Annotated in this window: 102 protein-coding genes and 1 riboswitch; of the genes, 46 read left to right on the top strand and 56 right to left on the bottom strand. The window is 71.1% G+C overall.

All coding sequences use genetic code 11. The features are described 5' to 3' along the window. Positions 1–78 precede the first annotated feature (78 nt). Genes AB0B50_RS09805 through AB0B50_RS09785 form a run of 5 tightly spaced genes read left to right on the top strand, consistent with a single transcriptional unit; the run spans position 79 to position 4,487 of the window. Complete coding sequence (locus AB0B50_RS09805) at positions 79–1,380, top strand: MFS transporter (RefSeq protein WP_362328139.1); 1,302 nt, start codon at positions 79–81, stop codon at positions 1,378–1,380. Continuing rightward, complete coding sequence (locus tag AB0B50_RS09800) at positions 1,377–2,150, top strand: putative hydro-lyase (RefSeq protein WP_362328137.1); 774 nt, start codon at positions 1,377–1,379, stop codon at positions 2,148–2,150. Before AB0B50_RS09805 ends, AB0B50_RS09800 begins: the two co-directional genes overlap by 4 nt. A gap of 53 nt (positions 2,151–2,203) precedes the next feature. After that, a complete protein-coding gene (locus AB0B50_RS09795; protein ID WP_362328135.1) occupies positions 2,204–2,968 on the top strand; it encodes a 5-oxoprolinase subunit PxpA in 765 nt (254 codons plus the stop codon). Then, entirely contained in the window at positions 2,965–3,621 is a 657-nt protein-coding gene (locus AB0B50_RS09790; protein ID WP_362328133.1) for an allophanate hydrolase subunit 1, read from the top strand. The genes AB0B50_RS09795 and AB0B50_RS09790 overlap by 4 nt, the downstream gene beginning before the upstream one ends. Next, the gene (locus AB0B50_RS09785) at positions 3,618–4,487 is read left to right on the top strand and encodes a biotin-dependent carboxyltransferase family protein (RefSeq protein ID WP_362328131.1); all 870 of its coding nucleotides are present in this window, start codon (positions 3,618–3,620) and stop codon (positions 4,485–4,487) included. The genes AB0B50_RS09790 and AB0B50_RS09785 overlap by 4 nt, the downstream gene beginning before the upstream one ends. A gap of 25 nt (positions 4,488–4,512) precedes the next feature. Here AB0B50_RS09785 and AB0B50_RS09780 read toward each other — a convergent pair whose 3' ends face one another. From AB0B50_RS09780 to AB0B50_RS09760, 5 genes are all read right to left on the bottom strand, one after another. After that, a complete protein-coding gene (locus AB0B50_RS09780) occupies positions 4,513–5,355 on the bottom strand; it encodes an SGNH/GDSL hydrolase family protein (protein ID WP_362328262.1) in 843 nt (280 codons plus the stop codon). A 164-nt stretch (positions 5,356–5,519) separates the two neighbouring features. Further along, a complete protein-coding gene (locus AB0B50_RS09775) occupies positions 5,520–6,707 on the bottom strand; it encodes a glycosyltransferase (RefSeq protein ID WP_362328129.1) in 1,188 nt (395 codons plus the stop codon). A 170-nt stretch (positions 6,708–6,877) separates the two neighbouring features. Then, the gene (locus AB0B50_RS09770) at positions 6,878–8,002 is read right to left on the bottom strand and encodes a glycosyltransferase family 1 protein (protein WP_362328260.1); all 1,125 of its coding nucleotides are present in this window, start codon (positions 8,000–8,002) and stop codon (positions 6,878–6,880) included. Positions 8,003–8,266: 264 nt separating this feature from the next. Then, the gene (locus AB0B50_RS09765; RefSeq protein ID WP_362328127.1) at positions 8,267–9,685 is read right to left on the bottom strand and encodes a HEAT repeat domain-containing protein; all 1,419 of its coding nucleotides are present in this window, start codon (positions 9,683–9,685) and stop codon (positions 8,267–8,269) included. A gap of 302 nt (positions 9,686–9,987) precedes the next feature. After that, on the bottom strand, positions 9,988–10,380 hold the full coding sequence (locus tag AB0B50_RS09760; RefSeq protein ID WP_362328125.1) for an ankyrin repeat domain-containing protein: 393 nt from the start codon (positions 10,378–10,380) through the stop codon (positions 9,988–9,990). A gap of 290 nt (positions 10,381–10,670) precedes the next feature. On the opposite strand from AB0B50_RS09760, the gene AB0B50_RS09755 reads away from it, so the two are divergent. Together AB0B50_RS09755 and AB0B50_RS09750 are read left to right on the top strand one after the other, a co-directional pair. Further along, positions 10,671–10,865 (top strand): hypothetical protein, encoded by a 195-nt coding sequence (locus AB0B50_RS09755; RefSeq protein ID WP_018534760.1) that lies wholly within the window; start codon positions 10,671–10,673, stop codon positions 10,863–10,865. A gap of 37 nt (positions 10,866–10,902) precedes the next feature. After that, positions 10,903–12,477, top strand: coding sequence for a hypothetical protein (locus AB0B50_RS09750; protein WP_362328123.1), 1,575 nt, complete (start codon positions 10,903–10,905; stop codon positions 12,475–12,477). A 121-nt stretch (positions 12,478–12,598) separates the two neighbouring features. On the opposite strand, the gene AB0B50_RS09745 is transcribed toward AB0B50_RS09750, so the two are convergent. Further along, positions 12,599–14,098, bottom strand: coding sequence for a PLP-dependent aminotransferase family protein (locus AB0B50_RS09745; protein WP_362328121.1), 1,500 nt, complete (start codon positions 14,096–14,098; stop codon positions 12,599–12,601). 64 nt (positions 14,099–14,162) lie between these two features. On the opposite strand from AB0B50_RS09745, the gene AB0B50_RS09740 reads away from it, so the two are divergent. From AB0B50_RS09740 to AB0B50_RS09725, 4 genes are all read left to right on the top strand, one after another. After that, a complete protein-coding gene (locus AB0B50_RS09740; protein WP_362328119.1) occupies positions 14,163–14,873 on the top strand; it encodes a hypothetical protein in 711 nt (236 codons plus the stop codon). Then, complete coding sequence (locus AB0B50_RS09735; protein ID WP_362328117.1) at positions 14,870–15,637, top strand: glycerophosphodiester phosphodiesterase; 768 nt, start codon at positions 14,870–14,872, stop codon at positions 15,635–15,637. The genes AB0B50_RS09740 and AB0B50_RS09735 overlap by 4 nt, the downstream gene beginning before the upstream one ends. A 45-nt stretch (positions 15,638–15,682) precedes the next feature. Beyond that, positions 15,683–17,038 (top strand): MFS transporter, encoded by a 1,356-nt coding sequence (locus tag AB0B50_RS09730; protein ID WP_362328115.1) that lies wholly within the window; start codon positions 15,683–15,685, stop codon positions 17,036–17,038. A 256-nt stretch (positions 17,039–17,294) separates the two neighbouring features. Further along, on the top strand, positions 17,295–17,669 hold the full coding sequence (locus tag AB0B50_RS09725; protein ID WP_030360404.1) for an RNA polymerase-binding protein RbpA: 375 nt from the start codon (positions 17,295–17,297) through the stop codon (positions 17,667–17,669). 158 nt (positions 17,670–17,827) lie between these two features. Here the strand turns inward: AB0B50_RS09725 and fxsA are convergent, their stop codons facing one another. The 4 genes from fxsA to AB0B50_RS09705 all read right to left on the bottom strand — a co-directional run bounded on the left by fxsA (position 17,828) and on the right by AB0B50_RS09705 (position 21,920). Further along, on the bottom strand, positions 17,828–18,406 hold the full coding sequence (gene fxsA / locus AB0B50_RS09720) for an FxsA family membrane protein (protein ID WP_362328113.1): 579 nt from the start codon (positions 18,404–18,406) through the stop codon (positions 17,828–17,830). A 73-nt stretch (positions 18,407–18,479) separates the two neighbouring features. Continuing rightward, positions 18,480–19,271, bottom strand: coding sequence for a polyprenol monophosphomannose synthase (locus tag AB0B50_RS09715; RefSeq protein ID WP_362328111.1), 792 nt, complete (start codon positions 19,269–19,271; stop codon positions 18,480–18,482). Between the two features lie 516 nt (positions 19,272–19,787). Next, positions 19,788–21,437, bottom strand: coding sequence for an amidohydrolase (locus AB0B50_RS09710; RefSeq protein WP_362328109.1), 1,650 nt, complete (start codon positions 21,435–21,437; stop codon positions 19,788–19,790). A 42-nt stretch (positions 21,438–21,479) separates the two neighbouring features. Continuing rightward, positions 21,480–21,920, bottom strand: a complete 441-nt coding sequence (locus AB0B50_RS09705) for an Lrp/AsnC family transcriptional regulator (RefSeq protein WP_030789227.1) — start codon at positions 21,918–21,920, stop codon at positions 21,480–21,482. A gap of 346 nt (positions 21,921–22,266) precedes the next feature. Between AB0B50_RS09705 and AB0B50_RS09700 the strand changes: the two genes are divergently transcribed. After that, positions 22,267–22,695, top strand: coding sequence for a hypothetical protein (locus tag AB0B50_RS09700; protein ID WP_362328107.1), 429 nt, complete (start codon positions 22,267–22,269; stop codon positions 22,693–22,695). 1 nt (position 22,696) lies between these two features. On the opposite strand, the gene AB0B50_RS09695 is transcribed toward AB0B50_RS09700, so the two are convergent. Both AB0B50_RS09695 and AB0B50_RS09690 read right to left on the bottom strand, forming a co-directional pair. Next, the gene (locus AB0B50_RS09695) at positions 22,697–23,797 is read right to left on the bottom strand and encodes a phosphotransferase family protein (RefSeq protein WP_362328105.1); all 1,101 of its coding nucleotides are present in this window, start codon (positions 23,795–23,797) and stop codon (positions 22,697–22,699) included. Between the two features lie 29 nt (positions 23,798–23,826). Next, on the bottom strand, positions 23,827–24,894 hold the full coding sequence (locus AB0B50_RS09690) for a hypothetical protein (RefSeq protein ID WP_362328258.1): 1,068 nt from the start codon (positions 24,892–24,894) through the stop codon (positions 23,827–23,829). A 541-nt stretch (positions 24,895–25,435) separates the two neighbouring features. Between AB0B50_RS09690 and AB0B50_RS09685 the strand changes: the two genes are divergently transcribed. Continuing rightward, complete coding sequence (locus AB0B50_RS09685; protein WP_362328103.1) at positions 25,436–25,636, top strand: hypothetical protein; 201 nt, start codon at positions 25,436–25,438, stop codon at positions 25,634–25,636. On the opposite strand, the gene AB0B50_RS09680 is transcribed toward AB0B50_RS09685, so the two are convergent. Beyond that, positions 25,599–26,765, bottom strand: coding sequence for an acyl-CoA dehydrogenase family protein (locus AB0B50_RS09680; protein ID WP_362328101.1), 1,167 nt, complete (start codon positions 26,763–26,765; stop codon positions 25,599–25,601). The two genes, AB0B50_RS09685 and AB0B50_RS09680, sit on opposite strands and share 38 nt — an antisense overlap. Before the next feature lie 408 nt (positions 26,766–27,173). On the opposite strand from AB0B50_RS09680, the gene AB0B50_RS09675 reads away from it, so the two are divergent. Beyond that, complete coding sequence (locus AB0B50_RS09675; RefSeq protein WP_362328099.1) at positions 27,174–28,418, top strand: glycoside hydrolase family 18 protein; 1,245 nt, start codon at positions 27,174–27,176, stop codon at positions 28,416–28,418. Between the two features lie 54 nt (positions 28,419–28,472). Here AB0B50_RS09675 and AB0B50_RS09670 read toward each other — a convergent pair whose 3' ends face one another. Beyond that, positions 28,473–29,096 (bottom strand): TetR/AcrR family transcriptional regulator, encoded by a 624-nt coding sequence (locus tag AB0B50_RS09670; RefSeq protein WP_362328097.1) that lies wholly within the window; start codon positions 29,094–29,096, stop codon positions 28,473–28,475. A gap of 200 nt (positions 29,097–29,296) precedes the next feature. On the opposite strand from AB0B50_RS09670, the gene AB0B50_RS09665 reads away from it, so the two are divergent. The 3 genes from AB0B50_RS09665 to AB0B50_RS09655 all read left to right on the top strand — a co-directional run bounded on the left by AB0B50_RS09665 (position 29,297) and on the right by AB0B50_RS09655 (position 31,789). Beyond that, positions 29,297–29,854, top strand: a complete 558-nt coding sequence (locus AB0B50_RS09665) for a DUF6230 family protein (RefSeq protein ID WP_362328095.1) — start codon at positions 29,297–29,299, stop codon at positions 29,852–29,854. A gap of 65 nt (positions 29,855–29,919) precedes the next feature. Next, positions 29,920–30,825, top strand: a complete 906-nt coding sequence (locus AB0B50_RS09660; protein ID WP_362328256.1) for a DUF6114 domain-containing protein — start codon at positions 29,920–29,922, stop codon at positions 30,823–30,825. Positions 30,826–30,853: 28 nt separating this feature from the next. Further along, entirely contained in the window at positions 30,854–31,789 is a 936-nt protein-coding gene (locus tag AB0B50_RS09655; RefSeq protein WP_362328093.1) for a hypothetical protein, read from the top strand. Here the strand turns inward: AB0B50_RS09655 and AB0B50_RS09650 are convergent. Next, positions 31,767–31,913 carry an SCO1431 family membrane protein gene (locus AB0B50_RS09650; RefSeq protein WP_362328092.1) on the bottom strand — a complete coding sequence of 49 codons (147 nt, stop codon included), beginning with the start codon at positions 31,911–31,913 and terminating at the stop codon, positions 31,767–31,769. The two genes, AB0B50_RS09655 and AB0B50_RS09650, sit on opposite strands and share 23 nt — an antisense overlap. 230 nt (positions 31,914–32,143) lie before the next feature. On the opposite strand from AB0B50_RS09650, the gene AB0B50_RS09645 reads away from it, so the two are divergent. Then, positions 32,144–33,622 carry a M1 family metallopeptidase gene (locus AB0B50_RS09645; RefSeq protein ID WP_362328090.1) on the top strand — a complete coding sequence of 493 codons (1,479 nt, stop codon included), beginning with the start codon at positions 32,144–32,146 and terminating at the stop codon, positions 33,620–33,622. A 108-nt stretch (positions 33,623–33,730) separates the two neighbouring features. Here AB0B50_RS09645 and AB0B50_RS09640 read toward each other — a convergent pair whose 3' ends face one another. Together AB0B50_RS09640 and AB0B50_RS09635 are read right to left on the bottom strand one after the other, a co-directional pair. Further along, positions 33,731–34,294, bottom strand: a complete 564-nt coding sequence (locus AB0B50_RS09640) for a hypothetical protein (RefSeq protein ID WP_362328088.1) — start codon at positions 34,292–34,294, stop codon at positions 33,731–33,733. A 145-nt stretch (positions 34,295–34,439) separates the two neighbouring features. After that, positions 34,440–35,795: a peptidase C39 family protein gene (locus AB0B50_RS09635; RefSeq protein WP_362328254.1), complete on the bottom strand. Its 1,356-nt coding sequence runs from the start codon at positions 35,793–35,795 to the stop codon at positions 34,440–34,442. A gap of 280 nt (positions 35,796–36,075) precedes the next feature. Here AB0B50_RS09635 and AB0B50_RS09630 point away from each other — a divergent pair, with 280 nt between their 5' ends. Both AB0B50_RS09630 and AB0B50_RS09625 read left to right on the top strand, forming a co-directional pair. Continuing rightward, positions 36,076–36,723, top strand: coding sequence for an AAA family ATPase (locus AB0B50_RS09630; RefSeq protein ID WP_362328086.1), 648 nt, complete (start codon positions 36,076–36,078; stop codon positions 36,721–36,723). Positions 36,724–37,166: 443 nt separating this feature from the next. Further along, positions 37,167–39,113: an AAA family ATPase gene (locus tag AB0B50_RS09625; protein ID WP_362328084.1), complete on the top strand. Its 1,947-nt coding sequence runs from the start codon at positions 37,167–37,169 to the stop codon at positions 39,111–39,113. Between the two features lie 31 nt (positions 39,114–39,144). Here AB0B50_RS09625 and AB0B50_RS09620 read toward each other — a convergent pair whose 3' ends face one another. The 10 genes from AB0B50_RS09620 to ribD form a co-directional block, all read right to left on the bottom strand. Continuing rightward, positions 39,145–40,239 carry a hemolysin family protein gene (locus tag AB0B50_RS09620; protein WP_362328082.1) on the bottom strand — a complete coding sequence of 365 codons (1,095 nt, stop codon included), beginning with the start codon at positions 40,237–40,239 and terminating at the stop codon, positions 39,145–39,147. After that, a complete protein-coding gene (locus AB0B50_RS09615) occupies positions 40,236–41,597 on the bottom strand; it encodes a hemolysin family protein (RefSeq protein WP_362328080.1) in 1,362 nt (453 codons plus the stop codon). Before AB0B50_RS09615 ends, AB0B50_RS09620 begins: the two co-directional genes overlap by 4 nt. Positions 41,598–41,796: 199 nt before the next feature. Then, on the bottom strand, positions 41,797–42,246 hold the full coding sequence (locus AB0B50_RS09610) for a PH domain-containing protein (RefSeq protein WP_362328078.1): 450 nt from the start codon (positions 42,244–42,246) through the stop codon (positions 41,797–41,799). 31 nt (positions 42,247–42,277) lie between these two features. Next, positions 42,278–43,126: an ATP phosphoribosyltransferase gene (hisG, locus tag AB0B50_RS09605; RefSeq protein ID WP_362328076.1), complete on the bottom strand. Its 849-nt coding sequence runs from the start codon at positions 43,124–43,126 to the stop codon at positions 42,278–42,280. Positions 43,127–43,181: 55 nt separating this feature from the next. Further along, the gene (locus tag AB0B50_RS09600) at positions 43,182–43,454 is read right to left on the bottom strand and encodes a phosphoribosyl-ATP diphosphatase (RefSeq protein ID WP_030951748.1); all 273 of its coding nucleotides are present in this window, start codon (positions 43,452–43,454) and stop codon (positions 43,182–43,184) included. 35 nt (positions 43,455–43,489) lie between these two features. Then, the gene (ribH, locus tag AB0B50_RS09595) at positions 43,490–43,975 is read right to left on the bottom strand and encodes a 6,7-dimethyl-8-ribityllumazine synthase (RefSeq protein WP_362328074.1); all 486 of its coding nucleotides are present in this window, start codon (positions 43,973–43,975) and stop codon (positions 43,490–43,492) included. 62 nt (positions 43,976–44,037) lie between these two features. Continuing rightward, on the bottom strand, positions 44,038–45,390 hold the full coding sequence (locus tag AB0B50_RS09590; protein WP_362328072.1) for a bifunctional 3,4-dihydroxy-2-butanone-4-phosphate synthase/GTP cyclohydrolase II: 1,353 nt from the start codon (positions 45,388–45,390) through the stop codon (positions 44,038–44,040). After that, on the bottom strand, positions 45,387–45,986 hold the full coding sequence (locus tag AB0B50_RS09585; RefSeq protein ID WP_362328252.1) for a nicotinamide mononucleotide transporter family protein: 600 nt from the start codon (positions 45,984–45,986) through the stop codon (positions 45,387–45,389). The genes AB0B50_RS09590 and AB0B50_RS09585 overlap by 4 nt, the downstream gene beginning before the upstream one ends. 44 nt (positions 45,987–46,030) lie before the next feature. Then, positions 46,031–46,651 carry a riboflavin synthase gene (locus AB0B50_RS09580; RefSeq protein WP_362328070.1) on the bottom strand — a complete coding sequence of 207 codons (621 nt, stop codon included), beginning with the start codon at positions 46,649–46,651 and terminating at the stop codon, positions 46,031–46,033. A 1-nt stretch (position 46,652) separates the two neighbouring features. After that, on the bottom strand, positions 46,653–47,711 hold the full coding sequence (gene ribD / locus AB0B50_RS09575) for a bifunctional diaminohydroxyphosphoribosylaminopyrimidine deaminase/5-amino-6-(5-phosphoribosylamino)uracil reductase RibD (RefSeq protein WP_362328250.1): 1,059 nt from the start codon (positions 47,709–47,711) through the stop codon (positions 46,653–46,655). Between the two features lie 212 nt (positions 47,712–47,923). Then, positions 47,924–48,054, bottom strand: a riboswitch (FMN riboswitch). A gap of 265 nt (positions 48,055–48,319) precedes the next feature. On the opposite strand from ribD, the gene AB0B50_RS09570 reads away from it, so the two are divergent. The 3 genes from AB0B50_RS09570 (at position 48,320) to AB0B50_RS09560 (ending at position 52,520) form a co-directional block, all read left to right on the top strand. Continuing rightward, positions 48,320–50,662: a chitinase C-terminal domain-containing protein gene (locus tag AB0B50_RS09570; RefSeq protein ID WP_362328069.1), complete on the top strand. Its 2,343-nt coding sequence runs from the start codon at positions 48,320–48,322 to the stop codon at positions 50,660–50,662. A 75-nt stretch (positions 50,663–50,737) separates the two neighbouring features. Then, entirely contained in the window at positions 50,738–51,634 is an 897-nt protein-coding gene (locus tag AB0B50_RS09565; RefSeq protein WP_362328067.1) for an RNA polymerase sigma-70 factor, read from the top strand. 109 nt (positions 51,635–51,743) lie between these two features. Continuing rightward, on the top strand, positions 51,744–52,520 hold the full coding sequence (locus AB0B50_RS09560; RefSeq protein ID WP_362328065.1) for an NAD(P)H-binding protein: 777 nt from the start codon (positions 51,744–51,746) through the stop codon (positions 52,518–52,520). A 9-nt stretch (positions 52,521–52,529) separates the two neighbouring features. On the opposite strand, the gene AB0B50_RS09555 is transcribed toward AB0B50_RS09560, so the two are convergent. After that, a complete protein-coding gene (locus AB0B50_RS09555; protein ID WP_362328063.1) occupies positions 52,530–53,699 on the bottom strand; it encodes an ROK family transcriptional regulator in 1,170 nt (389 codons plus the stop codon). A 118-nt stretch (positions 53,700–53,817) separates the two neighbouring features. On the opposite strand from AB0B50_RS09555, the gene AB0B50_RS09550 reads away from it, so the two are divergent. The 3 genes from AB0B50_RS09550 (at position 53,818) to AB0B50_RS09540 (ending at position 57,921) form a co-directional block, all read left to right on the top strand. Further along, positions 53,818–55,044 carry an MFS transporter gene (locus AB0B50_RS09550; protein WP_362328061.1) on the top strand — a complete coding sequence of 409 codons (1,227 nt, stop codon included), beginning with the start codon at positions 53,818–53,820 and terminating at the stop codon, positions 55,042–55,044. A gap of 77 nt (positions 55,045–55,121) precedes the next feature. Next, positions 55,122–56,516, top strand: coding sequence for a solute carrier family 23 protein (locus AB0B50_RS09545; RefSeq protein ID WP_362328059.1), 1,395 nt, complete (start codon positions 55,122–55,124; stop codon positions 56,514–56,516). Positions 56,517–56,736: 220 nt separating this feature from the next. Beyond that, entirely contained in the window at positions 56,737–57,921 is a 1,185-nt protein-coding gene (locus tag AB0B50_RS09540) for a Cmx/CmrA family chloramphenicol efflux MFS transporter (protein ID WP_362328057.1), read from the top strand. On the opposite strand, the gene AB0B50_RS09535 is transcribed toward AB0B50_RS09540, so the two are convergent. Continuing rightward, entirely contained in the window at positions 57,900–59,051 is a 1,152-nt protein-coding gene (locus AB0B50_RS09535; RefSeq protein WP_362328248.1) for a glycoside hydrolase family 6 protein, read from the bottom strand. The two genes, AB0B50_RS09540 and AB0B50_RS09535, sit on opposite strands and share 22 nt — an antisense overlap. A 198-nt stretch (positions 59,052–59,249) precedes the next feature. Between AB0B50_RS09535 and AB0B50_RS09530 the strand changes: the two genes are divergently transcribed. Together AB0B50_RS09530 and AB0B50_RS09525 are read left to right on the top strand one after the other, a co-directional pair. Continuing rightward, positions 59,250–59,954, top strand: coding sequence for a DUF5995 family protein (locus tag AB0B50_RS09530; protein WP_362328055.1), 705 nt, complete (start codon positions 59,250–59,252; stop codon positions 59,952–59,954). Positions 59,955–60,087: 133 nt separating this feature from the next. Beyond that, positions 60,088–61,017, top strand: coding sequence for an LLM class F420-dependent oxidoreductase (locus AB0B50_RS09525; protein ID WP_362328053.1), 930 nt, complete (start codon positions 60,088–60,090; stop codon positions 61,015–61,017). Between the two features lie 69 nt (positions 61,018–61,086). Here AB0B50_RS09525 and AB0B50_RS09520 read toward each other — a convergent pair whose 3' ends face one another. Next, the gene (locus AB0B50_RS09520; RefSeq protein WP_362328051.1) at positions 61,087–62,799 is read right to left on the bottom strand and encodes an NAD(P)/FAD-dependent oxidoreductase; all 1,713 of its coding nucleotides are present in this window, start codon (positions 62,797–62,799) and stop codon (positions 61,087–61,089) included. A gap of 66 nt (positions 62,800–62,865) precedes the next feature. Continuing rightward, positions 62,866–63,663 (bottom strand): carbon-nitrogen hydrolase family protein, encoded by a 798-nt coding sequence (locus AB0B50_RS09515; protein WP_362328049.1) that lies wholly within the window; start codon positions 63,661–63,663, stop codon positions 62,866–62,868. Positions 63,664–64,078: 415 nt separating this feature from the next. Between AB0B50_RS09515 and AB0B50_RS09510 the strand changes: the two genes are divergently transcribed. Next, on the top strand, positions 64,079–64,636 hold the full coding sequence (locus tag AB0B50_RS09510; RefSeq protein WP_362328246.1) for a Repetin: 558 nt from the start codon (positions 64,079–64,081) through the stop codon (positions 64,634–64,636). A gap of 198 nt (positions 64,637–64,834) precedes the next feature. Beyond that, on the top strand, positions 64,835–65,449 hold the full coding sequence (locus AB0B50_RS09505) for a Repetin (protein WP_362328047.1): 615 nt from the start codon (positions 64,835–64,837) through the stop codon (positions 65,447–65,449). A gap of 67 nt (positions 65,450–65,516) precedes the next feature. Here the strand turns inward: AB0B50_RS09505 and AB0B50_RS09500 are convergent, their stop codons facing one another. Then, positions 65,517–65,972, bottom strand: coding sequence for an Lrp/AsnC family transcriptional regulator (locus AB0B50_RS09500; protein WP_055564807.1), 456 nt, complete (start codon positions 65,970–65,972; stop codon positions 65,517–65,519). Positions 65,973–65,982: 10 nt separating this feature from the next. After that, complete coding sequence (locus AB0B50_RS09495; RefSeq protein ID WP_362328045.1) at positions 65,983–67,452, bottom strand: amino acid permease; 1,470 nt, start codon at positions 67,450–67,452, stop codon at positions 65,983–65,985. Between the two features lie 310 nt (positions 67,453–67,762). Here AB0B50_RS09495 and AB0B50_RS09490 point away from each other — a divergent pair, with 310 nt between their 5' ends. Genes AB0B50_RS09490 through AB0B50_RS09480 form a run of 3 tightly spaced genes read left to right on the top strand, consistent with a single transcriptional unit; the run spans position 67,763 to position 70,127 of the window. Continuing rightward, positions 67,763–68,878, top strand: coding sequence for an LLM class flavin-dependent oxidoreductase (locus tag AB0B50_RS09490; protein ID WP_362328043.1), 1,116 nt, complete (start codon positions 67,763–67,765; stop codon positions 68,876–68,878). Continuing rightward, positions 68,875–69,684, top strand: coding sequence for an SDR family oxidoreductase (locus AB0B50_RS09485; RefSeq protein ID WP_362328041.1), 810 nt, complete (start codon positions 68,875–68,877; stop codon positions 69,682–69,684). The genes AB0B50_RS09490 and AB0B50_RS09485 overlap by 4 nt, the downstream gene beginning before the upstream one ends. 8 nt (positions 69,685–69,692) lie before the next feature. Then, positions 69,693–70,127 carry a hypothetical protein gene (locus tag AB0B50_RS09480; RefSeq protein ID WP_362328039.1) on the top strand — a complete coding sequence of 145 codons (435 nt, stop codon included), beginning with the start codon at positions 69,693–69,695 and terminating at the stop codon, positions 70,125–70,127. Positions 70,128–70,425: 298 nt separating this feature from the next. Here AB0B50_RS09480 and AB0B50_RS09475 read toward each other — a convergent pair whose 3' ends face one another. Further along, complete coding sequence (locus AB0B50_RS09475; protein ID WP_362328037.1) at positions 70,426–71,892, bottom strand: GuaB1 family IMP dehydrogenase-related protein; 1,467 nt, start codon at positions 71,890–71,892, stop codon at positions 70,426–70,428. A 518-nt stretch (positions 71,893–72,410) separates the two neighbouring features. On the opposite strand from AB0B50_RS09475, the gene rfbA reads away from it, so the two are divergent. Together rfbA and rfbB are read left to right on the top strand one after the other, a co-directional pair. Then, positions 72,411–73,280, top strand: a complete 870-nt coding sequence (gene rfbA / locus AB0B50_RS09470; RefSeq protein WP_362328035.1) for a glucose-1-phosphate thymidylyltransferase RfbA — start codon at positions 72,411–72,413, stop codon at positions 73,278–73,280. A gap of 10 nt (positions 73,281–73,290) precedes the next feature. Then, a complete protein-coding gene (gene rfbB / locus AB0B50_RS09465) occupies positions 73,291–74,265 on the top strand; it encodes a dTDP-glucose 4,6-dehydratase (protein WP_362328033.1) in 975 nt (324 codons plus the stop codon). 114 nt (positions 74,266–74,379) lie between these two features. Here the strand turns inward: rfbB and AB0B50_RS09460 are convergent, their stop codons facing one another. Then, the gene (locus AB0B50_RS09460; RefSeq protein WP_362328031.1) at positions 74,380–76,173 is read right to left on the bottom strand and encodes a carbamoyltransferase C-terminal domain-containing protein; all 1,794 of its coding nucleotides are present in this window, start codon (positions 76,171–76,173) and stop codon (positions 74,380–74,382) included. Positions 76,174–76,292: 119 nt separating this feature from the next. Then, positions 76,293–76,727, bottom strand: coding sequence for a hypothetical protein (locus tag AB0B50_RS09455; RefSeq protein ID WP_362328029.1), 435 nt, complete (start codon positions 76,725–76,727; stop codon positions 76,293–76,295). A gap of 628 nt (positions 76,728–77,355) precedes the next feature. Here AB0B50_RS09455 and AB0B50_RS09450 point away from each other — a divergent pair. The 4 genes from AB0B50_RS09450 (at position 77,356) to AB0B50_RS09435 (ending at position 81,665) form a co-directional block, all read left to right on the top strand. Further along, positions 77,356–78,855, top strand: coding sequence for an NDP-hexose 2,3-dehydratase family protein (locus tag AB0B50_RS09450; protein ID WP_362328027.1), 1,500 nt, complete (start codon positions 77,356–77,358; stop codon positions 78,853–78,855). A gap of 2 nt (positions 78,856–78,857) precedes the next feature. Then, the gene (locus AB0B50_RS09445; protein WP_362328025.1) at positions 78,858–79,886 is read left to right on the top strand and encodes a Gfo/Idh/MocA family oxidoreductase; all 1,029 of its coding nucleotides are present in this window, start codon (positions 78,858–78,860) and stop codon (positions 79,884–79,886) included. Next, the gene (locus AB0B50_RS09440) at positions 79,886–80,623 is read left to right on the top strand and encodes an NAD-dependent epimerase/dehydratase family protein (protein ID WP_362328023.1); all 738 of its coding nucleotides are present in this window, start codon (positions 79,886–79,888) and stop codon (positions 80,621–80,623) included. The genes AB0B50_RS09445 and AB0B50_RS09440 overlap by 1 nt, the downstream gene beginning before the upstream one ends. A gap of 295 nt (positions 80,624–80,918) precedes the next feature. Next, positions 80,919–81,665, top strand: coding sequence for an alpha/beta fold hydrolase (locus AB0B50_RS09435; RefSeq protein ID WP_362328021.1), 747 nt, complete (start codon positions 80,919–80,921; stop codon positions 81,663–81,665). Positions 81,666–81,767: 102 nt separating this feature from the next. Here AB0B50_RS09435 and AB0B50_RS09430 read toward each other — a convergent pair whose 3' ends face one another. The 4 genes from AB0B50_RS09430 to rpe all read right to left on the bottom strand — a co-directional run bounded on the left by AB0B50_RS09430 (position 81,768) and on the right by rpe (position 84,448). Next, positions 81,768–82,139 carry a barstar family protein gene (locus tag AB0B50_RS09430; RefSeq protein ID WP_362328020.1) on the bottom strand — a complete coding sequence of 124 codons (372 nt, stop codon included), beginning with the start codon at positions 82,137–82,139 and terminating at the stop codon, positions 81,768–81,770. Next, the gene (locus AB0B50_RS09425; protein ID WP_362328018.1) at positions 82,139–82,540 is read right to left on the bottom strand and encodes a ribonuclease domain-containing protein; all 402 of its coding nucleotides are present in this window, start codon (positions 82,538–82,540) and stop codon (positions 82,139–82,141) included. The genes AB0B50_RS09430 and AB0B50_RS09425 overlap by 1 nt, the downstream gene beginning before the upstream one ends. A gap of 90 nt (positions 82,541–82,630) precedes the next feature. Continuing rightward, positions 82,631–83,683 (bottom strand): sugar-binding domain-containing protein, encoded by a 1,053-nt coding sequence (locus tag AB0B50_RS09420; protein WP_362328016.1) that lies wholly within the window; start codon positions 83,681–83,683, stop codon positions 82,631–82,633. A 78-nt stretch (positions 83,684–83,761) separates the two neighbouring features. After that, complete coding sequence (gene rpe, locus AB0B50_RS09415; protein ID WP_362328014.1) at positions 83,762–84,448, bottom strand: ribulose-phosphate 3-epimerase; 687 nt, start codon at positions 84,446–84,448, stop codon at positions 83,762–83,764. Between the two features lie 134 nt (positions 84,449–84,582). Between rpe and AB0B50_RS09410 the strand changes: the two genes are divergently transcribed. After that, on the top strand, positions 84,583–86,748 hold the full coding sequence (locus AB0B50_RS09410) for an MMPL family transporter (protein WP_362328012.1): 2,166 nt from the start codon (positions 84,583–84,585) through the stop codon (positions 86,746–86,748). A 3-nt stretch (positions 86,749–86,751) separates the two neighbouring features. Here the strand turns inward: AB0B50_RS09410 and AB0B50_RS09405 are convergent, their stop codons facing one another. Beyond that, the gene (locus AB0B50_RS09405) at positions 86,752–88,212 is read right to left on the bottom strand and encodes a transcription antitermination factor NusB (RefSeq protein ID WP_362328010.1); all 1,461 of its coding nucleotides are present in this window, start codon (positions 88,210–88,212) and stop codon (positions 86,752–86,754) included. Positions 88,213–88,246: 34 nt separating this feature from the next. Then, positions 88,247–89,191 (bottom strand): methionyl-tRNA formyltransferase, encoded by a 945-nt coding sequence (gene fmt / locus AB0B50_RS09400; RefSeq protein WP_362328008.1) that lies wholly within the window; start codon positions 89,189–89,191, stop codon positions 88,247–88,249. Between the two features lie 269 nt (positions 89,192–89,460). On the opposite strand from fmt, the gene AB0B50_RS09395 reads away from it, so the two are divergent. Next, entirely contained in the window at positions 89,461–90,015 is a 555-nt protein-coding gene (locus AB0B50_RS09395; protein WP_362328006.1) for a hypothetical protein, read from the top strand. Positions 90,016–90,292: 277 nt separating this feature from the next. Here the strand turns inward: AB0B50_RS09395 and AB0B50_RS09390 are convergent, their stop codons facing one another. Continuing rightward, positions 90,293–92,476 (bottom strand): primosomal protein N', encoded by a 2,184-nt coding sequence (locus AB0B50_RS09390; protein WP_362328004.1) that lies wholly within the window; start codon positions 92,474–92,476, stop codon positions 90,293–90,295. Between the two features lie 270 nt (positions 92,477–92,746). Here AB0B50_RS09390 and AB0B50_RS09385 point away from each other — a divergent pair, with 270 nt between their 5' ends. From AB0B50_RS09385 to AB0B50_RS09370, 4 genes are read left to right on the top strand one after another with little or no spacing between them, the layout of a single operon-like run. After that, positions 92,747–94,000 carry a helix-turn-helix transcriptional regulator gene (locus AB0B50_RS09385; protein ID WP_362328002.1) on the top strand — a complete coding sequence of 418 codons (1,254 nt, stop codon included), beginning with the start codon at positions 92,747–92,749 and terminating at the stop codon, positions 93,998–94,000. Between the two features lie 45 nt (positions 94,001–94,045). After that, positions 94,046–94,789, top strand: coding sequence for a toll/interleukin-1 receptor domain-containing protein (locus AB0B50_RS09380; protein WP_362328000.1), 744 nt, complete (start codon positions 94,046–94,048; stop codon positions 94,787–94,789). Next, positions 94,786–96,759, top strand: coding sequence for a hypothetical protein (locus tag AB0B50_RS09375; RefSeq protein WP_362327998.1), 1,974 nt, complete (start codon positions 94,786–94,788; stop codon positions 96,757–96,759). Before AB0B50_RS09380 ends, AB0B50_RS09375 begins: the two co-directional genes overlap by 4 nt. Further along, a complete protein-coding gene (locus AB0B50_RS09370) occupies positions 96,756–98,003 on the top strand; it encodes a hypothetical protein (protein WP_362327996.1) in 1,248 nt (415 codons plus the stop codon). The genes AB0B50_RS09375 and AB0B50_RS09370 overlap by 4 nt, the downstream gene beginning before the upstream one ends. Here AB0B50_RS09370 and metK read toward each other — a convergent pair. The 13 genes from metK to pyrR all read right to left on the bottom strand — a co-directional run bounded on the left by metK (position 97,948) and on the right by pyrR (position 112,476). After that, positions 97,948–99,156: a methionine adenosyltransferase gene (gene metK / locus AB0B50_RS09365; protein ID WP_362327994.1), complete on the bottom strand. Its 1,209-nt coding sequence runs from the start codon at positions 99,154–99,156 to the stop codon at positions 97,948–97,950. The genes AB0B50_RS09370 and metK overlap by 56 nt on opposite strands. Before the next feature lie 515 nt (positions 99,157–99,671). Next, positions 99,672–100,874, bottom strand: coding sequence for a bifunctional phosphopantothenoylcysteine decarboxylase/phosphopantothenate--cysteine ligase CoaBC (gene coaBC / locus AB0B50_RS09360; protein ID WP_362327992.1), 1,203 nt, complete (start codon positions 100,872–100,874; stop codon positions 99,672–99,674). Positions 100,875–100,995: 121 nt separating this feature from the next. Beyond that, positions 100,996–101,268 carry a DNA-directed RNA polymerase subunit omega gene (gene rpoZ / locus AB0B50_RS09355; protein WP_005319902.1) on the bottom strand — a complete coding sequence of 91 codons (273 nt, stop codon included), beginning with the start codon at positions 101,266–101,268 and terminating at the stop codon, positions 100,996–100,998. Positions 101,269–101,318: 50 nt separating this feature from the next. Then, the gene (gmk, locus tag AB0B50_RS09350; RefSeq protein ID WP_362327990.1) at positions 101,319–101,876 is read right to left on the bottom strand and encodes a guanylate kinase; all 558 of its coding nucleotides are present in this window, start codon (positions 101,874–101,876) and stop codon (positions 101,319–101,321) included. A 38-nt stretch (positions 101,877–101,914) separates the two neighbouring features. Then, positions 101,915–102,238 (bottom strand): integration host factor, encoded by a 324-nt coding sequence (locus AB0B50_RS09345; protein WP_009713618.1) that lies wholly within the window; start codon positions 102,236–102,238, stop codon positions 101,915–101,917. A 267-nt stretch (positions 102,239–102,505) separates the two neighbouring features. Further along, the gene (pyrF, locus tag AB0B50_RS09340) at positions 102,506–103,354 is read right to left on the bottom strand and encodes an orotidine-5'-phosphate decarboxylase (protein ID WP_362327988.1); all 849 of its coding nucleotides are present in this window, start codon (positions 103,352–103,354) and stop codon (positions 102,506–102,508) included. Then, complete coding sequence (locus AB0B50_RS09335) at positions 103,351–104,466, bottom strand: quinone-dependent dihydroorotate dehydrogenase (RefSeq protein ID WP_362327986.1); 1,116 nt, start codon at positions 104,464–104,466, stop codon at positions 103,351–103,353. The genes pyrF and AB0B50_RS09335 overlap by 4 nt, the downstream gene beginning before the upstream one ends. A gap of 58 nt (positions 104,467–104,524) precedes the next feature. Continuing rightward, on the bottom strand, positions 104,525–107,833 hold the full coding sequence (carB, locus tag AB0B50_RS09330) for a carbamoyl-phosphate synthase large subunit (RefSeq protein WP_362327984.1): 3,309 nt from the start codon (positions 107,831–107,833) through the stop codon (positions 104,525–104,527). Continuing rightward, entirely contained in the window at positions 107,826–108,983 is a 1,158-nt protein-coding gene (gene carA / locus AB0B50_RS09325) for a glutamine-hydrolyzing carbamoyl-phosphate synthase small subunit (protein WP_362327982.1), read from the bottom strand. The genes carB and carA overlap by 8 nt, the downstream gene beginning before the upstream one ends. After that, entirely contained in the window at positions 108,980–109,552 is a 573-nt protein-coding gene (locus AB0B50_RS09320; RefSeq protein ID WP_362327980.1) for a hypothetical protein, read from the bottom strand. Before AB0B50_RS09320 ends, carA begins: the two co-directional genes overlap by 4 nt. Next, positions 109,549–110,835, bottom strand: coding sequence for a dihydroorotase (locus tag AB0B50_RS09315; RefSeq protein ID WP_362327978.1), 1,287 nt, complete (start codon positions 110,833–110,835; stop codon positions 109,549–109,551). The genes AB0B50_RS09320 and AB0B50_RS09315 overlap by 4 nt, the downstream gene beginning before the upstream one ends. A gap of 5 nt (positions 110,836–110,840) precedes the next feature. Continuing rightward, entirely contained in the window at positions 110,841–111,827 is a 987-nt protein-coding gene (locus AB0B50_RS09310) for an aspartate carbamoyltransferase catalytic subunit (protein WP_362327976.1), read from the bottom strand. A gap of 85 nt (positions 111,828–111,912) precedes the next feature. After that, a complete protein-coding gene (pyrR, locus tag AB0B50_RS09305; RefSeq protein WP_362327974.1) occupies positions 111,913–112,476 on the bottom strand; it encodes a bifunctional pyr operon transcriptional regulator/uracil phosphoribosyltransferase PyrR in 564 nt (187 codons plus the stop codon). Positions 112,477–112,700: 224 nt separating this feature from the next. On the opposite strand from pyrR, the gene bldD reads away from it, so the two are divergent. Then, on the top strand, positions 112,701–113,201 hold the full coding sequence (gene bldD / locus AB0B50_RS09300; protein ID WP_030787240.1) for a transcriptional regulator BldD: 501 nt from the start codon (positions 112,701–112,703) through the stop codon (positions 113,199–113,201). Positions 113,202–113,328: the final 127 nt, after the last annotated feature.

Raw genomic sequence — 113,328 nt, 5'->3', positions numbered from 1 at the left:
ACGTTGTCGGGCACGGTTCACCGCTCCACCCCTCCACGACCGCTCCAGCACCCTCTGTCCCTCACCTGCGAGGTGCCCATGAGCACGACCCCACCGCCCAAGACGGCCCCGGCCGAGATACGCCCCGGCAAGGAGGAACTCCCCGACGACACCGGCGCGTTCGGCTGGCTGCGGGCCCTCGGCCCGCGGGGCCGCCGCGCCTTCGCCGGCGCCTTCGGGGGCTACGCCCTCGACTCGTACGACTACTTCACGCTGCCGCTGAGCATGGTGGCCCTCGCCGCCTACTTCGGCCTCGACAGCGGCCAGACCGGGCTCTTCACCACCGTCACGCTCGTCGTCTCCGCCGTGGGCGGCGCCGTCGCGGGCGTCGTCGCCGACCGGATCGGCCGCGTCAAGGCGCTGATGATCACGGTCATCACGTACGCGGTCTTCACCGTCGCCTGCGGCTTCGCGCCCAACTACGAGACGCTGCTCGTCTTCCGCGCCCTCCAGGGCCTCGGTTTCGGCGGCGAGTGGGCGGTCGGCGCGATCCTCGTCGCCGAGTACGCCAGCGCCAAGAACCGCGGCCGCACGCTGGGCGCGATCCAGAGCTCCTGGGCCGTGGGCTGGGGTCTCGCGGTGATCGTCTACACCCTGGTGTTCCAGTTCCTGGACGACGACATCGCCTGGCGCGTGATGTTCTGGACCGGCGCGCTGCCCGCGCTGCTCGTGATCTACGTACGGCGCAATGTGCACGACGCCCCCGAGGCCGCGGAGGAGCGGCGCAAGAGCGCCGACAAGGGGTCGTTCACGGCCATCTTCAAGCCGGGCCTGCTGCGCGTCACGCTCTTCGCGGTGCTCCTGTCCACGGGCGTGCAGGGCGGCTACTACACGCTGGCCACCTGGGTGCCCACCTACCTCAAGTCCGATCGCGGCCTCACCGTCGTCGGGACCGGCGGGTACCTCGCCTTCCTGATCTCCGGCGCCTTCATCGGCTATCTGACCGGCGGCTATCTCACCGACAAGCTCGGCCGCAAGCGGAACATCACGCTGTTCGCGTTCCTCTCCGCGGCCTGCATCCTGGCGTACACGAACATCCCGGACGGGGCCAACGGCCTCCTCCTTGTGCTCGGTTTCCCGCTGGGCTTCTGCATGTCGGCGATCTTCAGCGGCTTCGGTTCGTTCCTCAGCGAGCTGTATCCGGCCGCCGTGCGCGGCACGGGCCAGGGCTTCACCTACAACACGGGCCGCGCGGTGGGCGCCGTCTTCCCCACCATGGTCGGCTTCCTCGCCGACAGCTGGGGCGTCGGCGGAGCGCTGGTCTTCGGAGCCGTGGGCTACGGCCTCGCCGTCCTCGCCCTGCTCGGCCTCCCCGAGACGCGCGGAAGGGAGCTCCTGTGACGCACGGCGCCAAGGAGGCCCGCGCGCGCTTCCGTGCGGGCGACACGAGCCCGACGGCGGGGTGGGCGCCCGGCTTCACCCAGGCCAACCTCATCTCCGTCCCCGCCGACTGGGCGTACGAGATGCTGCTGTTCTGCCAGCGCAACCCGAAGCCCTGCCCCGTGCTCGACGTCACGGACGCCGGCTCATGGACGACGCCGCTCGCCCCGGGCGCCGACCTCCGCACGGATCTGCCGCTCTACCGCGTGTGGGAGCACGGCGAGTTGACCGAGGAACCCAGGGACGTCGTCGGCCACTGGCGCGACGACCTCGTGACGTTCCTCCTCGGCTGCAGCTTCACCTTCGAGTGGGCGCTGGCCGACGCCGGGGTCCCGCTGCGCCACATAGAGCAGGGCCGCAACGTCCCCATGTACGTCACCGGGCGCCCCTGCCGCCCCGCGGGCCGCCTGCACGGACCGATGGTGGTGTCGATGCGCCCGGTGCCGCCCCGGCACTTGGCCGATGCCATCAGCGAGAGCGCCCTGATGCCCGCGGTGCACGGCAGCCCTGTGCACTGCGGCGACCCCGGCGGGCTCGGCATCGAGCACCTGGACCGGCCCGACTTCGGCGACGCGGTGACCCTCGAACCGGACGACATCCCGGTGTTCTGGGCGTGCGGGGTGACACCGCAGGCCGCGGTGATGGCGTCGCGGCCGCCCTTCGCGATCACGCACGCACCGGGCCGGATGTTCGTCACCGACGCCAGGGACGAGCAGTACCGCGTGGCGTGAGGAGCACCGCGGACAGGACGCCACGCCTCGAGAACCACGGGAGACCTACGCACATGAACACCGCCTCCATCGATCTCAACGCCGACCTCGGCGAGGGCTTCGGCCGCTGGCGCCTGACCGACGACGAGGAGCTGCTGTCCGTCGTCACCAGCGCCAATGTGGCCTGCGGGTTCCACGCCGGGGACGCGGCCACCATGCGCAGGGTGTGCGACCGCGCCGCCGAGCGCGGAGTACGGATCGGCGCGCAGGTCTCCTATCGCGACCTGGCGGGCTTCGGGCGGCGCGCCATGGACGTGCCCGCCGCGGAGCTCGCGGCCGAAGTGGCGTACCAGATCGGCGCCTTGGAGGTGTTCGCGCGGGCGGCGGGCACGCGCGTGTCGTACGTGAAGCCGCACGGCGCGCTCTACAACCGCGTCGTCCACGACGAGGAGCAGGCCCGCGCGGTCGTCGACGGCGTGCTGCTCGCCGACGCCTCGCTGCCCCTTCTGGGACTGCCGGGGTCGCGTCTCCTCGCCGTGGCGGAGAAGGCCGGACTCCCGGTCGTCACCGAGGCGTTCGCGGACCGCGCCTACACCGAAGAGGGCACCTTGGTTCCACGCGGCAGCGAGGGAGCGGTCCTCACGGAGGCGGGCACCGTCGTCGAACGCTCCGTCGGCATGGCCCGCTTCGGCGTCGTCACCTCCCTCGGAGGCCACGAGATCGCCGTTCGCGCGCAGTCCCTGTGCCTGCACGGCGACACTCCGGGGGCGGTGGGTCTGGCCCGCCGGGTGCGGGCCGAGCTGGAGTCGGCGGGCGTCCGCGTGGCGGCCTTCGCATGAGGGCCCTGCCGGTCGGCGACCGGGCCCTGCTCGTCGAACTCGCCGACGGCGCCGAGGCCCAGGCGCTCCACGCCGAGTTGCTGCGCCGCCGCGCGACGGGCTCCTTGCGGGTACGGGAGATCGTGCCCGCGGCCCGCACGGTGCTCCTCGACGGCCTCGACGAGCCCGCCCGGGTCGGGGCGGAGCTGCCCGGCTGGGAGGTGCCGCCGCTGCCCGCGCGCGCGGAGGCCGTCCTGGAGATCCCGGTGCGGTACGACGGTCCCGACCTCGCGGACGTCGCGGCGCACTGGGGGGTGCCCGTGGCCGAGGTCGCGCGGATCCACTCGTCGGCCGAATTCCGCGTCGCCTTCTGCGGTTTCGCGCCCGGCTTCGGCTATCTGACCGGCTTGCCGGGGCGCTATGAGGTGCCCCGCAGGGCCACGCCCCGTACAGCCGTCCCCGAGGGCAGCGTCGCTCTGGCCGGTCCGTACACGGGCGTCTACCCACGCGCCTCGCCCGGCGGCTGGCAGCTGATCGGCTCGACGGACGTGGTGCTGTGGGACCACGCGCGCGTGCCGGCCGCGCTGCTGTCGCCCGGGGTGCGTGTCCGCTTCGTGGCGGACACCGCGCCTTCGGGGTCCACTCCCGCACGCTCGGCTCCGGAGTCGCGATGACCGACCGTGCCTTCGCCGTCGTGCGGGCCGGCGCGCTGACCACCGTGCAGGACCTGGGGCGCCCCGGGCACGCGCATCTCGGGGTGCCCCGCTCCGGTGCCCTGGACCCGCCCGCGGCCCGCCTGGCCAACCGCCTGGTGGGCAACCGGCCCGACGCCGCCGTCCTGGAGACCACCGTCAACGGCTGTGCCGTTCGCCCGCGCCGCCCCGTGACGGTCGCGGTCACGGGCGCGCCCTGCCCGGTGACGGTGGACGGCCGTCCCGCCCCCTGGGGCGCACCGGTCCGCGTGCCTGCGGGGGCGCTCCTGGTTGTCGGAACCGCTGTCTCCGGAGTACGGAGCTACATCGCGCTCGACGGTGGCGTGACCGTCGACCCGGTGCTCGGCAGCCGCTCCACGGACCTCCTCTCCGGACTCGGGCCCGCGCCGCTCGTGGACGGGGTCGTGCTGCCGCTGGGCCGCCCCGACGGCACGCACGCACGCGTGGACGCCGTTCCGCAGCCGGCGCCGCCCCGGGAGCTGGTGCTGCGGGTGACACTCGGACCGCGCGCCGACTGGTTCACGGCGTCGGCGCTGCGCACGCTCACCACGCGCGCGTACCAGGTGTCCTCGGCGAGCAACCGCATCGGGCTGCGCACCGAAGGCCCCGCCCTGGACCGGGCGCTTCCGGGAGAACTCCCCAGCGAGGGCATGGTGTTGGGCGCCGTCCAGGTGCCGCCGGACGGCAGACCCGTCGTCTTCCTGGCCGACCACCCGACCACCGGGGGGTATCCGGTGGTGGCGGTCGTCCGGGAGGCCGACCTCGCCGCGGCGGCCCAGGCACGGCCGGGAACTCCGGTACGTTTCGTCGGCGCCGGAAGGCGCTGACGCAGCGCTGACTGCGGCGCCGCCGTCAGGTCGCGAGTGCGGCGAGCGCCGACGCCACCGCGCGCGAGGAACCGTGGTCGAGGCGGGCGCTGGTGCCCCTCACCTGGTGCCGCACCTCGTCGGCCGCCAGGGCGACGAGCTGGGGCAGCAGATCGGTGCAGCGGCGCACCACCCAGCCCGTGCCCGCGGTGGCCAGCCACCACAGGCTCGCCGACCGGGTGGGCGGCGGCAGTTCGGGCTCGCACGCGGGCGCCGCCCCGGTGGCCAGGCCCCGCGCCACGAGAAGCCCGTGGCAGCGGGCCGCGAAGAGGCGGTGGCCCCGCTCGCCCGGATGCAGCCGATCCGCGCTCCACAGGGCCCGGTCGGCGGCCAAGTCGCCTTCCGCGGCGTGCAGATGGACGGCGTCGTACCGCTCGGAGAGCGCGTGGACGACGGCGTTGACCTCGCGCTGCCTGCGGGCCAGTGGCCGGGCCAGGGCGCCGGGCAGGCCGAGCATCGCGCCGGGATCGGGCAGACAGGCGGTCAGGAGCACGGCGCCTTGCGCCGCGCAGGCCGCGTAGACCTCGTCGAGGCGGGCGGCCACGTCATGGATGTCGAAGGTGTGCCGCAAGGTGTCGTTGACGCCCACGACGACGGACACGAGGCCGGGCCGCAGTGCGAGCGCGGCGGGCAGCTGCCGCTCCCGCACGTCGACGGTCAGGGCCCCGCTGACGGCGAGGTTGTGGAACTCCACGGGCGCGTCGTCCCCGGCGATCCCCTCGGCCAGCAGAGCGGCCCATCCCCGCCACGCGCCGCCCACGGGATCCCCCACCCCTTCGGTGAGCGAGTCCCCGAGCGCCACGAACCGGAAGGGGACATCCGCCCCGATGTTCAACGGCAAGGCCGCATCCACCCCGGTGTTCGACCGGAAGGGCACCTCCGCCCCGGTGTTCGACCGGAAGGGCACCTCCACCCCGGTGTTCGACCGGAAGGGCACTTCTACCCCGGTGTTCCCGCACACCGTCACTTCCGTCTCCTGCACAGCCGTCCCCCTCACGCGAAGTCCTCCGTCTCGTCTCCGTTCCGTACGAGGCCCCCTGGTGAGGCCTCGTGTGCCGCGAGGAAGGCCGCGACCGCCGCGTCCCACCCGAACCGCTCCGCACGCGCGCGTGCCGCACCGCGCCGCGCGTGTTCCGGGCGGGCGAGGAGGGCCCGCACCGCGAGCGCGAAGCCCTCCCCCGTGTCGCGCGCCGCGGCTCCGGACCCGCCCACCACCTCCGGCAGCGCGGACGAGGCGCTGGCCACCACAGGAGTGCCGCACGCCATGGCTTCCAGGGCGGCGAGCCCGAACGTCTCGCACGGCCCCGGTGCCAGGCACACGTCCGCCGAGGCCTGCAGCGCGCCGAGTTCGGCATAGTCCGCGACATGGCCGAGGAACGTCACCGGCAACCGCCGCTCCCGCGCCCGCTGTTCGAGGCGGCCCCGCAGCGGACCGTCGCCCGCGACGACGAGGACGGCCCGCACCCCGCTCCCCCGCAGCTCCTCCAGCGCGTCGAGGGCGGTGCCCGGACGCTTCTCGACGGAGAGACGGGAGCACAGCACGAGCAGCACCTCGTCCACGCGCGCGTGGAGGGCCCGTACGCGCGGATCGCGCAGCCCCGGGTGACTGCGCACGAGGTCGACGCCGAGTGGAGCGCGTACGACATTGCGGGCACCGATCCGCAGGAACTCCCGCTCGGCCCACCGCGTGGTGCACACCACGCGCGCGTAGGCGTGCGCGGTACGGGAGTTGAGGGCGTCGGCCGCACGCCGGGCGGCCCCGGCCGGCAGGCCCCAGGTCCGCAGGACCCCGTCCGCCGTCTCGTGGGAGACCATCACGGCGGGGATGCGGGCCCGCCTGGCCCACGCGCCGGTCCAGCGCAGCGTGGTGCGGTCGCAGACCTCCAGGCGGTCGGGCGCGAGGCGTTCCAGGAGCCGGGCGACCCGGCGCCGGTCCGCGAGGACCCGATAGCCGCCGGCACCGGGCACCAGCGGCCCCGGCACGGTCAGGACGCGCCCCTGCTCGCCGTCCCGCACCGAGGCCCGCTCGCCGGGCACGATCAGCAGGGGCTCGTGCCCGGCCGCGCGGTAGCCGCGCCCCAACTCCCGCAGGGCGGTGCGCAGTCCGCCGGAGGAGGGCGCGACGAAGTTGGCGATCCGCACGATCCGCAACGGGCCCGCCCCTTCCCGCAGCGAAGCCACCCCGGTGCCCTCCGGACCGCCCCGCCACAAAGACGCCCCAGCACCTCCTGACCGCACGGCCACACCCGAGCCGCCCGAGCCGCCTGAAACACCCGAGCCGCCCGAGCCACCGGAGCCACGCAAGCCACTCGAACCACCCGAGCCGCCCGCCCCCTCGAACCCCGATGCCCTCACGCCGCCACCAACGTCCGCGCCGCAAGGACCTCTTCGTAGTGCCCGATGAGCTGCTCCCCCACCGCTTCCCAGGACCGACCGGCGACGGCCGCGCGCCCGGCGGCCCCGTACGCCGCCCTCAGGCCCGGGTCGACCGCGAGGATCCGTACGGCGTCGCGCACCGCGACCACGTCGCCCGGCGGCACCAGGACTCCGGTCCTGCCGTGCTCGACGAGGTCCAGCGGTCCGCCGACCGCGGGAGCGATCACCGGCACCCCGCTGGCCATGGCCTCCTGCACGGTCTGGCAGAACGTCTCGAAGGGGCCGGTGTGCACGAAGAGGTCCAACGAGGCGAAGATCCGGGCGAGTTCGTCACCCGTGCGGCGCCCGAGGAGCAGCGCCCCGGGCAGGGCTTCCCGCACCGAACCCTCGCTCGGCCCGTCGCCCACGACGACCACGCGCACGCCCGGCAGGCCGCACACTCCGGAAAGGAGGTCGACCCGCTTCTCCGGAGCCAGGCGCCCCACGTATCCGACGATCACCTCGCCGCCCGGTGCCAGCTCACGCCGCAGGTCGGCGTCCCGCAGGCCGGGCCGGAAGCGGACGGCGTCCACCCCGCGGGGCCACAGCCGCACCCGCGGCACCCCGCGCGCCACCAGATCGCCCAGCGCGGCGGAGGACGGGGCGAGGGTGCGGTCGGCGGCGGCGTGGACGGCACGTATGCGCCGCCAGGCGGCGGACTCCCCCGCCCCCATGTACGTACGGGCGTATCCGCCCAGGTCGGTCTGGTAGACGGCGACGGCGGGCATCCCCAGCCGAGCCGCGGCCGCCATGCCGCGCACGCCGAGCACGAACGGGCTGGCCAGATGGACGACTTGGGCCCGGTGCCCGGTCAGCGCCGCGGCCACCTTGCGGCTGGGCAGCGCGATCCTGACATGCGGATAGCCGGGCAGTGGAAGGGAGGGGACGCGGACGACGGGACAGGGCGCCGCGCTGTCGTCGGCGACCCCGGCCGCGGTGGCCGGGGCAACGACGAGGGCGTGGTGACCGCGCGCGGCGAGCTGCCGCACGGTCTGGGCGGCGCAGTGCGCCACGCCGTTGACGTCGGGTGGGAAGGATTCGGTGACGATGACGACACGCATACCGGTGTTGACTCGCATACCGGTGTTGTCGTCGTGCGGGGCGTGGCCGCGTCAACGTGGATCTTTCCTGACGAGGAACGTCCCATGAGCGTTCGACTCATGAGCGCTCGCCCTACGAGCCTTCGCCTCACGGGCGTTCACCTCACGGGCCCTCGCCTCACAGGCCCTCGCCTCACGAGCCTTCGCCCGATGAACGCTCCCCTCCGCGCCCGTCACAAGGCGGGCGCGGCGCAAGGGGCGGTGCCCCGCATCCGGGGCCCGGGGCTATACGGCGGGCGCGTCGGGCCCGATTCTGCTCCGTACCGCGGTCTGTACCTCGTCCTCCTCGGCGGGGTCCGCGGCGAGCCTCCTGAGCCGGTTGACGACACGGGCGTCTCCGGTCTCGGCGTGCCGTGCGGCGACTTCGCGGGTGGACTCCTCGCAGTCCCACAGGCACTCGACGGCGAAGCCCGCGGCGAAGGAAGGGTCGGTGGCGGCCAGCGCGCGGGCGGCGCGGCCGCGGAGATGGGAGGACGCGGTCTCCCGGTAGACGTGCCGCAGCACGGGGGCGGCACAGGCGATGCCGAGGCGTCCCGCGCCGTCGACGAGGGTCCACAGGGTGGGCGCGTCCGGCCCCTCGCCGCGGACCGCCTCGCGCAGCGCGGCGAGGACGAGCTTGCTGTCCTGGGCGCCGCCTCTGCAGGCGAGCATGCGTCCGGCGGCGGCGCCGAGGGCGTCGGGGCGGTAGGCCCAGCGTCGGGCGCGCTCGACGGCGGCGACGCTCCGCATGCGTTCGAAGGCGTCGGTCGCGGCGTCCACCACGACCTGTGACGGACTCTCCACGGCGTACTCGATGAGGTCGAGGACGTCGGGATCGTGGGTGTCGGCCAGGTAGCGCAAGGCGGTGCCGCGCGCCCCGTCGGAGCCGCCGCGGGCGGCCTCGACGATCTCGGGCCTGTCCTCGGGACCTGCGACCGCGCTCAGGCAGCGGGCGGCCGGCACATGCAGCACGGTGCCGCGCTCAAGGCCTTCCTGCGCCCAGTCGAAGACGGCCTGGACGCTCCAGCCGGGGCGTGGCCCCGAAGGCCGCATCTGGCGCTGCCAGCGGTCGAAGGAGCCCTGTTCCCGCGCGGCACGCACGCGGGCGCCGATATCGGCCCGAGGGTCCTCCTCCCACAGTCGCCAGGGCCTGGGTTCGTAGGCGTCGCGGACGGCGGCGGCCAGTTCGGCCTCGCCCTCGGCGTCGGGAGTGAATCTGGCGAGGACGGGGGCGGCGAGGGCGCGCAGGCCCGCGTCGTCGTCGCGCAGCGCGAGCTCGTCGAGGGCCCAGGCCCAGTTCGCGCCGAAGGCGGCGTACCTCCGCAGGAGGTCGAGGGCGTCCTGCCTGCCGTACGAGGCGAGGTGGCCGAGGACGGCGAGGGCGAGTCCGGTGCGCGAGTCGTCCGTGTCAAGGACGTCCTCGGCATCGAACAGGTGCCGCTCGATCTCGTGGAGCCCGCCGTGCAGGTCGAGGTAGAGCCGTGCGTAGTACAGCGAGCGGTTCTCGACCTGCCAGTCGTGGCGGGGATCGTTGAGCACGCAGTGGTCGAGGGCGGCGAGCGCCTCGGACCGTGGTGCGGTGAGTGCGTGCAGCGTGCCGTCGCCGCGGCCCCGCTGCAGCAGGCCGAGCAGCGTACCGCTGGGCGCTATGACCGGATCGAACATGGGAAACAGCCTCACATCAAGCGTCGACGCAACCGGGAATCACGCATTACCTGGCCGTGCGCCAACACGTCGGGCCGCCCGCCGTCTTTTGCTTGTCGAAGACCATCTTCCTCTGCCTCTCGTCGGTGGCCCTGTGGGATCCCGGACGGGAGGTCCGGGGGCGGGCCGCTCACGGTCCACGCGGTGCGGCAACACCTGCCCCGCCGTCGTGTCCGTGAATCACGTCGTCATGATGACCCGGCGGTCATGTCCGCCGCGACCACATTTCCAGCGCCCCCGTCGCTGCTGGTCAGGTACCCCGCTCAGGCGGTCCCGAACAGCTGAAGCAGCTCCGCCTTTCCGAACATCCGGGCGGTGTCGATCGCCGACGGCATGCCCGCGGCCGGATCCGCGCCGCCGTCCAGGAGAGCCCGGACGACATCGTTCTCGCCCTTGAAGACGGCCCCTGCGAGCGGCGTCTGTCCCCGGTCGTTCGCGGTGTTCACGTCGGCGCCGCGGGCCACCAGGGCGCGGACCGCCTCGGCGTGCCCGTGGTAGGCCGCCAGCATCACCAGCGTGTCACCGCTGTCGTTCGTGAGGTTCGCCGGAACGCCCGCGTCCACGTACGCGGCGAGCGCCGCGGCGTCGCCCTGGCGTGCCAGATCGAAGATCTTGGTCGCCAACTCCACGACCTCGGGGTCGGGGGCTTCGCTCATGAGGGCGTCCGCCTTTCTGTGGTGCGCTGCCGCGGTGCGGCGCGTTGTGCAGCCGTACGAGTGAATCGACAGGGTACTGCCCCCACCGGTACATGACCCGGCCCGGCCGAGGCAAAGATCACGAAGGGTGCGGGAGACCGCCCGAACCCGCTCCCGAGCGGCCCAGCAAACCGCTGCCATTCGGGGGAAATCTCAGGAAATTAACCCATTTGCACCTTTTATCGTATGGATACATGCTGTGAGCCTGGAAGAACTCATGGTGACTGTCCCCATCAACCAGGAGAACCCTCATGATCCTGTCCATCTCAGGCGTCGTGCTGCTCGGAATCATCGTCTTCCTCTTCTTCCGCAAGGACGGCCTCAAGGCGTCGCACGCGCTGGTCTGCGCGCTCTTCGGCTTCTACCTCGCGGGCACCGCCATCGCCCCGAGCATCAAGGCCGGCGGCGCGAGCCTGGCGAGCCTCCTCGGCGGGATCAAGTTCTGACGCCCCTGCCTTTCGTACGCACCTTCAGGAGACCCACGTGGCCAGGCGCCCACTCCCCCGCATTCTGAGCAACGGCACCGCCCCCATCGCCCGTAGCCGGGAGCTGGCACGGTCGGCAGCCGACAGCGCCACCGACGTTCTCCATCCGCTGATCACGATCACCCGCGGACTGCGCCGGCTGGCTGCCGCCGGGCGGCGCAAGTGGGCCGACACCCCCAAGGACAAGCGCGGGCCGCTGCTGTTCCTGGTGGCCTCCGTGGTCCTGGTCGTGGCGCTCGTCCCCTACGGGCCGCTGCTCGCGCTCATCTCCCTGATGGCGGCGGCCGCGTGGACGGGCCGCGAGCGCACGGCGCCCGCGCCGACCGGCCCCGACGAGGCGCAGGTGCAGCGGCTGCAGTCCCTCTACGAAGCGCTGGTCCCCTACTTCTCGGTCCCCGAGGACCCCGCCCCGCTCTTCGCGCACGGCGGCGAATGGGACAAGGCCTTCACCGAATACGACTTCGACGACACCGGCCGCGTCTCCCGCCTCGTGGTGCGCTACCCCGCGTACTTCACGGACGGCGAGGCCGAGTCCCGCGCGCGGATCGAGCAGTTGCTGCACGCCAAGGCGGGCCGTGGCCGCGAGTACCACTTCGTGTGGGACGAGGAGGGCAACCAGCTCACCGTCACGGTGCTGCCCCCGCTGCCCACCGACATCGCCGCCCAGCGCTTCGTCACCGCTCCCGGAGAGACCGTCCTCGGTTTCACCGACGGGACCGGCGTCCAGCGCACGCTCCCGGTGACCGACGGCGAGGAACAGCGCGACGTGCCCCCCGTCGTGTGGCGCACCGGGATCCGCTCCACCGAACCCCATCTGCTGATCGCGGGCCAGCCGGGCAGCGGCACGACGACACTGATGCGCTCCATCGCCCTCCAGGCCCTTCAGTACGGCGATGTCCTCGTCGTCGAGGGCAGCGGCACCGGCGACTACGCCTGCCTGACCGGCCGCGACGGCGTCCTGGCCATCGAGTGCGGGCTCGCCGGGGCCCTCGCGAGCCTCGAATGGGCGGCGCACGAGACCGAGCGCAGGCTCATCTCCGCGAACCGGGCCCGGCAGGCGGGCCACCCGCCGCCGGAGGACACCAAGCGCCCCCTGTGGATCCTCCTCGACCGCCCGAGCGCGCTCGGCCACCTCGCCGCGGCCGACGGCCGCAGGGACCCCCAGTCACTGCTGCAGGTCCCCCTGCGGCACGGCAGGGCGGCCAATGTGACGGTCGTGGTGGCCGATCAGCTGGACGCCCTGGACGCGCTGATCGACCCGGTGCGCCAGCACACACGCGCGCGCGTGGTGCTCGGCCCCGCGACGCCCGACCAGCTGGAGGAGGTCCTCGGAGCGCCGCCCCACACGACGCCCACCTCGGACGTCCCGCCCGGCCGCGGCTACGCCCGGCTCGGCACGGGGCAGGTCCACCGCCTCCAGGTGCCCGCGACGCCCGATCCGTACGACGACGCGACCAGCGAGGCGCACCGTCGGGCGGTCATGGAGCTGCTGCCGGAGCGGACCACTCCGGCGGACGCGACGGACGCCGCGGAAGAGGCCACGGAAGCAGAGCCGGTCCCCGCGGAGAGCTGACTCCGTAGAGGGGCATCAACAAAGACAGACCTCAAGAAGACAGACCCCTGCACGACAGACCCCAGCAAGCCGGGCCTCAGGAAGACGGGCCTCAGGAAGACGGGCCTCAGGAAGACGGGCGTCAGGCGACGAACGGGTGCGCGACCTCCGCACCCGCGCCGGCGCCCGTCGCCACGAGCCGGGCCGCCGCGGCAAGACGCACCGCCGCCTCCTCGGCCACGGCCCCGCCCACGGTGAACGGCAGCCGCACATACCCCTCGAAGGCGCCGTCCACTCCGAAGCGCGGCCCCGAAGGAACCCGCACCCCCACGCGCTCGCCCACCTCGGCGAGCCGCGACCCCGAGATCCCTCCGGTGCGCACCCACAGCGTCAGGCCGCCGCTCGGCACCTCGAACTCCCAGTCGGGCAGTTCACGGCGTACGGCGGCGACCAGCGCGTCGCGGTTCTCCCTCGCCTGCTCCCTGCGCACGTCCACGGCGGCCTGCCAACCGCCGGTGTTCAGGAGCCAGTTCACGGCGAGCTGCTCCAGGACGGGGGTGCCCAGATCGGCGTACGCGCGCGCCGCCACGAGACTGCGGATCACGTCGGGGGCGGCCCGCACCCAGCCGATCCGCATGCCCGCCCAGAAGGCCTTGCTCGCCGAGCCGACCGTGATCACGGTCGAGCCGGCGGGGTCGAACCCGCAGACGGGGCGCGGCATTTCGAGATCGGCGTCGAGCCCGAGCTCGCTCATCGTCTCGTCGACGACGAGGACGGTGCCCGCCGAGCGGGCCGCCTCGACCAGCTGCCTGCGCTGGTCCTCGCTCGCGAGCGCGCCCGTGGGGTTGTGGAAGTCCGCGACGACGTACGCGAGTCGGGGCGCCGCGTCGCGCAGGACCTGGCGCCAGCGGTCCATGTCCCAGCCCTGGAGCCCCTCGGCCATGGCGACGGGGACGAGGCGTGCGCCCGCCTCGCGCATGAGCTGGAGGATGTTGGCGTACGAGGGGGACTCGACGGCGATGCGTTCGCCGCGGCCCGCGAAGAGATGGCAGATCGCGTCGATGGCGCCCATCGCGCCGGTCGTCACCATGATCTGCTCGGGCATCGTGGGAATCCCGCGCGCGGTGTAGCGCTCGGCGAGCATCTCGCGCAGCGCGGGCAGGCCCGCGGGGTAGTCGCCGTGCGTGTGGGCGTACGGCGGCAGGGCTTCGAGGGCCCCCTGGACGGCACGCGTGAGCCAGGGCTCGGGCGCGGGCAGCGCGGCGCAGCCCAGGTCGATCATGGAGCCGAGGGCCTCGGGCGGCAGCGGTTCGAGCCCGCGCGCGGGGAGGGGGTTTCCGGCGGGGACGGCGGTCCAGCTGCCCGCTCCCCTGCGGGACTCCAGGAACCCCTCGGTGCGCAGCGCCTCGTAGGCGGCCGCGACGGTGGTGCGGCTGACGGCAAGCGCGACCGCGAGCTCGCGCTCGGCGGGCAGGCGCGCGGCCACGGGGACGCGGCCCTCGAGCACGAGCAGCCGGATGCCGTCGGCGAGGGCGCGGTAGGCGGGCGGGCGGCGGGTGCCGGTGCCCGCGGGGCGGTCCTGCTGGGAGGCGAGGAGCCGGGCGAGCTGCGCCGAGCCCATCGCCGAAGTCCACTGAGCCATGATTCCCAGTCCACCTTCCCCGAATTGGCCATGGTTGGCTTCTCAGTACAAGCCACAGAGTGTCATGCGTCAGGCCACTACCACCACCAGCAGGGGGCACCTCTTGTCCGGCACGACACCCGGGGCGACGAAGCGGCAGCTGCCACGGAGACTCACGCAGCTGTACGTCGGCCTCACCCTGTACGGCGCGAGCTCCGCGCTCCTCGTGGTGTCGGGCCTCGGCCTGGAGCCCTGGAACGTGCTGCACCAGGGGCTCGCGGAGCTCACCGGCCTGTCGATCGGCGTCGTGTCCATCGTGGTGGGCGCCGCGGTCCTGCTGCTGTGGATCCCGCTCAAGCAGCGTCCCGGCCTCGGCACGGTCTCCAACGTCTTCGTCGTCGGCCTGGCGATGGACGCCACGCTCGCGCTGCTCCCCGACGCGGACGGCCTGGCCGTCCGCATCCCTCTGCTGGTGTCCGGGATCGTCCTGAACGGCGCGGCGACCGGCCTCTACATCGCGGCCGCCTTCGGCCCGGGCCCCCGGGACGGCCTGATGACGGGCCTGCACCAGAGGACCGGACGCTCCATCCGTCTGATGCGGACGCTCATCGAGGTGGCGGTGGTCGCCACCGGCTTCGCCCTCGGCGGCACCGTGGGAGTCGGCACCGTCCTCTACGCGCTGTCCATCGGCCCGCTCGCCCAGTTCTTCCTGCGCCGCTTCGCCATCCCCTCGACGGCCACGGGCGGCGTCGTGGCCTCCGGCGGTCCATCGGAGCAGGCGATACTGCAGCGGTGACCACGCGCGTACGCCACCCCTATCTCGATCACCCGGGCCCGCTCGCCCTCGCCCACCGGGGCGGGGCGGCGGACGGCCTGGAGAACACCGCCGCGGCCTTCCGGCGCGCCGTCGACCTGGGCTACCGCTACATCGAGACCGATGTGCACGCCACGGCCGACGGCCGCCTCGTCGCCTTCCACGACGCCACGCTGGACCGCGTGACGGACGCGGCCGGGCGCATCATCGACCTGCCGTGGAGCGAAGTGCGCCACGCGCGCGTGGCCGGCAGCGAGCCGGTCCCCCTCTTCGAAGAGCTCCTCGAAGCCTTCCCCGAGGTGCGCTGGAACGTGGACGTGAAGGCCGAGCCCGCACTCCGCCCCCTGCTCGACCTGCTGCGCCGCACCGACTCCTGGGACCGCGTCTGCGTCGGCTCGTTCTCCGAGGCACGCGTGGCCAGGGCCCAGCGCCTCGCGGGCCCGCGCCTGGCCACCTCCCTGGGCACACGGGGCGTGGCGGCGCTGCGTCTGCTGTCGTACGGAGTACCCGCCGTCCTGCGCCGCTCCGCGGTCTGCGCCCAGGTGCCCGAGACGCACGGCGGGATCCGCGTGGTGGACCACCGCTTCGTGCGCGCGGCCCACGCGCGCGGGCTTCAGGTCCACGTGTGGACCGTCAATGACTCGGACCGGATGACGGCCCTCCTGGACCTCGGCGTGGATGGCATAGTTTCCGATCACATCGAGACGCTGCGCGAGGTACTCAAGGACCGGGGGACCTGGGTCTGACCGCCCGAGGGCGGCGTCGCACCACGGGGAACAGCGAGGTCACGGGTGGGCACCGACACCGTGCGGACAGCGGCGTTTGACGAGGTCGCCGAGCGACGGCGCGAACAGCGGGGCTGGTACTTCTACGACTGGGCGTGCTCGGTCTATTCGACGAGCGTCCTGACCGTGTTCCTCGGCCCCTACCTCACGGAGATCGCCAAGGCGGCCGCGGACCCCGAGGGGTACGTGCACCCGCTGGGCATCCCGATCCGCGCGGGCTCCTTCTTCGCGTACGCGGTCTCCGCGTCCGTGATCGTCTCGGTCTTCGTGATGCCGATCGCCGGTGCGGCCGCCGACCGCACGGGCCGCAAGAAGCCACTGCTCGCCACGGCTGCCTATCTGGGGGCGGCGGCGACGGCGGGCATGTTCTTCCTGGACGGCGACCGCTATCTCCTCGGCGGCTTCCTGCTGATCGTCGCCAACGCCTCGCTCGCCGTCTCGATGGTGCTCTACAACTCCTATCTGCCGCAGATCGCGCCCCCCGAGGAGCGCGACGCGGTCTCCTCGCGCGGCTGGGCCTTCGGCTACGCGTCGGGCGCCCTGGTCCTGGTGGCGAACCTGGTCCTCTTCCTCGCCCACGACAGCTTCGGCGTCTCCGAGGCGACCGCGGTCCGCATCTGTCTGGCATCGGCGGGTGTGTGGTGGGGCGCCTTCACCGTCGTACCGCTGAAGCGGCTGCGGGACCGCGGGACGCCGCCACCGGAGCCCGGCGCGCCGTCGCGGGGCGGCTGGCAGCAGCTGAGGGAGACGGTGCGGGACATGCGCCGCCACCCCCACACGCTGGCCTTCCTGCTCGCCTACCTCGTCTACAACGACGGGGTCCAGACCGTGATCTCGCAGGCGTCCGTCTACGGCTCGGAGGAGCTCGGGCTCAACCAGTCCACGCTGATCGTCGCGGTGCTTCTGGTGCAGGTGCTCGCGGTCGTCGGGGCGCTCGGCATGGGCCGGCTCGCCCGCACCTACGGCGCCAAGCGCACCGTCCTCGGCTCGCTGGTGGCCTGGACGGCGACGATCGGGGCCGGGTTCTTCCTGCCCGCGGGCGCGCCCGCCTGGTTCTTCGTCCTGGCCGCCGGGATCGGTCTGGTCCTCGGCGGCACACAGGCGCTGTCCCGCTCGCTCTTCTCCCACCTGGTGCCGCGCGGCAAGGAGGCCGAGTACTTCTCGGCGTACGAGATCAGCGACCGCGGCATGGCCTGGCTCGGACCGTTGATCTTCGGCCTCACCTATCAGCTGACGGGCAGCTACCGGGACGCGATCGTCTCGCTCGTGGTGTTCTTTTTGCTGGGATTCGCCCTGCTTGCACGGGTGCCGGTACGGCGCGCGGTGCGCGACGCGGGCAATCCCGTACCCGATCGGATTTAGCAACTGAAGGCAAAGGCCGGTAGTGTACGCGTTTGGCCTGCCAGGCGGACCGTTACTGCGAGCTGAAGATTCAGAAACGCTGGGTGACATCTGCTGCCAGATGTGACAAACCGGGCGCTGGTGGGTACAACAAGGGGCGGCATACGACGGCGACGCATGACCCTGAACGGGAATCTTTACCGCCGACCGGACGTTGACCGGATGACGACGACAGCGACACCTGTCCTGTGGGCGACAAGCCCGGGAGGCACGATTCATGAGTGAGCGAGCTCTTCGCGGCACGCGCCTCGTGGTGACAAGCTACGAGACCGACCGCGGCATCGACCTGGCCCCGCGCCAGGCCGTGGAGTACGCATGCCAGAACGGACATCGTTTCGAGATGCCGTTCTCGGTCGAGGCGGAGATCCCGCCGGAGTGGGAGTGCAAGGTCTGCGGGGCCCAGGCACTCCTGGTAGACGGGGACGGACCTGAGGAGAAGAAGGGCAAGCCGGCGCGTACGCACTGGGACATGCTCATGGAGCGCCGTACTCGAGAGGAACTCGAAGAGGTCCTGGAGGAGCGCCTTGCGGTCCTCCGGTCCGGCGCGATGAACATCGCGGTGCATCCGCGAGACAGCCGCAAGTCCGCCTGACGGCGAACAGGGCGGCACACCGCACAGCACAAAAAGGGCCGGGGCCACTGCTCAGCAGTGGCCCCGGCCCTTGTGCGTTCCCGGGGCCCTTGTGCGTTCTCCGGCGCGCCCCGTATACGTTCTCCGGCGCGCCCCCCGAGGGGAACGCGCCGGGAGGGTCAGCGCGGCAGCTGCGGGTCGTCGGGGCGCTGGCCGCGCGTCGGCGGTTCGTCGTCCCTGATGACCTCGCCCTGGACGACCTTGCCGTCGGGACGGTGCATCCGCGCCTGCTGGTAGGCGTCCCCGAGACTGCCGGGCGTCGCCTCGCGGACCTTGCGCTCGAACGTCCGCTCCGCATACCGCCCAAGGGCCTTCTGGACCGGCGGGATCAGCAGGATCAGGCCCAGGGCGTCCGAGACGAGCCCCGGCAGGATGATCAGCAGGCCGCCCAGCATCGTCAGGGCGCCGCCCCCGCCCGCGGTCTCCGGAGCGGGCGTGACGCCGCTCTGCTGCTGTTGCACCGCCTCACTGAGCTTGCGGAAGGCCTTGCGTCCCGCACGCTTGATCACCGCGGAGCCGAGCACGAGGCCGCCCACCAGGAGCAGGAAGACCACGAATCCGCTCGTGGCACCCGCCACGACGGTGAGCAGCCAGATTTCCAGGACCAGCCACGCGGCGATGCCGAGCGGCAGGAACCTCAGGGGCCCGGAGCGCTTGGGCCGGGCAGGTCGGATGGGAGGCGGTGCGCCAGTCGTCATGCTCCCAGTGTGCCTGGGCCCGCCTCAGTCCGGGACAAGGGGGATGATCAAGAAGATCGGCCCCCGGCTGAGGTCAGGGCTGCTTGCGCCCGATGACCTTGCCGACGCGCTCCCCCACACCCCAGGCGGTGACCCGCCACAGCGCCTCGACCACGATGTTCTGGCTCATCTTGCTGTCCCCGAGCTCCCGCTCGACGAAGGTGATGGGCACCTCGACGACGTGGTAGCCCGCCTTGACCGCGCGCCGCGCCAGGTCGACCTGGAAGCAGTACCCCTGCGACTCGACCTCGCCTAGCCCGAGGCCTTCGAGGGTCTCGCGACGGAAGGCGCGGTATCCGCCCGTCACGTCGCGGATGGGCACGTCGAGCAGGAGGCGCGAGTAGGTGCTGCCGCCGCGGGAGATGAATTCGCGGTGCTTGGGCCAGTTCACGACCCGTCCGCCCGGCACCCAGCGCGAGCCGAGCACGAGGTCGGCGCCCTTGAGCGCGGTCAGCAGCCGCGGCAGTTCCTCGGGCTGGTGGGAGCCGTCGGCGTCCATCTCGATGAGCACGCCGTAGTCGTTGTCGAGCCCCCAGCGGAAGCCCGCGAGGTAGGCGGCGCCCAGGCCCTCCTTGCCCTTGCGGTGGAGCACGTGGACCTGCTCGTCCTCGGCCGCGAGCTCATCGGCGATCTTGCCGGTGCCGTCGGGGCTGTTGTCGTCGGCGACCAGGACGTGCGCGTCCGGCACGGAAGCCCGCACCCGGCCGACGATGGACTGGATGTTCTCCGCCTCGTTGTAGGTCGGAATGATCACCAAGGCCGTGCCCAGCGAGCCGAACTGCCTCCCCTGGTCCCCCGTATCGGAGACCCGACCGCCGTCGTTCACTAATGCCCCTTCGTTCGTAACGCAGAGGACCACCATAGTGGCCGCGGCCTGCGACGCAGCGGCGGCACGGAGATAGGGGCGGGGAGTACCCCGCACGCGCGCGCGGGAGGTACTGCGGATCGGGGCCCGGCGCCCTTCGGGCCGACCTGGGACCCGCTGGCTGCGGGTCGACCGAGAGCCGTTGTCTACTGAGCGTCCGGGCCCCACCCGGGTCACACCTGCCGACCGGCTGATACGTTCCCTCGCCTCCGCGTCGCGGGCGCTGGACCTGGCTCCCAGTGGTGGTGCGCCGGTGCGGCACACCACCCATGACCCAGCGGCGTTCGACGACTGCGTGGAGGTTCGCCGGTCGGACGTCCTGTGGTGGACCCGGCCGAACCTACCGGCCCACGGCGGCTCTCTGTCAATAGCCGTCTGAACTGCGCCGATCACGGAGACCGCCAGGTCAGTGCCGAGGATTCCCAGGTCGTGCGACGGGGCGGCGGACCGCGATCGGCGCCGCGCACCGCCGGGACATCACTCGTCCGGCCGCACGAAGACCGGCCGCCCGGCCACCACGGTGCTCAGGCAGACGGGGAGTTCGGTGCCCGGCGACAGGTCGGGCAGGCCGGGGGTGCCCGAGCGCGGGTCGGTCGACCAGCGGGCGACGCGGTCGTCCGGGGCCTGCACCACCAGATCGGAGGTGCGCCACACGGCGTAGTCCGCGGGGGCGCCCGGCACCAGGACGCCGGCGTCGTCGCGGCCGACGGCCCGCCAGCCGCCGCGCGTGTGGGCGGTGAACGCGGCCCGCACGGAGACGCGGTGCTCGGGAGTGCGGTGGAAGGCGGCCGCGCGGACCGTGCCCCAGGGGTCGAGAGGGGTGACGGGGCTGTCGGAGCCGAACGCGAGGGGGACACCGGCGCGCAGGAGCGCCGCGTACGGATTGAGGGTGCGGGCCCGCTCGGCGCCCAGGCGCTGGACGTACATGCCGTCCTCGCCGCCCCACAGGGCGTCGAAGGCAGGCTGCACGGACGCGGTGAGGCCGAACTCCGCGAAGGCGGCGATCGTCTCGGGGGTGAGCATCTCGGCGTGCTCGACGCGGTGCCGCGCGGCGCGGACGCGGTCCAGGCCGACCTGCTCGGCGGCCACGCGCATGCCGTCGACCACGGAGGTCACCGCGGCGTCCCCGATGGCGTGGAAGCCCGCCTGGAGTCCTGCCTCGGCGCACGCCACGACGTGGGCGGCGACGGCGGCGGTGTCCAGGTAGGCCCTGCCGGTGTGGGCGGGGGCGACGTCGACGTACGGCTCGTGCAGGCAGGCGGTGTGCGAGCCGAGGGCGCCGTCGACGAAGAGGTCCCCCGCGGCGCCGACCGCGCCGAGCTCCTTGGCGCGCGCGACGTCCTGTTCGGCCCAGTAGCCGACGACGCGCGGCCCCGGCTCCTCGGCGGCGAGCCGCAGGAGCCCGGTGAAGTCGTCCTCGTCGGAGATCTCGGGGCCCGCGCACTCGTGCACGGAGCCGATGCCGAGCGAGGCGGCGCGGCCGAGGGCGGCGCGCTGGGCCTCCGTGCGCTGCTGCGGGGTGATCGCTGCGAGGGCGGCGGCGCGCACCCCGTGGTGGGCGTCGGCGGTCAGCGGGGCGTCCGGGTGGAAGCCGGTGCGCTCGGCGATACCGGGGACCAGGTCGAGCAGCGCGGTGGTGACGACCGCCGAGTGGACGTCGATGCGGGAGAGGTAGAGCGGCCTGCCGCCCGTCGCCTCGTCGAGCTCCGCGCGCGTGGGCGGGCGGCCGCCGGGCCAGCGGGCGGCGTCCCAGCCGTGCCCGAGCAGGACGGTGTCGTGCGGCCGTGCGGCGGCGTGTTCGCGTACGAGAACGAGTGCGTCGTCCAGCGAACGGGCCCGCGTCAGGTCGAGTCCCGTCAGGGCGAGGCCGGTGGCCGTGGTGTGCACGTGGGCGTCGGTGAACGCCGGGGTGACCAGGGCCCCTTCGAGGTCGACGACCTCGTCCACGCCTTCGGCGAAGGCGTCGGCGGCACCCTCGGAGCCGACCCAGGCGACATGCCCGCGCTCGACGACCATCGCGGTCGCGAACGGATCGGCGGGGCTGTGGACGTCGCCGCCGCGCAGCAGCACGGTGCGGTGGTTCTGGGGATCCTGGGGGTCGTCCCCGGGGGCGGTGCTCTGACTCATGGGACCAGTCTCGCCCCTGTCGGCGGGCGGCCGACGCGGGGGTCACACCTGGGGCGGGCGCGCCTCGTACGGAGTGGAGAGCACGACCGTCGTGCGCGTGGAGACGCCGGCGAGGGCGCGCAGGCGGCTGAGGAGGTGCTCCAGCTCCAGCGGGGTGGCGACGCGCACCTTGAGGATGTAGTTCTCGTCGCCCGCGACGCTGTGGCACGCCTCGATCTCCGGGACGCCCGCGAGGCGTTCGGCGATGTCGTCGGGGGCGCTGGGGTCGAACGGTTTCACCGAGATGAACGCCGTGAGCGGCAGCCCGACGGCCTCGGGGTCGACGACCGCGGCATAGCCGCGGATGACGCCCCGTTGTTCGAGCCGGCGCACCCGCTGGTGCACGGCCGACGTGGACAGGCCCGTGGCCTTGCCCAGGTCTGTGTAGCTCATCCGCCCGTCCTTGACGAGCAGCTGCACGATCTGTCGGTCCAGCTCCTCCATACGCCGAACCTACAGGGCTCTTGATCCCGTCGGATACCTGAGCGCCCGAAGGTCCCGCGCACCGGTGACCTCCGGCCGGTTCTCGGCACCGTGCTCCGGCGCACCACGAGGGGGCGCAGAGCACCGCAGGGGCGCGCGCCGAGCCCCGCGCGACGGTCGCGGGGAGCCGCTGACCAGGCGGTTCCACCCTCGCCCGACCAGGCAAGTCCATGCGGCATGTGACGAACGACACACGCTTATGACCGTGTCCTGCGGGAAGCCGCGATTACCTCCACGACGTGGCGGGAAGTGCTTGCTGTGGTCGAGGCCGCAGCGCCTTGTCGGCCCACCCGAGGGGGAGATTCCCATGCAGAACTTGAAGCGCCCCGGCCGGTCTGCCCGCGCCAAGCAGCAGCCGGTCGCCGAGCCCGAGCCGGAGGGCGTCGAACCGGCCGACGACCTTCTCGACGCCTACGACACCTTTGAGATGTACCGGGTGACCTGCCCCGACTGCGGGCAGCCCATCGCGCTCCTCGCGGACGAGGACGTCCTGCCCGAGCACGCACTGTGCCCCACTCCGTGGAACCCGTTCGGTCTCACGGTCTGCGCCGGCACCGGCCGCGCCGCCGCCGACGCCGCGCCCGCCGACGAGTCGAAGGAGGCTCAGGAGCAGGACACCGCCCTGCTGTTGACGCTCCCTCAGGGACTCGACTGGCGGACGCAGCCCTTCTCGCACGTGGGCGGTCCGGGCTCGCGCCCCATCCGCGTGCCGCAGCAGCATCGGCCCGCCGCCTGATTCACCAGTAGCTGCCCTGCACCATGGCCGCCAGGCTGCCGTGGTGCAGGATCAGCCTGTCCGCGTCCTCGGCGGTCGCGGGCGCGGCGGCCTCGCCGAAGTGGACCTGGCGGTAGGCGACGCGCAGCATGACGATCCCGTGTCGCAGCGCCGCGTACAGCGTGTAGAAGTCCATGTCCCGCGGCGTGTGGCCGGTGAGGCGCGCGTAGGCCTCCTCGACGCGGTCGCGGCGGAAGAACTCCGGCAGGCCCGGCTGGCCGAAGCTCACCGTCAAGTCCTGGAAGAAGCGGTGCAGATAGACCATCCAGCCGAGGTCGACCTCGCGCGGGGCGAGCGCCGCCATCTCCCAGTCGAGCACGGCCGCGGGCTCGAAGCCGTCGTACACGATGTTCCCGATGCGCGCGTCGCCCCAGTTGAGGACGGGCTCGCCCTCGGCGTGCGGCCACAGCTCCTCGAGACGGTCGAAGGCGCTCTCGATCAGGGGTGAGCGGGGCAGTCCGTTCACCACCCAGTCGTAGTACGCGCGTTGGGAGGCGACGTGGCGGCGCAGCGGGCCGCCCTCGCCGGGCAGGGCCAGGAACTCCGCGGCGCCTGGCGGCACGTGGTCGTGCAGGTGGGCGAGGGTCCGGACCGAGGCCGCCTCCAGGCGCGCGCGTTCTGCGTCGGTCGCCGCGTGCAGCCAATTCCCCTCGTACGTATAGGGCATGACGTCCGGCGGGACGCGGCCCTCGACGCGCTCCATGACGAAGAACGGCGCCCCGAGCGGGCCCGGGTCCTCCTCCAGCCACAGCACGCGCGGCACCGGCAGGTCGGTGTGTTCGCCGACGAGCCGCATCGTGCGGTACTGCCGCGGCATGTCGTAGACGGGGAAGATCGTGTACGCCGCCGGGTCCGCCGCCACGCGCAACGCGCAGTTCCTGAGCGGCGGTCGGGGGTGTTCGACGGCGAAGAGCAGGGTCTCGCTGGACATGCCGTTCGACTCCGGGACGGTCACGTCGACCGCCTTGGCGCCGGGCAGCCGGGTGTCGAGCCAGGCGGTGAGACGGCGGGCGAGCTCTTCCGGTTCGCGCGTGGTGGTGCGGGGGCGGGGTGCCGTTGCCATGTCCGTGCTCCTTCCTCCTGCCCGTGCGTTCAGGGCGCCTTGGAGTCGAATCCGGTGAACCCGCTCGGGTCGTGGCGGCCGAAGCTGCCGTGCTCGAAGATCCCGTACCCGGTCCGCCCGTTCAGGGTGAAGCGCGAGGCGTGGTCGACGACGCCGTACGCCGCGAGGGGGTGGGCCGCGGGGTCCGACAGGTCGTAGGTGCGGCGGTCGGTCCAGTCGCGGCCGCGCCAGGTGCCGTGCTGCCAGTCGTCGGCGGGCGGGTAGCCGGCACCCACGGCCAGCGGCAGCGAGGCGAGGACCTCGACGCCGAGCTCCAGGGGCTTGCGCCCTTCGGGGTCGGTGAGGTGGAGCACGGCGCGCTCGGGGTGACGGGTGCCGGATCGGTAGGTGATGTCGGCCTGCGGCCAGCCGAGTTGGCGGTCGCGCGCGTCCGGGCGGACGAGGGTGGCGTCGTTGAGGGTGCGGTAGCCGTCCGCGTCCTCCTGGACGACGACCATGAGGAAACGGTCGTCGAAGCGCACCGGACACCAGATCCAGTGGAAGCCCTCGGTGGCGAACTCCTCCTCCAGGCGCCCGCGTTCCTCTCCGGGTATGGGCCGCACGCCCCAGCTGCGGTCGCGCGTTCCGGTCCACTCCCCCGGTGCCACGGGGATCTCCTCGCCGCCGACGCGGATCACGCCGCCGGGGCGGCCCGCCTGCACGAAGCGCCGCCCTTCGAGGCTGAGCCGGTCGCCGCGGCGCTGGATGTGGTGCGGCTCCCACAACGCGGGGAAGTCGGCGGTCCAGGTGAGGTCGTACGACAGGGACGCGGGGTCGTCCGGGTCGGCGGCGCATTCCAGGCGGATGCGGCGCAGCGGTTCGTGGACGGTGATGCGCAGCGGCCCGACGGCGAGCTTCATCCGGTCCTCGCCGAGAGCGTCACTGGCGCGTACGGCATGGAGCGTGTCCCCGATGCGCAAAGTGGCGTACGCGTCGATGACTCCGGTGTTCGGATAGACGCCGAGGCCGAGGATGAGCAGGGCGCGGCCCCGGTGGTCGAAGAGGTGGAAGATGCACCGGTCGTAGGCGTTGCGATCGCCCGTGGCGACGTGCCTCATCGACAGCGGGACCTGGTGCACGGGGTACTCGTCGAGCGGGACAGGACGGTCGTCTGTCACGGCAAACCTCCCTGGATGCACGGCAGTTCAGGGTGGCGGGAGGCATGGGGCCCTCCGGCGCGGAGATGACGGTACGTCAGTTCACGGGACGGAGCCATACACGTGTCAGGCCCGGCCCTCGCCCCGGACTCCGGGCGCACCTCCACGCCGCCGCACGGGCATGCCGTGAACTGACGCTCGAATTCATGGGACGTGACTTCGACGCGGCGCCAGGCGTTGGCCTTGCATGACCCCCACGGACATGGGCCTGGACATGGGCCCGACACACCTCCCCACCGGACGTCGGCGGCGCACCCTTGTCACGGTGCCCGCCTCCGCAGAATCGGTTCCCCAGAGGCCTCCGCAGCCCCTGCAGCCACCACCGCACCCGGCGTCACACCAGCCGACGCTGCAGCAGGCACACCCTCAGACGCGCCAGGCGCTTCAGCCGCCCCGCACACCCCAGCCCCACCAGCAGCCGCACCAACACATGCACCCGCAGATGCTTCAACCGTCACATCAGCCGCACCCGCAGCCACTTCTCCAGGACCCGCCGATCTACCGCGCCCTGATCCACCACTGGGCCGACCGCGGCCGCACGCTGCCAGGGCGCCACGACCCGGAGTGGGCCCGGCTCGTGGCGCCGCCGGTGCACCGCGGCCAGTTCAGCGCGAGTCGGGACCCGCGAGGTGACGCGCGATGACCATGCGCTGGATCTGATTGGTGCCCTCGACGATCTGCAGCACCTTGGCCTCGCGCATGAAGCGCTCCACGGGGAAGTCCGCGGTGTAGCCGTACCCGCCGAGGACCTGCACGGCGTCCGTCGTCACCTTCATCGCGGCGTCCGTGCACATCAGCTTGGCCATGGCCGCCTGCTTGGAGAACGGCCGCCCCGCGTCGCGCAGCCTGGCCGCGGCGAGATAGAGCGCCCGGCCCGCCTCGATCTGCGTCGCCATGTCCGCGAGCATGAAGCGCAGGCCCTGGAAGTCCGCGATGGGCCTGCCGAACTGCTGCCGCTCGGTGGCGTACGCGACGGCCTCGTCCAGCGCCGCCTGGGCCACGCCGATGGCGCAGGCCGCGATGCCGAGCCGCCCCGAGTCGAGTGCGGAGAGCGCGATGGCGAAGCCCTGGCCCTCGTCGCCGATACGTCGGGAATCGGCCACGCGTACGCCGTCGAAGTGGACCTGGGCGGTGGGCGAGCCCTTCATGCCCATCTTCTTCTCGGGCACCGCGGCGCTCAGCCCCTCGGCATCGCCCGGCACCAGGAAGGCCGTGACACCACGGGCGCCCTCGCCGCCGGTGCGCGCGAGGACCGTGTAGAAGTCGGCGACGCCGCCGTGCGTGATCCAGGCCTTGGTGCCGGTGACGACCCAGTCGTCGCCGTCCCTGACGGCCTTCGTGCGCAGCGACGCGGCATCGGATCCCGACGCGGGCTCGGAGAGGCAGTACGCGCCGAGGAGTCCGCCGCCGAGCATGGCGGGCAGGTGCTCGGCCTGCTGCTCCTTGGTGCCGTAGCCGGCGAGGGCGTGACAGGACAGGGAGTGGACGCTGACGCCCAGGCCGACGGTCAGGCGCGCGGCGGCCAGCTCCTCCAGGACCTGGAGGTAGACCTCGTACGGCTGGTCGCCGCCGCCGAACTCGGAGTCGTACGGCAGCCCGAGCAGACCGGACTCGGAGAGCAGGGCGAAGACCTCGCGCGGGAAGCGCCCGGCGTCCTCCTCCTCCGCCGCCTTCGGGGCGACTTCGTTCCGGACGATGTCCCGGACGAGCGAGAGCAGATCCCTGGCCTCTTCCGTGGGCAGCTGACGGTCCACCGGGGTGTGGTCGGGCATGACGCCCTCCTCCCTGTCGGGCTGCGACGGACTCCCGCACTGGGTGGGGCGGCGCCGCCGGGAAACGATGCCGAGCCAGGGTCTCCTTCCGGGTCACGGAAGCTGCTGACCAGCGGCTCTGGCGCGTTGAGTATGCCCGATCGACGGCAACCAGTCACTAGTTAACGACCGCTTACTCGAAAGATAGCCGAAGATCGTTGATGAGGGCGGGATTGGTACGAACCATTGACCGCACTGGTCTAGTCCTCCTACTGTTCCCCCGAACGTCTTAACGCGTTCATGCCAAGTCGCACGTGCATGTCACAGATGCAGGTCCGCAGCACCACAGATGCAGATCCGTAGCACCACAGATGCAGGTCCACAGCACCACTTCCCCCCTCCCCTGTTTCCCCCCCACGAGGAGACACGATGCTCAGACCGCACACCCCCCGCGCCCGTTTCCGGGCGCTCGTCGCCACCGCGTGTTGCGCCGTCCTCGGCGCCGGCCTGCTGGCCGGCGCGGGCACCGCAGCCGCCGAGCAGGACAGCGGCTCCGCGACGAAGGCCGCCGCCGGTTCCAAGGTCGTCGGCTACTTCACCGAATGGGGCGTCTACGACCGGAACTACCACGTCAAGAACATCGAGACGTCCGGCTCGGCCGACAAGCTCACGCACATCAACTACGCCTTCGGCAACGTCCAGGGCGGCAAGTGCGCGATGGGCGACGCCTACGCGGCGACCGACAAGGCCTACACCGCCGACCAGTCCGTGGATGGCGTCGCCGACACCTGGGACCAGCCCCTGCGCGGCAACTTCAACCAGCTGCGCAAGCTGAAGAAGAAGCACCCCGACCTCAAGGTCCTCTGGTCCTTCGGCGGTTGGACCTGGTCGGGCGGGTTCACCGAGGCCGCGAAGAACCCCGAGGCCTTCGCCCAGTCCTGCTACGACCTGGTGGAGAACTCCAAGTGGGCCGATGTCTTCGACGGCATCGACATCGACTGGGAGTACCCCAACGCCTGCGGTCTGACGTGCGACACCAGCGGCCGCGACGCCTACAAGAAGCTGATGGGCGCGGTCCGTTCGAAGTTCGGGGCCAATAACCTGGTGACCGCGGCGATCCCGGCGGACGCCTCGGACGGCGGCAAGATCGACGCCGCCGACTACGCGGGCGCCGCCCAGTACGTCGACTGGTACAACCCGATGACGTACGACTTCTTCGGTGCCTGGGACGCCAAGGGTCCGACGGCTCCGCACTCGCCGCTGACCTCCTACACCGGCATTCCCAAGGAGGCGTACAACTCCGACGCCACCATCAAGAAGCTGAAGGGGCTCGGCGTCCCCTCCGACAAGCTGCTCCTCGGCATCGGCTTCTACGGCCGCGGCTGGACGGGCGTCACGCAGAAGGAGCCCGGCGGCACCGCGACCGGACCCGCCGCGGGCAAGTACGAGCAGGGCATCGACGACTACAAGGAATTGAAGACCAAGTGCCCGGCCAACGGCACGGTCGGCGGGACCGCGTACGCGCACTGCGGGAACAACTGGTGGAGCTATGACACCCCGGCGACCATCGCGGGGAAGATGACGTACAAGAACCAGCAGGGCCTCGGCGGCACGTTCTTCTGGGAGCTCAGCGGGGACACGTCCAACGGCGAGCTGATCAAGGCCATCAACTGACCTTGTGACGTTGCGGACTTGGGGCGGGGGCCGGTCGGCGGTCCCCGCCCCTCGTCATGGACGCGCGGGCGCGGGATACGAGGGCTCGAAGTCCTCGATGGCGCGCAGCGTGTCCCCGAGGGTGCGCACCAGCAGGGTGCAGACCTTGTCGCGCACCAGGCCCTTGTGGCCGATCCAGTCGAGCGCGATCCCCTCGACGCTGCACAGCCACCCGAGCAGCGCGGTCCGCGCGAGCAGCGGGATGTCCCTGCGACCGTACGCCCCTTCGGCGATCGCCCCGATCATCGCCTCGCGCACGCCGTCGCGTATGGCGTGCACCTCGGCGTCGAAGCCGACGCCGCCGCTGATGATCGTGCGGTACGCGGCCTGATGATGCTCGGCGTAGCGCAGATAGCCGTCGATGGTGCGCTGCACCCGCTCCACGGGAGGGAGATCGTCGTGGCGTCCGGCGCGCGCGACGAGCTCGGCGACCGAGTCCTCGATGATCGCGAGGTAATAGCCGCGTTTGGACTTGAAGTAGTAGTAAATCAGCCCTTTGGCGACGCCCGCCTGCTTGGCGATGTCGTCCATCGACAGGGCGTCGTAGGACGTGTCGGCGAACAACTTCCGGCCGATGGCGATGAGTTCACCGCGGCGCGCCGCGGAGCGGTCGGTGCCGCGCTGTTGACTATTATTCAATTTCGGCCCTAGTCTCCAACTGCCTCGGGATTGTCCGCAGTATGGCAGAACGGTGCCACCTGCCGGTTCGGCTCCCGACGGCGCTTCACGCACTCCCCTTACGCACGCTTGAGGACGCGGACACGACGTACGGGAGGAAGACAGTGAGCGCAGCACGCAGTGCCTTACGCGAAGGCAGAACCTCCTGGAAGAAGACGGCCGTGGTGGCCCTGCCGGCCGTCCTGGCCGTCGGCGTCATGGCCTCCGTGATGGCCGAGGGCGCGCTCGCCGCGTCCTTCGCCGTCTCGGGCACCAGCTTCCAGGTGTCGTCCGGGAAGCTGACCAGTCAGGGCCTGTCCAGTTACGTCCAGACGGACCGGGACATCGACGGCAAGGGGCACCCCGTGGCGCTCCTCGGGATCGGTGACGCGACCCTCTCCGACATCTGCCAGGCCGCCGAGGTCAAGACCCCGGTGGGCACCGTCGTGTTCAAACTGACCGCGGGCGGCGCCGCGGGCGACGTCACCGCGAGCAACCTCATCATCGACGGCGAGGACCTGGTCGGCGACGCCCGCTTCGGCACCGCGCAGATCGGCCGGGACGCCTCGACGCTCGACGAGGTGCCCGGAGTCCAGGGCGAGAAGGGCAAGTTCGGGTTGCAGGCCGGGGACATCACGGTCTCCGGCGTGAAGTCGCACGCCTGGTCGGCGACCGGCGGCAACTTCCGGCTCAAGGGCATGAAGGTCGATGTCAGCGTCGGCGGCAAGAAGTGCTTCTGACCGGCGGCGGCAGAGGCGGCGTCAACCCTTTCCGCAAGGACGGCGGCGGCTGGCTCGACCGGCGTCTGCCCTGGCCCGAGCAGCGCCGGGTGGTGCGCAGATGGCGGCGCACCCGGCCGTTCTGGGGCGGGCTCCTGCTGATCCTCGGCGGCGCCGAGCTGCTCCTGGTGCCGCTCTCGCCGCTGACCGTGCTCGTCAGCCTGGGGCTCGGCGGGATCGCCGCGCTCGGCATCGGGATCGCACTGGTCGTGGCGGGGCTCTTCCTGTGGCTGCTGCCGCACACACACCACTATGTGAGCGTCAACGCCCTCATCCTGTCGGTGCTTTCGTTCGCCGCGACGAACCTCGGCGGGTTCCTGGTCGGCATGCTCCTCGGCATCGCGGGCAGCGCCATGGGGTTCGGCTGGACCCCGGTGCCGGAGGACGCCGAGGAGGATCCGGCACGGCCGAAGGTGCGTGACGGGCAGGGCACGCGGACGCTCGCCGTGCTGCTGCCCGTGGCGATCGTCGCGGGGATCGTGCTGAACGGCGGGCCCGCCAAGGCCGCGCCCGCGGCGGCGGTCGCGGCGCCGCGGGTGCCGCCGACCGTCACGACCACGCTCTTCGCGCCGCAGGGCTTCACGCTGGCGGGCGTGACCGAGATCCCGACCGCGGACGGGCCGCTGAAGGTCATGGTCCTGCGGATGAAGGCCGCCTCGCTCACGGACTACCGGCTGAAGACGCGCGACGGCAACGGGCCCGAACTCGCCCTCGGCGCCGACACGTTGGACCTGAGCGGCGAAGTCACCCTGTATCTGACCAAGTTCAAGGGGTGCCTGGAGGGCATCCTCTGTCTGACCTTCACGCCCGACAGGCTGCCGGTGCCGCCCGTCGTGCCGCCGTTCGTCTTCATGACGGACGTGAGCGCCGAACAGGCCCTGGTCACCTCGGACTTGATCGAGGCGGGCGGGCTGACCCTGAAGGCCTCCTGATGTGCTTCCTGACGATGGGTGCAGGCGCATGATCCAGATCCAGGCCGCCCTTTTCTGGGCGTACGCGATCGGCGCGACTTTCGCCGTGTCGGCGGGGCGGCAGCTGCAGGTGTGGGAGCGGATCAACGCGGGCGAGGGGCCGCGCACGCGCAGCCGGGCCGCCAACCCCTATCTGGCGCTCACGGCACTCTTCGCCGCCGTCCTGATGGTGCCGACCGGGCTCTTCCTGCTGTGGCAGAACCCCGCCTGGGCGACCATGCACGTGGCCGAGGGGCACGAGGGGGTGTGGGCGGGGTTCGTCCTGTTCTACGCGGGCGGGATCCCGGCGGCCGCGATCCTCGGGTTCCTGGTGGCGCAGGCGCTGGTGCTGGTGGGGGCCGGCTACTGGGCGTATCTCCAGTGCGTGGGCGGGTACTTCCTGCTGTTCGGGACGCTGATCCACGGGTGGGACGGCAGCGGGTACGAGCGCTTCCTGTCACCGGGGGCGAAGGACTTCGCCGGCTGGTCGCGGGACAGCGTCGTCAATCACGTACTCGACTTCCTGACGTCGGGGACGTTCCTGGCGCTGCTGCTCTTCGGGGCCGCGGTGATCGGCACCATGCTGGTGACCGAGATCGGCTGGCTCATGGAGGGCTGGTCGCTGCCGGGCGCCGACGAGGACCGCAAGGTGCCGCGGCTCCTCGGCATCGCCATCGCGGCGGCCGGTGTCTACGGCCTGCCGTTCGTGGGCGCGCTCTTCGCGAGCGCGCTGGTGCGGCTGGTCGGCGGGTGGCTCGGCCTGCCGGTCTTCGCAGTGGTGGCGGGGGTCGTGCTGCTGCACGGGCGCTCGCCGGTGCGGTGGCTCTACGGCCTGGTGGGCGTCCCGCACCGGCACTGGCGTGCGGAGCTCGACGACAGCAGGGGTGACGGCCGGGGTGACGGCCGCGGCGATGAGAGCGGTGTCACAACAGGCCGGTCTGCGTGACGAGCATCGCGAGGACGACGACGAGGGTCCAGCCCGCGAGGTGCTCCAGGAGCTTGGGGCCGTCTTCCTTGGGGCCGCCGGTGCGGGCCCGGGTGCGGACGGCGGTGGCAGAGGTCGCGGTCATGTCTTCTCGCTGACGTTCGTCTGGCAGTGGCTTCCCCCCACTGGGACCACTCCACCTTGCCAGCCGGACGCGCCCTTGTGGGAGAGACCTTGGTCACCCCTCGGCCATCCGTTGGTCGGCCACAACTACGGCGGATTGCCGTGCGTCTAAGACGAGGAACGTCCAGGACGCGCGTCGCCCCGGACGAGACGCCACGCACGTCCGCGCAGCATCCGACCGAAAGGTTTCCGATGAGCACCGACCGGACGCCCCGCCGCAGAGCGCGGCTCGCCCTCGCGGCCGCGATCACCGCGGCGGCCGCCCTCACCGCACCGGTCTCGCAGGCCGCCCCTGCGGCCGTCGAGAAGCCGTCGCCGGGCGCTCCCGGCCTCGGCGACCCGATGTTTCCGCTGGACGGCAACGGCGGGTACCGGGTGGACCGGTATTACCTGGACTTCGACTGGCAGGCGCCGAAGACGCCCTTCGAGGCGACGACGACGATCAGGGCGCGGTCCACGCAGGCGCTGTCCCGCTTCAATCTGGACTTCGGCGGCAACACCCTGCACGACGTCACCGTGAACGGCACGGCGGCGGGCACGTCGCGTGCGGGCGACGAGCTGACGGTCACGCCCAAATCCCCGATAGCCAAGGGCAGTTCCTTCACGGTCAAGGTGACGTACACCGCGGATCCGACCCAGACCAGGCACCGTGACGACGCGATCGAGGACTACGGCTGGATACCCACGCCCGACGGCACGGTGGTCTACCCCCAGCCGAACGGCGCCCGGCTGATCTTCCCGGCCAACGACCACCCGAGCCAGCGCGCGCCGATCACCTTCCGGATCACCACGCCGGGCGACCGCACGGCCGTGGCCAACGGCAAGCTGGTCTCGCGCGTCGCACGGCCCGACGGGCGGGTGCAGTGGACGTACGACTCCGAGCAGCCGCTGTCCACGCAGCTGGTGCAGCTGGCGGTCGGCAAGTTCCGGCTGGTCGACAGCGAGGGGCCGGGCGGGCTGCCGCTGCGTGACGTCGTCCCGGACGCGCTGGTCGAGCCGACCGCCGAGTACCGCAAGCTCACGCCGGACCATCTGAAGTGGCTGGAGGAGAAGCTCGGCCCCTACCCCTTCAACCGCTACGGGCTGCTCGTCGGTGACACGGACCTCGGCGTGGCCCTGGAGACGCAGACGCTCTCGCTCGTCCCGAAGGCCGATCTGCTCGGCACGAAGGTCGACGCCGAGCGGAACATGGTGCACGAGCTCACCCACCAGTGGTTCGGCGACAGCGTGGCGCTCAAGAGCTGGTCCGACCTGTGGCTGAGCGAGGGGCATGCCCGTTTCTACGAGAGGGAGTATTCCGAGCAGCACGGCGGGGACAGCTTCGAGGCCGCGATGAAGACCGCTTACCAGAACCACGACATCTGGCGCCGCGACTTCGGCGCCCCCGCCGAGCCGACCGAGCCGAACCTCTTCAAGCGCATGCGGTACGACGGCTCGGCCCTGGTCCTGTACGCGCTGCGCGAGGAGGTGGGCGACGCGACGTTCCAGAAGATCGAACGAGCCTGGGTGAGCGGTTTCAAGGACAGGACGGCGAGCACCCAGCAGTTCATCGACCTGGCCTCGAAGGCAGCGGGCAAGGACCTGTCGGACTTCCTGCGCCCCTGGCTGTACGGCCCGAAGACACCGCCGATGCCGGGCCACCCGGACTGGGTGGTGGACCCGGCGAGCTGAGGCGTTCCGCTCCGGGCCCGAACCCGGCCCACGTGGGCCCCGCTCGACCGACGAGTGGGGCCCACGTCATGGACGCACGGCATGGACGCATGGACTAGGACGCACGGACTAGGACGCGCCGCGCTGCTGGGGTGGCTGAGGTGTCGGGGTCAAGGGCTGGAGGACCGTGCCGACGATCTGTTGGGCCAGGTCGATGCCGAAGCCGGCGAAGCTTTGGGCGGTCAGCAGGGAGAGTTGCGTGGTCAGTGCCGTGCCGGCGGCCAGGAGGGCCGGGTAGTCGGTCCTGGCGCGGGCCTCGGCCATCTTGCGGGTTTCCTTCTTGATCGCCTCCACGGTGGCCTTCAGGATCGGGTTCGCCACGCGCTGGCCCGGGGGACCGCCCGGGATGATGGCCAGCAGGTTGTCCAGCGAGGCGTCCACCTTCGCGAGCCCCTGGCGGACCTTCTCGGGCTTCATCTGCCCCTGGAGGACGTCCCCCGCGAACGTGGAGACGGTGGCGTTGGCATGCCCCGTCCTGCCGAAGCTGTGGAACGTCCTGGCCTGGTTCTTCAGCTCGCGCTCGGTCATGGCATTCGGTGACGGCGGCGGTTCCGCCGCGGCCGCCGGCAGCGGGCCGAGGACCGTGACTCCGCACACCAGCGCCGCGACACATCCCAGGAATCTCTTGCGCACACCCAACTCGTCTCTCTCAGCGGTTGCCTGTCTGCTGGTCAGATTCCGTGAGGGGTGAGCGCGCCGCCATTCGACAGGGTGCGCTTTGCTCCACTCGGCGGCTGGGCATCGGTACCGAGGACGCTCAGCCGCCGAGAAGGAGTCGTCAGCGGATGCCCACCGCCGCCAGCGCCTTGCGCTGGGCCGTGGAGATCTTCGTGGGGAAGTAGAGGTAACAGACCCCGCCGGTGCCCGAGACCACCTTCCCCGACGCGTTGTACCTCTTCGTACGGAGCCAGATGTTCTCCCATTCGCGGCGCTTGTAGACGCGGCGGACCGCCGGGTTGCTCGGGGACGCCGGGTCGTTGGCGATCACGTCGCCGGTGGGCGTGAAGCCGATCACCGTCATCAGGTGGCCCGCCGTGCCGTAGCCCGCGCCCGTCAGCTCCTCCTTGCGGAACGACTGGGACGTTATGGCCGGGATGCCCGCGGCGATCAGTGACTCCAGTTCGGTGAGGGAAGCGAGGCGGGTCACCACGCCTTGGAGGTCCTTGTACGTCGCCGCGTACGCGGCGTTGAACGGCCAGTTGCCGCAGCCCCCGTACTGGTAGTCGTACGTGAAGCGAGCCGCGTGGCACACCTGAGGGTCGGCGAAGGACGGGTCGACCCAGGCCAGGTCCTCCGGGGTCGGCTTGCGGCCCCAGTACTCGATGATCATCTGCGAGGAGGTGGGGCTGCACCAGGCCTCGCCGCCGTTGTCGTACTCCGGGTACTGCCCGACGTGCGTCTCCTGGGAGTACCGCGGGACGGTCAGCTCCTTGGCGAGCCCCGGCTTCGACGCGGGCACCGTGAAGCGGTCGGGGATCGCGGAGGCCATCGCGCCGAGCCGCCAGACCGTGGGGGTCGCCGTCGCACCCGGCTCGCGGTACAGGGTCAGGCGCAGTTGGTACGAGGCGACGCGCAGGCCCGTGGTCGTGTCGTCCAGGGAGAGCGTGTCCGTCCAGACCGTGGACTTGCCGTCGGTCTGGTCGTCGACCGAGGTCCGCCGGATGTCCTTCTCCGCGTCGTCCCCCGAAGTCCAGCGGCCCATCACGTACCAAGGAGTCTGTGTCTTGTCCGAGTACGTGCCCCGCAGCTCGACCTGGAGCCAGGTCCCGGCCGGGGTGTGCGCGTTCCAGGACGCGATCAGCTCCGTCGCGGGGACGGTGGAGCGGTGCGTGGGCGTGGTCCACCGGGCGTACTCCCAGGTGGCGGTCCTGCCGGTGTGCGGGTCGGCGTAGTCGGTGCGGCCCGCGGGCTTCGCGATCCGCAGGCCGGGGCGCGCCCCCGCGACGGCCGCGGTGCCCTCGGCGGTGCCGGACCGCCAGTCCTCGTACGAGGTCCAGAAGCGGTTGTCCACCAGGCGGTCCGCGCGCGGCGGGCGGCGCCCGGTTCCCGCGGCGCCCGCGGCCAGGGCGGGGGCCGTCGTCGCCGCGACGGCGGCCACCGCGGCCGCCGTGGCGAGCACGGATCTGCGGGACATGTCCTCGGTCCGGTCGGCGCGGCGCGCCCGGTCGGCTCTGTCGCTTCGGTCAGCTCGGTCCATGAAGGGGACCCCCAGTCGACGTGGTTTCCGGCAAGATCCGGAAGGGTCGGGTCAGGTGCACGGAAGTGGGCCAACTATGGCCGGTCCCGGCCGACTTCTGCCAGCGCTTCGGGCACTGCCGCGCGCACCAATATTGGCCTCAACCAATGGCATGACCTGCGACGGCACGCGGAACACATCCTTCCGCGACCCTTCCGCGCCCGTACCCTTGCCGATGATGACCGGACACCCGCACACCCCTCTCCCCCGCCTCGCGGACCCCCTGCGCCGCCTGCCGCCGTCCTGCGGCCCCGTCCGGCTGATCGCCGTGGACGGCCACGCGGGCTCCGGCAAGTCGACGTTCGCCCGGCGCCTGGCCGAGGCGCTCGGCGGGGCGCCCGTCCTGCGGCTCGACGACATCGCGAGCCACACCGAGCTGTTCGGCTGGACCGAGCGGCTGCGGGAGCAGGTCCTCGGGCCGCTCTCCCGCGGCGAGACGGCGCACCACGCGACGTACGACTGGAACGAGCGTCGGTTCGGCCCCGCCGGCAGGGCCCTGCCGCCCGCGCCCGTGGTGATCGTCGAGGGCGTCGGCGCGGGCCGCCGGGCGCTGCGGCCGCACCTCGCCGCGCTGCTGTGGATGGACGTACCGCGCGAGGAGGCATGGCGGCGCGGGCGCGCGCGGGACGGGGCGGTCCAGAGTGACTTCTGGGACGGCTGGGAGCCCGCGGAACTCCGGCACTTCGCGGACGACCCTTCCCGGCCCTTCGCCCAGCTATTGGTACGACAGTGCCCAGAGGGATACGAGGTACTGCGGGGGCCCGGTGAGGCGTCAGCGGAGACCCAAGTCGTCACACAGGGTGAGGGACCATCGGCGGTCCGCTGAACCTCCGGAAAACTGCTTCCACTTGGCCCCACGAGTTTTCATGAGTGCCCCAACTCGGCTTGACCCAGGGGCCTTACAGGACTTACGTTCTGAATGTGCGGTCCTGCGGGGCCGCCCGCAGACGCGAAGCCCCCGGTTGTTCCCCCGTGATCGGGGGCTTCGTTCTGCCCTCCGGGCCGATTTCCGGCCGCTGCGAGCCGCCATTCGCTCACCCTCGGTCACCATCGAGGCCATCCCTCCCCGCCCCTTTCCGGCCGATCCGCCGGTGCGGCACCCTACGGCCGACCGCTCCCCCGCAGGTACGATGCTTCTCGGTGCGCCTTTTCGGACGGCTGCTCTACGCACCGAGTCAACTCCCGTCCGCAGCACGGTGGTTCAGCGCAGTGGCCGGCGGGCACCGGTCCGGCGGTACGCAAACGGGGGCACGGTTTGTGGGGGACCTGATGGACTTCGACGCGGTGGGCTCACCCGCCCCGGCCGACCTCGCCTGGCTGAGGGGCGTCGACGCCTACACGATGGGCGCCTACCCGCAGGCGGAGGAGGAGTTCCGGACCGCGGTACGGATGGATCCCGGGATGGCCGACGGCTGGCTCGGGCTGCACGCGCTGCGCATCGACACGACGACGGCGCTGCTGCGGATGTTCCAGCACCGGGACCGGTTCGGGGAGCAGCGCGCACGGCACGCGCGCACCCTCAACTCCTGGTACTGGCTCGGCTGGTGGGTGCAGCCCGTCCTGGAGAGCGCGCGGGACCTGTTGCTCGCGCACGCCTCGCACTGGCTGGACGGCCGCCATGTCCCGGAGCTCGACCGGGCGCTCGCGGGACTGCCACCGGTCGACGCGGACCCGCAGGTGCGCTTCCTGCACGCCTGCCGCTCCTATCTCGTCAAGGACTGGGAGCAGCTGGTGCGGCACACGGACCCGCTGATCGACGACCCGATGCTGGGCATCGAGGCCGGGCTCTTCGGCGGCATGGCCCGGGTGCGCCTGGAGATGTACGGCCAGGCCGAACCGCTCCTGTCCGCCGCCCTGATGCGCTGCCGCAGCGAGCAGCCGCAGCGCAAGGAACTGCGCTACTGGCTGGCCCGCGCCCACGAGGGAACCGGCCGCTCGGCGGCGGCCCTGCCGCTGTACCGCGCGGTGCACCGGGTCGACGCCTCCTTCATGGACACCTCGGCACGGCTCGCGGCCATCGCCGAGGGCGACGGGTACGACGAGGCCGCCGACCTCGCCGCCGCGATCAGCCTGGCCGGCGCGAGCCCGGACGTCCTGGAGGGTCCCGACGGCATCGACGTGCTGTTCGGCACCGAGGGCCGCGACGTGAAGGTCACCGGATCCGAACTCCCGCCGGGTGGCGCTCCGCCGGGGCCCGGCGGCCTCAACGGCCCGGTGGGACCCGCGGGACCCGGGAACGCGGGCGGTCCGGCCGGGCCCTCCGAGACCGATGCCGTCCGCGAAAAGGCGATCATTCCGATCAAGGCGGGCCCACCGCAGCTGCCGCCGGGGCCCACCGACCCCGCGCTCCTGGAGGCCGCGCTCGCCGAGCTCGAGCGCATGGTGGGTCTCGAGCCGGTCAAGCGCCAGGTCAAGGCGCTCTCCGCGCAGCTGAACATGGCCCGGCTGCGCGCCGCGCAGGGCCTTCCCGTGCAGCCGCCGAAACGACACTTCGTCTTCTCCGGTCCCTCCGGCACCGGCAAGACCACCGTGGCCCGCATCCTCGGCCGGGTCTTCTACGCCCTCGGGCTGCTCGGCGGCGACCACCTCGTGGAGGCGCAGCGCGCCGACCTGGTCGGCGAGTACCTCGGCCAGACCGCGGTGAAGGCCAACGAACTGATCGACTCCGCGATCGGCGGCGTCCTCTTCGTCGACGAGGCCTACTCCCTCTCCAACTCCGGCTACGGCAAGGGCGACGCGTACGGAGACGAGGCCCTGCAGGTCCTCCTCAAGCGGGCCGAGGACAACCGCGACCACCTCGTCGTGATCCTCGCGGGCTACCCCGAGGGCATGGACCGGCTGCTCGCCGCCAACCCCGGCCTGTCCTCGCGCTTCACGACCCGCGTCGACTTCCCCTCGTACCGCCCCCTCGAACTGACCTCGATCGGCGAGGTGCTCGCCGCCGAGAACGGCGACGTGTGGGACGAGGAGGCGCTGGATGAGCTGCGCTCCATCAGTGGGCACGTCGTCGACCAGGCCTGGATCGACGAGCTCGGCAACGGCCGCTTCCTGCGCACCCTGTACGAGAAGAGCTGCGCCTACCGCGATCTGCGGCTGACCGGCTATCCGGGCGAGCCGGGGCGCGACGACCTGTCGACGCTGCGCCTGCCCGACCTGATGCAGGCGTACGGAGAGGTGCTCTCGGGGCGCGGGCCGCAGAACCCGTCCGGCATCTGAGGACGCGTCGTGCGGGCCACGCCCCGCGCGCTCACCCCACGAGGGCGCCGCCACGCGCCTCGCGCGCGTCGCCTCCGGGTGCTTCCTGGGCCTTGCGGGGCACCGCGACGCGGTGCGCGGGGTCACGGACCTCGCCGACCAGGAGCTCCAGGACGTCCTCCAGCGCGACCAGGCCGAGCACCTTGCCGGAGGCGTCGGCGACCTGCGCCAGATGCGTCGCGGCGCGGCGCATCACGGTCAGGGCGTCGTCCAGCGGGAGTTCGGCCCGCAGCGTGGTCATCGGGCGCCAGACCTGCTGCGGCACGGCGCGGTCGGTGTCCTCCAGGTCGAGTACGTCCTTGACGTGGAGGTAGCCCATGAAGGCGCCGTTCTCCGCGCAGACCGGGAAGCGGGAGTACCCGGTGCGCCCGGTGAGCGCGACGACCTGGCCCGGGGTGACCGAGGGGCCCACCGTCACCAGGGACACCGCATCCAGCAGGACGTCCGTCACGGGGCGCGAGCCCAGTTCGAGGGCGTCCTCCAGGCGCTCCTGCTCCTCGGGGTCCAGGAGCCCCGCCTGGCCCGAGTCCTCGACGAGGCGGCCCAGTTGGACACTGGTGAACACCGCCTCGACCTCGTCCTTGGGCTCCACCCCGAAGACCTTCAGGACGAGTCGCGCACACGCGCCGAGCGCCACGGTCACCGGGCGGCACAGCCGCGCGAAGGCGACGAGGCCGGGGCTGAACCAGAGGGCGGTCTTCTCGGGGGCGGCCATCGCGAGGTTCTTCGGGACCATCTCGCCGATGACGAGGTGCAGGAAGACGACGACGGCGAGCGCGATCACATAGCCGAGGGGGTGGATCATGCCCTCGGGCAGGTGGATCGCCGCGAAGAGCGGCTCGAGGAGATGCGCGACGGTCGGCTCGGCGACGGCGCCGAGCGTCAACGAGCAGACGGTGATGCCGAACTGGGCGGCGGCCATCATCTGCGGCAGGTGCTCCAGGCCGTACAGGACCTGGCGGGCCCTCTTGGAGTCCAGGGGTTCGATCTGGCTGCGGCGCACGGAGACGAGCGCGAACTCGGCGCCCACGAAGAAGCCGTTGGCGAGCACGAGGAGGACGGCGAGGAGGAGTTGGAGCAGGCTCACCGCAGCGCCTCCGCGACTTCGGGCACCGCGGGGGCGGTGTCCGCCGCACCGGCTTCCCGGGTCCGCACGAGGCGCACCCGCTCCGCGCGGTAGTGCCCGACCTGGCGCACCGAGAGCCGCCAGCCGGGCAGTTCGGCCCGGTCGCCGGGGGCCGGGATGCGGCCGAGCAGATCGGCGACGAGGCCGGCCACGGTCTCGTAGGGCCCTTCGGGTACGTCGAGTCCTATGCGCTGCAGCGTGTCCACGCGGCAGCTGCCGTCCGCGTCCCAGGCGGGCCTGCCCTCCTCGGCCGGCGCCACGCACAGGTCGGGCAGGTCGAGCAGGTCGTGTTCGTCGCGGACCTCGCCGACGAGCTCCTCGACGATGTCCTCCAGGGTGACGACGCCCGCCGTGCCGCCGTACTCGTCGACGACGACGGCCATGGGCTGCTCGCTGCGCAGCCGCTCCAGGAGGGGCTGCACGGGCAGTGTCTGGGGAACGAGCAGCGGGGACTTCGCGATCCGGCTGACGGGGGTGCGCAGGCGGTCGTGCGCGGGCACCGCGAGGGCGTCCTTGAGGTGCACCATGCCGACGATCTCGTCGATCCGCTCGCGGTAGACCGGGAAGCGGGACAGGCCGGTGGCGCGGGTCAGGTTGACCACGTCCTCGGCCGTCGTCGAGGACTGCAGCGCGCTGACCTTCACGCGCGGCGTCATGACGTGCTGCGCGGTCAGTTCGCCGAGCGAGAGGGTACGCACGAACAGGTCGGCGGTGTCCTGCTCCAGGGCGCCCGCCTGCGCCGAGTGCCGGGCCAGGGAGACCAGTTCGCCCGGGGTGCGGGCGGAGGCCAGCTCCTCGGCGGGCTCGACGCCGAGCGCGCGTACGAGACGGTTGGCCACGGCGTTCAGGAGGGAGATCACCGGGCGGAAGAGCCGTGAGAAGACGTGCTGCGGGCCCGCGACGAACCGCGCGACCTGCAGCGGCCTGGACACCGCCCAGTTCTTGGGCACCAGTTCGCCGATGACCATCTGCACGGCGGACGCGAGCAGCATGCCGACCACCACGGAGACGCCGCCGACGGCGCCTTCGGGGATGCCGATCGCCTTGAACGGGCCCGCGAGCAGGTGCGCGAGGGCCGGTTCGGCGAGCATGCCGACCACGAGCGAGGTGATGGTGATGCCGAGCTGGGTGCCGGAGAGCTGGAAGGACAGCTCCTTGAGGGCGCCGACGACCGTGCGGGCCCGTCGGTCCCCGTCGGCCGCGGCCTTCTCGGCGTCCGGACGCTCGACGGTGACGAGGCCGAACTCGGCCGCCACGAAGAAGCCGTTGGCGAGAATCAGCAGGAATGCCGCCCCGAGAAGCAGCAGGGGGACTGTCATGCCGCCGCCTCCCCGGTCGTGCCGGTCCCGGTATGTCGGGAGGGGGCGGCGCAGGTACTACAGGACGATCCGTCCATCGCCGGAGGGAGTCACTCCTCGGGTAGCAGGAGCCCCTGGGGACCGGGCGGGCCCGTCAGGGGCGGGGCGGCACTCCATGCGCGCCCCGCCACCAGATTAATCAAGACGGGGCGCGGGACGTCTAGTCCCCGAGGGCCGTGCGGGCGTCGGTGAGCGCGCGCAGGGCGCGGGCGTCACCGATGGCCTGCTGCTTGCCGATGCCGGGCTGGATGCCCAGGGCGGGCAGGCTGGTGCCGTCGCTCAGGTTGAGGAACACCCAGGGGTCGCCGGGGCGGAGGTTGACCTGCACGATCTCGGCCCAGGCCAGACGGCGGCTGGTCGCGATGTTGACGACGGTCACGCCGGACTCGTCGGCGACGACCTTGGGCCTGCTGAGCAGCGCGAGCACGCCGAAGAGCAGCGCGCCGGTGAAGACGAAGCTGGTCCGCTCCCCCGGGCTGAGGTCGGGCAGCAGAAAGGCGATCGCGGTGATCGTCACGAAGATCACGACGCCCGCGGTGAGCAGGACGGCCCGGGTCCGCGTCGGCCGGAAGGTGACGGGAAGGGCGGGGAGAGCGGGGCTGTCGGACATGAGGCGGTGCTCCTACCGGATCAGGGGCCGGTCAGAGACGGCAGGCGTGAATGGCCGTGGTCAGGATGGCCCGCGCCCCGATGGAGTACAGGTCGTCCATGATCCGCTGGGCCTCCTTGGCGGGGACCATGGAGCGGACGGCCACCCAGCCCTCGTTGTGCAGCGGGGAGATCGTCGGCGACTCCAGGCCCGGGGTGAGGGCGACGGCCTGCTCCAGGTGCTCGGCGCGGCAGTCGTAGTCCATCATCACGTACGACCTGGCGACCAGGACGCCCTGGAGGCGACGGAGGAACTGCTGCACCTTCGGGTCGTCGGCGTCGGCGCCGGTGCGGCGGATGACGACCGCCTCGGACTTCATGATCGGCTCGCCGAAGACCTCAAGGCCCGCGTTGCGCAGGGAGGTGCCGGTCTCCACGACGTCCGCGATGACCTGGGCGACGCCCAGCTCGATGGCGGTCTCCACGGCGCCGTCCAGGTGGACGACGGAGGCGTCGACGCCCTGCTCGGCGAGGTGCTTGGCGACGATGCCCTCGTACGAGGTGGCGACCGTCTTGCCCGCGAGGTCGGCGATGCCGCTCGCGGTGCCCGGCTTCGCGGCGAAGCGGAAGGTGGAGCGGGCGAAGCCGAGGGGCAGGATCGTCTCGGCGTTCGCGCCCGAGTCGATCAGCAGGTCCTGTCCCGTGATGCCGATGTCGAGCTTGCCGGCCGAGACGTAGATCGCGATGTCCTTGGGCCGGAGGTAGAAGAACTCGACCTCGTTGTCGGGGTCGACGAGGACGAGCTCCTTCGACTCCTTGCGCTGCTGGTATCCGGCCTCATGGAGCATCGCCGACGCAGGTCCGGACAGTGAACCCTTGTTGGGGACGGCGATGCGCAGCATGAGGCGGGATTCCTTTGCGTGATGGGTGAGTTGGGGTGACTTGGGGACGTACGGCTCAGAGGTGGGCGTACACGTCGTCGAGGGAGATGCCGCGGGCGACCATCATCACCTGCACGTGGTAGAGGAGCTGCGAGATCTCCTCGGCGGCGGCTTCCTTGCCCTCGTACTCGGCGGCCATCCAGACCTCGGCGGCCTCCTCGACGACCTTCTTGCCGATGGCATGGACGCCCTTGTCGACCAGCTCGGCGGTGCGGGAGGTCGCGGGGTCGCCATTGGCGGCCTTGTGCTGGAGCTCGGTGAAGAGCTCCTCGAAAGTCTTCTTGGACATGATGGTCGCCACTCTACGCGGCCGCCCGGCTCCCCTCAGCGCCAGGGTTCGGAGATCGTACGCAGCGTGGTGGCCGTGGCCACGGCCGCGGTGACCGCCTCGTGGCCCTTGTCCTCGCGGGATCCCTCGATGCCCGCGCGGTCCAGGGCCTGCTCCTCGGTGTCGCAGGTCAGCACGCCGAAGCCGACCGGGACGCCGCTGTCCACGGAGACCTGGGTGAGGCCCTGCGTGACGCCCTGGCACACGTACTCGAAGTGCGGGGTGCCGCCGCGGATGACGACGCCGAGGGCGACGATCGCGTCGTAGCCCCGGCCGGCGAGGACCTTCGCGACGACCGGCAGCTCGAAGCTGCCGGGCACGCGAAGGACGGTCGGCTCGCTGATTCCGAGCTCGTTCAGGGCCCGCAGGGCGCCGTCGACGAGGCCGTCCATGACCTTCTCGTGCCACTGCGCGGCGATCACCGCGACCCGCAGGTCGCCGCAGTTCTTCACGCTCAGTTCGGGTGCACCCTTGCCGCTCACGCGCTTCTCCTTGCCGTTGTACGCCGTAGGGGTCGTCTGTACGTCGTAGGGGTCGTCGGTGCTTACTGGTTGCCGCAGGCGGACACGTCGGTGGTGTCCAGCCAGGGCAGGTCGTGCCCCATCCGGTCCCGCTTGGTGCGCAGGTACCGGAGGTTGTGCTCGCCGGCCTTGATCGGCATGGGCTCGCGCCCGGTGACCTTCAGGCCGTGCCGCAGGACCGCGTCGGTCTTGTCGGGGTTGTTGGTCATCAGCCGGACGCTGCGGACGCCGAGGTCGTCCAGGATCCGGGCGCCCGCGCCGTAGTCCCTGGCGTCGGCGGGCAGGCCGAGCTCCAGATTGGCGTCGAGGGTGTCGCTGCCGCGCTCCTGGAGTTCGTACGCACGCAGCTTGGAGAGCAGACCGATGCCGCGCCCCTCGTGGCCGCGCAGATAGACCACGACGCCGCGTCCCTCCTCGGTGATGCGCCGCATGGAGGCCTCCAGCTGGGGGCCGCAGTCGCAGCGCAGCGAGTGGAAGACGTCGCCGGTCAGGCACTCGGAGTGCAGACGGGCCAGAACGTCGACGCCGTCGCCGATGTCGCCGTGGACGAGGGCGACGTGCTCGACGCCGTCGACGGTGGAGCGGTAGCCGTACGCCGTGAACTCGCCGAAGGCGGTGGGCAGGCTGACCTCGGCCTCGCGGCGGACGGTGGGCTCCGAGGAGCGGCGGTAGGCGATCAGGTCCTCGATGGAGATGATCGTCAGGCCGTGCTTGCGGGCGAACGGCACGAGCTCGGGCAGCCGCAGCATCTTCCCGTCCTCGCCCGCGATCTCCACGATGGCCCCCGCGGGTCGCAGGCCGGCGAGCCGGGCGAGGTCGACGGCGGCCTCGGTGTGGCCGTCGCGCACGAGCACGCCGCCGGGCTTGGCGCGCAGCGGGAAGACGTGCCCGGGGCGCACGAAGTCGTCGGGGCCCGCCTCGCCGCCCGCGAGGAGCCGGAGCGTGGTGGCGCGGTCGGCGGCGGAGATGCCGGTGCTCACGCCGTGCGCGGCGGACGCGTCGACGGAGACGGTGAAGGCCGTGCTCATCGACTCGGTGTTGTGCTCGACCATCTGCGGGAGCCGGAGCCGGTCGAGTTCGCCGGCCTCCATGGGCGCGCAGATCAGGCCGCGGCACTCGCTCATCATGAAGGCGACGATCTCGGGCGTCGCCTTCTCGGCCGCGATGACGAGGTCGCCCTCGTTCTCGCGGTCCTCGTCGTCGACGACGACCACGGGGCGGCCCGCCGCGATGTCGCGGATGGCCTGCTCGACGGGGTCGAGGGACAGGTCCGAGGTGTCTTCGCCGTTGGCGGTGCTGTACCAGACAGGGGTGCCTGAAGGGGCGCCGCGAAGCGCCTCGTTCAGGGCGGTGGTGGGAGACGGGTGGGCGCTCATGCCGGGGCTCCTTCCATGACGGGCTGAGAGGCCGCCGCGCGCGAGCGCAGCCACCAGTCGCGCATGCCCCAGAGGACGATGACGAGGTAGACGACGTAGACGAGGCCGGAGAAGGCGAGGCCGCTGCTGAAGGCGAGGGGCACGCCGACCACGTCGACGAGCAGCCAGGCGAACCAGAACTCGACGAGACCGCGGGCCTGGGCGACCATCGCGGCGAGCGTGCCGACGAAGATGTAGGCGTCCGGCCAGGGGTTCCAGGACAGCGAGGGAACCGCGCTGAACAGGGCGCCGACGGCGAGGGTGCCTGCCGCGGTGCCGGCGAGCAGGACGCCCCGCTCCTTCCAGGTGGCGAAGCGGATGGCGATGGAGCCGTCCTGCGCCTGCTGCTTGCCGCGCGTCCACTGCCGCCAGCCCCACAGCGCCACGCCGATGACGAGGAGCTGCTTGCCGACGCCGCCGGAGAGCTGTGCGGAGGCGTACGCGGCGACGAGGAGGACGCCGGACAGGAACTGTGCGGGCCAGGTCCATATCGAGCGCCGCCAGCCGAGCGCGAGGGCGATCAGGCCGACGGTGTTGCCGATCATGTCGGACCACATGATGTGCTGGTCGAAGGCCGTGAAGGCTTCGGAGTTGAGCCAGTTCACTGGGTGGCCTCCCGATCAGGGACCTGGGCGCGGTCGCCGAGCAGGCGCTCGACGTACTTGGCGATGACGTCGACCTCGAGGTTGACCGGGTCGCCGGGCTGCTTGATGCCGAGCGTGGTCAGCGCGAGGGTCGTGGGGATGAGGCTGATGGTGAAGTAGTCGGGCCCGGCGTCGACCACGGTGAGGCTGACGCCGTCGACCGTGATGGAGCCCTTCTCGACGACGTAGCGGGAGAGGTGGGCGGGGAGGGAGACCTTGACGATCTCCCAGTTCTCGGACGGCTTGCGCTCCACGACGGTGCCGACAGCATCGACGTGACCCTGCACGATGTGGCCGCCCAGGCGCGCGCCGACCGAGGTGGGGCGCTCCAGGTTGACGCGGGAGCCGACGGCGAGCGCGCCGAGGCTGGAGCGGTTCAGGGTCTCGGCCATGACGTCCGCGGTGAATTCGTCGCCCTCGTGCTCCACGACCGTCAGACAGACGCCGTTGACGGCGATGGAGTCGCCGTGCTTGGCGCCCTCGGTGACGACGGGGCCGCGCAGGCGGAAGCGGGAGGCGTCGGGAAGGTTGTCGACGGCGGTGATCTCGCCGAGCTCTTCGACGATTCCGGTGAACACGTCAGTGCTCCTTCGCTACGAGGGTTGCGGTGATGCGGAGATCGGGGCCGATGCGGACGGTCTCGCTCACGTCGAGCCGCAACGCTTCGGTGATGGTGGTGATTCCGCCGCCGGTCAGGGCGGCGGGGCCCGCGCCGAGCAGGACGGGCGCGAGATAGCCGACGACGCGGTCGACGGCGCCGGCGGCGACGAAGGCACCGGCGAGCGTCGGGCCGCCTTCGAGGAGTACGGAGCGCACCCCGCGCGCGTGGAGCACGTCGAGGAGGGTCGGAATGTCCAACCCGCCCTCCGCGCGCGGGAGTCGGACCGTCTCTTCGGTGGCGTACGCGGGTGCGGCGTCCTCGGCGACGGCGATCAGGGTGGGTGCCGCGTCGTCCAGGACGCGGGCGCCCGGGGTGACGGCGGTGCCGTTCGTGTCGAGGACGACGCGCAGCGGCTGGACGGCGCCTTCGATGCCGCGCACGGCCAGGTGCGGGTCGTCGGCGCGCTGGGTGCCGGAGCCGACGACGACGGCGTCGCACTCGGCGCGCAGCCGGTGCACGTCGGCGCGGGCCTCGGCGGAGGTGATCCAGCGGCTGGTGCCGTCGGCGGCGGCGATGCGGCCGTCGAGGGTGGCGGCGTACTTCCAGGTGACGTGGGGGCGGCCGAGGCGTACGGAGGTCAGCCAGGCGGCGTTCCCCTCGGCGGCCTCGGCCTCCAGCAGGCCCTGTTCCACCGGGATCCCGGCCGCGCGCAGGGTGTGCGCGCCGCCGGTCGCGGTGGGGTTCGGGTCGCCGACGGCGTAGACGACGCGGGCGATCCCTGCGTCGATGAGGGCCTGCGCGCAGGGGCCGGTGCGGCCCGTGTGGTTGCAGGGTTCGAGGGTGACGACGGCGGTGCCGCCCCGGGCCCGCTCCCCCGCCGCGCGCAGGGCGTGGACCTCGGCGTGCGGGCCGCCGGCGCGCTGGTGCCAGCCCTCGCCGACGCTCTCGCCCGCGGCGTCGAGGACGACGCAGCCGACGACGGGGTTGGGGCTGGTGGAGCCGAGGCCGCGCGCGGCCAGCGTGAGGGCGCGCCGCATGGCGGCTGCTTCGGCTACGGCGGTGGCCACCGGGTCCTCCTGCCTCTTCGGGCACGGACTCCGGGGCCTGTCGATGACGACAGAACGTACGGGCAACGGCACCTGGAGCGACGCCGACGCCGGATGACACCTGTCCCCGGGATATCCCGGGGACCGCCCCTGGGGATGCCAGGAACGAGCCACAAACGACGGCGTGCAAAGATGCCCGCCCGCCGCGCACTGCCTCCCATCCGGACTTTCACCGTCGGTCCAGGAATTTCACCTGGTCAACCGGCCGCTGGAGGCGACCGGGTCGCGGACTGTAACCGCCGGTTCGGAATTACACCGACCCCGGAGTGCGCTGCTTCTGGTACGAGGCCAGTCTGCCACGCCTGATCGTCGGCCATGCGGGCGAATAGCTGTGGGCTGGCTCACAGCACCACCGTTCAACATCATGTTCAACCAAATTGGTCCGGACTTATTGACTCAATGGTCTAGTCCTTTTAATCTCTGCGACACCTCCGAGGAGCCGGAGCCGACGGTGTGCGCACACCAGGGCCCCAGAACGCTTCACATCTTTGCCAGTTGTGTTCCGCCCGTTCGTGTTCCGCACCTCCCAGGAGGATTCCTTGTCATCCCTCGCGTCATCCCTCACCCGAGCGAGACCCACGCTGCTCGCGGCCGGCACCGCCGTCGCGGGACTGCTGGTCGGCCTGCTCTCCGGTGGTGTCTCGCAGGCCGCCGACAACGCGTCCTGTCGCCCCGACGGCCTCTACCGGACGCCCGGTGTCGACGTTCCCTACTGTTCGGTCTACGACAGTGAGGGACGCGAGAAGATGGGCGCCGACCACCAGCGCCGCGTCATCGGCTACTTCACCGGCTGGCGCACCGGCAAGAACGGCGAGCCCGCCTACCTCGCCCCGGACATCCCCTGGGACAAGGTCACCCACGTCAACTACGCCTTCGCGCACGTCGACAAGGACAACAAGGTCTCCGTCGGCTCCGACGGCGAGAAGAACGCCGCCACCGGCATGACCTGGCCGGGCGTCGCGGGCGCCGAGATGGACCCGGAGCTGCCCTACAAGGGCCACTTCAACCTGCTCAACAAGTTCAAGAAGAAGCACCCGAACGTCAAGACGCTGATCTCGGTGGGCGGTTGGGCCGAGACGGGCGGCTACTTCGGCGACGACGGCAAGCGCGTGAACTCCGGCGGCTTCTACTCGATGGCCACCAACGCCGACGGCTCGGTGAACCAGGCGGGCATCGACACCTTCGCGGACTCCGCCGTCTCCTTCATCAAGAAGTACGGCTTCAACGGCGTCGACATCGACTACGAGTACCCGACCTCGATGAAGGACGCGGGCAACCCGCTCGACTACTCGATCTCCAACGCCCGGCGCGGCGGCCTGGTCAAGGGCTACGCGGCGCTGATGAAGACCCTGCGCGAGAAGCTCGACAAGGCGGGCGCGGCGGACGGCAAGCACTACATGCTGACCGTCGCGGCCCCCTCCTCCGGCTATCTGCTGCGCGGCATGGAGACCTTCCAGGTCCAGAAGTACCTGGACTACGTCAACATCATGTCGTACGACCTGCACGGCGCCTGGAACGAGTACGTCGGCCCCAACGCCTCGCTCTACGACGACGGCAAGGACGGCGAGCTCGCGGCCGCGGGCGTGTACGGCAGCCAGCAGTACGGCGGGATCGGCTATCTGAACACCGACTGGGCGTATCACTACTTCCGCGGTTCGATGCCCGCCGGGCGCATCAACATCGGTCTGCCGTACTACACGCGCGGCTTCAAGAACGTGCAGGGCGGCACCGACGGGCTGTGGGGCAAGGCGCCCGCCACCAGCTGTCCCGCCGGGTCGGGCCTGACCAAGTGCGGTGACGGCGCCGTCGGCATCGACAACCTCTGGCACGACAAGGACGACAACGGCAAGGAGTCGCCCGCCGGGTCCAACCCGATGTGGCACGCGAAGAACCTGGAGAAGGGGATCGTCGGCGACTACGTCACCAAGTACGGCTTCCCCGCGGACACCAAGCTCACCGGCAGCTACGCCCGCAAGTACAGCTCCTCGCTGGTCGCGCCCTGGCTGTGGAACGCGGACAAGAAGGTCTTCCTCTCCACGGAGGACGAGGAGTCGGTGGCGAAGAAGGCCGACTACGTGGTCGACCGGGGCATCGGCGGCACGATGGTCTGGGAGATGGCCGGCGACTACCGGTGGAACGCCACCAAGGGGCAGTACGAGATCGGTGACACGCTCACCTCGCTGATGTACGACAAGTTCAAGGCCGCGAAGCCCTACGGCGCGAAGGTCTCCAACAAGGAGCTGCCCACCAAGGCCGTCGACATCGGCGTGGAGTTCGGGGACTTCAAGCTCGGCGACTCCAACTACCCGATCACGCCCAAGGTGAAGATCACCAACAACACGAAGACGACACTGCCCGGCGGCACGGAGTTCCAGTTCGACTACTCCACCGCGGCTCCCGGCAACGCCTCCGACCAGTCGGGCTTCGGCACGAAGGTGATCAGCAGCGACCACACCGGCAGCAACGTCGGAGGCCTGAAGGGCGACTTCCACCGGGTCTCGCTGAAGCTGCCCGCCTGGCAGTCGGTGGCGCCCGGGGCCTCCATCGACCTGTCCTTCAACTACTACCTGCCGGTGTCCACTCCGTGGAACTGGACGGTGAACATCGGCGGCACGAACTACGCGCTCGCCGGCGACCTGGCGCGCGGCACCACGGTGGTCGAGCCGGGCACGGGCACCGGGCCGACCGACCCGCCGGGCCCGACGGACCCGCCGACCCCGGGCAAGTGCACCGCACCCGTGTGGAGTTCGTCGTCCGAGTACGGCACCGGGACGACCGTGTCCCACAAGTCCCACACCTGGAAGGCCAAGTGGTGGACGAAGGGCGACGAGCCCGGCGCCGGCGGCGAGTGGGGCGTCTGGCAGGACCTCGGCACCTGCTGACGTCCGCGGGGCACACGCCCACGGGGCACTGACCCCTTCGCCGCTCACGCCCGCGGGGTTTGGCACCCTGTGGGCGTGAGCAGCGCAACGGCACTGGCCGAGGAGTTCGAGACCCACCGCCCCCGGATGTTCTCCCTGGCCTACCGGATGCTCGGCTCCGCGCAGGAGGCGGAGGACGCCGTGCAGGACGCGTATCTGCGCTGGAACGGCGCGCGGCGCGAGGACATCGAGCGGCCCGCCGCCTGGCTGGCGAAGATCGTCACCAACCTCTGTCTGAACAGGCTCACGTCGGCCCGTGCGCGGCGCGAGGAGTACGTGGGGACCTGGCTGCCCGAACCGGTCCTCACCTCCGGCGGCGCGCTCGGGCCGCTGGAGTCCGCCGAGCAGCGCGACGCGGTGTCGATGGCGCTGCTCGTCCTCCTGGAGCGGCTCACGCCGATGGAGCGCGCGGTGTACGTGCTGCGTGAGGCCTTCGCGTACAGCCACCGGGAGATCGCCGGGGTCCTGGACGCGAGCGAGGCCAACTGCCGCCAGCTGTACCGCAGGGCGGCCCGCGCGGTCGCCGGGGAGCGGTCCCGTTTCGAGCCGGGGCGCGAGCTGCGGCAGGAGTTCGTCGCGTCCTTCCTCGCGGCGGCGCGCGAGGGAGACGTGGCGGGCCTGGAGAAGATGCTGGCCGCGGACGTGACGTGGTGGGGCGACGGCGGCGGCAAGGTCACCGCCGCGCGCAGGCCGATCCTGGGGCGCGCGAAGGTGACGCGGTTCCTGGTGGGCGGCCTGGAGAACTTCGGTGCCGCGATGGAGTTCTCGTACGCAGAGGTCAACGGCTCGCCCGCGCTGGTCGCGCATGCGGCGGGGCGGCTGATGGGGATCGCCTCCTTCGAGCTGAGCGGTGGCGTGGTGACCGGGGTGCGGGCCGTGGTCAATCCGGACAAGCTGGCCTTCGTGGAGCGCCAGCTGGCCGCCGTGGTCTGACCCGGCTGTCCTATTGCTCCGGCCCGGCTGTCACATTCCCGGGGGCTGCTCGGTTCTCAGCCGGTGAGGGACGCGTTCAGGGCGTCCCGCACTGCGAAGGAGCCTTGTGATGACCACGATCCTGGTGACCGGCGGCACCGGAACCCTCGGCCGCCTCGTGACCGAGCGGCTGCGCACGGAGGGGCACGAGGTCCGGGTGCTCAGCCGCCGTACGCAGCCGTACGCCGTCGATCTGCGCGAGGGCACCGGTCTGGACGCGGCGGTGGCGGGCGTGGACGTGATCGTGCACTGCGCGAGCTCGCCGCGCGGGGGCGACGAGAAGGCGGCGCGGAACCTGATCGCGGCGGCGCGCGAGGCCGGGGTCGGGCACCTGGTCTACATCTCGATCGTCGGCGTCGACCGGGTGCCGCTCGGCTACTACAAGGCCAAGCTCGCCGTGGAGCGGCTGATCGAGGAGTCGGGGCTCGGCTGGACGGTGCTGCGGACCACGCAGTTCCACGACCTGGTCCTGCGGATCCTTCAGGGCGCGGCGAAGCTGCCTGTCCTGCTGCTGCCCGCGGGGATCAGCGATCAGCCGATCGAGGTCGCCGAGGTCGCGGACCGCCTCGCGGAACTGGCGACGGCACCACCGGCAGGCCGGGTCCCCGACATGGGAGGCCCCGAGATCCGCGCCTTCCCCGACCTGGCGCGCAGCTACCTGCGTACGACGGGCAAGCGCCGCCCGGTTCTCCCGGTGCGCCTCGCGGGAGCGACGTACCGCGCGGCCCGGGAGGGAGGCCACCTCGCTCCCGAACAGGCCGTGGGGAAGGGCACGTTCGAGGAGTACCTCGGCAGTGCCCCGAAGGGGCGCGGGGAACTGCGCGACCGGCCAGGAACCAGCCGCTGACAAAGACGCTCAATGCCCCGGCGGCGGCCCGAAAATCTCATCCTGGGCCGCGTCCCGCGCGGCGAGCAACGCCCCCCTCAACACGGCAGAACCTCCCAACGCGCTCGCACGGACCTCCGTACGCAAAGGAGACATCGCACCGACCCGCGCCGTGACGCGATCGGCCAGCGCGGGTCCCCCCGCGCGGCCGATCTCACCGCCCAGAACGACACAGCCGGGATCGAGCAGTGCGGCCATCGCAGCCGCGCCGACGGCGATCCGCTCGGCGACGGCGTCGAGGAAAGCACCCTCCTCGGCCTCCACCGCATACCGCACGACGTCCGCCGCGGACATGTCCGGCTTCAGAATCCCGTACTCCGCGCCCAGTTGACGAAGTGCATCCGCGCAGGCCAGCGAGTGGAAGCCGCCGTCGCACCCGGTGGCGGACGGCAGCCCTCCGGTGCCGGGCACCGGCAGGAAGCCGATCTCCCCCGCGCCGCCCGAGGCACCCCTGCGCAGCACCCCGTCGAGCACGACCGCGGCGCCGACGCCGTCACCGAGCCAGAGCAGCACGAAGGTCTCGCGGTCGTGCGCCGCGCCGTCACGCCGTTCGGCTCGGGCCGCTAGGTTGCTCTCGTTCTCCACGAGGACCCGCGCGCCGAACCGCTCCTGGAGGACCCCCGCGAGGCGGCGGTGCCAGGCGGGCAGCGACGTCGTGTCGTGCAGCTCGCCGGTGGCGGGGTCGATCAGGCCGGGGGCGCCGATGCCGACGGTGTGCAGCCGCTGGACGCCGCCCTCCCGTGCCGCGCGCTCGACCAGCGCGACGGCGCGCTCCACGGCGGGCCCGGTGTCGCCGCCGACGGGTGCGGAGGCCTCGGCGAGCACCGCGCCGAGCAGATCGGTCACGACCACGGAGACGCTCTCGGTGCGTACGTCGAGGGCGGCGAGATGGGCCCGGTCGGCCACGATCCCGTACAGCCGGGCGTTCGGGCCGCGCCGCTGGGCGCCCGCCTCGCCGACGACCGTGATGAGCCCGGAGCCCTGGAGCCGCTCGACGAGATCGGCCACCGAGGGCCGCGACAGGCCGGTGAGCTGCTTCAACTGGTTCGCCGTCAGCGGCCCTTCGCTCTGCAGGAGGCCGAGCGCGAGCCGGTCGTTGATGGCCCGAGCGGTGCTCGGTGAGGCGGGCGAGACAGGCATGGCCGGATCCTCCCACAGAAAGTCTTCTATTTATCAGGCAGGGTTCCTGATAGTTTACGTCGCCGAAGCGGGCGGCACTGCCGCCGTGTCGGGCAGCACTCGGGAGGGGCGGAGCGGAATGAGTGAAGTGGTCTACGACAAACAGCGGTTGAAGCGGGCGCGCATCGCCGTCGCGGCCGTCTTCTGCGTGCACGGCGCGGTCGCGGGATCCTTCGCGACCCGGGTGCCCTGGATCCAGGAGCACGCCGACGTCAGCGCGGGCAAGCTCGGCCTCGCCCTCGCCTTCCCCGCGATCGGCGCCTCCCTCGCGATGCCGCTCGCGAGCCGCATCAGCCACCGCTTCGGCGCCCGCAACGCGCTGCGCGGGCTGCTCGCGATGTGGACGCTCGCGCTGGTCCTGCCCTCGCTCGCACCCAATCTGCTCACGCTCTGCCTGGCGCTCTTCGTGTACGGAGCCACCTCGGGGATGTCCGACGTGGCGATGAACGCGCTCGGCGTCGAGACCGAGAACCGCATGAAGAAGTCGATCATGTCGGGCCTGCACGGCATGTGGAGCGTCGGCGCCCTGATCGGCTCCGCGGCCGGCACGGTCGCCGCCCACCTCGGTGCGGACGCCCGGCTGCACCACGTGCTCGCCGCCGTCGCGCTCACCACGATCGGCCTCGTCGCCGTCCAGGGCGTGCTCGACCTGCAGCCGGAGCCCGAGGAGGAGGCGCCGCCCCGGTTCTCGCTGCCGCCCAGGTCGGCACTGCTGATCGGCGCGGTCGGCTTCTGCGCGGTCTTCGCGGAGGGCGCGAGCCTGGACTGGTCGGCGGTCTATCTGCGGGACGTCCTGGACACGTCGGCCGGTGTCGCGGCCGCGTCCACCACCGGGTTCACGCTCACCATGGCGATCGCGCGGCTCGCGGGCGACGCGGTGGTGAACCGGTTCGGCGCGGTGCGCACGGTGCGCGTCGGCGGGGTGCTCGCGGCGCTCGGCGGCCTCCTCGTCGTCCTCGCCCCGCACCCGGTCGTGGCCATGGCCGGCTTCGCGCTGATGGGACTCGGCATCGCGGTCGTGGTGCCGCTCGCCTTCGCCTCGGCCGGGCGCAGCGGTCCCAACCCCAGTCAGGCCATCGCGGGCGTCGCGACCATCACGTACACATCCAGCCTGATCGCCCCCTCCGCGATCGGCACGCTGGCCGAGGCGACGAGCCTCGTGACCTCCTTCGCCCTGGTGACGGTGCTTGCCTGTGGCCTCGCGGCCTTCGCCGGTGTCCTGCGCACGGACCGAGGTCCCGAACGCGACGGGACGACCGTCCCGACCCCGGGACGGATGAACCGCACCGGGGAGAAGTCGCACTGACGCCGCATTAACATGGCGTCGATCATTTCGGGCCACGCGACACGGCCCGGCTCAGCGCACAGAAAGCGACACTCACCATGGATCTCGGCGTGCGCTGGAGACTGCACGGCGACGGGCGCACCCCCGCCCCCGGCGCGGTCGTCCGTCCCGATGAGCGGCTCTCCTGGCCGCGGACCTTCGGGCTCGGCGCCCAGCACGTGGTCGCAATGTTCGGTGCGTCTTTCGTAGCACCCGTACTCATGGGTCTGGATCCGAATCTGGCCATCATGATGTCGGGCGTCGCGACCGCCATCTTCCTGCTCGCCACGCGCGGCCGTGTGCCCAGCTATCTGGGCTGCTCGCTCTCCTTCGTGGGTGTCGCCGCGGTCATCCGCGCGCAGGGCGGTTCCAGCGCGACGGTGACCGGCGCGGTCTTCGTCGTCGGGGCCGCGCTGTTCCTGGTGGGTCTCGCGGTGCAGAAGTTCGGGGCGCGGATCATCCACGCCGCGATGCCGCCGATCGTGACCGGCGCGGTCGTCATGCTGATCGGCTTCAATCTGGCGCCGGTCACCGCGGCGACGTACTGGCCGCAGGACCAGTGGACGGCCCTCCTGGTGATGCTGTTCACCGGATTGGCCGTGGTGTGCCTGCGCGGCTTCTGGTCGCGCATCGCGATCTTCCTGGGCCTGATCTTCGGCTACGGCATCTCCTGGCTCTTCGACCAGGTCTTCGGGAAGATCAACTCGGCGGACGGCTCGGGCAAGGTCGTCGACCACTGGCGTCTGGACCTGTCCGCCGTGGGCAAGGCCGACTGGATCGGTCTGCCGTCCTTCCACGCGCCGAGCTTCGAGTGGTCGGCGATCCTCGTGGCGCTGCCCGTCGTCATCGCGCTCATCGCGGAGAACGCGGGCCATGTGAAGGCCGTCGGCGAGATGACCGGCGACAACCTCGACGACAAGCTCGGCACGGCGATCTCCGCCGACGGCGCCGCCTCCATGCTCTCCACCGCGGTCGGCGGCCCGCCCAACACGACGTACTCCGAGAACATCGGCGTGATGGCGGCGACCCGCGTCTACTCGACGGCCGCGTACTGGGCGGCGGCCTGCTTCGCGCTGCTCTTCGGGCTCTGCCCCAAGTTCGGCGCGGTCGTGGCCGCGATCCCCGGCGGTGTGCTCGGCGGCATCACCGTCATCCTGTACGGCATGATCGGCCTGCTCGGCGCGCAGATCTGGATCAACGCCAAGGTCGACCTGCGCAATCCGCTGAACCTGGTCCCCGCCGCCGCGGGCATCATCATCGGCGTCGGCGGCGTCTCGCTGAAGTTCACCGACAACTTCGAACTGAGCGGCATCGCGCTCGGCACGATCGTCGTCATCACCGGCTACCACGTGCTGCGCGCGTTCGCGCCGCCGCACCTCAAGTCCCAGGAACCGCTGCTTGATTCGGGTACGTCGACGTACGACGAAGAGGGCTCGGCGGGCAAGGAACGTTAATCGGCTGGACGTGGTGCGCGGCCGCTGCTTAGGGTGCGCACCATGTCCAACCCCGAGTCCGACAGACTCCGGCCACCGGTCGTCCGGTGGCCTTCCATGCGTTCACGCTGACGCTCTCGCTGCGTTTGCGCAGCCGTCCGCGACCGTGGCACCCCACCACCGGATCACCGCTCCCGTGTCCTGATCGTTTCGATCCACACCGTGGTTGCGGAGTCCTGCTGTGCCCTTTGCCATCTACCTCCTCGGACTTGCCGTGTTCGCGCAAGGCACCTCCGAGTTCATGCTGTCCGGCCTCGTCTCGGACATCGCCGCGGACCTGGACGTCTCCATTCCGTCCGCGGGCCATCTCACCTCGGCGTTCGCCGTGGGAATGATCGTCGGCGCACCGCTGATGGCCGTCGTGAGCCGTCGCTTCTCGCGCCGCAGCGCCCTGTTGGCCTTCCTCGTCACCTTCCTTGTGGTCCATGTCGTCGGCGCGCTCACCACGAGCTTCGCCCTGCTGCTCGCCACGCGCGTCGTGGGAGCCCTCGCCAATGCCGGGTTCCTCGCGGTCGCCCTGGTGACGGCCACCGGCATGGTCGAGCCGAACGCGAAAGGGCGCGCCGCCTCCGCACTGCTCGGCGGCGTCACCCTCGCCTGTGTCGCGGGCGTGCCCGCGGGGGCGCTGCTCGGCCAGATCTGGGGCTGGCGGTCGGCGTTCTGGGCCGTGGCCCTGATCTCCGTACCCGCCGTGTTCGCCATCGCGCGGGCCGTGCCCACGGGCACTCCGGACGCCGCCGGGCCGAGCGTTCTCGGTGAGCTGCGTGCCCTGCGCGGTCCTCGGCTCCTGGTGACGCTGCTGCTCGGCGCGCTGGTGAACGGCGCGACCTTCTGCACGTTCACGTATCTGGAGCCGCTGGTCACCAACGTCACAGGGCTCGGCTCCGGTTGGGTGCCGGTGGTGCTCGCGCTGTTCGGCATCGGCTCGTTCGTCGGTGTCAGCGCGGGCGGCCGTGTCGCCGACGCGCGGCCCATGCCGCTCCTGGTGTTCGGCTCGCTCGCGCTCCTTGCCGGCTGGGTGCTGTTCGCGGTGACGGCCGCGCACACGGAGGTCGCGGTCGTGCTGGTCCTCGTGCAGGGCGCACTGTCCTTCGGCGTCGGGTCCACGCTCATCTCCCAGGTGTTGTACGCGGCCACCGACGCGCCCAACCTGGCGGGCGGGTTCGCCACGGCCGCGTTCAACGTGGGCGGCGCGCTCGGCCCGTGGGCCGGCGGGCTCGCGATCTCCGCGGGACTCGGCTACCGCTCACCGCTCTGGGTGAGCGCGCTGCTCGTGGCGCTCACCCTGGTCATCGGCGGCGCCGCGCTCGGCCTGCGGCGGCGGACCCCCGCGCCCGCCGTGGCTCAGTCGCGCGCCAACTCGTAGGCGTAGCCGGGAGTGAAGGTGCCGGGCGAGCCCTTGCAGCCGTCGGACTCGCCCGGCAGCTTGATCCACAGGTAGGCGTCGATCCGCGCCTCTCCGGTGCGCAGGGTCGGCGCCCTGCCCAGTTTGCGCCCTTCGGGGTCGCACCACGTGCCGTCGGCCGGGGCGCCGTTGCCGTTGCGGCTGGTGTCGATGACGGCGCCCAGCGAGCGCGGGCCGCCGAGCGCGTCCAGGACCCGGCGGGCGTAGGCGACCTCGGCGGAGGTGCGGTGGAAGTTGGAGACGTTCGTGAAGATGCCGTCCGACGAGGCGGTCGATGCCGCGCCCGCCTTGCGCAGCCGCCCCGCCTGCTTCCCGGCTGCATTCCAGCCGGAGTGCCCCGCGTCGTGGTACACCCTGGCCTTCGGGTTCGCGGCCTTGATGACCCGGCCCGCGCGAGCCAACGCCCCGTACCTGTCGGCCCGTTCGCCCGCGCTCAGGCACTCCGAGAGGGCGATCGCGTCGGGCTCCAGGATCACGACGACCTCGCCGGAGCCGAGACCCGCGGCGAACCTCTCGACCCAGGCGTCGTAGGCGGCGAGGTCGGGTGCGCCGCCCTTCGAGGCCCCTCCGCAGTCGCGGTCCGGTATCGCGTACGGCACGAGGACCGGGACGCGGTCGCCCGCCGACCTCGTGACCGCCCTGACCCGCGACGTGATCGTCGACGGGCTGTGGTCGGCGAACCACACGGCCGCGGGCCGCCGCGCTATACGGGACTCGATGAGGGGTCGGCGGGGGTCGCCGCGGTTGGCCCTGACCCAGTCGATGACCTGCGAATCCCCGTACCGGTAGAGGCGATCGGCGGCCGGTGCGGACTCCGTGGGCGGCTTCTCCGAAGGCCCCTGCGACGGCTCCTTCGGCCGCTCCTTCGGCCGCTGCGGCTCGGGCCCGGCACTCGACCGCGACGGCGACGACGACGGCCGCGCGGAGGCGGTCGGTGACGGGGACGGCGTCGGCACGGCGGGCAGCGGCTCCAGGGTCGGCGAACCGGTCGCCTTCGGACGCGCCTGGTCCCGGCCCTGCCTGTCGTCGAGCGCGGAGACCACTCCGGCGACGGTGCCCACGGCGGCCACCACCGAGGCGACCGCGACCATCACGCCCCTGCGGGCCGCACGCCTGCGCTCGGCACGCAGTTCGGCCCTGCGCCGCGCACGGATGCCAGTCACGGTGCGACTCCCCTCCCCCATGCCCCCGGACGCCACACACAACAGGCACGGCGGCCGTTCCCTCGTTTCGGGGAAGCCTCCGGTGCGCTGGCGCCCGGGCAAGCCTAGGGCTGGGACCCTGCCCCCATGGCGCAGTTGGAGCGGTTCGCAGAGACCAGGACCCCGGCTAGCAGGGTCGACGACGTGGTGGCACGGATGCGCGCGCTCGGCGACGACTGGCCGCCGCGCGACGGGGTCGCCGTCTTCAACCGCGTCTACCTCTCGGTCACCGAGGAGGTCGCGCGCCGCATCCACCTCGGCGCCTTCCCCGACGCACACGCGGCGATCACGCTGGACGTCCGGTTCGCCGAGCGCTATCTCAGGGCCGTCGACGCGGCGGCCGACGGGCACCGCCCGCCCGCCTGCTGGCGCCCGCTGTTCCAGTACCGGCGCCATCCCGGCGTACGCCCGCTGCAGTTCGCGCTCGCGGGCATCAACGCGCACATCGGGCACGATCTGGCGCTCGCCCTCGTGGACTCCTGTCGTACGCTCGGCTGCGAACCGGCCGATCTGGAGGACGAGTTCGACCGCGTGGGCGACGTCCTCGTGTCGCTGGAGGAGCGCATCCGCGAAGAGCTGATGCCGGGACCCGACCTCCTCCAGATCGGTGATCCGCTGACGCACCTGGCCGGAGCCTGGAGCCTGGAGCGCGCCCGCGACGGCGCGTGGGCGTCGGCGAGGACCCTGTGGGCGCTGCGCGATCTGCCGGGCGTCGCCCAGGAGTTCGGGGAGCGGCTCGACGGGGCGGTGGGTCTGGTGGGCCGGATCCTGCTGACGCCGCTGCCGGACTGATCCGGTGACGCCGCTCCCGGACCGATCCGGCCAGTCGGCCGCCGCACCGCCCGGAACTCCCCCGGGTTCGTTGTACGTTGCACAAACGTTTCCGACGTGACTCGACGTGACCCGACGCGAAGGAGTGACCGGCATGACCACCCGACTCGGACTGAGCCTCCCGCAGGGCAGGCAGTACACCATCGGACGCGACGTCCCCGAGGTGGCCCGCGCCGCCGAGGACATCGGCTACGACAGCTTGTGGGTGTTCGAGCGCGTCCTCGTCCCCGAGCCCGCCACCCAGGGTCTGTACGGGATCCCGGACCTCCCCTGGCCCGACGCGTACCGCTCGGTCGCCGACCCGCTGGTCACCCTGACGCTCGCCGCGGCGGCCACGGACCGGGCAAGACTGGGCACGAGCGTGCTGGTCGCCCCGCTGCACGTGCCGTTCCAACTCGCCCGCACCCTGGCCTCGTTGGACGCGGCGAGCGGCGGCAGGGTCGTCGCGGGCCTCGGCACGGGCTGGTCCCTCGACGAGTACGCCGCCGCGTCGGTCGCCCCCTTCGAGCGGCGCGGCAAGGTCCTGGACGAGCTGATCGACGTGTGCCGCGCGGTGTGGGGGCCGGACCCGGTGGCGTACGAAGGGGAGTTGACCCGCATCGCGCCGTCCGTGGTCGGCCCCAAGCCCGCCCGGCCGATCCCGATCCTGCTGCCCGCCAACAGCCCGCGGGCACTGCGCAGGCTGGTGGAGCGCGCCGACGGCTGGATGCCGGTGGGCATGGGCGCCGAGGCGCTCGCCCGGCAGTGGACCAAGGTGCGCGAGGCGGCAGCGGAGCGGGGCCGCAAGGAACCCGTGCAGAGCGTGCTGCGGGTCAACACGCAGTACACGCCGAAGGCGTACGACGGCTCGGAGCGGGCCCCGTTCCAGGGCAGCGTGGGCCAGATCGTCGATGACCTGGTGGCGCACGCCGCGGTCGGGTTCGACGAGATCCTGATCGACCTCGCGGGCTCGACGCGGGACGCGCAGGAACTGAAGGACGTGGCGGGCCAGGTGTACGAGGCTGCACGGGCGGCCGCGGTCTGACCCTTCCGGGCCCCGGCGGCACCGAGGTCCGGCGGCCGGGGCCCGGTGCCGCCGGAGCCCCGTCTCCCGTCAGTCCTCCGGCAGCTCCACCGGCGCGATCTCGTCGTACATGTCCCCGGGGCCGGGGTTCGTGGAGTCGGTGGCCCCGCCGAAGTGGTTCATGACACCCCACACGGCGTTCAGCGCGGTCTGGATCGCGCCCTCGGCCCAGCCCGCCGTCCAGGAGATGTCGTCGCCCGCGAGGAAGATGCCGCGCTTGTCCTCGGGGAGGCGGTCCTGCATGAAGTGGGTGAACAGGCGCCGCTGGTAGCGGTAGTGGCCCGGCAGGTTCGCCTTGAACGCGCCCATGAAGTAGGGCTCGTTCTCCCAGGAGACCGTCACCGGGTTGCCGATGATGTGCTTCCTGATGTCGACCTTGGGGTAGATCTCGCCGAGCGACTTGAGCATGACCTCCATGCGCTCGTTCGCCGACAGCGGCAGCCACTTGAGGCTGTCGTCGCACCAGGTGTACGAGAGGCAGATGACGGCGGGCTTGTCCGGACCGTCGTCGAGCAGGTACGTGCCGCGCGTCATCCGGTCGGTGAGCGTCATCGACATGACGTCACGGCCGGTCGGGTTTCCCTTGTCGTCGACGGCCTTGTCCAGCCAGAACGGCCGGTCCACCGGCACGAAGAGCTTCGAGCTCTCCATGTAGTGGGTGCGCTCCATCGCCGTCCAGTGGTCGATGGGGAAGAGCGAGTCGTCGCAGTCGATCTTGGAGAGCAGCATCCACGACTGGGCGGTGAAGATCGCCGCCTGGTAGGTGCGGATGTCGCCCGAGGAGTCGGTGACCGTGATGCGGTTGCCCGCGGTGCGGTTGAGGCGGGTCACGGCGGGCTTGGGCGCGCCGCCCTCGTGCAGCGACTGCAGGGACGTGCCGAGTGCCCAGTGCACGATCTTCTGCGGCTCGCGCTCCCACAGGCGCAGGGGCAGCTGCTGGCTGCCGCCGACGATGCCGCGGTGGTGGTCGTCGGCCTCGGTGTAGACGACGCGCAGGATCTCCAGGATGGAGTTGGGGAAGTCGGTGTCCCAGCCGCCCGTGCCGAAGCCGACCTGGCCGAAGATCTCGCGGTGCCGGAAGGACTTGAAGGCCTCGGAGTCGCAGAGGAAGCCGTAGAAGGTCTGGTTGTCGAGCTTCTCGACGAGCTTCGACCAGATCTCACGGATCTTCGGCACGTCGCGCTCGCGCAGGGCGCGGTTCATGTCGGAGAAGTCCGCGCCCTCCTCCAGACAGGCGTTCCAGGCGTTCATCACGTCGCGGTAGACCTGCGGCAGGTCGTCGACGGTGGTGGCGTAGTGCGACTCCCCCTTGAGGTCGACGACCGTCGAAGGGGTCGACTCGGCCAGCGGGTTGGGGAACGCCTTGGTCTTCAGGCCCACCAGGTCGATGTAGTGCTGCAGTGCCGTCGAGGACGGCGGGAAGCGCATCGCGCCCATCTCGGCGGTCAGCTCGTCCGTGCCGGTGCCCTCGAAGCCGACGGTGCGCAGCCGGCCGCCGATCTGGTCGGCCTCGTAGACGACGGGCTTGAGGCCCATCTTCATCAGTTCGTACGCGGCGACGATGCCGGACAGGCCGCCACCGATGACGGCGACCTCGGTGCCGTGCTCGGTCGCGGGTATCTGGCCGAGGCCCGCGGGGTGCGCGAGGAAGTCGTCGTACGCGTAGGGGAAGTCCGGACCGAACATGGTGATCGGCGGCTGGGCGTCGGTGTGCTGGACGGCGGTGGGCACCGTGGACGTCATGGGGTACGGACTCCTTGCGGGGAACTGAAGCAGAAAGCTGCGGGGCGAAGGCTCGGGGCTCAGGGTTCAGCCGAGCGACGCGTACAGGCCGGGGCGGCGGTCGCGCAGGTACGGGTTGTTCTCGCGCGACGCGGCGAGGAACTCCGGGTCGACGTCGCCGATGACCAGTTCGTCGGCGCGGCCGGCGCGGGCGCGCGCGATGCCGTCGGGTCCGGCGAGCGTGGAGAGCCCGACGAACTCGAACTCCCCTTCCTGGCCGACCCGGTTGACGTACGCGACGTACATCTGGTTCTCGAAGGCGCGCACCGGCACGACGGACTCGGCGACGAACTGGAAGGGGTGCATCTGCGCGGTGGGGACGACCAGGAGGTCGGTTCCCGCCAGCGCGTGCGCCCGCACGTTCTCCGGGAACTCCACGTCGTAGCAGATCATGATCCCGATGCGTACGCCGCCCAACTCGGCCTGCACCACCGGCTGTTCACCGGAGGTGAAGGACTCGCGCTCGAAGTCGCCGAAGAGATGGGTCTTGCGGTAGTTCGCCAGGCGGGTGCCGTCGGGGCCGATCAGCTGGGCGGAGTTGAAGACGGTCTCGCCCTCGCGCTCCGGGTAGCCGTAGACGACACCGACCTCGTGGCGCGCCGCGATCTCGGCGACGGCCTTGGCGGACGCACCGTCGGCGGGCTCGGCGAGGCGGGCGATGTCGTCGCCGATCGCGTACCCGGTGAGGAACAGCTCGGGGGCCACGAGCAGCCCGGCACCCGCGGCGGCGGCGCGCTCCGCGGCCTCGTCGAGCGCCGTGAGGTTCTCGGCGACGGATCCGAGCTGCCCTGAGCTCTGGAGCAGGGCGGTGCGCAGCGCAGGCATGGCGGAACCTCAAGGCGTACGAAGGGTCTGGTGGGGTCCGTACGACGGTACGGTCGGCGGCCGTGCCCGGACAAGGTGCGACCGTTGCGGGCCGCCGCACGATCCGTTGCGCGTGGCGGGGCCGGGGCGGCGATTCGTTGCGTGGGGCACGAGCGCCGGGCGGCCTGTGCCGTGAGCCCTGGGTATCGGGGGTGTCCACCCTGAGGAGCAGGTCGGGCGCGGAGGCCCCCGCCGCGTGGCGGAAGCCGGGTGCCGCCCGTGGCCGGACGTGCCGCACCCCCCTTCCACGAGACGGTGATCTCACCCGGAAAGGCCGGGTGAACACCTCGAAGACGGAGGGCTTCCCGTGAGCCGTACGACCACCCACCGCACCCTCAAGCACCGCCACGCCCTCGCCGTGGGCGCCGCGCTTCTCATGACCGCGGGGGCCGCGGGTGTGGCCGTCGCGACCAACGGCGACGCGCCCCGCGAAGGCGGGACGAGCTCGGCCTCGCAGACCGGCGAGCGGGCGAAGGCCCGTGAGGCCGCGTCGCTCACCGGCTCGGCGAAGATGTACCGCAAGACCACCGAGGACGTGAAGTTCACGTTCGACGCCCACCTGGCGGCCGAGAACAACACCGACCCGTCGAAGGCGACCGGCACCTTCGGCTTCGTCCACCTCGACAAGCCGGGCGGCAAGGGCGGCTGGGCGAAGGGCCGCATCGACTGCCTGATGACGGGCGGCAAGGTGGCCACGGCGACCGGCATCATCACCGAGACGAACATCAAGGAGATCAAGGGCGGCCGCGTCGGCTTCAGCGTCCACGACAAGGGCAAGATCGACCGCGTGGGCTACAGCTGGGCCGCGACGGGCGGCCCCGACGGCACCAAGAAGCTGACCAAGTGCACCAGCTCGGCTCCGATGGAGAAGGTCAGGGCGGGCACCGGCGACTTCCAGGTGGTCCCGTGGAAGGTCCCGTACCCGACGAACTGACGCGGCACCGCACCGAGCGAGGAGCCGCCCGAACGGGGGTCGGGCGGCTCCTCCCCCGGTAGGGCCCGGGGACCGGCGCCCCCGCCGCACGGCGGATGCGGTCACCGCCTCGCGCGCGATGTGCGGGGCGCCGGTTCACGGAAGTGTTGATCCCGCCCGGAACGGCCGGGCGAAGGCAGCCCAGACGGAGGATCCACCGTGAGTCCCACCAGCCCCACTACTCGCAGGCGCACGACCCGTACCCGTACCCGCGCCCTCGCCATGGGCGCCGCCCTCCTGCTCGCCGCAGGGGCAGCCGGTTCCGCCGTCGCGTCCGAGTCCGGCTGGGACGGCTCCCCGCCCCGTCCCGCCAAGGAGCGCGAGGCGGCCGCGCTGACCGGCACCGCGATGATCGACCGCCCGAAGGGCGACGAGATCACGTTCACCTTCGACGCCCATCTGAACGCCGAGGACAAGAGGGATCCGGGCAAGGCCCACGGCACCGTCAAGTTCAGCCACTACATGGAGGAGCCCAAGTGGGGCGGCGCCGGTGAGGCGAGAGTGGACTGCCTGATGACCGGCGGGAAGGTCGCCACGGTATCCGCGGTGGTCACCAGAGCGGACGGCGACCTGAAGAACTCGGTCGGCAAGCGGGTCGGCCTGACGGTCCACGACCAGGGCAAGCAGGACCGCTTCGGCTACAGCTGGGCGATGGTCGGCCTGCCCGGCGAGCTCCCCGACGACATGCCCAAGTGCGTGAGCGCGGCCCCGTTCGAGAAGACGAGGCCGGGCTCGGGAACGTTCCACGTACTCCCGATGAAGGACCGCTCCTGAGGGGGAGCGCCCCGTAAGGGGCGCGGGGAACTGCGCGACAAGCCACAACGAACCCGCACCGGAAGAACTACGCGGGCGACCCCGAAGAGAATCTCCGCATCAGAGGCGAAAGCACGAGCACGGACTTCGTCCGCTCCACGAACGGCTCCCCCGCGATCCGCTCAAGCACCCGCTCGAAATGCCGCATGTCCGCGGCGAAGACCTGGACGATCGCGTCCGCGTCCCCCGTGACGGTGGACGCGGACGCGATCTCCGGATACCGCTCGAGCCCCCGCTGGATCGCCTCCGGCGAGGTGTTCCGGCGACAGTAGATCTCGATGAACCCCTCGGTCTCCCAGCCGAGCGCGGCCGGGTCCACCCGCACCGTGAAGCCCGTGATCGCTCCGGTGGCCCGCAGCCGGTCCACGCGCCGCTTCACCGCGGGCGCGGAGAGTCCGACCAGCTGGCCGATGTCGGCGTAGGAGCGGCGGGCGTCCTCGGCGAGGGCGTGCACGATGCGTTCGTCGAGATCGTTCAGTCGCACGGGGGGTGGATCACTTCTCTGCTGTGGCCAATCGGGAGCGGCGCATGCCGTACAGGAAGTAGAACACGAGGCCGACGGCCATCCAGACACCGAACACGACCCAGGTCACGGAGTCGAGGCTGAACATGTTGTACGCGCAGAAGCCGAAGCCGAGGACCGGGAAGAGCCAGCCGAGCGGCACCCGGAAGGTGCGCGGCATGTCCGGGCGGGTCCTGCGCAGCACGATCACGGCGATGTTGACCAGGCCGAAGGCGAAGAGCGTGCCGATGCTGGTGGCGTCGACGAGCTTGCCGAGCGGGATGACGGAGGCGAGCGCGCCGCAGAACAGCGACACGATGACGGTGTTCACGCGGGGCGTGCCCGTCTTCTTGCTGACCTTGCCGAACGTCTTGGGGACCAGGCCGTCGCGGGACATGGCGAACAGGACGCGGGTCTGGCCGTAGAGGACGGTCAGGACGACGGAGGCGATGGAGATGACCGCGCCGGCGGCGAGGATCGTGCCCCACATGTGCTGGCCGCTGACGTCGTTCATGATCGCGGCGAGCGTGGCCTCGGAGCCCTCGAAGTCCTTCCAGTTCCAGGCGCCGACGGCGACGGCGGCGACCAGGACGTAGAGGGCGGTGACGATGACCAGCGAGAGCATGATCGCGCGGGGCAGGTCGCGCTGCGGGTTCTTCGCCTCCTCACCGGCGGTGGAGGCGGCGTCGAATCCGATGTACGAGAAGAAGAGGCTCGCGGCGGCGGCGCTGACACCGGCCGTGCCGAGCGGCATGAAGTCCGAGTAATTGCCGGACTTGAAGCCCATGAAGCCGATGGCGCAGAAGAGCACGAGCGCGGCGATCTTCACGATCACCATGATCGTGTTGGCGAGCGCCGACTCCTTGGCGCCGCCGAGCAGGAACACCATGGCGAGCAGCACGACGATCAGGCCGGGCAGGTTGATGATCGCGCCGTCGACCTCGCCGGGCGCCGCGGAGAGCGCGTCAGGGATGGTGACGCCGATGGTCCCGTCGAGGAGCTCGTTCAGGTACTCGCCCCAGCCGACGGCGACGGCCGCGACCGAGACGCCGTACTCCAGGACCAGGCACCAGCCGCAGACCCAGGCGACGAGTTCGCCCATCGTTGCGTACGCGTACGAGTAGGAGGAGCCCGCGACCGGTATGGAGCCGGCCAGCTCGGCGTACGAGAGGGCCGAGAAGAGGGCCGTGAGGCCGGCGATCACGAAGGAGATCGTGACGGCGGGTCCAGCCTTGGGGACGCTCTCGCCGAGGACGACGAAGATGCCGGTGCCGAGCGTGGCACCGATGCTGATCATGGTCAGCTGCCACATGCCGAGGGAGCGCCGGAGCTGGCCGCCCTCGCCGTGGCCACCCTCCGCGACCAGGAGTTCCACCGGCTTGCGGCGCATGAGACGGCCGGCGAGGCCAGGGCTGCCCGAGGGGCTTGGGCGGTTCTGCGGGGGTGCGCCTTGGTCGAGCACGCGCTGGCTCCTTCATCGCTGCCGGTCAGGGCGGCGAGGACCCATGGCGCCCGCGACTGACGACGGGAACCACCGAGCAGGCGGTCCCCGCCACACCACGTTCAGCGGATGACTCTAGAGGTAGCGGCTTCCCGACCGTAACGCAGCACCCTTGCGCACCCCCGGATGATCATTGCGCACTTCGGTCATATGCGTCTCTTCGTTGCGCGGTCCGTTTCGTCCGTTGCGTGCCGGGGCCTCCCGAGCCCTGTTGACACTTCGTCAGATCTGCCGCATCGTGCACGCCTCTCGGTGGAGACGGAGGCACGGCATGGACCTCGACGTCCTGTACGAGATCGACGTACCGAAACCCTGGGGCGCCCCCCATCCGCACGGCCAGCGCGCCGCCGAGCAGCGTGCCTACCGCGAGGCCGTCGAGCAGATCCGGCTGGCCGACCGGATGGGCTTCCGCACCGTGTGGGCCGTGGAACACCACTTCCGCGAGGGCCGCTCGCACTGCCCCGCGCCGGAGGTCCTGCTCGGCCATCTCGCGGCGCTGACCGAGCGGATCCGGCTCGGCTTCGGTGTCACGCTCACCCCCTTCGGCTTCACACCGCCGCAGCGCATCGCCGAGAAGGTCGCGACGGTGGACGTGCTCTCGGACGGGCGCGTGGAGTGGGGCACGGGCCGCTCGACCCCCATGGAGCAGACGGCGTTCGGCGTCGACAGGGAGCAGTCGCGGGCCGACTGGCGCGAGGCCATCGAGATCGTCACGGGCATGTGGCGCGAGGAGTACTTCGCCCACGAGTCGGAACGCTTCTCCTTCCCGCGCCGGATGGTCACCCCCAAGCCGGTCCAGGACCCGCATCCGCCGTGCTGGATGGCAGCCACGTCTCCCGGCTCGGCGGAGGTGGCGGGCGCGGCGGGCCTCGGCCTGCTCTCCTTCTCGATCATGCAGCCCCTCGACGCCATGGCGCGGCAGGTCGCGGCGTACCGCGGGGCCGCCCGCACTCCGTCCCCGATCACGGACGTCACCACCGACCGCGTCAGCGCGTACACGCTCGTGCACGCGGCGGACCGGCCCTCGCGGCGCGTCTGGGACTCGGTCGCCTGGTGGTACCGCAACCTCGCGCAGTTCACGCTCGACTGGGAGCTGCCGCACCTGTCCACCGAGGAGCGCGAGCGCACCTTCCCCTTCCTCACGCCGATCATCGAGGGAGACGTCCCCGTCGAGGAGTTCAACGACGGCGACATGATCCTCATCGGCGACGCGGAGACCATCGTGCGCAAGGCCAAGCGGTACGCCGACCTCGGCGTCGACCAGCTCATCTGCTACGTCCAGTGGGGCTACCTGGAACACCGGGAGATCCTGCGGACGATCGAGATCCTGGGCAAGGAAGTCATCCCGGAGCTTGCGTCGTACACACCGAAGGGGACCCCGGCATGACGGAGCCCCTGGACGAGACCCCCGTCCCCGACTACGCCTCCCTGCACCGCCTGGACGGCCGCGGCTTCGTCCTGCTCGGCGCGGGCAACGGCATCGGCCGCCAGAGTGCGCACGCGCTGACGGCTTCGGGGGCGCGGGTGCTGTGCGTGGACGTCGACAAGGGGCGGGCGGAGGCGGTGGCAGCCGAGACGGGCGGCATCGCGTACGTCGCGGACGTGACGCGGCGCGAGGAGGTGCGGGAGCTCTTCGCGTACGCGCAAAGGGAGTTGGGGGCGGTGCACGGCGTCGTCGACATCGTCGGCATGGCCCGCTACACGCCCCTGGCCGACCTGGACGACGAGCAATGGGACTGGCACTTCTCGATGGTCCTGCGACACGCGTGGCTCACCGTGCAGTACGGCGGCCAGGCGCTCGCCGACGCGGGCGGCGGCCCGATGGCGTTCGTCGCGTCGGTGTCGGGCCTCACGGCGGCACCGCTGCACGCCGCGTACGGCGCGGCCAAGGCGGGCCTGGTCTCGCTGGTCCGCTCGGCGGCGGTGGAGTACGGGCCGCGCGGGGTGCGGGTGAACGCGGTGGCGCCCGGCGTCGTGTGGACCCCGCGGGTGGCGGCCCTGATCGGCGAGGAGGGCCGCGAGCGCAACGCCCGCAACGCACCGCTGGCCCGCGTCGCCGAGACCTCGGACATCGCGTCGGCCCTGCTGTTCCTCGCCTCGCCGCTCTCCTCGTACGTCACCGGACAGACGCTCGTCGTGGACGGCGGGGTCGGCGTGAAGTTCCCCTACCCGACCCCCGGCGGCCCGCGGTGAGGGAGTTCGTGCGGGGCGCCCCGTGGTGGTCCCGCAACGGCCACCCCCTGCGCGCGGACCCCATGGACCGCGACCGCCTGCCCGCCGACACCTGGCAACGGGCGGAGGTCCCGGCGGGCAGGCGGGTGGAGTTCGTGGCGCGAGGGGTGCGGGCGGTGGAGACCTCGTACGCGGCGTCGCCCCCACTGGAGGCCGACGGGTACCGCACCACCGCGGCGGTCTTCACCCTGCTCACGACGGAAGGCGCCGCCCAGGACACCCCCGCGGCACCCGGCAGGCACGTGGCCCGGGTCGAACTCCCCCATCCGGACGGGGAGTTCACCACCCACCTGCCGAAGACACTCCGGCCCGCCCCACGCGAACTGCGCCCCCTGGACGGCGGCACGCTCACCCCCGTTCCCGACCGGCCCCGCTGCTGTACGAGACCACACGGGCGTTCCTGACCCTCGTACGCACGGGCCATCCGCACACTCTGCTGCTGGTCGTCTCCCCGATCCTCCGCCCCGACGCCGAGACGACGCCGAACGCGATCGGGGACGGCGACCAACACGTGAGGTTCCTGCCGGGCGCGGCCCCGCTGGAGGCCCATCACTTGGCGGACACGGTCCATCCCGGCGACGAGGGGCACGCGAGGTGGCGAAGGCCGTGGCGGCAACCCGCGCCCCGTAAGGGGCGCGGGGAACTGCGCGACCAGCCACAACAGCGCCGCAGGAAGAGAACCGCCCAGCCTCAGCGGAGCGCCTAGCTCCAGCTGGCGTGCAGCGGCTTGCCTTCGGCGTATCCCGCCGCACTCTGGATGCCGACCGTCGCCCGCTCGGTGAACTCCTCCAGGGAGCCCGCGCCCGCGTACGTGCAGGAAGAGCGGACGCCCGCGATGATCGAGTCGATCAGGTCCTCGACGCCCGGACGGGCCGGGTCGAGGAACATGCGGGAGGTCGAGATGCCCTCCTCGAAGAGCGCCTTGCGGGCGCGGTCGTACGCCGACTCGTCGGAGGTGCGGTTGCGGACGGCGCGGGCCGAGGCCATGCCGAAGGACTCCTTGTACGCACGCCCCTGGGCGTCGTGCTGAAGGTCGCCCGGCGACTCGTACGTGCCCGCGAACCAGGAGCCGATCATCACGTTCGACGCGCCGGCGGCCAGCGCCATGGCGACGTCGCGCGGGTGACGGACACCGCCGTCGGCCCAGACGTGCTTGCCGTACTTCTTGGCCTCCGCGGCGCACTCCAGGACGGCGGAGAACTGCGGCCGGCCGACGCCGGTCATCATGCGGGTGGTGCACATGGCGCCGGGGCCCACGCCGACCTTGATGATGTCGGCGCCGGCGTCGATGAGGTCCTTGACGCCCTCGGCGGCGACGATGTTGCCCGCGACGATCGGGACCTGCGGGTCGAGCGCGCGCACGGCCTTGACCGCGGCGATCATCGACTCCTGGTGGCCGTGCGCGGTGTCCACGACGAGCGTGTCGACGCCCGCGTCGAGCAGCTGCTTGGCCTTGCCCGCCACGTCGCCGTTGATGCCGACGGCGGCGGCGATGCGCAGGCCGCCCTTGGCGTCGACGGCCGGGGTGTAGAGGGTCGCGCGCAGGGCGCCCGTGCGGGTGAGGATGCCGGCGAGGCGGCCGTCCTTGTCCACGGCGGGGGCGTACCTGCGGTTGGCGCCGTCCAGCTTGTTGAAGGCGTCGCGCGGGTCGATGTCGGCGTCCAGGAGCAGCAGGTCCTTGGACATGACCTCGGAGAGCTGCGTGAAGCGGTCCACGCCGCTCAGGTCGGCGTCCGTGACGACACCGACGGGCTTGTGGTCGGCGTCGACGACGACACCGGCGTTGTGAGCGCGCTTGGGCAGCAGCGCGAGCGCGTCCGCGACGGTCTGCGAGGGAGCCAGCACGATCGGGGTGTCCAGGACGTGGTGGCGCGTCTTGACCCAGGAGACGACCTCGGTGACGACCTCGATCGGGATGTCCTGCGGGATGACGACCATGCCGCCGCGGCGGGCCACGGTCTCGGCCATGCGGCGGCCCGCGATGGCGGTCATGTTGGCCACGACCAGCGGGATCGTGGTGCCGGTGCCGTCGGGCGAGGAGAGGTCGACGCCCTGGCGCGAGCCTACGGCGGAGCGCCTCGGGACCATGAAGACGTCGTCGTACGTCAGGTCGTAGGGGACCGGAGGACTCGATACATGCCGACCCGTACCGGGCTCAAGAAAACGCATAAGTCTCACATTTTCACGCGAAACGGCGCAGGTCACTCCCACAAAGACACAGCAAAACGCCCCCGACCATGTGTGGTCCTCCAAAGAGGCTACGGGGGCTGATGCGCAGGACAGTGGGCCTGCCTTACGTCGAAAGGCTACCCGAGGCCGCGCGGAACGGCGAGCCGACGGGATCCCGCCCCCGGACTCCCCCGCGACGGTGGCGGGACCGAAGGCGACGGCGGCGGCGAGAACCACGACGGCGATCGGCAAGGGCGGTGGCGAAGGCCGAAAAGGGCGAAGGCAACGCACCCCGACAGGAACGGAGTTGGGATATTCGTGTTTACAACTGAACGAGTCAGGAGTCACATTGACAGAGACGATCACGCAAGCCTACGCTCGCGCTTGAACAACGTTAAGATAACGCCGCTTTGAGCGCGTGTCAGCGGCATCCGAAGTGGATGTGACCGCACCCCAACATCCCGGCCACCCTTCGGAAACGTCCAGTCCATCCAGCCGTTTACGGAGATATTGGCCGCATGAAGGGCATCATTCTGGCCGGGGGCAGTGGTACCCGGCTCTACCCGTTAACGTACGCCGTTTCGAAGCAGATGCTTCCGGTGTACAACAAACCCCTGATCTATTATCCGCTCTCTGCGCTCATGCTGGGCGGAATACAGGATATTCTCGTCATCTCTTCCCCGCGGCATCTCGGCACGTTCCGGGATCTGCTCGGCGACGGCAGCCAGCTCGGGCTCAACATTGAATACGCCGAGCAGGACGAGCCGAACGGAATAGCCGAGGCATTCGTCATCGGTGCGGATTTCATCGACAATGATCCCGTGACGCTCGTGCTCGGCGACAACATCTTCCACGGCCCCGGGCTCGGCAGAATGATCCAGGCCGAGACGCGGAACGTCGACGGCTGCGTGCTCTTCGGCTATTCGGTCGGCGACCCCGAGCGTTACGGCATCGGCGAGGTGGACGCCGACGGGCAGCTCGTCTCCCTGGAGGAGAAGCCCACGTCACCCCGGTCCAACCTGGCCATCACCGGTCTGTACGTGTACGGCAACGACGTCGTGAACGTGGCCAAGAACATCCGGCCCTCGCCCCGTGGCGAGCTGGAGATCACCGACGTGAACCGCGTCTACCTGGAACAGGGCAGGGCCAGGATGGTCAACCTGGGACGCGGGTTCGCCTGGCTGGACACGGGCACCCACGACTCCCTCCTCCAGGCGTCACAGTTCGTCCAGACGCTGGAGCAGCGCCAGGGAGTACGGATAGCGTGCCTTGAGGAGATTGCTTTCCGTATGGACTTCATTGACGCCGCGGCCTGTTACGACCTGGGCAGTCGTCTTGGGAAAACCGATTACGGAAAATACCTGATGGAGATTTCCCGACAAGGCTGAAAGGTGTCCAGTGCGCATAGTTGTCACCGGTGGTGCCGGCTTCATAGGGTCGAACTTCGTCCGGCACGCGGTACAGGGTGAATACGAGGGCCTCGCGGGGGCCGATGTGGTGGTGGTCGACAAGCTCACCTACGCTGGCCGGAAAGAAAACCTCTCCCCGGTCCTCGACCATTCCTCGCTGCGTTTCGTGGAGGCCGACATCTGCGACGCCGCCTCGATGAGCGACGTGCTGCGCGGCGTCGACCTCGTCGTGCATTTCGCCGCCGAGTCGCACGTCGACCGCTCCATTTCGGGGGCCGAGGAGTTCGTGCGGACCAATGTGCTCGGGACGCAGACGCTCCTGACTGCCGCCCTCGAAGCGGGCGTGGGTGAATTCGTCCACGTCTCGACCGATGAGGTGTACGGCTCGCTCGACACCGAGGGAACGCCCTGGACGGAAGAGGAACCCCTCTCCCCCAACTCCCCTTATGCGGCGTCGAAGGCGTCCTCCGATCTGATGGCACTCGCCTTTCACCGCACGCACGGGCTGCCGGTCTGTGTCACCCGCGGGTCCAACACCTATGGCCCGTACCAGTATCCGGAGAAGATAATCCCGCTGTTCGTCTCCCATCTGCTGGCCGACCGCAAGGTGCCGCTCTATGGGGACGGCGCGAATGTACGGGACTGGCTGCACGTCGACGACCACTGCCGGGGCATCGCGCTGGTGGCCGCGGGCGGCGAACCCGGTGAGGTCTACAACGTCGGTGGCGGCACCGAGCTGACCAACCGCGCGCTGACCGAGCGGCTGCTCGAACTGCTCGGCAAGGACGCGTCGATGGTGGAGCGGGTGGCCGACCGCAAGGGCCACGACCGGCGGTACGCGATGGACATCTCCAAGATCTCCGGCGCCCTGGGCTACAAGCCGGCGGTGCCGTTCGACGACGGGCTCGCGGCGACGGTCGACTGGTACCGGACCCACCACGGCCTGTGGGCGGACGGCGCGTAACTCGCCCCGCCCTCATGCCCGGACGGTGCCGGGCCGCAGCTTCGAGGCTGCGGCCCGGCACCGTCTTCGCATGGGTGACGCCCGTCAGTTCCGCGCGGGCGTCGCCCGGGGCACTCAGCGCTTCGTGACCAGGTAGTCGCCGAGCACCAGGTAGTCGATGTCGGTGCCCAGGAAGCACTCGACCGCGTCCTTCGGGGAGTTGACGACCGGCTCGCCCGCGACGTTGAAGGAGGTGTTGACCAGGCACGGCACATCGGTGCGCGCGGTGAACTCGCGCAGCAGCTCGGCCAGTCGGGGGTTGCTGTCGTCCGTCACGGTCTGGATGCGCGAGGTGGCGTCGACGTGCGTGGCGGCCGCGATGGTCTGCGTGTACTCGGGCTTCACCGGGAACACGAAGGTCATGTACGGCGAGCGCTCCTTCTTGCCCATCTCGAAGACGTTGGGCGCGTTCTCCTCCAGGACGATCGGGGCGAACGGGCGGAACGGCTCGCGGTGCTTGACACGGGTGTTGATGACGTCCTTCATGTCCGCGTGGGACGGGTTGGCCAGGATGGAGCGGTTGCCGAGCGCGCGCGGGCCGTACTCGGTACGCCCCTGGAACCAGCCGATGACGGTCTTGCCGCTGAGCAGTTCGGCGGTCTTCGCCACGATCGCGCCGTCGGCGTGCTCCTCCCAGGTGACGCGGTCGGTGTAGGCGTCCAGGGTGGCGAGGATCTGCTCGGCGGTGAACTCCGGGCCGAGGTAGGGCGTCTTCACGGGCACGAGCGGGACGTTCTTCTCGCGGACGACGTGGGCCGCGGCACCGATGGAGACACCGGGGTCGCTGGCTCCGAAGCTGACCTCGGCGCGCTCGAAGGGCAGGTCCTCCAGGAGCTTGGTGTTGTTGACGCAGTTGAGCGCCACACCGCCCTCGTAGATCAGGTCACGCAGGTCGGTGACCTCGGCGAGGGCGCGCAGTTGGTGCGCGGTGACCACTTCGAGGGCCTGCTGGGCGGCGCTCGCGACCCGGACCTGGAACTCGAACTCGCCGCGGTTGTCGTCGTCGCCGCCGAAGATCTCGTCGAAGAGGGCGAGATAGGCGCGCGGGCCGCGCGGGTCGCCCGCCAGGGCCAGCGAGTAACGCCCGGGGCCGTCGAGGGTGATGACGTGGTTCAGGAGCGGGTTGTCCTCCTGCGCCGGCGGCTCGCCGAACCCGCCGAGGCCCATGACCTTGTACTCGTCGTTGTTCGGGGTGAAGCCGAGGTATCGCGTGATCTCGGCGAAGAGCTGGGCGATCGAGTTCGCGGAGTCGATCGTGAACTGGTCGAAGACCTTCACCTCGCCGTCGCGGACCTCGCCCATGATGGCGCTGTCCGCCTCGCCCTGGCCGTCGCTGATGATGAAGGCGGCGTCATCGAAGCCGGCGAAGGTGCGGCCGCAGGCGAGGTGCGCGCGGTGGTGCGGGACGGTGATGAGCTTGTCCTCGGCCAGCTCGTGCCCGGTGTGGCGGGCGAAGTCCTCGAGGATCGCGGGCTTGCCGAGCACACCGGTGTAGAGCTCGCCGAAGTCGGAGAGGGTCTTGAACTTGTACTCGGGCGGTATGGGCGCACCGGCGATCTTGGAGATGCCTTCGTCGGCGAACTCCGGGCTGAACCGCCAGCCGAAGGCGTAGTAATCGACGTCGGCGAAGTCGAGCCCCGCCTGGTCGAGGACCCAGCGCATGGCGTTGATCGGGAAGGCGGAGGTCTTCTTGTGCCGGTTCATGCGCTCTTCCTCGACGGCGGCGACCAGCTTGCCGTCGACGAACAGCGACGCGGCCGCGTCGTGACCGAGGAAGCTGTGCCGGTCGACGCTGTCCTGCGTATAGCCGTAGAGCTTGCCGAAGAGCTCGGCGGCGCGGGAGAAGCCGTTGTAACCAAGAACTATCACTGCACTGTCTCCTCTGGAGCACGGATCTGTGTGAGCCGCGGGGTCGTTGTCGTGCTGTGGCCGCTGAAGATGGCCGGAAGAAAGGCTGGGGGGCGAACTTCCCTGTGCCGCCCGGTGGTTCAGATGTCCCGTTCCGCGAGCCGCCCGCGGATCGTGGTGGTGGGCACGGCGATGTTCTCCTCCATGAGCGTGAAGCGGTCGCCGGGCGTGGTGGCCGACGTGTGCGGAAGGGACCGGGAGACCCGGGCGATCGCGCACTCGTCCCTCAGCGTGTGGTCGTGACCCACCGCGCTGAGGCGTACGCCGCTCGACGCGCCGCTGCCGAAGGGGTGTTCGCGGGCGAAGGGGTGTTCGCGGGCAAAGGGGTTTCCGCGGGCGAAGAGGCCCTCCGTCATGGCCCGCGCGTGGCCGATCAGCCCTCCCGCTGCGGGCCCGAGCAGCACGAACGGCCGCGAGCCCACCGCCGAGCGCAGCGCCTCGACCTGAAGACCGAGGAACGCCCCGAACGACTCGGGGCCCAACTCCCCTTCCCCTAAGGACGAGTTGACCAGCACCGTCGCATCACGTTCCCCTGGATCCGCCGGCCGCACCAGCACGAGGCCAGACGAGCACCACGCCGTCGACCCCGTCGCGCGGGAGCCGTCGCAACTGCGCCGACCGAGCAGCCCTGGACAAAATTGAACCCCGCTTAGATCTTCAGATTCGCCGAAGTCGTCCCGCAACATCTTTGTACCGGCGGCCACCAAGAACCAAATTCTCAACCGGCAGGAGCGCCGGGTTGACCATTGCGAATTTCCCAATTCGCCGCGGAAAAACAGCAGTTCAAATACGTACATCAACTCTGCCACAGCCCCGACGGGGGTGACAATGTGACGGGAGTCACAAACACCCCGCACCGGGTTGCGTCATCAAAAATTCGTCGACCAATACCGACACCGGTACCGAACCCCCTTGCGCGGTACGCCTGATGGACACGCCGAAGTCGCGCGATTCGAGTTGACAGAAGCCACGGAGAGACGTAGGACTTGCCAGAGTCAGAAAAAGCAGGATTAAGCGCACACTCCCTGGGGAATGCCGGGAGTTGACGGCGCATCACCGCACAAGGGAGACAGCCGCCCCAAATGCGGAAACCTCCCCCGCCACTCCGCCCACAAACCCTCGCCAGGGAACAAGGAGCGACTGATGACGCACGCCCCGACGGGCAGCGCCAACGTGTTGACCAGGCATGGGACCGGTCCGGTCGGCAAAATCCCCGACTCCCTGCGAGATGTGGAGCACGCCGTCACGAGCCTGCGGGACTTTTACGCATGGCTTACCTCGTACCGCGACACCGAACAGTCGAAGGTTCGTCGCATCCCGTTTACGGAACTGAAGGCTTGGCGTTTCGAGGGGTCGACAGGAAACCTTGTTCACGACAGTGGCCGATTCTTTTCGGTGCAAGGCCTACGCGTTCGTGACGCACCGGGATCGGTGCCTTCCTGGGAACAGCCGGTCATCAGTCAGCCCGAAGTCGGCGTGCTGGGCATCCTGGTCAAGGAATTCAACGGCATACCGCACTGTCTGATGCAGGCGAAGATGGAGCCGGGAAACCACAACGGGGTCCAGCTCTCACCCACCGTTCAAGCGACGCGAAGCAACTACACCAGGGTGCACGGCGGCCGCCCCGTGCCCTATCTCGATTACTTCCGGAATGCCTCCGGGCATCGTGTGCTCGCCGATGTTCTCCAGTCGGAGCAGGGCTCCTGGTTCCACAGGAAACGCAATCGGAACATCGTCGTGGAAACCACGGAGGACGTGGAACTGCTCGACGGCTTCTACTGGCTGTCGGCAGGCCAGCTGCACGCCCTGCTGGCGGTGGACGACCTGGTGAACATGGACGCGCGCACGGTCATGTCCTGCCTCCCGTTGACGGATCCCGCGTTACCCAACTTACGGCCCCCGGACGGTGATCCACGATCACTGTATCCGGTCGATGTCGACACTATCCGCACATCCCTGACAAGATCGTTGGATCCCGCACACGGCGCACTGCACTCCCCCGGCTCACTGCGCAACTGGTTCACCGGCGCACGCGCGGACTTCGAGGGCGAGGCCACCCTGGTCGGCCTCGGCTCCATCCGGGGATGGCACCGCACCGAGGACCGGATCTCCCACGAATCCGGCCTGTTCTTCGACGTGATGGCCGTGGACGTGGAGACAGGCAGCCGCGAGATCGGCGGCTGGACCCAGCCGATGATCGAGGCGCGCGGCCAGGGCGTCACTGCCTTCCTGGTCCAGCGGATCGACGGCGTGCTGCACGTCCTGGTCAGGGCCAAGCACGAGCCCGGCTTCATGGACGCCGTCGAGCTCGCGCCCACCGTGCAGTGCACCCCGGAGAACTACACCGTGCTGCCGGCCGAGGCCGCTCCCCCGTTCCTCGACGAGGTGTTGAGCGCACCCGCCGAGGCCATCCGGTTCGACACCGTGCTCTCCGAGGAGGGCGGCCGGTTCTTCCACACCCGCAGCCGCCATGTGATCGTGGAGATTTCCCCTGAGCGCGAACTCCAGGAGCCGGACGACTTCCGCTGGTTGACCGCCCATCAGCTGTCGGGGCTCGTCCAGCACAGCAACTACCTGAACATCCAGGCCAGGAGTCTCCTTGCCTGCCTGCACAGCCTGTTGTGCCAGACCAGAGGGGAATGAACGTGAGCACCTCCACTCCGTCGGGACCGCCGCTGAGGTTCGGCGTGCTGGGCGCGTCCTCGATCGCCGCGCGGCGCACGCTGCCCGCGCTGCGCGACGTACCGGACACCGTCGCCGCCGCCGTCGCCAGCCGGGAGCGGGAGAAGGCGGAGCGGTTGGCGGCCGACTTCGACTGCGAGGCCGTACACGGCTACGAACGTCTCCTCGAGCGGGACGACATCGACGCGGTCTATGTGTCGGTCCCCAACTCCCTGCACTTCACCTGGGTGAACGCCGCGCTCGAAGCGGGCAAGCACGTCCTGTCCGAGAAGCCGCTGACCACGGATTCCGCGGATACCGGGGCGCTGGCCCGGGTCGCGGGGGATCGCGGCCTCGTGCTGCGCGAGAACCTCGCCTTCGTCCACCACGGGCTCCACCGTCGCGTGGCCGAGCTGGTCGCGCAGGACCGACTCGGCGAACTCCGGCACGTCGACGCGGCGTTCTGCTTCCCACCGCTGCCCGCGAACGACGTCCGCTACCGCCCCGAACTCGGCGGCGGCGCGCTCCTGGACGCCGGCATCTACCCCGTGCGGCTCGCGCAGTACTTCCTCGGCGACGATCTCAGCGTCGTCGGCGCCGTGCTGCACGACGACCCGGCCTCCGGTGTCGATGTCGCGGGCAGCGCGGTGCTCGCGGCCTCCGCGGGGCAGATCGCGACGGTCAACTTCGGCTTCGTGCACACCTACGGCTCGCGCTACACCCTCTGGGGCAGCCAGGCGCGCCTGATCGTGGACCGCGCCTTCACGCCGCCGGCGACCATGGCGCCCGTCGTGCGCATCGAGGAGCAGAACCACACCGAGGAGATCGTGCTCCCCGCCGAGCACCAGTTCGCGAGCTCGATCGCCGCGTTCGCCGCCGCGGTGCGCGAGACCGCGGCCACCGGCGTCGACTCCGGCCACCGGGCCTGGGCCGCCACCACCGTGCGAACGGCCGAACTGCTCGACGGCATCCACGAGTCGGCGGTCCGCGTCACCGCGGCGGAGCGCCCCTGATGGAGATCATCGGCAAGGGGTTCATCGCCCGCAATCTCGCGGCCGTCGAGGACCGCCACCCGGGCGCCACGGTCCTGGCCGCCGGGGTCTCCAGCACCTGGACGAGCGCGGACGAGGAGTTCGACCGCGAGGCGGCCCTGGTGGCGGAGGTCAGCCGCAAGTGCCGCGCCGAAGGACGCCTCATGGTGTTCCTCTCCAGCGCGTCCCACGCGCTGTACGGCACCGGGGACGCGCCGATGACCGAGGACACCGAGCTGAGGCCGACCTCGCCGTACGGCATCCAGCGGCTACGCCTGGAGAACATCGTCACCGACTCCGGAGCGCCCTGGCTCGTGCTGCGGGTGAGCCATGCGACGGGCCGCTGGCAGCGTCCGCACCAGCTGCTGCCCGCCCTCGTCCAGCAGGTGCGCGACGGCAGCGTGCGGCTGCACAAGGGCGCGCACCGCGATCTGGTGGACGTGGCCGACCTGGTCGGGGCCATCGACGGTCTCCTCGTACAGGGCGTCGACAACGAAGTGATCAACGTGGCCTCGGGGACACCGCTGCCCGTGGAGACCGTCGTCCACGGCATCGAGCGGCGTCTGGGGCTCTTCGCGCGGCACGAGATCGTCGACGTGCCCTTCAGCCTGACCCGGGTGTCGGTCGACAAGCTCTGCACACTCCTGCCCGAACTGCGGTCGGTGACCGACCCCGGATACCTGGACCGCATGCTCGACCGCTACGTCCCGCATTACTGAGCACCACCCGAAGCCTCGGGAGACTCCCCTCGACCGTCCCTTTCGTACGACGGAGGATGCGTGCACGTCTCGCCGGACTCCTCGACGAGGCCCTCCGCAAGGCCCTCAACGACGAGGGCCAGGCGGGGCGGCGAGCACCGGCGAAGCCGTGCGAGCCGAGAACTGCACCGAGGCGGCCGTCGACATCCTGAAAGACTGGGCGAAGCGCTGGCCCGGCCCCAAGGCGGCGAACGCCCGTGCGTGACAGGGAAGTCGGAGCACCCAGCAGACCCGGTACCAAGGAGCGACCACAGCCATGACAGACACGGCGGATCTCACCACCCCTTCCATACGCCGCTTCCATCCCTCCGACGCGGGCGTCCGCCTCGTGTGCTTCCCGCACGCGGGCGGCGCCGCCAGCTACTTCTTCCCGGTCTCGCGGCAACTGTCGCCGGTGGCCGATGTGCTGGCCGTCCAGTACCCGGGGCGCCAGGAGCGCCGCAAGGAGCCGTGCATCGACAGCGTGACCGAGCTGGCCGACGTCCTGGCGGACGAACTGCTGGAGTGGGCCGACAGGCCACTGGCGTTCTTCGGCCACAGCATGGGCTCACTGGTGGCCTTCGAGGTCGCCCGCAGGCTCCAGCAGAAGGACATCGAGCTGGTCTCGTTCTTCGCCTCGGGACGCTCCGCGCCCTCCCTCTCGCGTGACGAGGGGGTGCACCGGCGCAGCGACACGGGTCTGATCGACAAGGTGAAGGAGCTGGGCGGCACCGCGGGCGGCCTCCTGGACGACCCGGACGTGGTGGAGATGCTGCTCCCCGCGATCCGCAACGACTACCACGCGGTGGAGACCTACCGCCTCACCCCGGGCGAGCCCCTGAACTGCCCGCTGGTGGTGCTCACCGGCGACGCGGACCCGATGGTCACCGTCGACGAGGCCCGGGTCTGGCGCGAGTTCTCCACCGGGTCCTTCGAGCTGCACTCGTACCCCGGCGGCCACTTCTACCTGGACACGCACGCGGCGTCCGTCATGGAGAAGATCAGCACGCGCCTTACGTCCTGACCACCCGGACACCGGAAGCCTGAGCCCCCGCCGTTCCCACGGCGGGGGCTCATCCGCTGACAGGGGCCCGGGGGGCTCAGCCGATGACGAGACGACGAGGGCTCAGCCGATGGCGAGGACGATCTCCAGCGGCGTCCCCGTGTCCCGCCAGTGCTCCACCGCGGAGGCGAAGACCTCCTGCGCGATGTCCCACTCCCCCGGCGCCTGTCCCGCGTACTCCTGCCAGCCGGAGACGACGAGCAGCCGCCCGCGCGCGGCAGGCGCCCACGACAGATCGGTGAGGCAGTCGGCGAGGGCGTCCCAGTTCCGCCCGAACCAGTCGGGCAGGTCCAGGACCTCGGCGCAGCGCTCCATGAAGGCGGCCTTGTCGGCCACCCCGGCCAGGGAGAGCGTCACGGTGGTCCACCCGGCGCCGCGCGCCGCCTCCAGCACGGGCGCGAGCGGATCGGGCGTCGTGTCAGTACCGCCGGCCATTACCTGAGCACCGCCTTAAAGGACGCGTAGTGGTCATCGGTGTAGTAGGTCTCGCCGCCGTCCCCGGTGACGATCCGCCGGGCCCCGCGGTCGCGCTCCCCCGGCGTACGCACGGTGTACTCGTGGTAGTAGCCGCGTTTGCGCTGCGGCAGCTCCCGCTCGAAGTTGCTGAAGACGGTCCCGTCCTTCGCGTACGGGAAGGGCCCTCCGTCGTCGATGCGCCGCAACGTCGCCCGCGCCTCGGCGGGCAACCGTCCGACCTGAACGGTCGCCATGCCACGGGCCCAGGCGGGAGCAGAGGCCGAGGAGGCCTCACCGCCACTCGACGAGCACCCCGAGACCAGAATCGCGAGACCGACGAGCAATGCCCCCAGGGCTCGGGGGATGAAACGGGTCAACATGCAACAGATGCTGCCATAGCTGTCCCCGCAAGGCAGCGCCCCGAAGGGGCGCGGGGAACTGCGCGAACAACCCCCACGCCCCGCAGAGACTCAGTTGCCGTCCGGATCCGCCCGATTCAAAGCCGGTCGAGGAGGGGGCCCCGCCACCAACAACTGATCAGCCGCGGCAGTATCGGTGACGAGGCTGGTCACCAGCCCGGACCGAAGCACCGCATCGATCGCCGCGGCCTTCCGCTGCCCACCCGCGATGGCGACGACCTCAGGAATCCGCCGAAGCCGATCCGCTTCGACGGTGATGCACCGCTCACCGAGGTCCCGCCCCACCCGGCGCCCCTCGGCATCGAACAGATGGGCAGACATCTCCGCGGCCACTCCCAGCGAAGCGTAGTGCGCCCGCTCCTCGTCGCTGAGCATGTCGTGGACGGTGGAGATGCCCGGCTCCCAGGAGCCGATGGAGACGCAGGCGACCGTGACCTTGTCGAAGTACTCGAAGGCGCGGGCGATGCCGGTCTGGTTGCGCAGCGCCGCGGCCGTCGCCGGGTCGGGCAGCAGCATCGGCGCGTAGATGGGGTGGGCCTCGCCACCGGAGACCTGGGCGGCCCTGCGGACGGCCTCGACGGAGCCGCGCTCGGCGGTTCCGGCGTCGTACACGCCCGTCAGCTGCACGACCGTGCACGGCGGCAGCTGGTCGAGCGCGGCCGCCATGTGGATCGTGGAGCGGCCCCAGGCGAGGCCCAGGACGTCGCCCTCGGTGACGAGCTCGCCGAGCAGGTCCGCCGCGACCTCGCCGAGGTTCTCGGGGTCGGGCGACTCGTCGATCTCGTCGCTGGGCGCGGGCGACTCCACCACGACCGCGTGCCGCAGGCCGTAGCGGGCACGCAGCGCGTCCGAGCGCTCGGCGTCCAGCTCTGCGGGGACCCTGATCTCGATGCGTACGAGATCCCGCTCGAGGGCGGTCTCGAGGACCCGGGCCACCTTGAAGCGGCTGACGCCGAACTCCTCGGCGATCTGGATCTTCGACTTGCCCTCGAGGTAGAAGCGGCGGGCCATGGCCGCCGCCTGCACCAGCTCCGCGGGTCCCATCCGCATGGCTGACCGACCCGCCGACATGGCCGACACGGCGCTCTCCTCACTGCTGTTCACAAACTGGGTTCGCCGTTCATCCTTGCAGATCCGGCCTAGTTGATCAGCCCTGAAGGACTGCGTTCACGTTCCCGTGGCTCAGTGGTCGCATGCCCACGCGCTTGACGCGGTCTTTGCCTCGGCTTGGGTACGCAATGAACGTACCGCCTCGGCCGGATCCTTGGCGCCGTAGACCGCGGAGCCCGCGACGAAGACGTCGGCGCCCGCCTCGGCGCAGCGCTCGATGGTCGTGGCCGAGACACCGCCGTCGACCTGCAGCCACATCTCCAGGCCGTGCTTGGCGATCAGCTCACGGGTGCGGCGGATCTTGGGCAGCATGATGTCGAGGAACGCCTGGCCGCCGAAGCCCGGCTCGACCGTCATGATCAGCAGCATGTCGAGCTCGGGGAGCAGGTCCTCGTACGGCTCGATGGGCGTCGCCGGCTTCAGCGCCATGGAGGCGCGGGCGCCCTTGGCACGGATCTCGCGCGCCAGACGCACCGGCGCCGCGGCGGCCTCCGCGTGGAAGGTGACGGATCCGGCGCCCGCTTCGACGTACTGCGGGGCCCAGCGATCGGGGTCCTCGATCATCAGGTGGCAGTCGAGAGGCGTGTCCGTCGCACGGGCCAGCGACTCTACGATCGGCACCCCGAGGGTGAGGTTCGGGACGAAGTGGTTGTCCATGACATCGACATGGAGCCAATCCGCGCCCTCGACGGCCTTTGCCTCCTCGGCAAGGCGGGCGAAGTCCGCGGACAGGATGCTGGGGTTGATCTGCACGGCCATGCCCCAAGCCTGCCATGCCCGGCGCCGGTTGCTGACCGCAGTCCAAGCCATGGGCGCAGCGGCTCCCGTGACAGGACGCCCCGTGCCATGCTGGGCGGTCCACCGGCACCGCGCACGGCAAGCGGGGGGACGCCATGGCGGACGTACGAGGGCAGGGGCGGCACGGCGTCGCATGGCTGGTGTGCGGGCGGCGCACCAAGTGGCTGGTGGTGCTCTTCTGGCTGGTGGTGCTCGTCGTCGCGGCGCCGCTCGCGCAGAAGCTCACCGACGCCCAGGAGAACGACGCCGAGTCCTGGCTCCCCGGCTCCGCCGAATCCACCCAAGTCCTCGACGTCTCGGCCGAGTTCAGGCCCGAGGCGATCCCCGCCGTGATCGTGTACGCCCGCGAAGGCGGCCTCACCGCCAAGGACCGCGCGCAGATCGCCGGGGACGTGCGCCAGGCCAGGGAGCTGCGCGCCCACGGCATCCGCGGCGCGGAGACCCGCGGCCCCGTCTACGACGAGAAGCCGGGCGCGGAGGCGGCCCAGGTCTTCGTCCCGATCACGATGGACGCAGAGGGCTGGGAGCGCATCGGACCGGCCGTCGACTCCATCCGGGAGCGGGTGGGCACCGGCGATGACGGTCTGCGCGTACACATCACGGGTCCGGGCGGCACGGCCGCGGACTCCGCCGAGGCCTTCGAGGGCATCGACTCCACGCTGCTGTTCTCGGCGGCGGCCATCGTCGTCGTGATCCTGCTGTTCACCTATCGCAGCCCGACCCTGCTGCTCGCCCCGCTGCTCGCGGTGATCACCGCGCTGTTCACGGCGCAGGCCCTCGTCTATCTCCTCGCCGAGCACGCGGACCTCACGGTCAACGGCCAGAGCGCGGGCATCCTGACCGTCCTCGTCTTCGGCGCCGGGACCGACTACGCCCTGCTCCTGGTCGCTCGCTATCGCGAAGAACTGCGCCGCCACGAGGACCGCCACGAGGCGATGGCCCTCGCCCTGCACCGGGCGGGCCCCGCGGTTCTCGCCTCCGGCGCGACCGTCGTCCTGAGCATGCTGGTGCTGCTCGTCGCCGAGATGAACTCGACGAGCGGCCTCGGCCCGGTCGCCGCGATCGGCGTCGCCGTCGGGCTGCTGGCGATGCTGACGCTCTTCCCCGCCCTCCTGGTGATCTTCGGCAGGTGGTTCTTCTGGCCGCTGATCCCCCACCTCGGCTCCCCCGAGCCGACCGAGCGCGGCCTGTGGGCCCGCACGGGCCGGCGTATCGACCGCCGCCCGCGGCTGATCTGGGGCGCCACGGCGGCGGCCCTCGCCCTGCTCTCGCTGGGCCTGCTGCAGCTGCGGGCCGAGGGGCTCAGCAACGCCGACGCGTTCACCGAGAAGCCGGACTCGATCACCGGCCAGGAGGTGCTCGCCGAGCACTTCCCCGCGGGCTCGGGCGACCCGCTGGTGATCGTGGCGAACAAGGAGAAGGCCGACGAGGTCGCCCGGGTCATCGAGGACACGCGAGGTGTGGTGCCCGACACCGTCGCCCGTCCCCCGGGCACGGAGGCCGAGCACGACGGCCAGGTGCTGCTCGAGGCGACCCTGACCGACCCGTCCGACAGCGCGGCGGCCAAGCGGACCGTGGAGCGGGTGCGCGACGCCGTCCACGCCGTCCCCGACGCGGACGCGCGGGTCGGCGGCGGCACGGCGGCCCTGCTCGACATGGACCACGCCACGGCCCACGACAACAAACTGGTGATCCCGCTGGTCCTGGTCGTGGTCCTGCTGATCCTCGCGGTCCTGCTCCGCGCGGTCGTCGCCCCGCTGCTCCTGATCGCGACGGTGGTCCTGTCCTTCGCGACGGCCCTCGGCCTCAGCGCGCTGGCCTTCCGCCACCTCTTCGACTACGCGGGCGAGCCCACCGACTTCCCGCTCTTCGTCTTTGTGTTCCTGGTGGCGCTCGGCATCGATTACAACATCTTCCTGTCGACCCGCATCCGCGAGGAGGCGGGCCGTCAGGGCACCCGCGCGGGCGTCCTGACGGGCCTCGCCGCGACCGGCGCGGTGATCACCTCGGCGGGCCTGGTCCTCGCGGGCACCTTCGCCGCGCTCGGCACGCTCCCGATGGTGGCGTTCGCCGAGATCGGCTTCGCGGTGGCGCTCGGCGTACTCCTCGACACCCTGGTCGTACGTTCCGTCCTGGTCACGTCCCTGTTCCTGGACGTGGGCCCGAAGGTGTGGTGGCCGCACGCGCTGGCCCGCCGCCCCGAGCCCTCCGCACCCTCTGGAGGGACCGAGGCCCCGGCGGCGCGCTCCTCGGGCCGGTGAGCCTCAGGCGGTGCGCCGGATCAGCGCCAGATACATCGCGTCCGTCCCGTGCAGATGCGGCCAGAGCTGCACGTCCGGCCCGTCGCCCAGCGCCGGGACCCCCTCCAACAGCGGCCGCGCGTCGATGAGTTCGGCGCCGCCCGTCTGCTTGAGCACGTCGTCCACGACGGCCCGCGTCTCGGCCAGATGCGGCGAGCACGTGGCGTACCCGACGACGCCACCGACCCGCACCGACTCCAACGCCGTGCGCAGCAGCGCGCGTTGCAGCGGGGCGAAGCCGTCGAGGTCCTGCGGGCGGCGGCGCCAGCGGGCCTCGGGGCGGCGGCGCAGCGCGCCGAGTCCCGTGCAGGGCACGTCCATCAGGACCCGGTCGAAGGTGCCGGGCCGCCACGGCGGACGCGTTCCGTCGGCCGCGATGACCTGGTAGGGGCCGGGATTGCCCGCGAGCGCCTGCGCGACGAGGCCTGCCCGGTGCGGCTGCTTCTCGGAGGCGAGCAGCGCGGCACCGCGCTGGGCGGCGAGTCCGGCGAGCATGGCCGCCTTGCCGCCGGGCCCCGCACAGCCGTCGAGCCACTTCTCGTCGGGCCCCTCCAGCGGGGCGTTCGCCAGCGCGAGCGCGACCAGCTGGCTGCCCTCGTCCTGGACGCCCGCGCGCCCCTCGCGCACGGCCTCCAGCGAACCGGGCTCACCGCCCTCGGTGAGCCGCACGGCATACGGCGACCAGCGGCCGGGCAGCGCGGAGTCCTCGCCCACGGAGTCGAGGAGCTCATCGGCGGTGGAGCGTCCCGGCCGCGCCACGAGTGTCACCTCGGGCCGTTCGTTGTCGGCCTCGAGCAGGTCCTCGATCCCGGCACGGCCGCCGCCGAGCGAGTCCCACAGCGCCGAGACGACCCACCGGGGGTGCGAGTGGACGACCGCGAGATGGTCCTCGGGGTCCTCGTCGTAGGGCGGCGCGACACGCTCCACCCATCCGTCGAGGTCGTCCTGGGAGACCTTGCGCAGCACGGCGTTGACGAACTTGGCCCGCCCGTCACCGAGCACCACGCGCGCCAGTTCCACCGAGGCGGAGACGGCGGCGTGCGTCGGGATGCGCGTGCCGAGCAGCTGGTGGACGCCCATGTTGAGCACGTCGAGGACCGGCGGGTCGACCTCGCGCAGCGGCCGGTCGATGCAGGCCGCCACGATCGCGTCGTACGTGCCCTGACGGCGCAGCGTGCCGTAGACCAGCTCGGTGGCGAGGGCCGCGTCGCGCGCGTCGAACTTCTCGGGTCCCTCCTTCTCCCTGGCCTTGCGCAGCAGGGGCGGCAGGACGAGGTTCGCGTACGCGTCCCGCTCGTCCACCGCGCGCAACGCCTCGAAGGCGAGGATGCGGACGGGGTCCTTCTGCGGCCGGCGGTAGGGCTTGCCGGACTTCCCGGGCTTCCCGGAGGACTTGCGGGGACGCCGGTTCGGCTGGTCGTTCAAAGGTGCTCCGCTGCTGGAATGGGTCCGAACCCACTCAGCCTACGTCGCTCCGGCCCACCCGCTCACCCGGGGCGATCCGCACCCCGCGCGCCCAGTCCGCGCCCCGCATCGGCTTCTTGCCCTGCGGCTGGACCCAGAGCAGCTCCACGGCGTGCGATCCGGAGCCGACGTACACGTTGTTCTTGGCGGCCGACAGCTCACCGGGGGCGAGGTCGGTGCGGTCGGGCACGAGGGCCGCCTGGATGATCTTCAACCGCTCGCCGCGGAAGACAGTCCAGGCGCCGGGGGCGGGCGTGCAGCCGCGCACCACGCGATCCACCCGGAGCGCGGGCGCGGCCCAGTCCACCTGCGCGTCCTCGACGGTGATCTTCGGGGCGAGGGTGACGCCGTCGTTCGGCTGAGGCACGGCCTTCAGGCTGCCGTCCTCGATGCCGTCCATGGTCGCGACGAGCAGCCCGGCGCCCGCGAAGGCGAGCCGCGTGAGGAGGTCACCGCTGGTGTCGGTGTTCCGCACAGCCTCGGTCACGGTCCCGTAGACCGGTCCGGAGTCGAGTCCCTGCTCGATCAGGAAGGTGGAGGCGCCGGTGATCTCGTCGCCCGCCATCACCGCGTGCTGCACCGGTGCGGCTCCGCGCCAGGCGGGCAGCAGCGAGAAGTGCAGGTTGACCCAGCCGCGGACCGGGACGTCGAGGGCGATCTTGGGCAGCAGCGCGCCGTACGCGACGACGGGGCAGCAGTCGGGCCCGATCTCCCGCAGCCGGGCCAGGAAGTCCTCGTCACGCGGCTTCGCGGGCTTGAGCACCTCGATACCGGCCTCCTCAGCGCGCTCCGCGACCGGGCTCGCCACGAGCCTGCGACCCCGGCCCGCGGGCGCGTCCGGGCGGGTCACGACGGCGGCGACCTCGTGCCGGTCGGAGGCGATCAGGGCGTCCAGGGCGGGGACGGCGACCTCGGGAGTGCCTGCGAAGACGAGCTTCACTGGTGGGTACCTCGGATCTCTGGTCTGGGGTGGGGCGACGGCAGCGCACCAGTCTATGGGCCGCTCCCGAAGCCCGCCCGTGCGGTCGTCCCGAGGCCTGAGGTTGACGCTCCTGGGGGCGTACGAAGCGGCGTGCGCCCTGTGCATATGCACATACGCCCCTGCACCGTGACCCCACACGAACTAGCGCGTTGGTCAAGAAAGAGTTGACCACAACGGGCCGCGGATGCGGCCCGATCCTTTTCAACGCCGGTTCGAGAGGCTTGTTCATGGCCGACCACGCAACCCACGACGCCCAGGCACGGGCCAGCCTGCACCTCCTGGTTCGGGACATCGAGCGGGTCCGCCGGCAGGTGGACGCACTGCGCACCCTCACCGCCCAGCTCGGCAACGTCTACCGCCCGCGCCGCTCCAGCCCGTCCGCGGGCTTCGTCGTGTACGGGCGGGCCCCCGCCCCGACCGTCCGCCTCGCCCAGGAACTGCGGGACAGCGTCGAGACGCTGGTCACCGCCGCGGTGGACTTCGACCGCTCGCTCGGGTTCTCGTGGGACGCGGTGGGCTCGGCCCTCGGCGTCACCAAGCAGGCGGTCCACCGCCGGTACGGCGCGCGGCGGGCGACCACGCAGGCGGCGGCCGAGGCGGAGCGCGCCGCGGAGACCCCGACGCCGACCGTGACCTCCACGGCCACCCGCCCGCTCCCGGTCGGCGCCCCCCTGCCGTCCGTCCCCGCCGCCCGCGCGATGCCGACACAGCCGACCGCAGGCAGCCCCACCCTCCGCGAAGACCCCAGGCCCAACGCATTCCCAGGCCCGCGCAACGGCTGACGTTTCCCACGCCGCTGCCCCCTTGCCCTGGTCAGGGCAAGGGGGCAGCGGCTTTCCGCGAGGCAACCGGACGTCAACTCACAAACCCGCCCAGGCCGTTGTGGCCAGGCGTTCCGTTGTGGGCAGGCGTTCCGCAGGGCGAGTGGGGTCTCCCCTGCTCGAGCGAAGCCGAGAGCTTGGGGAAGGGTGGGCACAACGCCCCACTACCGGGCATCGATCAACAAAGTGCACATTCCCACCCACTACACAACCGCCCTCACCCACTACGCAACCACCCTCACCCAATATCCAACGGGTCCACCCGAATCCGCACCGCCGCCTCGGCCCCACCGTCCCGAGCCCCCGCCCCCTTGGCCCCCCGCGCCATCCTCGCCGCCTGAGCCACCTTCAAAGAGGCGGCAAGCGCAGCCCCGCTCCCGGGCGGCACCCGCACCAGCACCCGCTCCCAGGACTCACCGGCAGGAGGCCCACCGGGCCTCCGAGAGCCCCGCCCCCCAACGCCCCCGTCGGAAACAGGAACCGGCCCCAACACCACCGCATCCCGAGGAAGTTCAGCAGCGGAAAGAAACGCGGCAAGCGCATCCGGCGTCCCCGAAACCGACGCCATCCGCGAAACCGGCGGAAACCCCAACTCGGCACGCTCCTCCAACTCCCGCACCGCGTGCCCCACGGGGTCCCACCGCACCAACGCCTGCACAGGCCGAAGCGTCGGCTCGGCGACAACCACCACCGTGCCGCCCGCCCCCTGCGGACGCACCAGCGCGGCCGCCCCGATCCACCGCCGCAGCGCGTCCTCCCCCGCCCGCAGATCGGGCCGCCCGAGCATGGCCCACCCGTCGAGCAGCAGAGCAGCCGCATAACCGCCCTCGGCGACAGGCTCCGCTCCCGGGGTGCTCACCACCAACGCCGGCGCCCCCGGCACCGTATCGAGCACATGCTCACGCCCCGACGTCCGCACCGGCACAGCAGGAAACGCCCGCCCCAACTCCTCGGCGGTCCGCCGCGCCCCGACGATCTGCGCCCGCAGCCGGAACCCCCCGCACGACTCGCAGTGCCAGGCGGCTTCCTCCACCCCGCACCAGCCGCACCGCAGCGCGCCCCCGCTCTCCTGCGCCTCCAGCGGCCCCGCGCACCGCCGGCACCGCGCGGGCTCCCGGCACCGCTCGCACGCAAGCCGCGGCACATACCCGCGCCGCGGCACCTGCACCAGAACGGGCCCGTGCTTCAACCCCTCCCGCGCGACCTGCCAGGCCAGCGTCGGCAGCCGCGCGGCACGCGCCGCCTCGTCCCGCGCGAGATCCCCGTCCCCCACGGTCCGTACGAGGGGCGCGGCGCCCCGCACCTGCTCGCGATCGGCCACGAGAGGCGACGCCCAGCCGCTCTCGACGAGCTGGGCGGCCTCGACGGTGCAACTCCAACTCCCCAGCAGAAACCCGCACTTGTCCCGCGTGGCCCGCAGCTCCAGGACCTCCCGCACATGCGGAAAAGGCGCGTGGTCATCACTGTGGCTGGAGTCCCCGTCCTCCCACATCACGACAAGGCCCAGATCCCGTACGGGCGCGAACATGGCGGCCCGCGTCCCGACGACGGCCCGCACGGCCCCGCGCCGCACGGACAACCACTCCCGATAGCGCCGCTCCTGTCCCGCGTCGGCGGTGAGAAGGGCATGCTGCCCCTCACCGAGCAGCTCGGTGAGGGCGGCATCCACGCGCGCGGCGGGCCGCCCGGTCGGCACGACGACGAGCGCACCCCGCCCCGAGGCCAACGTGGCCTGCACTGCCCGAGCGATCTCCTGAGCCCACTCCGGCCCCGGCAACGCGGTCCACACGGCACGAGGCGCGCCCCCCGAGGCCAGCGCCCCGAGGAATTCGGCCCCGCGCCCATACCGCCGCCAGCTCCCGGGCTCGGGCGCGGCAGGCGGAGGAGGCGGAGCGGAGGAGGCCTGCGACTCGGCCCGCGCATGCCGCGGCGGAACGGCCAACTGGAGCACGTCGGCAAGGCTCCCGGCATAGCGATCGGCAACGGCCCGAGCGAGTCCGAGCAGCCCGGCATCGAGAACGGGCTCGGGCGACACGACCTGGGCAAGAGCGGCCAACGGCCCGCTGTACTCGCTCTCGGCACACCGCTCGACGATGAACCCGTCGATCAGCCCGCCGCCCTCACGCCGCCCATCACGCACGTTCCGCGCCCCGGCCCCGAACCGCACCCGAACCCGCACCCCGGGCTGAGCCTCGGCATCCAGCTCCTCGGGCACGGCATAGTCGAAGTACCGATCGAGATGCAGCACGCCTTTGTCGACAAGCACCCGAGCAACAGGCAACTCCTTGGCCAGCGCAGCCCCCCGCCACGTCCGAGGCTTGGCCCGCGGCACCTTGGCCTTCCGCACCGACTCCCGAATCAGCGCAAGCTGCTCGGGCTCCCCGCCCCCCTCGGCCCCGACCCCTTCGTTCTCCCTGCTCACAGCAGCATTCCTACCAGACCGCACTGACATCCGACTGGTCGCGAACGCCGAGCGACAACGACGCGGACCAGCCACCCCGCTGGCCGATTCGGCCATCTCGACAGCGCACCGGCCGTCAGGTTGCCTTCCACCTCGGAAACGGAAGCGCAGGTCAAAGAGGAAACGGGAAACACGCCCCACGGCCTTGCTCGTGTCATCACACGGGCACGACGCTGACGTCCACCGACGGATGTCCGCCAGCTCAAGGCCATGAGGCAGAAGGGGGTTCATGTGCAGGAACAACCGGCGAGGTTCGGATCCGAGCTGCGCCGCGCCCGCATAGCGGCCGGGCTCACTCTCACGGAACTCGCTGCGGCGGTCCACTACAGCAAGGGTCAGATCAGCAAGGTCGAGACCGGGAAGAAGCGGCCCAGCCCCGGACTGGCCAGGCTCTGTGACGCGGCTCTGCACACCGATGGCGCCCTGGCCTCGCTCGTCCCGACGACGCCGCGGGCGAAGAACGGCCCACCACCAGAAGAGACCAAGAAAGGGGCGATGCCGCCGAGCAGACGCCGTGTGATGGCCGCCGGTGCGGCCTCGCTCCTGGGCATCCCGGAGGCCTCCGCTCTCACCGAGCCGCCCGAGTCGCTGGGCTCGACTCTCCTGGAGATCTCCCACGCCCTGTTCGAGCAGTACCGCCGCCTCGGGCAGATGTCCCCCGCGAACGCCGTCCTGCCCGGCCTCGCCGAGCAGATGGACTCGCTCTGCGCACTCGCCGCCCGTACCGGCCCGCGCACCGCTCAGAAGTTACGGGGGCTCGCGGCCCGCTACGCGGAGTACGCCGGATGGATGGCGGAGGAGTCCGGTGACGACAGGGCCGCCTTGCGATGGACAGACCACGCCGTCGACCTGGCCGACACTGCCGGCGAGCACGATCTGGCCTCCTACGCACTGGTGCGCCGCGCCTTGATCACGTACTACCAGGGGAACTCGGCCGACACGATCGCCCTGGCGGCGGGCGCCCGCTCGCCGCGTCTCCCCCGCCGTATCCGCGGGCTCGCCGCGCAGCGCGAGGCGCAGGGCCATGCCCTCGCGGGCGACTACGACTCCGCCATGCGCGCTCTGGACTCGGCGCGTGACCTCCTCGCCTCGGCCGCGAGCGACACCGGCACCCCGGCCCTGGGGACCACGCATCTCGGAAACCCCGCAGACATGATCACCGGATGGTGCCTGGTGGACCTCGGCAGGCCGCGGGAGGCAGCCGAGCACCTGGACCGCGAATGCGCCCGCATCCCCGGACACGCCCTGCGTACCCAGGCGAGGTACGGAGTGCGGCGCGCCCTCGCGCATGCCGCCGCAGGGGAGCTCGACCACGCCTGTGAGCTGACCGGCCGATTGCTGCGGACCACGGACTGCGTGGGCTCGGCGACCATCGCCGCCGACCTGCGCCGACTGGAACGGACCCTGGCCCGCCATCCACGCCGCCCCGCCTTCCTGGCCATTTCCCCACGCCTCACCGCAGCGCTCACGCCACTCAACGGCTGAGCGAAAGCCGCGCCCCACCCACCCGGAGAGAAAGGTCGTTCCGCCATGCCCGATGTCTTCGTCAACTACCGCACAGGAGACGGCGACCAGACCGCCACGACCCTGCGCAACGAGCTCACCGCCCGGTTCGGCAAGGACCGCATCTTCCGCGCCAGCCAGTCCATCCGGCCCGGCGAGTTCTTCGACGAGGAGCTGATGCGCGGGGTCCGCCGCAGCGACGTCCTCCTGGCCGTCATCGGTCCCGGCTGGATCGACCACCCCGCCCTGCACCGTGCGGACGACTGGGTGCGCAAGGAGATCCTGGAAGCGTTCCGCTGCGGCATACCCGTGGTTCCGATTCTGGCCGGGCGGCGCACCGAACGCCCCACGAGGAGCCAACTCCCCAAGCCCCTGGCCCGCCTCGCCGACTGCCAGACACTGCGCTACGACAACCAGAACGACGCGTACGACATCCAGCGGATCGGCGACGCGCTCGCCGACCTGATCCCGGAACTGGCGATGGCCGAGGAAGCCTCGGCGAAGAGCCCTTCTCCGAACGCGCCGCAGAACAACGTGGACACCGTGCATGGCGGCACCGTCGTCCAGGCCGGCACCGTGCACGGCGACGCGGGCACTGTCATCAGGGGATCGCAGGGGCCCGTCAACACAGGCTCCGGCAACCTCTACAACAACTCGGCGCACGTCACCGACAACGGCTCGATCTCGGCCTTCGTCGCGTGCGACAACCACGGCGGCATCCGGCAGGACTTCGGTGCGGCACGCCGACGGGACAAGGACGACGAACGGTGAGCGGCGACTCCCGTACGGAGTTCTCCGGCCCGGCCGGGGTCGTCAACAGCGGATCCGGGAACACATACGTCTCCTTCACCGCGGACAACCTCCTGAAGACCCCTCCCACGGCACGCCGACGGGTGGCCGAGAGCCAACTGCGCCATCTTCAGAGGCAGTTCGCCCGACCTCCGCACATCAACTCCGCGTACGACGTCCTGGAGTCCCGCAGCATCCTCTTCCTCGACGGAGCGCCGGGCAGCGGACGGAGTTCCGCCGCCCGTGTCCTGCTGCGCGAACTTCCCCACTCGACAGGGACCTACCACGAACTCACCACCGAGTCGGACGAAGGGAAGGGGCCGCCGCGCCTGTCTCCGGACAACATCGGCGAGCGGGACCGGATGCTCCTCGACCTCTCCGCCGCCGACGAGAGTCTCTGGAACACCGTCCAGGCGCAGCTGTGGGACTTCTACCACGCGGTGCAGAAGAAACAGGCCCACCTGGCCGTGGTTCTCCCGGCCCGGCAGCAGGGCCAACTGGCCCCCGAGTTCCTCGCGTTCCGCAAGAAGATCGAGCGGCCCGACGGCATGGATGTGATCGTCCGCCATCTCCGCTGCGGCGGCCTCGACACCAGGATCTGCGACCCGCCTCCCCCGGTCCTCCTCTCCTTCGTCGAGAAGGAACCACCGATGCGGGAGCTCGCGCTGCTGGCGGACCGGATCCTGACCGTGCGTACGGCGGAGCACGCGCGAGGCACCTTCGACGCGTGGTGCGCGCAGGCCGTCGCGGCGCAGACCGACCGTGGCCCCGAAGTCGCCTCGCTCGTCCCTCACTTGCGCAAGGGCCCGCAGCGCGCCCTGCTCCTGGCGTCGGCACTGCTCCACGGCGCGCGGTCCGAAGCCGTGCACGAGGCCACGGCGGCCTTGCTCTCAGCGGTCAAAGCCCCCGTGGAGGTCCGTCCCCTCCTGGAGCACCCGGGCCTCGACGAACGCCTGGAGAAGATAGACGCCGCCGCGGACAAGAACTCCCGTGTCACCTTCGACAGGCTCGGCTTCGCGCATGCCGTGCGCCGGCACTTCTGGACCACCAGGCCGGACCTCAGGACCCCCTTGCGCACCTGGGTCGCCGCTGTGCTCTCTCGGCCCGAACTCGCCGACACCGACCGGGACAATCTGGTCCGGCGCTTCACCGATCTGTGTCTGTCGACCCATGACACAGAGGAGTTGATCGCCCTCGTCAAGAGCTGGACCCACGACTCGGCGCGAAAAGACCAGCTGCGAGCCGCGGCACAACTCCTCGAGCGGAGCGTCCCCAGCGAAGCGTGCGGCGGAGAGCTGAGGCACCAGCTCTACGAGTGGTCCACACGGCAACTGTCCGACAGCCTGCGCCACGTACTCGCCGAAGTCTGCGAGAAGGTCATGTCGGTCCGCCACCCCGAAGCCGCTCTGGTCCGCCTGCACCACATGGCCCGTCACGAGCGCCCGCCAGGAGTCGTCCGCGAAGCCCTCCTGCGCTACGTCACCAACGACCCCGAGGACCTGCGGCTCCACCGGCGGTTGCTGTACCGCCTCACTGTCGCGTCGTCCGACAGCCACCGGCGGCCGGACGCCGACTTGTTCCTCGACCTCACCGCCCCGACCAGGCTCCCCAAGCCTTTCCTTCGCTCATCGAACACGCGGAGCTGGCTCACGACGGGATGGGCCTCCGTCTTCGACCGTGCCGAGCGGCAGCGCTGGAGCGCCTGCGCCGACGCCTGGATCTCCGCCGCCGATGCCACCAAGGACCGTGCGATCGCGGACAAGCTCCTCGACGTCCTGGTGGGCGCCGCCGGATCTCGGTACGCCATCCTCAACCGCCTCTACGCATCGGCCCGGACGCACGCTCATCCCGATCTCTCCGCGCTCCTCCTACGGAAGATCAGCGCGGCGCAGGCCACGCATCTGTCACAGGACCCGACCATGTCCCGCCAGCAGGAGGCAGCCCCCTCATGAGCACCGGCCAGAAGACCGTCTCGATCTTCCTCACCCTCATCGGCGCACTGCTCGTCCTGATCCTCGGCCTCTGTCTCGACTGGCCCCTCTGGGTGTGGCCCACGGCCGCGGCCGTCCTGGCGGCCGCTCTCGCCGTGGCGGCCTCGGCCGCGACGCGGGCCCGCAGGCGAGACCCGTTCCCACCCGGCACGGTGCCCGACCAGCCCATCGCTCCGGTCGAGCGCCGCGAGGTGTACGTGGACCGGATCTCCCTGCCCAGCCAGTTGGCGGACTACGACTTCCTGTTCTCGGCGACGATCCGCTGGTGCCCGGCCGACTCCTCGGCCGATGTCTCGCACATCAACGCGGGCGCGCTGGCGATGGACGCCGTCATCGAGCGCGCCCGAGCCGTGACGTCGTGCCGCAAGCCCTTCAGAAGCTCCCTCGTCCAGCACGAACTCAGCGGCGCGCTGGGAATCATGGAAACGGACCCCGGGGGCCACATCCGCGCCATGGCCCTGGATGTCGCCCTCGTGCTCCCGGAAGAGGACCAGCAGCGGCTGGAGCGGCTTGCGGCCATCCGCAAGAACGAGGACCTCTGGGAACACGAGCGCAACTACGAGCGCAACAAGCGCGAGTACCTGGGCGGCGACGTCCTGCGCGACACCGGCAGCGCGGTGGTGTGGTGGCTCGCGAAGAACGACGACCACGTGGAGAAGGCAGTCAACGACATCGGCCTGCTGGCCCGTCTCACGTCCGCCGCCAACAACGAAGAGGTCGCCGAACCGTTCCGCCATCTCATACCGGAGTCGTTCCCGCCGATCACGCCCCTGGAGACCGAGCCTCCCACGTTCGGGAACTTCGGCGGGTTCGATGAACCCACCGCACGCGAGGGAACCACCGAGCCGAGCGCGGCGGAAACGTTCGCAGACTTCGTACGACGACTGGGGCGCACGCCTGGGGACGAGGAGTGCCTGCTGCTCGCCGAGCAGGTGGCCATGAACATCGAGGACTGGGACGGGGAGACGGCCGACGAGATACGTCGCCGCTTCGCCGCGCGGACGGCCGCCGCGGGGATGGCGTCCCCCCAATGGATCGGAACCGGCACCGCCCGCTCCCGAATCCTGACCGCCCCGCCCTGCCCCTCAACAGACTGGGGCCCGGCCCTCCCGAAGGAGAGCCGGGCCCCGAGGCCTGGAACAGGAAGGCTTACAGCCCCGCGGCCTTCCGCAGCGCCTCCACCCGGTCCGTCCGCTCCCACGTGAAGTCCGGCAGCGCCCGGCCGAAGTGGCCGTACGCGGCGGTCTGGGAGTAGATCGGGCGGAGCAGGTCGAGGTCGCGGATGATCGCGGCGGGGCGCAGGTCGAAGACCTCGCTGATCGCCGTCTCGATCTTGTCCGTGTCGACCGTGGCCGTACCGAAGGTCTCGACGAACAGACCCACCGGCTCGGCCTTGCCGATCGCGTACGCGACCTGGACCTCGCAGCGGGCCGCGAGACCGGCCGCCACGACGTTCTTGGCCACCCAGCGCATCGCGTACGCCGCGGAACGGTCCACCTTCGACGGGTCCTTGCCCGAGAAGGCGCCGCCGCCGTGGCGGGCCATGCCGCCGTACGTGTCGATGATGATCTTGCGGCCGGTGAGGCCGGCGTCGCCCATCGGGCCGCCGATCTCGAAGCGTCCGGTCGGGTTGACCAGCAGGCGGTAGCCCTCGGTCTCCAGCTTGATGCCGTCCTCGAGGAGGGCCTTCAGCTCGGGCTCGACGACGAACTCGCGGATGTCGGGGGCCAGGAGCGAGTCCAGGTCGATGTCCGACGCGTGCTGCGAGGAGACCACGACCGTGTCGAGGCGGACGGCCTTGTCGCCGTCGTACTCGATGGTGACCTGGGTCTTGCCGTCGGGGCGCAGGTAGGGGATCGTCCCGTTCTTGCGCACCTCGGAGAGGCGGCGCGAGAGGCGGTGCGCGAGGTGGATCGGGAGCGGCATCAGCTCCGGGGTCTCGTCGCAGGCGTAGCCGAACATCAGGCCCTGGTCACCCGCGCCCTGCTTGTCGAGCTCGTCCTCGTCGCCCTCGACGCGCTTCTCGTACGCCGTGTCGACGCCCTGCGCGATGTCGGGGGACTGCGAGCCGATGGACACCGAGACGCCACAGGAGGCGCCGTCGAAGCCCTTCTTCGAGGAGTCGTAACCGATCTCGAGGATCTTCTCGCGCACGAGCTGCGCGATCGGCGCGTACGCCTTCGTCGTGACCTCGCCGGCCACGTGGACGAGGCCGGTGGTGATCAACGTCTCCACGGCGACCCGAGAGGTCGGGTCCTCCCGCAGAAGCGCGTCGAGAATGGTGTCGCTGATCTGGTCAGCGATCTTGTCGGGGTGACCCTCGGTCACAGACTCCGAGGTAAAGAGGCGCCGGGACACATCGCTCCCTGTGGTTGCAGCGGCTGCTGGCTGATCATTGATGGACGATCCGAGAGCTGCGCTCGGCGTCGTCCTGGACCAGTTTATCGGTCACACTCGTCCGCCGGACCACATGTCTCGCCACTTGGGAGCCCTGTGACCTGCGGCACTGCATTGTGCGGTACGACGATCACTCTCCACCAGAGGGCCTCGCGCCCGATTTTCCCGGTTTTGAGGCGCCCGGTGGGGCGAAGATGACATTGAGCCCCGGCCGCACGGACCCCGTCAAGGGAATCGGCGAAATGCGGCCAATTTCCGCCAAGAGGCGAAAGTGCCGGAGGCGGAGCCGAAGGAGAACCGAAAACGAACCGGAAGAGAAGCTGCCGTGCGGTGCGTCCACATAGTGAGAACCGCACGCGTACCACCACAGCTCGCACAGCACGCACAGCGGGCGCAGCCCGCTCGCACGGTTCGCACAGCAGGCGCAGCCCGCACCACACGCAGATCCGGTGAAGCCCCCGGCCGACTTCAACGCCTCAGGACAGCCTCTCCGCCACCAAGTCCCAGACCGTGTCCGCCAGCGCTTCCTTGGGCCCGTACGGCACCGCCGTCTCGCTCCCGTCCGCGCCGAGCACGACCGCCTCGTTCTCCTCGGAACCGAACGTCTTGCGCTCGCCGACCTCGTTGACGACCAGCAGGTCACAGCCCTTGCGTTCGAGCTTGGCCCGGCCGTTGGCGAGGACGTCGTCCGTCTCGGCGGCGAAGCCCACGACCACCTGGCCGGGGCGCGGCCTGTCCCCCGCGATCTCGGCGAGGATGTCGGGGTTGCGGACCAGGGCGATCGGCGCCGGCTCCCGGCCGTCCTTCTTCTTGATCTTGCCTGCCGCGTACGTCTCGGGACGAAAATCGGCCACCGCCGCCGCCATCACCACGGCGTCGGCGCCCGCCGCGGCCTTCAGGACGGCCTCACGCAGCTGCACGGCGGTGCCGACCGGCACGACGTCCACGCCCGCCGGGTCGGGCAGCGTCGCGTTCGCCGCCACGAGCGTGACGCGGGCGCCGCGGGCGGCCGCGCTGCGGGCGAGCGCGTAGCCCTGCTTGCCCGAGGAGCGGTTGCCGAGGAACCGGACCGGGTCGAGGGGCTCACGGGTACCGCCCGCGCTCACCACGACGTGCCGCCCCGCGAGGTCCTGCGCCAGGTCGCCGCGCGCCAGGACACGGCGTACGACCTCGAAGAGCTCCACGGGGTCCGGGAAGCGGCCCTTGCCGGTGTCGACCCCGGTGAGGCGGCCGACCGCGGGCTCGACGACCAGGGCGCCGCGGCGGCGCAGCGTGGCGACGTTCTCCTGGGTGGCCGGGTGCTCCCACATCTCCGTGTGCATGGCCGGGGCGAAGACCACCGGACAGCGCGCCGTCAGGAGCGTGTTCGTGAGCAGGTCGTCGGCCAGTCCGTGGGCCGCCTTGGCGAGCATGTCGGCGGTGGCGGGGGCGACGATCACGAGGTCGGCGTGCTGCCCGATGCGGACGTGCGGCACCTCGTGGACGTCGGACCAGACCTCGGTCGAGACGGGGTTGCCGGAGAGCGCGGACCAGGTCGCGGCGCCGACGAAGTGCAGCGCCGACTCGGTCGGCACGACGCGCACGTCGTGCCCCGACTCGGTGAGCCGCCGCAGCAGCTCGCACGCCTTGTAGGCGGCGATGCCACCGCTGACCCCCAGAACGACCTTGGGCTTCTCCACCGTCCATGCCTCCCCGCACTCGGATCTCCGCACTCGGAGACGTACGACTCCATGACACACCACAGGCCCGGCAGTCGCTCTGCCGGGCCTGTGGTGAAAGAAAAATGCCTACAAGCAACGCCTACTGGGCGGGGCCCTCGATGGCCTCGGACGTCAGCAGGCCCGCGTTGATCTCGCGGAGCGCGATCGACAGCGGCTTCTCGTGCACGTGCGTGTCCACCAGGGGACCGACGTACTCGAGGAGGCCCTCACCGAGCTGCGAGTAGTACGCGTTGATCTGGCGCGCGCGCTTGGCGGCGTAGATCACGAGGCTGTACTTCGAGTCGGTGGCTTCGAGCAGCTCATCAATCGGCGGGTTGATGATGCCCTCGGGCGCGGTGATGGAAGAGGACACTCTCTGCCTTCCGATGGGGGCCGGGACCGGGGTCCCGACTGGGGTAAAGATCAAAGAACCTTCATCAAGGCTAGCAGCTCACGCGCCACGTCCTCGACGGAGGTGTTGACCAGGGTCGTGTCGAACTCGGCCTCGGCGGCGAGCTCCACCTTGGCGGCGGCGAGCCTGCGCTCGATCACCTCGGGAGCCTCGGTTCCCCGGCCGGTGAGCCGGCGGACCAGCTCCTCCCAGCTCGGCGGCGCGAGGAAGACCAGCTGCGCCTCGGGCATCGACTCGCGCACCAGGCGCGCGCCCTGCAGATCGATCTCCAGGAGGACGGGCTCGCCCGCCTCCAGACGCTCGAGCACGGCGCGACGCGGGGTGCCGTAGCGGTTGCCCGCGAACTCGGCCCACTCCAGGAGCTCGCCGTTGGCGATCAGCTTGTCCATCTCCTCGTCGGAGACGAAGAAGTACTGGACACCGTGCTTCTCACCGGGCCGCGGCTTGCGGGTGGTGGCCGATACCGAGAGCCAGACCTCGGGGTGTTCCTTGCGCATATGAGCGACGACCGTGCTCTTGCCGACCCCGGAGGGGCCGGAGAGCACGGTCAGCCGCGGACGTTCACTCATGCAGCGATTATCCAGGTTCTCAGGAGTGCCTGAGAACATCAGCCGGCGGCACCACCGAACTCGCGCTCGAGCGACGCGATCTGGTTGGAGCCGAGACCGCGCACGCGGCGGCTCTCGGAGATGCCAAGACGCTCCATGATCTGCTTGGCGCGGACCTTGCCCACGCCCGGCAGGGACTCCAGGAGGGCGGAGACCTTCATCTTGCCGATGACATCGTTCTCCTGACCCTGCTTGATGACCTCGTGGAGGGAGGCGCCGGAGTGCTTGAGTCGATTCTTGACCTCGGCCCGCTCCCGGCGAGCCGCGGCGGCCTTTTCGAGCGCGGCTGCGCGCTGTTCAGGGGTAAGGGGCGGAAGAGCCACGCCTACGTCACCTCGGATGTCGAACTGTCGGATACGGACCGGTGAGGAACCTAGTCGCCCCACACCTGGGGAGCAACGTGCAACGCGCTTGCCCGTTGGCTCTCGTCGGAGACTAGCGGGCATGGCCGCTGGAGTCAGCGAGAACAGACGAAAAGTCCTGGTCAGCCTCTGCCGAGCCGTACATATCGGGCAATTCGCCCCGGATTTGTGCCGACGGCGGCTCGGCGACCCGTCAACGGAACGTATGCGCAGGGTCCGTTGCCCCGCTCAGGCCGCCTCGACCGCCGCCCTGATCTCGTCCGCGAAGCGCGCCGCGGACTCGCGCAGGCCCGCGACGTCGGGTCCGTGCCGCAGCACACCCCGGCTGACGCTCGGCACCACACTGCGCACGGCCGCGCCGAAGACGCCCGGCAGATCCGCCGGGGTCGCCCCCTGCGCACCGATCCCGGGCGCGAGCAGCGGACCGTTGACACCGGCGAGGTCGTACGAGGACAGGTCGCCCAGCGTCGCCCCGACGACGGCGCCGAAGGACCCCAGGGGCTCCTGACCGGCGTTCTCCGCGGCGAGGTGCCCCAGGACGGTGGCCGCGACCGTACGGCCGTCCTCGCGCACCGCGTGCTGCACCTCGGCGCCCTCGGGGTTGGAGGTGAGGGCGAGCACGAAGAGACCGGCGCCGTTCTCGCGCGCGAGGTCGACCGCCGGCTTGAGGGAGCCGAAGCCGAGGAAGGGCGAGACCGTGAGCGCGTCGCTGAACAGCGGGGAGTCCTTGTGCAGGAAGGTCTCGGCGTACGCGGCCATGGTCGAGCCGATGTCGCCGCGCTTGGCGTCCATCACGACCAGGGCGCCGGCCGCCCGCAGCTCCTGGACCGCCTTCTCCAGTACGGCGATGCCGCGCGACCCGAAGCGCTCGAAGAAGGCGCTCTGCGGCTTGAACACGGCCACGGTCCCGGCCAGCGCCTCGACGACCGTGCGCGTGAACCGCTCCAGACCCGCGATGTCGTCGTTCAGGCCCCACGCGGACAGCAGCGAGGCGTGCGGGTCGATGCCGACGCACAGGGGGCCGCGCTCGTCCATGGCGTGGCGCAGGCGCGTGCCGAAGGGCTCCAGGGGGCTCATGCGGTGACCTCGGGCTTCCTCACATCGGCGCCGACGGCGTCGGCGAGGGTGGCGTAGGGGCTCGTGCTAAGGCGTGCGGCGAGGCCCTTGTGGATCGCGCGGCCCCAGAAGGGACCTTCGTAGATGAAGGCGCTGTACCCCTGGACCAGGGTGGCGCCCGCGAGGATGCGCTGCCAGGCGTCCTCGGCGGTCTCGATGCCGCCGACGCCCACGAGCGTGATCCGGTCGCCCACGCGCGCGTAGAGGCGGCGCAGGACCTCCAGGGAGCGCTCCTTGAGCGGCGCTCCCGACAGCCCGCCGGTCTCTCCGTAGAGAGAGGGTTCGGACGTCAGACCGAGACCCTCGCGCGCGATGGTGGTGTTCGTGGCGATGATGCCGTCCAGGCCGAGCTCGACGGCGAGGTCGGCGACCGCGTCGATGTCCTCGTCGGCCAGGTCCGGCGCGATCTTGACGAGCAGCGGGACGCGACGACCCTCGACGCTGCGGTCGGCGGCCTCGCGCACGGCAGCGAGGAGCGGCCGCAGCGACTCGGTGGCCTGGAGGTTGCGCAGGCCGGGGGTGTTCGGGGACGAGACGTTGCACACCAGGTAGTCGGCGTGGCGGGCGAGCCGCTCGGTCGACTTCACGTAGTCGGCGGCGGCCTCCTCCTCGGGCACCACCTTGGTCTTGCCGATGTTCACGCCCACGACCGTCCTGAAGACGGGCGTCCGCGCGGCCAGGCGCTCGGCCACGGCCGCCGAGCCCTCGTTGTTGAAGCCCATGCGGTTGATCAGCGCGCGGTCCGGCACGAGGCGGAAGAGCCGCTTCTTGGGGTTGCCGGGCTGCGGCTCCCCCGTGACCGTGCCGATCTCGATGTGGTCGAAGCCGAGCATCGACATGCCATCGATCGCGACGGCGTTCTTGTCGAAGCCCGCGGCGAGCCCGAAGGGCCCGTGCATCCGCAGCCCGAAGGCCTCGGTGCGCAGCTCCTTGAAGCGGGGCGCGAGGACGGCCGCGACGAACGTGCGCAGCACGGGCACGCGGGCCGCGAGGCGGATCCAGCGGAAGGCCATGTGGTGGGCCTGCTCGGGGTCCATGCGCTTGAAGACGAGGTTGAAGAAGAGCTTGTACATGAGAGGTGTCCTCACCAGAAGGGGGACACCGTGTCTTCGGTGTCCCCCTTGTGGGTTGCTAGTCGCGAGCCGCGGTCAGGTGTTCCGCGTGTTCCTGGAGTGACCGGACGCCCACGCCTCCGTGGTTGAGCGCGTCGATGCCCTGGACGGCGGCGGCGAGCGCCTGGACCGTCGTCAGGCACGGCACGGAGCGCGCCACGGCGGCCGTACGGATCTCGTAGCCGTCGAGGCGGCCACCGGTGCCGTACGGGGTGTTGACGATGAGGTCGACGCCGCCGTCGTGGATGAGCTGGACGATGGTCTTCTCGCCGTTGGGGCCCTCGCCCTCGGACTGCTTGCGCACGACCGTGGCGTTGATGCCGTTGCGCTTGAGCACCTCGGCCGTGCCGGACGTGGCGAGCAACTCGAAGCCGTGCGCGACCAGTTCGCGCGCCGGGAAGATCATCGAGCGCTTGTCGCGGTTGGCCACCGAGATGAAGGCGCGGCCCTTGGTCGGCAGCGGACCGTACGCGCCCGCCTGCGACTTGGCGTACGCGGTGCCGAACACCGAGTCGATGCCCATGACTTCGCCGGTGGAGCGCATCTCCGGGCCGAGGACGGTGTCGACGCCGCGCCCGTGGATGTCGCGGAAGCGCGACCACGGCATGACGGCTTCCTTGACGGAGATCGGCGCGTCCATCGGCAGCGTGCCGCCGTCACCGGTCGCCGGCAGCATGCCCTCGGCGCGCAGCTCGGCGATGGTGGCGCCCAGCGAGATGCGCGCGGCGGCCTTGGCCAGCGGCACCGCGGTCGCCTTCGAGGTGAAGGGGACGGTGCGAGAGGCACGCGGGTTGGCCTCGAGGACGTAGAGGATGTCCCCGGCCATCGCGAACTGGATGTTGATGAGTCCGCGCACGCCGACGCCCTTGGCGATGCCCTCCGTGGAGGCGCGCAGGCGCTTGATGTCGAAGCCGCCGAGCGTGATCGGGGGCAGGGCGCACGCCGAGTCGCCGGAGTGGATGCCGGCCTCCTCGATGTGCTCCATGACGCCGCCGAGGTAGAGCTCCTCGCCGTCGTACAGCGCGTCGACGTCGATCTCGATCGCGTCGTCCAGGAAGCGGTCGACGAGGACCGGCCGCGAGGGGCTGATCTCGGTCGACTCCTCGATGTACGCGGAGAGGCGGGTCTCGTCGTACACGATCTCCATGCCGCGCCCGCCGAGCACGTACGAGGGGCGGACGAGGACCGGGTAGCCGATCTCGTCGGCGATGGCCTTTGCCTCGGCGAACGTCGTGGCGGTGCCGTGCTTGGGCGCGGGGAGGCCCGCCTCGTCGAGCACGCGGCCGAAGGCGCCGCGGTCCTCGGCGGCGTGGATGGCCTCGGGCGAGGTGCCCACGATCGGCACGCCGTTGTCCTTGAGCGCCTGCGAGAGACCCAGCGGGGTCTGGCCGCCGAGCTGCACGACGACGCCCGCGATCGGGCCCGCGAGGGACTCGGCGTGGACGATCTCGAGGACGTCCTCGAGCGTCAGCGGCTCGAAGTACAGGCGGTCGGAGGTGTCGTAGTCCGTGGAGACGGTCTCCGGGTTGCAGTTGACCATCACGGTCTCGAAGCCCGCGTCGCTGAGCGCGAAGGAGGCGTGGACGCAGGAGTAGTCGAACTCGATGCCCTGGCCGATGCGGTTCGGACCGGAGCCCAGGATGATCACCGCGGGCTTCTCGCGCCGCGCGACCTCGCTCTCCTCGTCGTACGCGGAGTAGAAGTACGGGGTCTTCGCGGCGAACTCGGCGGCGCAGGTGTCGACCGTCTTGTAGACCGGGCGGACGCCAAGGGAGTGCCGCACCTCACGGACGACGTCCTCGCGCAGGCCGCGGATCTCGGCGATCTGGGCGTCGGAGAAGCCGTGCCGCTTGGCCTCGGCGAGCAGGGCGGCGTCCAGGCGCTCGGCGGCGGCAAGTTCGTCCGCGACCTCCTTGATCAGGAAGAGCTGGTCGACGAACCACGGGTCGATCTTGGTGGCGTCGAAGACCTCGGCGGGGGTCGCGCCCGCGCGGATCGCCTGCATGACGGTGTTGACGCGGCCGTCGGTCGGGCGGACGGCCTCTTCGAGGAGCTCGGCCTTGTCGCCGGGCTCGCCCACGAACGTGAACTGCGAGCCCTTCTTCTCCAGCGAGCGCAGCGCCTTCTGCAGCGCCTCGGGGAAGTTGCGGCCGATGGCCATGGCCTCGCCGACGGACTTCATGGTGGTCGTCAGGGTCGAGTCCGCCGACGGGAACTTCTCGAAGGCGAAGCGCGGGGCCTTGACCACCACGTAGTCGAGGGTCGGCTCGAAGGACGCCGGCGTCTTCTCGGTGATGTCGTTGGGGATCTCATCCAGCGTGTAGCCGACGGCCAGCTTGGCGGCGATCTTCGCGATCGGGAAGCCCGTGGCCTTCGACGCGAGCGCGGAGGACCGGGACACACGCGGGTTCATCTCGATGACGATGACGCGCCCGTCCACGGGGTTCACCGCGAACTGGATGTTGCAGCCGCCGGTGTCGACGCCGACCTCGCGGATGATCGCGATGCCGACGTCGCGCAGGATCTGGTACTCGCGGTCGGTCAGCGTCATCGCGGGCGCGACGGTGATCGAGTCGCCGGTGTGCACGCCCATCGGGTCGAAGTTCTCGATGGAGCAGACGACCACGACGTTGTCGTTCTTGTCGCGCATCAGCTCCAGCTCGTACTCCTTCCAGCCGAGGATGGACTCCTCCAGGAGCACCTCGGTGGTCGGCGAGAGCGTGAGGCCCTGTCCGGCGATGCGGCGCAGCTCGTCCTCGTCGTGCGCGAAGCCGGAGCCGGCGCCGCCCATCGTGAAGGAGGGACGCACGACGACGGGGTAGCCGCCGAGCTCCTCGACGCCCTTGAGGACGTCGTCCATGGAGTGGCAGATGTACGAGCGGGCGGACTCGCCGTGGCCGATCTTCTTGCGGACCTCTTCGACGACGTCCTTGAAGAGGTCGCGGTCCTCGCCCTTGTTGATCGCCTCGACGTTGGCGCCGATGAGCTCGACGCCGTACTTCTCCAGGACGCCCTGCTCGTGCATGGAGATCGCCGTGTTGAGGGCCGTCTGGCCGCCCAGCGTCGGAAGCAGCGCGTCGGGGCGCTCCTTGGCGATGATCTTCTCGACGAACTCCGGGGTGATCGGCTCGACGTACGTCGCGTCGGCGATCTCCGGGTCGGTCATGATCGTCGCCGGGTTGGAGTTGACGAGGATGACGCGCAGGCCCTCGGACTTGAGGACGCGGCACGCCTGGGTGCCGGAGTAGTCGAACTCCGCTGCCTGGCCGATGACGATCGGGCCGGAGCCGATGACCAGGACGGACTGGATATCGGTGCGCTTAGGCACGCTGGCCCTCCATCAGGGATACGAAGCGGTCGAAGAGGTACGCGGCGTCGTGCGGGCCTGCGGCCGCTTCGGGGTGGTACTGGACGCTGAACGCGGGCTGGTCGAGGAGCTGGAGCCCCTCCACCACCTGGTCGTTGAGGCAGACGTGGGAGACCTCGGCGCGACCGAAGGGCGTCTCGCTGACCTTGTCGAGCGGCGCGTCCACGGCGAAGCCGTGGTTGTGCGCGGTGACCTCGACCTTGCCGGTGGTGCGGTCCTGCACCGGCTGGTTGATGCCGCGGTGGCCGTACTTCAGCTTGTACGTGCCAAAGCCCAGGGCACGGCCGAGGATCTGGTTGCCGAAGCAGATGCCGAACAGCGGCGTCTTGCGCGCGAGGACCGCGGTCATGAGCGCGACCGGTCCTTCGGCGGTGGCCGGGTCGCCCGGACCGTTGGAGAAGAAGACACCGTCGGGCGAGACCGCGTACACGTCCTCCTCGGTCGCCGTCGCCGGGAGCACATGCACCTCGATGCCGCGCTCCGCCATGCGGTGCGGGGTCATGCCCTTGATGCCGAGGTCGATCGCGGCGACGGTGAACTTCTTCTCACCGATCGCCGGGACGACGTAGGCCGCCTTGGTGGCGACCTCCTCGTACAGGCTCGCGCCCTTCATCTGCGGCTGTGCCTGGACGCGGGCGACCAGCTCGGCGTCCTTGGGCAGCTCGGCGCCCGAGAAGATGCCGGAGCGCATGGAGCCGCGCTCGCGCAGGTGGCGGGTGAGGGCGCGGGTGTCGATGCCGGAGATGCCGACGACGCCCTGCTTGACCAGCTCGTCGTCGAGCGAGCGCGTGGCGCGCCAGTTGGAGGGGATGCGGGAGGGGTCGCGGACCACGTATCCGGAGACCCAGATCCTGCTGGACTCGTCGTCCTCGTCGTTCCAGCCCGTGTTGCCGACCTGCGGGGCGGTGGCGACCACGATCTGGCGGTCGTACGAGGGGTCGGTCAGGGTCTCCTGGTAGCCGGTCATGCCGGTGGAGAACACCGCTTCGCCGAAGGTCTCCCCCACGGCCCCGTAGGCACGCCCGCGGAAGATGCGGCCGTCCTCCAGGACGAGTACGGCGGGAAGCACCCTCGTCCTCTCCGAGGGGCGCCCCTGATTGGAGGTCGTCATCGTGCGGTGCCTTCCGTCGTGCTGGTCGTGTTGATCATGTCGTTGATGGCCTCGGCCCACTCGGCCTGCTCGGCCGCGTGGTCGGAGCGGAAGCCGGAGTCGATCAGCTTCTCGCCGTGCTCCCAGGTGACGATCAGGAGACCGCCCTCCGCGAGGACCTTGCCCGCGATGCCCTTGTCGAGGCGGGCCTCGCGCAGCCGGTCGGCCGGGATGAAGAAGTCGGTGGCCCCGGGACGTACGACGTCCAGGCCCGCGTCGGTGAGCGTCAGCTCGACGCGGCTGCGGGTGCCCAGGCCGTGCGCCACGATGCGGTCGAGCCACTGCCCGGCCGAGGTGGAGCCGTGGTACCGGCCGCTCAGCTCAAGTCTCGCCGGGCCCGGGTCATCCGGCGCGGTGGGCAGCTCGGGCAGGTCGCCCTGGAGCGTGCCGCGCCACTTCCAGCCCTCGCGCATCAGCCAGTAGACGAGCGCGATGAAGAGGAGCAGTCCGACGACCCAGCCGATGCGTGCGGCCCAGTCGGTCACGTCCGCCGATTCCTTCTCGGCGGCCAGATGCAGAAGTGATGTCACGCGAGCTTCCCGTCGACGAGCGTGGCCCGACCCCGGAGCCACGTGTGCGTGACGCGGCCCGGCAGCTCACGGCCCTCGTAGGGAGTGTTGCGGCTGCGCGAGGCGAAGCCCGCGGGGTCCACTTCCCCACGGTAATCGGCATCGACCAGAACCAGGTTGGCGGGCTCACCTGCCGAGACGGGACGTCCGTGGCCGGTCGCCCGCCCGATCTCGGCGGGCTTGAAGGACATCCGGTCGGCGACGGCTTCCCAGGTCAGCAGGCCCGTCTCGACCATCGTCGCCTGGACGACGGAGAGCGCGGTCTCCAGGCCGACCATGCCCATGGCGGCCGCGGCCCACTCGCAGTCCTTGTCCTCGTGCGGGTGCGGGGCGTGGTCGGTGGCGACGATGTCGATCGTGCCGTCGGCCAGCGCCTCGCGCAGCGCCATGACGTCGCGCTCGGTGCGCAGCGGCGGGTTGACCTTGTAGACCGGGTTGTACGTACGCACCATCTCGTCGGTCAGGAGCAGGTGGTGCGGGGTGACCTCGGCGGTGACGTCGATGCCGCGGGACTTGGCCCAGCGCACGATCTCCACGGACCCGGCGGTCGACAGGTGGCAGATGTGCACCCGCGAGCCGACGTGCTCGGCGAGGAGCACGTCACGCGCGATGATCGACTCCTCGGCGACGGCGGGCCAGCCGCCGAGGCCCAGCTCGGCGGAGACGACGCCCTCGTTCATCTGGGCGCCCTCGGTGAGCCGCGGCTCCTGCGCGTGCTGGGCGACGACGCCGCCGAAGGCCTTCACGTACTCCAGGGCGCGGCGCATGATCACGGCGTCGTCGACGCACTTGCCGTCGTCGGAGAAGACGGTGACGCCGGCGGCGGACTCGTGCATGGCGCCGAGCTCGGCGAGCTTCTTGCCCTCAAGGCCCACGGTGACGGCGCCGATGGGCTGCACGTCGCAGTAGCCGGACTCCTTGCCGAGGCGGTAGACCTGCTCGACGACGCCGGCGGTGTCGGCGACGGGGAAGGTGTTGGCCATGGCGAACACGGCGGTGTAGCCGCCGGAGGCGGCCGCGCGGGTGCCGGTCAGGACGGTCTCGGAGTCCTCGCGGCCCGGCTCGCGCAGGTGGGTGTGCAGGTCGACGAGGCCCGGCAGGAGAACCTTGCCCTCGGCCTCGACGACCTCGGCGCCCTCGGCGGAGAGCCCGGCGCCGACCGCCTCGATGGTCTCGCCGTCGATCAGGACGTCCTGCGCCTCGCCGCCGAGCACCTTCGCACCACGGATCAGGATCTTGCTCATGTTGGTTACTTCTCCTCGGAACCGGTGGGGCGGGTGTGGGTGACGGCGGGCTCGTTGCCGCCCAGAAGCAGGTAGAGGACGGCCATCCGGATGGACACGCCGTTGGCGACCTGTTCGACGACCGTGCAGCGGTCGGAGTCGGCGACCTCGGCGGTGATCTCCATGCCGCGGACCATCGGCCCGGGGTGCATCACGATGGCGTGCTCGGGCATCTTCGCCATGCGCTCGCCGTCCAGGCCGTAACGCCGCGAGTACTCGCGCTCGGTGGGGAAGAACGCGGCGTTCATCCGCTCGCGCTGCACCCGCAGCATCATCACGGCGTCGGACTTCGCAAGGACGCGGTCCAGGTCGTACGAGATCTCGCAGGGCCACTGCTCGACGCCGACCGGCACCAGCGTGGGCGGGGCGACCAGGGTGACGTCGGCGCCGAGGGTGTGCAGCAGGTCGACGTTCGAGCGGGCGACGCGGCTGTGCAGGACGTCGCCGACGATGGTGATGCGCTTGCCCGCGAGGTCCTGGCCGAGCCCGGCATCGGGCCCGACGAGACGGCGGCGCATGGTGAAGGCGTCGAGCAGGGCCTGGGTGGGGTGCTGGTGGGTGCCGTCGCCGGCGTTGATGACGGCGGCGTCGATCCAGCCCGAGGTCGCGAGGCGATAGGGCGCGCCGGAGGCGCCGTGCCGGATGACGACGGCGTCGACGCCCATCGCCTCCAGGGTCTGGGCGGTGTCCTTGAGGGACTCTCCCTTGGAGACGGAAGAGCCCTTGGCCGCGAAGTTGATGACGTCGGCGGAGAGGCGCTTCTCGGCGGCCTCGAAGGAGATCCTGGTCCGCGTCGAGTCCTCGAAGAAGAGGTTGACCACGGTGCGGCCGCGCAGCGCGGGCAGCTTCTTGATCGGCCGGTCGGCGACCCGCGCCATCTCCTCGGCCGTGTCGAGGATGAGGACGGCGTCGTCGCGGGAGAGGTCGGCGGCCGAGATGAGGTGTCGCATCATCTGGGTGTACTCCGGTGTGTGGAGGTCTTGCGGGCACGCGAGCGCACAGGGGTGTGCCCCGGGCCCGTGAGGGAGGAAGCCGGTCCTACGCGGAGGCGGGCTTGGCGCCGAGCAGCACGGCGTCGCGGCCGTCCTCCTCGGCGAGCTGCACCTTGACCGTCTCCCGCAGCGACGTGGGGAGGTTCTTGCCGACGTAGTCGGCGCGGATGGGCAGTTCGCGGTGGCCGCGGTCGACGAGGACGGCGAGCTGGACCGCGCGCGGGCGGCCGATGTCGTTCAGCGCGTCGAGGGCGGCACGGATGGTGCGGCCGGAGAAGAGCACGTCGTCGACGAGGACGACCAGGCGGCCGTCGATGCCGTCACCGGGGATCTCGGTGCGGGCCAGCGCGCGCGGCGGGTGCATGCGCAGGTCGTCGCGGTACATGGTGATGTCGAGGGAGCCGACCGGGATCTTGCGGCCGGTGATCTCTTCGAGCTTGTCGGCGAGCCGGCGGCCGAGGAAGACGCCGCGGGTGGGAATGCCGAGCAGTACCACGTCGTCGGCGCCCTTGGCGCGCTCGACGATCTCGTGGGCGATGCGGGTCAACACCCGCGCGATGTCCGGGCCTTCGAGTACGGGGCGCGCGACACCGGGGTCATTCGTGTCCATATGAAACGGACCTCCTTCTCCGCCTCACGGGACGGACTTTAAAGGACGTCGAAATTGCGCCATCCACACTACCAGCACTGATGACGGGGCACGTCATCACCCTCCACCGAAGGGGCGGTACGGACCATTCGGCTTGACGGAGGCAAGTAACGCTGCGTAACCTCACAGTGAGTTACCAGCCACGCGGCGGAGCCGCATGATTGTCGCAGCGTCCGGGGAGCTATATGTCCAGCGAATACGCCAAGCAGCTCGGGGCCAAGCTCCGCGCGATCCGTACCCAGCAGGGCCTTTCCCTCCACGGCGTCGAGGAGAAGTCCCAGGGACGCTGGAAGGCGGTCGTCGTGGGGTCGTACGAGCGCGGCGACCGTGCCGTGACCGTGCAGCGCCTCGCCGAGCTGGCGGACTTCTACGGCGTCCCGGTGCAGGAGCTCCTTCCTGGTACGGCTCCGGGTGGCGCCGCCGAGCCGCCGCCGAAGCTCGTCCTCGACCTGGAGCGCCTTGCCCACGTCCCGCAGGAGAAGGCGGGCCCTCTGCAGCGCTATGCGGCCACGATCCAGTCGCAGCGCGGTGACTACAACGGCAAGGTGCTCTCGATCCGCCAGGACGACCTGCGCACCCTCGCCGTCATTTACGACCAGTCCCCCTCGGTGCTGACCGAGCAGCTGATCAGCTGGGGCGTCCTCGACGCGGACGCGCGCCGCGCCGTCGCCCACGAAGAGGTCTGAGCCCACCGCCGAAGACTTCAGCAGAAACGTGCCGCCGGGGTGGGGGGCGGCCCGGGGCGCGGGCCCCCCCCCCGGGTTTTGGGACTTGGACGGGGATTTGGGCCCCCCCGGGGTAGTGACACCCCCT

The sequence above is a fragment of the Streptomyces sp. NPDC041068 genome (assembly GCF_040647455.1).
Classification (GTDB): domain Bacteria; phylum Actinomycetota; class Actinomycetes; order Streptomycetales; family Streptomycetaceae; genus Streptomyces.
This window is presented reverse-complemented; position numbering and strand designations above follow the sequence as displayed.

Excerpts from the sequence above, each read along its gene's own strand:
- AB0B50_RS09805 (WP_362328139.1), top strand. The coding sequence starts at position 79 with ATGAGCACGACCCCACCGCCCAAGACGGCCCCGGCCGAGATACGCCCC.
- AB0B50_RS09795 (WP_362328135.1), top strand. The coding sequence starts at position 2,204 with ATGAACACCGCCTCCATCGATCTCAACGCCGACCTCGGCGAGGGCTTC.
- AB0B50_RS09790 (WP_362328133.1), top strand. The coding sequence starts at position 2,965 with ATGAGGGCCCTGCCGGTCGGCGACCGGGCCCTGCTCGTCGAACTCGCC.
- AB0B50_RS09785 (WP_362328131.1), top strand. The coding sequence starts at position 3,618 with ATGACCGACCGTGCCTTCGCCGTCGTGCGGGCCGGCGCGCTGACCACC.
- AB0B50_RS09770 (WP_362328260.1), bottom strand. The coding sequence starts at position 8,002 with ATGCGTGTCGTCATCGTCACCGAATCCTTCCCACCCGACGTCAACGGC.
- AB0B50_RS09765 (WP_362328127.1), bottom strand. The coding sequence starts at position 9,685 with ATGTTCGATCCGGTCATAGCGCCCAGCGGTACGCTGCTCGGCCTGCTG.
- AB0B50_RS09760 (WP_362328125.1), bottom strand. The coding sequence starts at position 10,380 with ATGAGCGAAGCCCCCGACCCCGAGGTCGTGGAGTTGGCGACCAAGATC.
- AB0B50_RS09755 (WP_018534760.1), top strand. The coding sequence starts at position 10,671 with ATGATCCTGTCCATCTCAGGCGTCGTGCTGCTCGGAATCATCGTCTTC.
- AB0B50_RS09745 (WP_362328121.1), bottom strand. The coding sequence starts at position 14,098 with ATGGCTCAGTGGACTTCGGCGATGGGCTCGGCGCAGCTCGCCCGGCTC.
- AB0B50_RS09740 (WP_362328119.1), top strand. The coding sequence starts at position 14,163 with ATGCGTCAGGCCACTACCACCACCAGCAGGGGGCACCTCTTGTCCGGC.
- AB0B50_RS09725 (WP_030360404.1), top strand. The coding sequence starts at position 17,295 with ATGAGTGAGCGAGCTCTTCGCGGCACGCGCCTCGTGGTGACAAGCTAC.
- fxsA (WP_362328113.1), bottom strand. The coding sequence starts at position 18,406 with ATGACGACTGGCGCACCGCCTCCCATCCGACCTGCCCGGCCCAAGCGC.
- AB0B50_RS09710 (WP_362328109.1), bottom strand. The coding sequence starts at position 21,437 with ATGAGTCAGAGCACCGCCCCCGGGGACGACCCCCAGGATCCCCAGAAC.
- AB0B50_RS09705 (WP_030789227.1), bottom strand. The coding sequence starts at position 21,920 with ATGGAGGAGCTGGACCGACAGATCGTGCAGCTGCTCGTCAAGGACGGG.
- AB0B50_RS09700 (WP_362328107.1), top strand. The coding sequence starts at position 22,267 with ATGCAGAACTTGAAGCGCCCCGGCCGGTCTGCCCGCGCCAAGCAGCAG.
- AB0B50_RS09695 (WP_362328105.1), bottom strand. The coding sequence starts at position 23,797 with ATGGCAACGGCACCCCGCCCCCGCACCACCACGCGCGAACCGGAAGAG.
- AB0B50_RS09690 (WP_362328258.1), bottom strand. The coding sequence starts at position 24,894 with ATGAGGCACGTCGCCACGGGCGATCGCAACGCCTACGACCGGTGCATC.
- AB0B50_RS09685 (WP_362328103.1), top strand. The coding sequence starts at position 25,436 with ATGCTTCAACCGTCACATCAGCCGCACCCGCAGCCACTTCTCCAGGAC.
- AB0B50_RS09680 (WP_362328101.1), bottom strand. The coding sequence starts at position 26,765 with ATGCCCGACCACACCCCGGTGGACCGTCAGCTGCCCACGGAAGAGGCC.
- AB0B50_RS09675 (WP_362328099.1), top strand. The coding sequence starts at position 27,174 with ATGCTCAGACCGCACACCCCCCGCGCCCGTTTCCGGGCGCTCGTCGCC.
- AB0B50_RS09655 (WP_362328093.1), top strand. The coding sequence starts at position 30,854 with ATGATCCAGATCCAGGCCGCCCTTTTCTGGGCGTACGCGATCGGCGCG.
- AB0B50_RS09650 (WP_362328092.1), bottom strand. The coding sequence starts at position 31,913 with ATGACCGCGACCTCTGCCACCGCCGTCCGCACCCGGGCCCGCACCGGC.
- AB0B50_RS09645 (WP_362328090.1), top strand. The coding sequence starts at position 32,144 with ATGAGCACCGACCGGACGCCCCGCCGCAGAGCGCGGCTCGCCCTCGCG.
- AB0B50_RS09635 (WP_362328254.1), bottom strand. The coding sequence starts at position 35,795 with ATGTCCCGCAGATCCGTGCTCGCCACGGCGGCCGCGGTGGCCGCCGTC.
- AB0B50_RS09630 (WP_362328086.1), top strand. The coding sequence starts at position 36,076 with ATGACCGGACACCCGCACACCCCTCTCCCCCGCCTCGCGGACCCCCTG.
- AB0B50_RS09625 (WP_362328084.1), top strand. The coding sequence starts at position 37,167 with ATGGACTTCGACGCGGTGGGCTCACCCGCCCCGGCCGACCTCGCCTGG.
- AB0B50_RS09615 (WP_362328080.1), bottom strand. The coding sequence starts at position 41,597 with ATGACAGTCCCCCTGCTGCTTCTCGGGGCGGCATTCCTGCTGATTCTC.
- AB0B50_RS09610 (WP_362328078.1), bottom strand. The coding sequence starts at position 42,246 with ATGTCCGACAGCCCCGCTCTCCCCGCCCTTCCCGTCACCTTCCGGCCG.
- hisG (WP_362328076.1), bottom strand. The coding sequence starts at position 43,126 with ATGCTGCGCATCGCCGTCCCCAACAAGGGTTCACTGTCCGGACCTGCG.
- AB0B50_RS09600 (WP_030951748.1), bottom strand. The coding sequence starts at position 43,454 with ATGTCCAAGAAGACTTTCGAGGAGCTCTTCACCGAGCTCCAGCACAAG.
- AB0B50_RS09590 (WP_362328072.1), bottom strand. The coding sequence starts at position 45,390 with ATGAGCGCCCACCCGTCTCCCACCACCGCCCTGAACGAGGCGCTTCGC.
- AB0B50_RS09585 (WP_362328252.1), bottom strand. The coding sequence starts at position 45,986 with ATGTGGTCCGACATGATCGGCAACACCGTCGGCCTGATCGCCCTCGCG.
- ribD (WP_362328250.1), bottom strand. The coding sequence starts at position 47,711 with ATGCGGCGCGCCCTCACGCTGGCCGCGCGCGGCCTCGGCTCCACCAGC.
- AB0B50_RS09560 (WP_362328065.1), top strand. The coding sequence starts at position 51,744 with ATGACCACGATCCTGGTGACCGGCGGCACCGGAACCCTCGGCCGCCTC.
- AB0B50_RS09555 (WP_362328063.1), bottom strand. The coding sequence starts at position 53,699 with ATGCCTGTCTCGCCCGCCTCACCGAGCACCGCTCGGGCCATCAACGAC.
- AB0B50_RS09550 (WP_362328061.1), top strand. The coding sequence starts at position 53,818 with ATGAGTGAAGTGGTCTACGACAAACAGCGGTTGAAGCGGGCGCGCATC.
- AB0B50_RS09545 (WP_362328059.1), top strand. The coding sequence starts at position 55,122 with ATGGATCTCGGCGTGCGCTGGAGACTGCACGGCGACGGGCGCACCCCC.
- AB0B50_RS09535 (WP_362328248.1), bottom strand. The coding sequence starts at position 59,051 with ATGGTCGCGGTCGCCTCGGTGGTGGCCGCCGTGGGCACCGTCGCCGGA.
- AB0B50_RS09530 (WP_362328055.1), top strand. The coding sequence starts at position 59,250 with ATGGCGCAGTTGGAGCGGTTCGCAGAGACCAGGACCCCGGCTAGCAGG.
- AB0B50_RS09525 (WP_362328053.1), top strand. The coding sequence starts at position 60,088 with ATGACCACCCGACTCGGACTGAGCCTCCCGCAGGGCAGGCAGTACACC.
- AB0B50_RS09520 (WP_362328051.1), bottom strand. The coding sequence starts at position 62,799 with ATGACGTCCACGGTGCCCACCGCCGTCCAGCACACCGACGCCCAGCCG.
- AB0B50_RS09515 (WP_362328049.1), bottom strand. The coding sequence starts at position 63,663 with ATGCCTGCGCTGCGCACCGCCCTGCTCCAGAGCTCAGGGCAGCTCGGA.
- AB0B50_RS09510 (WP_362328246.1), top strand. The coding sequence starts at position 64,079 with ATGACCGCGGGGGCCGCGGGTGTGGCCGTCGCGACCAACGGCGACGCG.
- AB0B50_RS09490 (WP_362328043.1), top strand. The coding sequence starts at position 67,763 with ATGGACCTCGACGTCCTGTACGAGATCGACGTACCGAAACCCTGGGGC.
- AB0B50_RS09485 (WP_362328041.1), top strand. The coding sequence starts at position 68,875 with ATGACGGAGCCCCTGGACGAGACCCCCGTCCCCGACTACGCCTCCCTG.
- AB0B50_RS09475 (WP_362328037.1), bottom strand. The coding sequence starts at position 71,892 with ATGCGTTTTCTTGAGCCCGGTACGGGTCGGCATGTATCGAGTCCTCCG.
- rfbA (WP_362328035.1), top strand. The coding sequence starts at position 72,411 with ATGAAGGGCATCATTCTGGCCGGGGGCAGTGGTACCCGGCTCTACCCG.
- AB0B50_RS09450 (WP_362328027.1), top strand. The coding sequence starts at position 77,356 with ATGACGCACGCCCCGACGGGCAGCGCCAACGTGTTGACCAGGCATGGG.
- AB0B50_RS09440 (WP_362328023.1), top strand. The coding sequence starts at position 79,886 with ATGGAGATCATCGGCAAGGGGTTCATCGCCCGCAATCTCGCGGCCGTC.
- AB0B50_RS09435 (WP_362328021.1), top strand. The coding sequence starts at position 80,919 with ATGACAGACACGGCGGATCTCACCACCCCTTCCATACGCCGCTTCCAT.
- AB0B50_RS09430 (WP_362328020.1), bottom strand. The coding sequence starts at position 82,139 with ATGGCCGGCGGTACTGACACGACGCCCGATCCGCTCGCGCCCGTGCTG.
- AB0B50_RS09425 (WP_362328018.1), bottom strand. The coding sequence starts at position 82,540 with ATGTTGACCCGTTTCATCCCCCGAGCCCTGGGGGCATTGCTCGTCGGT.
- rpe (WP_362328014.1), bottom strand. The coding sequence starts at position 84,448 with ATGGCCGTGCAGATCAACCCCAGCATCCTGTCCGCGGACTTCGCCCGC.
- AB0B50_RS09410 (WP_362328012.1), top strand. The coding sequence starts at position 84,583 with ATGGCGGACGTACGAGGGCAGGGGCGGCACGGCGTCGCATGGCTGGTG.
- AB0B50_RS09395 (WP_362328006.1), top strand. The coding sequence starts at position 89,461 with ATGGCCGACCACGCAACCCACGACGCCCAGGCACGGGCCAGCCTGCAC.
- AB0B50_RS09380 (WP_362328000.1), top strand. The coding sequence starts at position 94,046 with ATGCCCGATGTCTTCGTCAACTACCGCACAGGAGACGGCGACCAGACC.
- AB0B50_RS09370 (WP_362327996.1), top strand. The coding sequence starts at position 96,756 with ATGAGCACCGGCCAGAAGACCGTCTCGATCTTCCTCACCCTCATCGGC.
- gmk (WP_362327990.1), bottom strand. The coding sequence starts at position 101,876 with ATGAGTGAACGTCCGCGGCTGACCGTGCTCTCCGGCCCCTCCGGGGTC.
- pyrF (WP_362327988.1), bottom strand. The coding sequence starts at position 103,354 with ATGAGCCCCCTGGAGCCCTTCGGCACGCGCCTGCGCCACGCCATGGAC.
- AB0B50_RS09335 (WP_362327986.1), bottom strand. The coding sequence starts at position 104,466 with ATGTACAAGCTCTTCTTCAACCTCGTCTTCAAGCGCATGGACCCCGAG.
- carA (WP_362327982.1), bottom strand. The coding sequence starts at position 108,983 with ATGACGACCTCCAATCAGGGGCGCCCCTCGGAGAGGACGAGGGTGCTT.
- AB0B50_RS09315 (WP_362327978.1), bottom strand. The coding sequence starts at position 110,835 with ATGAGCAAGATCCTGATCCGTGGTGCGAAGGTGCTCGGCGGCGAGGCG.
- AB0B50_RS09310 (WP_362327976.1), bottom strand. The coding sequence starts at position 111,827 with ATGATGCGACACCTCATCTCGGCCGCCGACCTCTCCCGCGACGACGCC.
- pyrR (WP_362327974.1), bottom strand. The coding sequence starts at position 112,476 with ATGGACACGAATGACCCCGGTGTCGCGCGCCCCGTACTCGAAGGCCCG.
- bldD (WP_030787240.1), top strand. The coding sequence starts at position 112,701 with ATGTCCAGCGAATACGCCAAGCAGCTCGGGGCCAAGCTCCGCGCGATC.